The 83,947-nt window shown below is 55.9% G+C and carries 81 protein-coding genes, 2 tRNA genes, 1 other RNA gene and 1 pseudogene (1 of these 85 only partly in view); 29 read left to right on the forward strand and 56 right to left on the reverse strand.

The window, feature by feature from the left end; all coding sequences use genetic code 11:
* From ACJSDX_RS12285 to ACJSDX_RS12310, 6 genes are all read left to right on the forward strand, one after another.
* Positions 1-347, forward strand: the 3' end of a protein-coding gene (locus ACJSDX_RS12285; protein WP_407994927.1) for an ABC transporter ATP-binding protein. Its footprint begins 1,435 nt before the window's first position; only the last 347 of its 1,782 coding nucleotides appear in the window; its start codon lies off the left edge, out of view; its stop codon occupies positions 345-347.
* Complete coding sequence (locus ACJSDX_RS12290) at positions 337-2,178, forward strand: ABC transporter ATP-binding protein (protein ID WP_407994928.1); 1,842 nt, start codon at positions 337-339, stop codon at positions 2,176-2,178. The genes ACJSDX_RS12285 and ACJSDX_RS12290 overlap by 11 nt, the downstream gene beginning before the upstream one ends.
* 226 nt (positions 2,179-2,404) lie before the next feature.
* A complete protein-coding gene (locus tag ACJSDX_RS12295) occupies positions 2,405-3,448 on the forward strand; it encodes an ABC transporter substrate-binding protein (protein ID WP_407994929.1) in 1,044 nt (347 codons plus the stop codon).
* Positions 3,449-3,602: 154 nt separating this feature from the next.
* Positions 3,603-4,244 carry a peroxiredoxin gene (locus ACJSDX_RS12300; RefSeq protein WP_309565363.1) on the forward strand — a complete coding sequence of 214 codons (642 nt, stop codon included), beginning with the start codon at positions 3,603-3,605 and terminating at the stop codon, positions 4,242-4,244.
* 237 nt (positions 4,245-4,481) lie between these two features.
* Positions 4,482-4,557, forward strand: a tRNA-Asn gene (locus ACJSDX_RS12305).
* A gap of 222 nt (positions 4,558-4,779) precedes the next feature.
* Positions 4,780-5,814 carry a sulfite exporter TauE/SafE family protein gene (locus tag ACJSDX_RS12310; RefSeq protein ID WP_407994930.1) on the forward strand — a complete coding sequence of 345 codons (1,035 nt, stop codon included), beginning with the start codon at positions 4,780-4,782 and terminating at the stop codon, positions 5,812-5,814.
* Positions 5,815-5,878: 64 nt separating this feature from the next.
* Here ACJSDX_RS12310 and ACJSDX_RS12315 read toward each other — a convergent pair whose 3' ends face one another.
* Entirely contained in the window at positions 5,879-6,028 is a 150-nt protein-coding gene (locus ACJSDX_RS12315) for a hypothetical protein (protein ID WP_407994931.1), read from the reverse strand.
* A 279-nt stretch (positions 6,029-6,307) separates the two neighbouring features.
* Here ACJSDX_RS12315 and ACJSDX_RS12320 point away from each other — a divergent pair, with 279 nt between their 5' ends.
* The gene (locus ACJSDX_RS12320) at positions 6,308-7,696 is read left to right on the forward strand and encodes an exonuclease domain-containing protein (protein ID WP_407994932.1); all 1,389 of its coding nucleotides are present in this window, start codon (positions 6,308-6,310) and stop codon (positions 7,694-7,696) included.
* 2 nt (positions 7,697-7,698) lie between these two features.
* Here the strand turns inward: ACJSDX_RS12320 and ACJSDX_RS12325 are convergent, their stop codons facing one another.
* The 12 genes from ACJSDX_RS12325 to ACJSDX_RS12380 form a co-directional block, all read right to left on the reverse strand.
* Positions 7,699-9,537: an ABC transporter ATP-binding protein gene (locus tag ACJSDX_RS12325; protein ID WP_407994933.1), complete on the reverse strand. Its 1,839-nt coding sequence runs from the start codon at positions 9,535-9,537 to the stop codon at positions 7,699-7,701.
* Complete coding sequence (locus tag ACJSDX_RS12330; protein WP_407994934.1) at positions 9,527-11,329, reverse strand: ABC transporter ATP-binding protein; 1,803 nt, start codon at positions 11,327-11,329, stop codon at positions 9,527-9,529. Before ACJSDX_RS12330 ends, ACJSDX_RS12325 begins: the two co-directional genes overlap by 11 nt.
* 79 nt (positions 11,330-11,408) lie before the next feature.
* The gene (locus ACJSDX_RS12335) at positions 11,409-12,191 is read right to left on the reverse strand and encodes an ABC transporter permease (RefSeq protein ID WP_407994935.1); all 783 of its coding nucleotides are present in this window, start codon (positions 12,189-12,191) and stop codon (positions 11,409-11,411) included.
* Positions 12,188-13,009 (reverse strand): ABC transporter permease, encoded by an 822-nt coding sequence (locus ACJSDX_RS12340; RefSeq protein WP_407994936.1) that lies wholly within the window; start codon positions 13,007-13,009, stop codon positions 12,188-12,190. Before ACJSDX_RS12340 ends, ACJSDX_RS12335 begins: the two co-directional genes overlap by 4 nt.
* Before the next feature lie 150 nt (positions 13,010-13,159).
* Positions 13,160-13,567 carry an ExbD/TolR family protein gene (locus tag ACJSDX_RS12345; protein ID WP_309565370.1) on the reverse strand — a complete coding sequence of 136 codons (408 nt, stop codon included), beginning with the start codon at positions 13,565-13,567 and terminating at the stop codon, positions 13,160-13,162.
* A complete protein-coding gene (locus tag ACJSDX_RS12350; RefSeq protein ID WP_407994937.1) occupies positions 13,567-14,301 on the reverse strand; it encodes a MotA/TolQ/ExbB proton channel family protein in 735 nt (244 codons plus the stop codon). The genes ACJSDX_RS12345 and ACJSDX_RS12350 overlap by 1 nt, the downstream gene beginning before the upstream one ends.
* 38 nt (positions 14,302-14,339) lie before the next feature.
* Complete coding sequence (locus tag ACJSDX_RS12355) at positions 14,340-15,173, reverse strand: energy transducer TonB (protein ID WP_407994938.1); 834 nt, start codon at positions 15,171-15,173, stop codon at positions 14,340-14,342.
* Positions 15,174-15,207: 34 nt separating this feature from the next.
* Entirely contained in the window at positions 15,208-16,047 is an 840-nt protein-coding gene (locus tag ACJSDX_RS12360; RefSeq protein WP_407994939.1) for an ABC transporter ATP-binding protein, read from the reverse strand.
* Between the two features lie 409 nt (positions 16,048-16,456).
* Positions 16,457-17,503 (reverse strand): ABC transporter substrate-binding protein, encoded by a 1,047-nt coding sequence (locus ACJSDX_RS12365; protein ID WP_407994940.1) that lies wholly within the window; start codon positions 17,501-17,503, stop codon positions 16,457-16,459.
* 6 nt (positions 17,504-17,509) lie between these two features.
* On the reverse strand, positions 17,510-18,586 hold the full coding sequence (locus ACJSDX_RS12370) for an ABC transporter substrate-binding protein (protein ID WP_407994941.1): 1,077 nt from the start codon (positions 18,584-18,586) through the stop codon (positions 17,510-17,512).
* 226 nt (positions 18,587-18,812) lie between these two features.
* Complete coding sequence (locus ACJSDX_RS12375; protein WP_407994942.1) at positions 18,813-19,871, reverse strand: ABC transporter substrate-binding protein; 1,059 nt, start codon at positions 19,869-19,871, stop codon at positions 18,813-18,815.
* Positions 19,872-19,885: 14 nt separating this feature from the next.
* Positions 19,886-20,557 carry a class II aldolase/adducin family protein gene (locus ACJSDX_RS12380; protein WP_407994943.1) on the reverse strand — a complete coding sequence of 224 codons (672 nt, stop codon included), beginning with the start codon at positions 20,555-20,557 and terminating at the stop codon, positions 19,886-19,888.
* Between the two features lie 413 nt (positions 20,558-20,970).
* On the opposite strand from ACJSDX_RS12380, the gene ACJSDX_RS12385 reads away from it, so the two are divergent.
* Entirely contained in the window at positions 20,971-22,131 is a 1,161-nt protein-coding gene (locus ACJSDX_RS12385; protein ID WP_407994944.1) for a sigma-54 interaction domain-containing protein, read from the forward strand.
* A gap of 53 nt (positions 22,132-22,184) precedes the next feature.
* Here the strand turns inward: ACJSDX_RS12385 and ACJSDX_RS12390 are convergent, their stop codons facing one another.
* The 5 genes from ACJSDX_RS12390 to ACJSDX_RS12410 all read right to left on the reverse strand — a co-directional run bounded on the left by ACJSDX_RS12390 (position 22,185) and on the right by ACJSDX_RS12410 (position 26,406).
* Entirely contained in the window at positions 22,185-22,787 is a 603-nt protein-coding gene (locus ACJSDX_RS12390; protein ID WP_407994945.1) for a DUF5610 domain-containing protein, read from the reverse strand.
* Positions 22,788-22,946: 159 nt separating this feature from the next.
* Complete coding sequence (locus ACJSDX_RS12395; protein ID WP_407994946.1) at positions 22,947-23,498, reverse strand: NADPH-dependent FMN reductase; 552 nt, start codon at positions 23,496-23,498, stop codon at positions 22,947-22,949.
* Positions 23,499-23,798: 300 nt separating this feature from the next.
* Complete coding sequence (locus ACJSDX_RS12400; protein WP_510355940.1) at positions 23,799-24,635, reverse strand: methyl-accepting chemotaxis protein; 837 nt, start codon at positions 24,633-24,635, stop codon at positions 23,799-23,801.
* Positions 24,632-24,970: a Tar ligand binding domain-containing protein gene (locus tag ACJSDX_RS12405; protein ID WP_407994947.1), complete on the reverse strand. Its 339-nt coding sequence runs from the start codon at positions 24,968-24,970 to the stop codon at positions 24,632-24,634. The genes ACJSDX_RS12400 and ACJSDX_RS12405 overlap by 4 nt, the downstream gene beginning before the upstream one ends.
* Positions 24,971-25,137: 167 nt before the next feature.
* Entirely contained in the window at positions 25,138-26,406 is a 1,269-nt protein-coding gene (locus ACJSDX_RS12410) for an adenylate/guanylate cyclase domain-containing protein (protein ID WP_407995006.1), read from the reverse strand.
* A gap of 130 nt (positions 26,407-26,536) precedes the next feature.
* Here ACJSDX_RS12410 and ffs point away from each other — a divergent pair.
* From ffs to recR, 4 genes are all read left to right on the forward strand, one after another.
* Positions 26,537-26,634: signal recognition particle sRNA small type (gene ffs, locus ACJSDX_RS12415), an RNA gene on the forward strand.
* Positions 26,635-26,753: 119 nt separating this feature from the next.
* On the forward strand, positions 26,754-28,472 hold the full coding sequence (dnaX, locus tag ACJSDX_RS12420; RefSeq protein WP_407994948.1) for a DNA polymerase III subunit gamma/tau: 1,719 nt from the start codon (positions 26,754-26,756) through the stop codon (positions 28,470-28,472).
* 18 nt (positions 28,473-28,490) lie between these two features.
* Positions 28,491-28,817 carry a YbaB/EbfC family nucleoid-associated protein gene (locus ACJSDX_RS12425; protein WP_309565383.1) on the forward strand — a complete coding sequence of 109 codons (327 nt, stop codon included), beginning with the start codon at positions 28,491-28,493 and terminating at the stop codon, positions 28,815-28,817.
* A gap of 23 nt (positions 28,818-28,840) precedes the next feature.
* Entirely contained in the window at positions 28,841-29,440 is a 600-nt protein-coding gene (gene recR / locus ACJSDX_RS12430; protein WP_407994949.1) for a recombination mediator RecR, read from the forward strand.
* Between the two features lies 1 nt (position 29,441).
* On the opposite strand, the gene ACJSDX_RS12435 is transcribed toward recR, so the two are convergent.
* The 19 genes from ACJSDX_RS12435 to ACJSDX_RS12525 all read right to left on the reverse strand — a co-directional run bounded on the left by ACJSDX_RS12435 (position 29,442) and on the right by ACJSDX_RS12525 (position 50,526).
* Positions 29,442-30,146, reverse strand: coding sequence for an HAD family hydrolase (locus tag ACJSDX_RS12435; protein WP_407994950.1), 705 nt, complete (start codon positions 30,144-30,146; stop codon positions 29,442-29,444).
* A gap of 2 nt (positions 30,147-30,148) precedes the next feature.
* Positions 30,149-30,868, reverse strand: a complete 720-nt coding sequence (gene ubiG / locus ACJSDX_RS12440; protein WP_407994951.1) for a bifunctional 2-polyprenyl-6-hydroxyphenol methylase/3-demethylubiquinol 3-O-methyltransferase UbiG — start codon at positions 30,866-30,868, stop codon at positions 30,149-30,151.
* Positions 30,835-32,202, reverse strand: a complete 1,368-nt coding sequence (locus ACJSDX_RS12445; RefSeq protein WP_407994952.1) for a TRZ/ATZ family hydrolase — start codon at positions 32,200-32,202, stop codon at positions 30,835-30,837. Before ACJSDX_RS12445 ends, ubiG begins: the two co-directional genes overlap by 34 nt.
* A gap of 57 nt (positions 32,203-32,259) precedes the next feature.
* Positions 32,260-33,354 (reverse strand): OmpA family protein, encoded by a 1,095-nt coding sequence (locus ACJSDX_RS12450; RefSeq protein WP_407994953.1) that lies wholly within the window; start codon positions 33,352-33,354, stop codon positions 32,260-32,262.
* Positions 33,355-33,435: 81 nt separating this feature from the next.
* Complete coding sequence (locus ACJSDX_RS12455) at positions 33,436-34,146, reverse strand: (5-formylfuran-3-yl)methyl phosphate synthase (RefSeq protein ID WP_407994954.1); 711 nt, start codon at positions 34,144-34,146, stop codon at positions 33,436-33,438.
* A complete protein-coding gene (locus ACJSDX_RS12460) occupies positions 34,143-34,718 on the reverse strand; it encodes a DUF447 domain-containing protein (protein WP_407994955.1) in 576 nt (191 codons plus the stop codon). Before ACJSDX_RS12460 ends, ACJSDX_RS12455 begins: the two co-directional genes overlap by 4 nt.
* Positions 34,715-36,232 carry a DUF6513 domain-containing protein gene (locus tag ACJSDX_RS12465; protein ID WP_407994956.1) on the reverse strand — a complete coding sequence of 506 codons (1,518 nt, stop codon included), beginning with the start codon at positions 36,230-36,232 and terminating at the stop codon, positions 34,715-34,717. Before ACJSDX_RS12465 ends, ACJSDX_RS12460 begins: the two co-directional genes overlap by 4 nt.
* Positions 36,208-36,801 (reverse strand): flavoprotein, encoded by a 594-nt coding sequence (locus ACJSDX_RS12470; RefSeq protein WP_407994957.1) that lies wholly within the window; start codon positions 36,799-36,801, stop codon positions 36,208-36,210. The genes ACJSDX_RS12465 and ACJSDX_RS12470 overlap by 25 nt, the downstream gene beginning before the upstream one ends.
* A complete protein-coding gene (locus tag ACJSDX_RS12475; protein WP_407994958.1) occupies positions 36,764-38,086 on the reverse strand; it encodes an adenylosuccinate synthase in 1,323 nt (440 codons plus the stop codon). The genes ACJSDX_RS12470 and ACJSDX_RS12475 overlap by 38 nt, the downstream gene beginning before the upstream one ends.
* A gap of 21 nt (positions 38,087-38,107) precedes the next feature.
* Entirely contained in the window at positions 38,108-39,271 is a 1,164-nt protein-coding gene (locus ACJSDX_RS12480; RefSeq protein ID WP_407994959.1) for an ATP phosphoribosyltransferase regulatory subunit, read from the reverse strand.
* 21 nt (positions 39,272-39,292) lie between these two features.
* Complete coding sequence (locus ACJSDX_RS12485; RefSeq protein ID WP_407994960.1) at positions 39,293-39,478, reverse strand: DUF2065 domain-containing protein; 186 nt, start codon at positions 39,476-39,478, stop codon at positions 39,293-39,295.
* 15 nt (positions 39,479-39,493) lie between these two features.
* Entirely contained in the window at positions 39,494-40,378 is an 885-nt protein-coding gene (gene hflC / locus ACJSDX_RS12490) for a protease modulator HflC (protein WP_407994961.1), read from the reverse strand.
* Positions 40,378-41,553, reverse strand: coding sequence for an FtsH protease activity modulator HflK (hflK, locus tag ACJSDX_RS12495; protein WP_407994962.1), 1,176 nt, complete (start codon positions 41,551-41,553; stop codon positions 40,378-40,380). The genes hflC and hflK overlap by 1 nt, the downstream gene beginning before the upstream one ends.
* 24 nt (positions 41,554-41,577) lie before the next feature.
* Positions 41,578-42,705: a GTPase HflX gene (gene hflX / locus ACJSDX_RS12500; RefSeq protein WP_407994963.1), complete on the reverse strand. Its 1,128-nt coding sequence runs from the start codon at positions 42,703-42,705 to the stop codon at positions 41,578-41,580.
* Between the two features lie 22 nt (positions 42,706-42,727).
* Positions 42,728-42,973, reverse strand: coding sequence for an RNA chaperone Hfq (gene hfq, locus ACJSDX_RS12505; protein WP_309565400.1), 246 nt, complete (start codon positions 42,971-42,973; stop codon positions 42,728-42,730).
* 250 nt (positions 42,974-43,223) lie between these two features.
* Entirely contained in the window at positions 43,224-44,627 is a 1,404-nt protein-coding gene (gltX, locus tag ACJSDX_RS12510) for a glutamate--tRNA ligase (RefSeq protein WP_407994964.1), read from the reverse strand.
* Between the two features lie 131 nt (positions 44,628-44,758).
* Positions 44,759-46,201, reverse strand: a complete 1,443-nt coding sequence (locus tag ACJSDX_RS12515; RefSeq protein WP_407994965.1) for an efflux transporter outer membrane subunit — start codon at positions 46,199-46,201, stop codon at positions 44,759-44,761.
* Positions 46,198-49,311: an efflux RND transporter permease subunit gene (locus tag ACJSDX_RS12520; RefSeq protein WP_407994966.1), complete on the reverse strand. Its 3,114-nt coding sequence runs from the start codon at positions 49,309-49,311 to the stop codon at positions 46,198-46,200. Before ACJSDX_RS12520 ends, ACJSDX_RS12515 begins: the two co-directional genes overlap by 4 nt.
* 12 nt (positions 49,312-49,323) lie before the next feature.
* Positions 49,324-50,526 carry an efflux RND transporter periplasmic adaptor subunit gene (locus ACJSDX_RS12525; protein ID WP_407995007.1) on the reverse strand — a complete coding sequence of 401 codons (1,203 nt, stop codon included), beginning with the start codon at positions 50,524-50,526 and terminating at the stop codon, positions 49,324-49,326.
* A gap of 131 nt (positions 50,527-50,657) precedes the next feature.
* Between ACJSDX_RS12525 and ACJSDX_RS12530 the strand changes: the two genes are divergently transcribed.
* Positions 50,658-51,290, forward strand: coding sequence for a TetR family transcriptional regulator (locus ACJSDX_RS12530; RefSeq protein WP_407994967.1), 633 nt, complete (start codon positions 50,658-50,660; stop codon positions 51,288-51,290).
* A 66-nt stretch (positions 51,291-51,356) separates the two neighbouring features.
* Positions 51,357-51,677: a hypothetical protein gene (locus tag ACJSDX_RS12535; protein ID WP_407994968.1), complete on the forward strand. Its 321-nt coding sequence runs from the start codon at positions 51,357-51,359 to the stop codon at positions 51,675-51,677.
* Between the two features lie 17 nt (positions 51,678-51,694).
* Here ACJSDX_RS12535 and ACJSDX_RS12540 read toward each other — a convergent pair.
* Positions 51,695-52,287 (reverse strand): annotated as a pseudogene (locus ACJSDX_RS12540) (radical SAM protein); the annotation flags it as partial.
* Positions 52,284-53,066 carry a ZIP family metal transporter gene (locus tag ACJSDX_RS12545; RefSeq protein ID WP_407994969.1) on the reverse strand — a complete coding sequence of 261 codons (783 nt, stop codon included), beginning with the start codon at positions 53,064-53,066 and terminating at the stop codon, positions 52,284-52,286. The pseudogene ACJSDX_RS12540 and the gene ACJSDX_RS12545, both read right to left, overlap by 4 nt.
* Before the next feature lie 287 nt (positions 53,067-53,353).
* Between ACJSDX_RS12545 and ACJSDX_RS12550 the strand changes: the two genes are divergently transcribed.
* Both ACJSDX_RS12550 and ACJSDX_RS12555 read left to right on the forward strand, forming a co-directional pair.
* Complete coding sequence (locus ACJSDX_RS12550; protein WP_407994970.1) at positions 53,354-54,019, forward strand: PEP-CTERM sorting domain-containing protein; 666 nt, start codon at positions 53,354-53,356, stop codon at positions 54,017-54,019.
* 98 nt (positions 54,020-54,117) lie between these two features.
* Positions 54,118-56,430, forward strand: a complete 2,313-nt coding sequence (locus ACJSDX_RS12555; RefSeq protein ID WP_407994971.1) for a TonB-dependent receptor domain-containing protein — start codon at positions 54,118-54,120, stop codon at positions 56,428-56,430.
* 174 nt (positions 56,431-56,604) lie between these two features.
* Here the strand turns inward: ACJSDX_RS12555 and ACJSDX_RS12560 are convergent, their stop codons facing one another.
* Positions 56,605-56,754 (reverse strand): hypothetical protein, encoded by a 150-nt coding sequence (locus ACJSDX_RS12560; RefSeq protein ID WP_407994972.1) that lies wholly within the window; start codon positions 56,752-56,754, stop codon positions 56,605-56,607.
* Positions 56,755-56,914: 160 nt separating this feature from the next.
* Between ACJSDX_RS12560 and ACJSDX_RS12565 the strand changes: the two genes are divergently transcribed.
* From ACJSDX_RS12565 to ACJSDX_RS12610, 10 genes are all read left to right on the forward strand, one after another.
* Entirely contained in the window at positions 56,915-57,577 is a 663-nt protein-coding gene (locus tag ACJSDX_RS12565) for a PEP-CTERM sorting domain-containing protein (RefSeq protein ID WP_407994973.1), read from the forward strand.
* An 81-nt stretch (positions 57,578-57,658) separates the two neighbouring features.
* Positions 57,659-58,282, forward strand: coding sequence for a PEP-CTERM sorting domain-containing protein (locus tag ACJSDX_RS12570; RefSeq protein WP_407994974.1), 624 nt, complete (start codon positions 57,659-57,661; stop codon positions 58,280-58,282).
* Positions 58,283-58,323: 41 nt separating this feature from the next.
* On the forward strand, positions 58,324-58,941 hold the full coding sequence (locus tag ACJSDX_RS12575; RefSeq protein WP_407994975.1) for a PEP-CTERM sorting domain-containing protein: 618 nt from the start codon (positions 58,324-58,326) through the stop codon (positions 58,939-58,941).
* A gap of 50 nt (positions 58,942-58,991) precedes the next feature.
* A complete protein-coding gene (locus ACJSDX_RS12580; protein ID WP_407994976.1) occupies positions 58,992-61,391 on the forward strand; it encodes a TonB-dependent receptor domain-containing protein in 2,400 nt (799 codons plus the stop codon).
* 33 nt (positions 61,392-61,424) lie between these two features.
* The gene (locus tag ACJSDX_RS12585; protein ID WP_407994977.1) at positions 61,425-62,468 is read left to right on the forward strand and encodes a hemin-degrading factor; all 1,044 of its coding nucleotides are present in this window, start codon (positions 61,425-61,427) and stop codon (positions 62,466-62,468) included.
* Between the two features lie 13 nt (positions 62,469-62,481).
* Entirely contained in the window at positions 62,482-63,321 is an 840-nt protein-coding gene (locus ACJSDX_RS12590) for a heme/hemin ABC transporter substrate-binding protein (protein WP_407994978.1), read from the forward strand.
* A gap of 23 nt (positions 63,322-63,344) precedes the next feature.
* Complete coding sequence (locus tag ACJSDX_RS12595; RefSeq protein WP_407994979.1) at positions 63,345-64,421, forward strand: FecCD family ABC transporter permease; 1,077 nt, start codon at positions 63,345-63,347, stop codon at positions 64,419-64,421.
* An 8-nt stretch (positions 64,422-64,429) separates the two neighbouring features.
* Positions 64,430-65,257 carry a heme ABC transporter ATP-binding protein gene (locus ACJSDX_RS12600; protein ID WP_407994980.1) on the forward strand — a complete coding sequence of 276 codons (828 nt, stop codon included), beginning with the start codon at positions 64,430-64,432 and terminating at the stop codon, positions 65,255-65,257.
* The gene (locus tag ACJSDX_RS12605) at positions 65,235-65,600 is read left to right on the forward strand and encodes a VOC family protein (RefSeq protein ID WP_309565419.1); all 366 of its coding nucleotides are present in this window, start codon (positions 65,235-65,237) and stop codon (positions 65,598-65,600) included. Before ACJSDX_RS12600 ends, ACJSDX_RS12605 begins: the two co-directional genes overlap by 23 nt.
* A 75-nt stretch (positions 65,601-65,675) precedes the next feature.
* Positions 65,676-66,098, forward strand: a complete 423-nt coding sequence (locus ACJSDX_RS12610) for a cupin domain-containing protein (RefSeq protein WP_407994981.1) — start codon at positions 65,676-65,678, stop codon at positions 66,096-66,098.
* Positions 66,099-66,169: 71 nt separating this feature from the next.
* Here the strand turns inward: ACJSDX_RS12610 and pgeF are convergent, their stop codons facing one another.
* Both pgeF and rluD read right to left on the reverse strand, forming a co-directional pair.
* Entirely contained in the window at positions 66,170-66,904 is a 735-nt protein-coding gene (gene pgeF / locus ACJSDX_RS12615) for a peptidoglycan editing factor PgeF (protein WP_407994982.1), read from the reverse strand.
* Positions 66,894-67,958, reverse strand: coding sequence for a 23S rRNA pseudouridine(1911/1915/1917) synthase RluD (rluD, locus tag ACJSDX_RS12620; RefSeq protein WP_407994983.1), 1,065 nt, complete (start codon positions 67,956-67,958; stop codon positions 66,894-66,896). Before rluD ends, pgeF begins: the two co-directional genes overlap by 11 nt.
* Positions 67,959-68,043: 85 nt before the next feature.
* Between rluD and ACJSDX_RS12625 the strand changes: the two genes are divergently transcribed.
* Positions 68,044-68,847, forward strand: coding sequence for an outer membrane protein assembly factor BamD (locus tag ACJSDX_RS12625; protein ID WP_407994984.1), 804 nt, complete (start codon positions 68,044-68,046; stop codon positions 68,845-68,847).
* 193 nt (positions 68,848-69,040) lie between these two features.
* On the opposite strand, the gene der is transcribed toward ACJSDX_RS12625, so the two are convergent.
* The 13 genes from der to rnr all read right to left on the reverse strand — a co-directional run bounded on the left by der (position 69,041) and on the right by rnr (position 83,301).
* Positions 69,041-70,537 carry a ribosome biogenesis GTPase Der gene (gene der, locus ACJSDX_RS12630; RefSeq protein ID WP_407995008.1) on the reverse strand — a complete coding sequence of 499 codons (1,497 nt, stop codon included), beginning with the start codon at positions 70,535-70,537 and terminating at the stop codon, positions 69,041-69,043.
* Positions 70,537-71,709, reverse strand: coding sequence for an outer membrane protein assembly factor BamB (gene bamB / locus ACJSDX_RS12635; RefSeq protein WP_407994985.1), 1,173 nt, complete (start codon positions 71,707-71,709; stop codon positions 70,537-70,539). Before bamB ends, der begins: the two co-directional genes overlap by 1 nt.
* 30 nt (positions 71,710-71,739) lie before the next feature.
* Positions 71,740-72,366: a YfgM family protein gene (locus tag ACJSDX_RS12640; protein ID WP_407994986.1), complete on the reverse strand. Its 627-nt coding sequence runs from the start codon at positions 72,364-72,366 to the stop codon at positions 71,740-71,742.
* Positions 72,367-72,380: 14 nt separating this feature from the next.
* Entirely contained in the window at positions 72,381-73,196 is an 816-nt protein-coding gene (locus ACJSDX_RS12645) for an ATP-binding cassette domain-containing protein (RefSeq protein ID WP_407994987.1), read from the reverse strand.
* Positions 73,196-74,029, reverse strand: coding sequence for an ATP-binding cassette domain-containing protein (locus ACJSDX_RS12650; protein ID WP_407994988.1), 834 nt, complete (start codon positions 74,027-74,029; stop codon positions 73,196-73,198). Before ACJSDX_RS12650 ends, ACJSDX_RS12645 begins: the two co-directional genes overlap by 1 nt.
* Positions 74,026-75,285 (reverse strand): histidine--tRNA ligase, encoded by a 1,260-nt coding sequence (gene hisS, locus ACJSDX_RS12655; protein ID WP_407994989.1) that lies wholly within the window; start codon positions 75,283-75,285, stop codon positions 74,026-74,028. Before hisS ends, ACJSDX_RS12650 begins: the two co-directional genes overlap by 4 nt.
* Positions 75,286-75,309: 24 nt before the next feature.
* Positions 75,310-76,596, reverse strand: a complete 1,287-nt coding sequence (gene ispG / locus ACJSDX_RS12660; protein WP_407994990.1) for a flavodoxin-dependent (E)-4-hydroxy-3-methylbut-2-enyl-diphosphate synthase — start codon at positions 76,594-76,596, stop codon at positions 75,310-75,312.
* A 4-nt stretch (positions 76,597-76,600) separates the two neighbouring features.
* Positions 76,601-77,548, reverse strand: a complete 948-nt coding sequence (locus ACJSDX_RS12665) for a helix-turn-helix domain-containing protein (RefSeq protein ID WP_407994991.1) — start codon at positions 77,546-77,548, stop codon at positions 76,601-76,603.
* Complete coding sequence (pilW, locus tag ACJSDX_RS12670; protein ID WP_407994992.1) at positions 77,548-78,291, reverse strand: type IV pilus biogenesis/stability protein PilW; 744 nt, start codon at positions 78,289-78,291, stop codon at positions 77,548-77,550. The genes ACJSDX_RS12665 and pilW overlap by 1 nt, the downstream gene beginning before the upstream one ends.
* On the reverse strand, positions 78,288-79,376 hold the full coding sequence (gene rlmN, locus ACJSDX_RS12675) for a dual-specificity RNA methyltransferase RlmN (protein WP_407994993.1): 1,089 nt from the start codon (positions 79,374-79,376) through the stop codon (positions 78,288-78,290). The genes pilW and rlmN overlap by 4 nt, the downstream gene beginning before the upstream one ends.
* Positions 79,377-79,386: 10 nt before the next feature.
* Entirely contained in the window at positions 79,387-79,812 is a 426-nt protein-coding gene (gene ndk / locus ACJSDX_RS12680; protein ID WP_407994994.1) for a nucleoside-diphosphate kinase, read from the reverse strand.
* 233 nt (positions 79,813-80,045) lie between these two features.
* Positions 80,046-80,801, reverse strand: coding sequence for a 23S rRNA (guanosine(2251)-2'-O)-methyltransferase RlmB (gene rlmB / locus ACJSDX_RS12685; protein WP_407994995.1), 756 nt, complete (start codon positions 80,799-80,801; stop codon positions 80,046-80,048).
* Positions 80,802-80,805: 4 nt separating this feature from the next.
* A complete protein-coding gene (rnr, locus tag ACJSDX_RS12690) occupies positions 80,806-83,301 on the reverse strand; it encodes a ribonuclease R (protein ID WP_407994996.1) in 2,496 nt (831 codons plus the stop codon).
* 79 nt (positions 83,302-83,380) lie between these two features.
* On the opposite strand from rnr, the gene ACJSDX_RS12695 reads away from it, so the two are divergent.
* A tRNA-Leu gene (locus ACJSDX_RS12695) sits at positions 83,381-83,467 on the forward strand.
* An 82-nt stretch (positions 83,468-83,549) separates the two neighbouring features.
* Positions 83,550-83,843 (forward strand): DUF6538 domain-containing protein, encoded by a 294-nt coding sequence (locus tag ACJSDX_RS12700; RefSeq protein WP_407994997.1) that lies wholly within the window; start codon positions 83,550-83,552, stop codon positions 83,841-83,843.
* Here the strand turns inward: ACJSDX_RS12700 and ACJSDX_RS12705 are convergent.
* Positions 83,840-83,947, reverse strand: a 108-nt coding sequence (locus ACJSDX_RS12705; RefSeq protein ID WP_407995009.1) for an IS3 family transposase, incomplete at its 5' end; no start/stop codon positions are given. The genes ACJSDX_RS12700 and ACJSDX_RS12705 overlap by 4 nt on opposite strands.

Consider the following 83,947-nt stretch of genomic DNA (forward strand, 5'->3'; position numbering starts at 1 on the left):
CCAGAATCGGCGATCGCGGCATCACCTTGTCGGGCGGGCAGCGGCAGCGCATCAGCCTGGCGCGCGCGTTTCTCGCCGAGCCTTCCATCCTGGTGCTGGACGACGCCACCAGCGCGCTGGACGCCATTACCGAGCGCCAGGTGCTGGACAACATCCGCCAGCTGCGCAACAGCAACGGCCAGCCCATCACCGTCATCCTGATTGCCAGCAAGCTCTCCACCATCCTGCTCGCCGACCGCGTCGCCATGCTCGACCAGGGCCGCATCAGCGACCAAGGCACGCATGAGCATTTATCCACCACCAATGCGCAATACCGCGACCTGCTGGGAGTCAGCCATGGCAAATGATTTCCGCGGCGACAAGCCGCTCAATGACATCGAGCTGGAACAGGCCTTCGCCCGCAAGAAGCTCGACCGCAGCATGTTCTGGCGCCTGCTGCCGCTGCTGCAGGATGTGAAGGGCCGGATTCTCGCCGTCATCCTGCTCGAAATCGTGCTGGTGGGCGTGATCTTCATCCGCCCGTGGTTCCTGCGCGAGGTGATCGACAACGGCTTCATCCAAACCGCGCAAGGCATCGTCCTCAATACCCCGCTCTTGGTCTGGATGTCGGTCGCCACTGGCTTGAGCTGGGCATTGCGCTTCGGCCTGGGCAGCTTTTCGCAATACCTCGCCGGCACGGCGGCCATCGACATCCTCAACAAGCTGCGCATCCGCGTGTTCAGCCATGTGCAGGCATTGAGCGTGCGCTATTTCGACCAGACCAAGGCCGGCCGCATCATCTCCCGCGCCGACCGCGATATCGATACGCTGGAGCCCTTGCTGGTGCAGGGCCCGCCCGAGCTGTTCTCGGCGCTGCTGCGCCTGGTCGTGGCCTCGATCGCCCTATGGTGGATTTCTCCCAAATTGTTTCTAGCCCTGGCCAGCATCGTGCCTTTCCTGATTTTGGGCACCTGGCTGTTCAAGCGCATCTCGGAGAAAATCTGGGGCCGTGTCGCCGAGGCGCGTGCGCGCTTTACCGCGCACCTGGTGGAAACCGTCTCCGGCGTGCGCATCCTCAAGCAGACGGTCAACGAATCCAGCAATGCGCGCCGTTATCGCGGATTGCTGGAAGACTTCAACAATATCCTCATCAGGGGCTCCATGAAGTCAAGCTGGTTCCTGCCATTGACGCAGGTGCTCAGTACCGTCGGCATGGCCTTCCTGCTCATGGTAGGCGGTATCGGCATCGCGGATCAGGAAATGACGGTCGGCCAGCTCGCGCAGAGTCTGTTCTACGTCCAGCTTTTCCTCGGCCCGCTGCAGGAGCTGAACGATTTGTTCGAGCGCTACACTTCCGGTGCCTCGTCAGCGCAGCGCATTTTCCTGATGCTGGATACCGAGCCTGAAATCCAGGATCCGGCAACGCCGGCGATACCCAAGCAGGAATCCGGCAAGGTGGAATTCGACAACGTCATTTTCGGCTACCTGCCGGAAAAGCCCATTATCCGCGGCTTCAACCTCGACATCCATCCTGGCGAAGTATTGGCGATTGTCGGGCCGACCGGCCATGGCAAAAGCACATTGGTACAGTTGCTGACACGTTTCTATGAGGTCAATGCGGGCGCGGTCAGGATAGACGGCCAGGACGTGCGCGAGTATGCGCAGCAGGATTTGCGCCGCAAGGTGGGCATCGTGCTGCAGGACAACGTCCTATTCTCCGGCACGGTGCTGGACAACCTGCGCCTGGCAGCCCCTGAAGCCAGCGATGAAGCCCTGATTGCCGCCGCGCGTGAACTGGGTGCCGATGAAGTGCTGGAGCGGCTGCCTGCGGGCTACCGTACCGCAGTCGGCCCGCTAGGCGCATTCCTCAGCCACGGGCAGCGGCAACTGGTCTGCCTGGTGCGCGCCTATCTCGCCAACCCGGCCGTGCTGGTGCTGGATGAAGCCACTTCCGCCGTGGATATCCATACCGAACGCCGCATCCAGAACGCCTTGCGCCGCTTATGCGAAGGCCGCACCGCCATCATCATCGCGCACCGGCTTGCCACCATCCGGGATGCAGACCGTATTGCCGTCATCTGGGACGGCAACATCCAGGAGCTAGGCAATCATCAACAGCTTATCCGCCAGGGCGGCGCCTATTCCCGACTTTACCAGGCATACGAAGAAGCCTCCAACGCCAACAATCAGCCTGCCTAACCTCAACCACGACCAGGGCTACTGCTTCATAATCAACAGTAGCCCTGGCTGCTGTTGATTTACAATCACCACATAATAATAAACAACATTAATAAATTATATTAATTTATTGATAAATAAATAATTTCAACAATTGACGCTTCTATGTTTACCTTGGCATGGAACATGCCACTAATAAGGCTCCAACCTGTTCATCTGCGCAGGCTCAATTACAAGGAGACTCTTCATGTCGTCAGCAAGCTCTCAAAACACATCCGTTGATACCCTTTGGTACACACGCTGCCCGGTCCCTACCCCGCTCGGCCTTGCAGCCCGCCAGGACTGGTTCAAACAGGAATTCCAGATCGACAACATCACGATCAACACCCTGCAGGAAACGCGCGACCCGGAACTGCTCGAATCGCACTATGACCACAAGCTGCCGCACTCCTTTCGCCAGGGTGGCAACGTCCCGGCCATCTGGGCCCGCGCCAATGGCGCAGATACCAAGGTCATCGGCCTCAACTGGGTCGACGAAGCCCAATTGCTCCTTGCCCTGCCTGCTTCTGGCATCAAGGAGCCAAAAGACCTCAAAGGCAAGAAAATCGCATTGCCATTGAACCGCATCAGTATCGACCATCAACGCGCCAGCGCATTGCGCGGCATCGTCGTCACGCTCGAAACAGCTGGCCTTTCCACCAAGGATGTGGAATTGATCGATTTTGAAGTGCCGCAATCCGCACCTGGCTTTGGCTGGGGCAATGGCACCCGCGTTGCCTATGCGACCGAGCTGGAAGCGCTCAAGAGCGGCAAGGTCGATGTCATCTTCACCAAGGGCGCACGCGGTTACGAAGCCGCCGAAGCCAACGGCCTGACCATTGTCTACGACGTACGCAACCATCCCGATCCGCAAGTCCGCGCCAATAACGGCGCTCCACGCCCCATTACGGTCGATGGCGAACTCCTGCGCCAGCGTCCTGACCTGGTGGCCCGTTTCCTGCGCCGCATCGTCGATGCCGGCGACTGGGCAGCAGCCCACGAGGCTGAAACCGTGGCCTACATTGCCAAGGAGTCCGGCTCTACCGACGAATACGTGCGCAAGGCCTATGGCAGCGACATCCACCTGCACCAAGGTACCGATCTGAACCCGGAATTCATCGCCGCGCTGGAAGGCTACAAGAACTTCCTGCTGGAATGGGGCTTCATCAAGGCTGACTTCGACGTCAAGGCCTGGATAGACCCTGCCCCGCTGGCCGAAGTGCTGCGCTCGCTCTCGCAAAAGGCGGCATAATAAGCATATAACAATTAACCATAACAACTGCTGGCGCAGTATGATTAAAATCGAGGCAGCCTTCATAACAATGAGGGCTGCCTTATTCATTTGATGGCCGTTGTAGAACCAGGCCATCAATACTAGCTCAGAGAATCAATCAGGAGGCCTCAACATGGCAACACTACGCTTGGGTGACACCGCACCCGACTTTACCCAGGATTCCAGCATCGGCACTATCTCCTTCCATGAATGGCTGGGCGATAGCTGGGCCATCCTGTTCTCCCATCCTGCCGATTACACGCCCGTTTGCACAACAGAACTCGGCGCCACCGCCAAGCTTGCGGAAGAATTCAAGAAGCGCAAGGTCAAGCCCATTGCGCTCTCCGTCGACCCGGTAGACTCCCACAAGGGCTGGATCACCGACATCAACGAAACCCAGGGCACGGAAGTCAACTTCCCCATCATTGCCGATGCCGACCGCAAGGTGTCGGAGCTCTACGACCTGATCCACCCCAACGCCAGCACCACCGCCACCGTGCGCTCCGTATTCATCATCGATCCGAACAAGAAAATCCGCCTGACGCTGACCTACCCCGCCAGCACTGGCCGCAACTTCAACGAAATCCTGCGCGTGATTGATTCCCTGCAACTGACCGAATACCACAGCGTGGCTACCCCGGCCAACTGGGAAGACGGCGACGATGTCGTCATCGTGCCCTCGATCACCGACCCGGAAGTGCTCAAGGAGAAATTCCCCAAGGGCTACAAAGCCGTCAAGCCTTACCTGAGGCTCACCCCTCAGCCCAATAAATAAGGATTGATTGATCCAACGAATGCCCGGCCAGTCCGGGCATTTTTCATTTATCTCAGGTAACAAACCTACATTCATTCACCACGGCATATCGAATAACCTTCACTAGAACAATTGATTCAAAAAGAAAATTCCTGTCCATAGAAAACAGTGCAAAAACTGGCATCGGAAATCTGTCATTTTTTTGCAGAAAATAGTTGACCACTCCCCGCCAGGCCAGTATAGTAGCGGCTTCTCGATTCCCCGATAGCTCAGTCGGTAGAGCAACGGACTGTTAATCCGTGTGTCCCTGGTTCGAGCCCAGGTCGGGGAGCCAAATAGAGAAAGGCCCACAGCAATGTGGGCCTTTTTTCTTTAAATCTCATCCGCATTCATTTACCTCCAGATTATGTTGCTTGTTAGCAACACATCAGGTGTAATCCTCAACTTCAATAACTACCTATCGCCCTACTTTCCTGCTACATATCGCATAGGAAAACTTGCCTGTCGCTAGAGCCATGCTCTGCGCCTTGCATTAGAAAATCGATTAATAACTACCATGATGTATTTGAATATTTTTCTTGTCGCCTTCCTAGCCTTTGCTTTGAGCATGGTTTGCGGGGGCGGGGCCGGGCTGTTGCTAATTCCCATCCTGGGCTATGCCCTGCCTGCCGCCCAGGTTCCCGCAGCCCTTTCCATGGGGACATCCATCAGTTCGGCCACTAAGCTTTATCTATTTTTCCGGCACGTTAACTGGAACATAGTGAAACACTTCTTGCCGTTCGCATTGCCTGGAGTGTTGGTTGGAGCATGGTTATTGAGTTACCTAGCCCCGATGTATATAGAGTTATGCATGGCGGTCTTCCTCGTATCGAACTTGCCTTATATATTCAAGAAGGAATCGGCAGCGCCTCAGGACAAGACAGCCTTTTCAAACTACGTTCTCAGACTCATCGGTTTCTTGGCAGGATTCATTTCAGCCTTGACTGGCGCCGTAGGCGTCTTGTTCAACAGGGTATATCTACGCTATGGCCTGACAAAGGAAGAGATTGTCGCCACCCGCGCAGCCAATGAGATCATCCTGCATATTGTCAAATTATGCCTATATGCCTCATTCGGCTTGTTTACGCTAAAGGCGTTCTATATCGGCATATTGGTTGCTGTGGCCGCAATTGCCTCTACTTACCTGATGAAATATGTCCTGCCTAAAATATCAATCAAGGTATTCAGCAAAATCGGTTATAGCGCCATGGTAATGTCAGGCGTATTGCTGTTGAATAGTGCTGTGATAAGGATTCAGGAGGCCCACAACCCCAATATTGATATCGTCAGGGTATCCAAGGGCTACGATGCCACTTTCAACTGGAATGATTTGATCTACACCATTGAGTTCAAATATGGCGAAGGTTTCGAGTTCGAGAAGATCATCCCATTCTCAGACCTCGATCAAGCGCGACAAACGCACGTGCTTTTGCAAGACGTAGGGGCTGCAAAAATCGTCATCGAGAAAGTCTATGCGCTAAAAAAGATTTCCTACGAGGCATATTATTATGATCACAACGATCAATTGCTCAAGAAAATCAAGTTTCCCTGATTTTATAAAATATAGGCTTGCAATACTGCAAGCCTATATTGGGATGGAATACATGATATGCCATTCAATGTACGCCCTCATCAATCGCAGACTGGATAATGTCATCAGTAAAAGGCGTGCCGGCGGCTCGCAGGGCAATCACGAGGTCATCGACTTCATGTACCTTGTCGGAATTATCGGTTGCAACTAGCTGGTTGTATTCCATTTCATCCATGATGCGCTCCTTTTTTCATATGTATAAATCGATCATAAGCAGGCCATGTGAAAGCTGTATTACAAATCACTTCCAAAGGATTCTTTCAAGCCTCAGTAACCTGAACAGACCGTTGAGACTTATCCGATGTCATATGAGATTAAGCATATCCCATGCCATAGCGGCTGGCTTACAATATTCGCCCGTCTTCAATCCGCATAAGTTGCTCATGCCGGGCATTCGATAACATGCCCAGCCTGCTGTACAATCGTTCATATATTTGAGTTTTCTTCCTGCATCATGTTGCCCGCTTACGTACTGCTAGACCTTGAAACCACAGGCGCGACCCCGGTTACAGACCGCATCACTGAAATCGGCCTGATCCGTTACGAAAACGGAGTCGAGGTCAAACGCTGGCAGACCTTGGTCAATCCTGAAATGCACATTTCGCCCTTCATCAATGCCATTACCGGCATCAGCAATGCCATGGTGAAGGATGCCCCTTTGTTCCGCGATGTCGCCAACGAGCTACTTTCCCACCTGCACGGGGCGGTATTGTGCGCGCATAACGTACGGTTCGATTACGGCTTCCTCAAGAACGAGTTCAAGCGCCTAGGCATGACGTTGCGACAGAATGTGCTCTGCACCGTCAAGCTGTCGCGCCGGCTTTATCCTGAATACAAAAGCCACGGCCTGGATGCCATCATCGCGCGCCATGGCATCGTCTGCGCAGCACGACACCGCGCCATGGGCGATGTGGATGTCATGGCGGAATTCCTGCTTATTGCAGAAGCCGAGCATGGATTGGAAACATTGCAGGCCACGGCCGAGGAGTTGCTCAAAGGCCAGTCGTTGCCTGCCGACATTGATCCGCAATTGATAGATGGCATACCGGAAACACCCGGCGTTTATTTCTTTTATGGGGAAAATGCCCTTCCCCTCTATGTAGGCAAGAGCGTCAACCTCCGCAACCGCGTGCTGTCGCATTTCAACAGCGACCATGCGCGGGCGCGCGGCATGCGCATCGCCCAGGAAATCAAGCATATCGAATGGATAGAGACCGCCGGGGAGTTTGGCGCATTGTTATTGGAAGCCAGGCTGATCAAGGAGCGCCGGCCGATACATAACCGGCAGTTGCGACGCGAGCAGCAGCTTTGCTCCTGGCATCTGGCCCCGTCTGCGGGGCAACGCCCCTTGCTGACCCTGGTCGCACAGGATGCCATGACCGAAGACTTGCTGGGCGAGCTCTACGGGACCTATCGCACCAAGCGCCAGGCCCTAGCCGCATTGCGCCAGCTTGCCCAGGTGCACGGGCTTTGCCCGCAACACCTGGGGCTGGAAAGCGGCAATGGCCCTTGCTTTTCATATCAGCTTAAACGCTGCAAGGGGGTGTGCTGCAACCAGGAGCCGCCGGAGTTGCACTACCTGCGCCTGAAGCAGGCGCTGATCAGTCATCAACTGAAATCATGGCCCTATCCCGGCAAGATCGGCATCCGCGAAACCAATGCCAAGAATGGAAAGTCCGCAGTGCATGTGTTTGAGCAGTGGTGCTACCTTGGCACGGCGGACGAGCACGACAGCCTGGATATGATGCGCCACACCAAGACGGCGTTCATTTTCGATATCGATACCTACAAACTGCTGCTGAAACAACTCAACAAACCCGGCCTGCAATTGCTGCAGCTTTAAATTTAAAACTCCTGCCCGGCCTCATAGGCATGATACAGCGCGGCATAATGCCCGCCCTGGCGCATCAATGCGTCATGCGCGCCCTGCTCAACCACCTGGCCGTCGCGGATCACGGCAATGCGGTCGGCATCGCGGATGGTGGCAAGCCTGTGCGCGATGATGATGGCGGTCCGCCCCTCGCATAAGCGCCGCAAAGCGTGCTGTATCTTGCGCTCGGTCTGGATATCCACGGCGGAAGTGGCCTCGTCGAGGATCAGGATGGCCGGATCGGCGAGGTAGGCCCGCACCAGGCATACCAGTTGCCGCTGCCCATGGCTCAGGTGGCTACCGAGGGCGCCCACCTCCGTCTGATAGCCATGCGGCAAACGACTGATGATGTCATGCACGCCCAGCGCCTCCGCCGCGGCTATCAGCTCCTGTTCGCTGGCGTGCGGCTTCGCCAGCCGCAAGTTGGCGATAATCGTGCCGCTGAATAAGACGTTGTCCTGCAACACCACGCCGACATGATGGCGCAACTCATGCTGCGCCACGAATTTCACGTCCTTGCCGTCGACCAGCACCGCGCCGCCCTGCACCTCGTAGAAACGCGTCAGCAATTGCACCAGCGTGCTCTTGCCATGGCCCGTAGGCCCGACGATCGCCAGCACCTCGCCTGCCTCCACCTTGAGGTTGAGGTTGCGTATGACCGGGTTTTCGCCGTCCGGATGATAGGAGAACACCACGTCGCGGAATTCGACATCGCCCCGTACCTGCGGCAACGGCGTCGGATGCTCGGCATCGCGGATCTCCGGCTGGGTGTCGAGCAGCAGGAAGATGCGCTGGGCGGACGCCACGCCGTTGATGTAGCGCTCGAACAGGTCGCCCAGTTCTTGCAACGGCCCGAGGAACATGAAGACATAGAACATGCTCGCGGCCATCTGCCCAAAACTGATATGTCCCAAGGCGACTTCGCGGCCGCCGAAGACGATCAGCAGCATCATGCCCAGGGTCGTCAGCACGCCGGTGAAATGCGAGAACCAGCCCGACATCAGGGTATTGCGGATCAAGGCGTTGATGAAGTCCTGGATCAGCACGCGGTAGCGGGCGCGGTTGTTTTCCTCCTGCACAGCCTGCTTGATCAGGCGCACGCCGGCCACCGTCTCGACCAGGTGTGCAGTGAAGCGAGCGCGGTTTTCCGCCACTCTGGCGTAATTGCTCTGCGCCAGGTATTTGAACAGCCATGTCGCCCCGAACAGCAAGGGAATCACCGAGGCCAGGCTGAGAAACAACACCGGCGAGGTCAGCCAGAGCAGTATCCCGGCCACCACGCTGCGCAGCAAGGCCGACAACAGTTCAGGGGGCCCTTGTATCATCAACGGCTCCAGGCTGTCGACGTCGCGGTCTATGCGCGAGACGATGCGGCCGGACTTGGTACGATCGAAATAACCCACGCTCAAGTGCTGCACATGGTTGAACACGCTCACGCGCAAGCTGTTCAACACCCGGATCGCCGCCGAGCCGGACAGGAACTGGGAAACGCCTGCCAGACCGAAACGCCCGGCCCAGGAGACGGTCATGCCGACCAAGGCCCACAGGATGATATGGGTATTGAGGCTATAGCCTCCCGCCAGGCCTTTCACCAGGCCATGGTCGATCACCTGCTCGATCATGTAAGGCCGCAGGAACACGAGCGCGACCAGCACTATCTCAGCAATAATGGCCCCGGCCACGAAATGCTTCACCGGGCGTAGCAAAGGCAGCAGGCGCCAGAACATGCCGCGCTGCAATTTCTGCTGCGCCAGCATTTCTTCCAGCTCGATGTCGGACATCACGCGCAGTGCGGGTGTTTTATCACTGGCCACTATCCACCCCCATCAATTCACTGTATTCCGCACTGTCTTCCACCAGGCTTGCATGCGTCCCTTCCGCAATGATCCTGCCGCCCGAAAGCACCAGCACGCGATCCGCCAACAGGATGGTGGATAGCTTACTGGCAATCATCAGCACCGAAACCGCCTGGCCCTTGTCTTCAGGCAGACGGCGAATATTGTTCAATACCGTGCGCTCGGTCACGGCATCCAGCGCACTGGTGGCATCGTCCAGCACCAGGATCGAGGGCTTGCCTATCAAGGCGCGGGCAAGGCAGATCCGCTGCCGCTGTCCGCCCGAGAGCGTAATGCCCCTATCGCCGATTCGGGTCTCCAAGCCCGACTCCAACCGTGCCAGCACTTCTTCTGCCGATGCCATGCGCAAAGCCCACAGCAGCTCCTCATCCATCGCGTCCTGGCCCGCCAGGCGCAAATTGCTGGCCAGGCTGTCGGAAAACAAGAAACCCTCCTGCGGCACGACATGAATCGCGCGCCTCAAGGCGTCCAGGGTGAAATCGCGGACATCGTGCCATTCATCATCCCACCTCAACTCGATCTTGCCGGCCTTGGCATCGGCAAGCCTGGGCAGCAAGCTTGCCAGCGTGCTTTTGCCGGAGCCTGTCGCCCCGACCAGCGCCACAATCTCGCCGGGCTTGAGTTCAAAACTGCATTGGTCGAGCACCGGGTTGCCTCCGCCTGGAGGCTCGACGCCCACCTGTTGTAGCCGGACGCCAAGCGCCTTGCCTTGGGGAATATCCAGCGTTCCACCTTCAATCTCTGGCAAGGCGTCCAGCAACTCCCATATGCGCGCCGCCGACGAACGCGCATCGGCAAACACCTGCATCACCCGTCCCACCCCTTCCACCCTGAATACCAGCGTGGTAGCCATCAACAGGGAAGCCACCAGCTCCCCGTAATTCAAATGCTGGGTATAGACCAGATATGCGCCCACGCCCAGCACCCATACCTGCCCAAGCCCCACGACGAACTGGGGGATGGGTATCCTGCTTGCCGAGTAGCGCAAGGCTTCCAGGGCCTGGCCGACGAAGAAACGGACATGGCGCTCGAACTGCGCCACGCGGGTGGATTCCAGGCTGAAGGCCTTGATCACGCGCACGCCGCTCACCCCTTCCGTCAGGTCCTGGTTGACGCTGTCGAACGCCTGCCCCACGGCACGGTCGAGCTGTACCAAATGGTCGGTCTGGCGGAACAGGATGTAGAAGCCCAGGGTCGTCAATAACAAGGGGCCGATGCCCAGCAACGGGTGATACCAGAACAGGAAGCCGACTGCGGCGATGACGATGAACGAGGTGTCGACCACCTGCCGCCAGAAGCTGATCAAGGCATCGCGCAGCTTATCGGCGTCGCGCGTGGTGCGCGTCACGATCTCGCCCGCACCGTGCAGCCAGTGGTAGGCCAGGTCCAGACGCTGCACCTGCACCAGAATCATCTCGCGCAAATATCCCAACAGGTCTTGCTGGATCACCAACGACAGCCAGCCGACAAAATACATCAGCAATGCCCGGGCTGCGGCAATGCCGATGATGACGAGCAGCCAGTGCCAGGCAACACTGGCATCCAGGTTGCCAGCCGCATCCGCGACGACGGCCACGCCCTGCTCCACATCGTGCACGGCACGCGCGATCATGCCTTGCTGCCAGGCCAGCATGAAATTGGCGAGGGCAAACAAGGCAGCAGAAATCCAGAAACGTACGGGCGTACGCCGATAGAGCCACAAACATCGCAACAAGGGATAGGAACGGAGATTCACAAACCGGGCTTTCATACAGCAGGGTTATGCGCCATGCCCGGGGAGCCAGGCATGGCGGCAGTGCAGGAACGCACTGCGTTATTTGGGATATAGACTAGCGCAGATTACGCCAGCGGAACAAGTAGCGGCCCACACGCTGGATGACCAGGTTCATCAGGTAGCCCAGCAAGCCGATCAGGGCGGTGAGGATGATGAGGATATCCATGCGTGACGCGGCCTGCGCATTCATCATGATATTGCCGAGGCCAGCACCGGCGCTGAACAGGATCTCGCTGCCGATGGTCGCCAGCCAGGCAAACGCCAAGGCGAACGAAACGCCGGTAAAGATGCTGGGCAATGCCGCGGGCAGGAGTATCTTGAAGAAGGTCTTGCGACGACCCAGCTTGTAGACATCGCCGACTTCCTTGTACTTGTCCTCCACCTGGTGCAGGCTTTCGTAAGTCGCCAGCACCATGGGATAAAACGCCGACAGGCACACCACCACCAGCTTGGACGGATCGCCATTGCCCAGCCAGAGGCTGAACAGGGGCACCAGGCCCATCAACGGCACCTGGCGCAACATATGGTAAAGCGGCCCGATCAATACATCCGCCACGCGCCATAACGCCATCACCGCACCGACCCCGAAGCCGATGGAGCCGCCGATCAGCAGTCCAAGGAAAGCGCGCTGGAGGCTGGCGGCAACGCCTTGCTGCAACTCGCCTGTCGAGATGATTTCCAGCAAGCCATGGTAAATCTGCGAGATAGAGGCGAATGCATAGGCATGTTCCGCGCTCTGGCGCGACATCACTTCCCACACGAGGAGCAATGCAATCGGGATCAGCCAGCCGCGGCCGCTTTGCAGAATACGGTATCTGGATAACGTTGATGTTGTCATTTGTCCGCTCCTGCCTTGCGCCAGGGAATCAAATTGGCCTCGCCCCACTTGAACAGGCGGTCTATGCCAAAACCGATGAGTCCGGTCAGCACCACGCCGACCATCACGATATCAATGCGGAAAATCTCGCGGCCCATCTGCATCATATGCCCGAGCCCGCTGTCGGCGGCAAGCAACTCCGCCGCCACCAGGATGGTCCATGAACGCGCAAACGCAATGCGGAAGCCTGTCAGGATGGGCGGCAGGATCGCAGGAATGACCACTTTGGTGTACAAGGTACGGTTGGGCAGCTGATATGCCTGCGCTACCTCGAAATAATGCTTGGGTATGCCCTTGGTAGCCTCGTACGACGCCAATGCCACGGTAAAGAAGGCCGCCTTGGTCACGATGGCGATCTTGAACAGCTCCTCAATGCCGAACAGCAGGATGAAGATCGGGATCAACGCGATGGTCGGCACCTGGCGCAATGCCTGGAACAGCGGCGAGAAAAAACCCTCCACCTTGGGCGACAACGCCATCAGGATGCCGAACAGCAATCCGGAACTGGCGCCGATCAGGAAACCTATTCCCAAACGGGATAAACTTACTGACAGGTGTGCCCACAATTCGCCCGAATCCAGCAATTCATGCAGGCTGGCGAGCACCTCCCACGGTGAAACCAGCAATTGCGGAGAGAAAATCTCCAGCTTGGTGACCCATGCCCACAGTAGGAGAAACGCAATCGGGGAGATAAACGCCGCCAGGCGTAACCTGCTGCGACGGCGAAACACCGGGTCGGCCTGGTTGATGCCAAGTGCAACCCTGATACCTATGCTCATAGATGTAATTCTTTCCTGCTTGATAATAGAAGCGGCTCAGAACGGCTAACAACACTCAGCGAAACGCTCCTGACTAGGCACCCTGCCGAGGCGGCACAAACAGTACGCCAAGGCAGGGCAACAACGCCAAGAGAGTTTTTGTTATCGCTCTTATTCCGCCTGGGTCAGCACGGCCAGCTTGGTAATGCCGGCGCGCTCGATCGAGGCCATGACCTTGGCCACCACGCCGTAATTCACGGCTTCGTCGGAACTCAAGTGCAATGCCAGATCGGGATTGGCCGCATGGCGCGCTTTCAATTCCGACTCCAGTTGCGCCACTGGCAGTTCCTGCTTGTCCACGAACACCTTGCCTTCCGCATCCACACTCACTGTCACTGGCTTTTTCGGCTCGGGCGGCTGCGTGGCAGCCGTCTTGGGCAGGTTCACCGTGATGGCGTTGTTGAGTACCGGGATGGTGACGATGAACGCCACCAGGAGCACCAGCATCACGTCCACCAAGGGCGTAATGTTGATTTCGCTCAATACGTCATCTGATTCGCTAGTTGTCGAGAAAGCCATTATGCAACCGCCTCATTTTTCAGGTTGACCACGGAAGAAGCAGTCTCGTGCTTGGTCGAACCAAGCTCGACAGGCTTGCTGCCGGCAAAGTTGGCCTTGCGGGAAAGGCGGATCAGGTCGGCGGCAAAATCATCGAGGTCGCCGTTGATCAGCTTGAGGCGGCGGGTGAAGAAGTTGAATGCCAGCACCGCAGGCACCGCAACCGCAATCCCTAGGCCTGTCGCCACCAGGGCTTCGCCGATCGGGCCGGCGACGACTTCCAGGCTGGCGGAGCCCAGCGCGCCGATATTGGTCAGCGCGTTCATGATGCCCCATACCGTGCCGAACAGGCCTACAAACGGCGAGGTGCTGCCGATACTGGCCAATACGGCAAGACCGCTGTCCAGGCTGCGGCGCTCCTTGAGGATTTGCTGGCGCAGGGAGCGCTCGAGCAAGTCTTGGCGGTCGCCGGTATGCTCAAGATCATGGGAGGCATGGCTGTCTACGTCGCGCAGAGTATTGAAGCCAGCCTGCGCCACGCGTGCCGCAGGACCGTCGACATCCTGGATCTCGGAGGCGGCAATAATATTGGGAGCGCTCCAGAACGCCTTCTTGTAACGCTTGGTCTGGCTGGCTGCGCGCCAATGCTGGTAGCCCTTGACCAACAGCAAGGTCCAGGTCACCACGGAAAAGGCAATCAGCGCATAGAGCACGCCATCGACAATCAATGAATTGGATTCTGAAATATCAAACATCTTTAATGTTCCTTCAAATAATTACGTAAATGACGGCTTTAAGAAGCCAGTTTGAATTCAATCGGCACGGTAGCCCAGCCGTCGATCGGGGTATTGCCGCGCTTGGACGGCGCAAACTCCCAGCCTTTCACCGCCTCTATCGCGGCCTCGTCCAATGTCTTGCGGCCGCTGGACTTCTTGATCTCCACGCCCTGGACCTTGCCGCTGGCCAACACCCGCACCCGCAGCACTACTGTGCCTTGCCAACCTTGCCGTTGCGCGAAGGATGGATACTTCGGCGCAGGGTTGTTCAAGTAGCCCGCATAGCCCATTGCCTCGGTTATTGGTTCTTCCTTCACTGGCTCTGGCGGCGGTGGAGGCGCAGGCGGCGCGGCCTCTACCGGCTCGCTGGTTCTTTCCGCCGTGGTGTTTTCCTGCACCACGATATCGTCCGGCTTGATGTCAGGCTCGGCCTCCGGCGTTTTCAATGCCGGTTGCGGCTTGGGTTGCGGCGGCGGTTGCTTCACCACCTTCTTGGGCGGTGGTGGAGGCGGCGGCGGTGGCGGTTTCACTTCGGGCGGCGGCTCGATCACTGGCTTGATGATCTCGATTTCCACCGGCCGGGGCTTGGGCACGATCGGCGCATGATCCGCATTGATATAGAAATAAGCACCGACCACATGCACGGCAATCACCACCAGGCCCAGGGCCAGGTAATTCCTGCCGCCGCCTGGGACAGCCGCTTCTTCCTGAAATTCTTTCTGGCGCAAGGCAAATGCCTGGTCCAGCCGCTTGCCTGCCTCGGCAACGCGCTTCGCCAGCTCATCCTTTTTCGGCAGGATGTCGCCACTCTCAAGCAACCTGCCAGCAGGCCTCAAGGCAGATGTAGACACGTATATCCTCCTTTGTATGTTCCGTTGCGGCGTGCTAGACGAAATCCGTCAGCACGTCATCCTTGATACGCTGGAATTCCAGCGTGGAACGCACGCGCGGACGCGGCAGGTCGACGGGGACGATGCGCTTGATGCGGCCTGGGTGGGATTGCATCACCACTACGCGGTCTCCCAAAAACACAGCCTCCTCCACATCATGGGTCACCAGGATGGTGGTCAAGCCCTCCTGCTCCCATAAGCGTTGCAGTTCCTGTTGCAGTTTCAATCTGGTCAAAGCGTCCAATGCGGCAAATGGCTCGTCCAACAGCAGCAATTGCGGACGCAATACCAACGCCCTGGCAATCGCCACGCGTTGCGACATCCCTCCGGAAATCTGGTGGGGATAGGCCTTTTCAAAACCCGACAATCCCACCAGGTCGATCTGCGCCTGCACGCGGCGCTTGCGCTCGGCCTTCGTGGTATCCGTAGCGGCAAAAGCGAGCTCGATATTGGCTTCCACCGTCAGCCACGGAAACAAGCGGTGTTCCTGGAACACGATCCCGCGATCGAGGTCGGTACCTTGGATGCGCTTGCCCTGGTATACGATGTCTCCGCCATAGTAGGTATCCAGCCCGGCGATCAGCTTCAGCAAAGTCGACTTGCCGCAACCACTGGCCCCCACGATCGAAATAAACTCGCCTGCGCGAATGTCCAGGTTGATGTCGGACAGCACCTGCAGGCGCTCCCCCGAAAGCTGGAAGGCTTTTTCGACACGTTCTATCGTTAAGGCGACTGGCCTCAGGTTTAATTGCTGCTTTGCGTTTTGCTCGTTTTGCAGTTCATCATGCAGTGCCTGTTCCCGTTTAAAACTCAGCACTGTATTCAATGCACTCATTCTTGCTTCTTTCTGCCGCCTGGGCTTTGGGTGCCCTGCGGCACATCACTCCAAATAACTTTTTTTAATATCTCTTAATAAAAACATATAAAGAGAATTAAAAATACAATTTGGTTATATATAGGCAATCCCCGTGCCAAATCCTTGGGAAAATCGACTTGTCATTAAAATTCATTGGCTTGGAAAAATCCGGAACGGTCACCAGCAACCAAACTGTTGCTGCATCACCAAAAAACCCAATAAAGTGTTGCTATAAAAACAGATCCTGCTGGTGGAAATGAAACAGCAGCGTAAAAGCAGCGCTGCTGTTTAAGTTGCAATCTAGAGCAATTAACAAATTATCCAGGCGTCGTGCCCTGCCTTCCTTACGACCACCTCCGACAGAGCCCTATAGCCTGGATCGCTGCTCTTAGTGTGGAACCCAGAAACCTTCGAGCTTGAGCTCCCGCAATGCCGTGGTGACAAATTGCGGGTTAAGCATCTTCTGGACGTCCGCTTGCGTTCGCGTCAACCCGGATGTCTGCGCATAGGCCACCGCCTTGCGATAGTGCTCTTGCAGGGCTGCATCGTAGAGAGGCGACCAACGCTGGCGCCAGCTCACATTGTCCTGTTCGTATTCGCGGCGGTTCACGCTTTCGGGATAGATCTTGTTGGAATATTCCCGGATGTAGGTTTCCTTGTTTTCATCCTGCGCTACCCAGTGCACGCTTTTCAGGTAGGCAGTGACGATGGCCTGGGTAACCTCGGGGTTCTGCTTCACAAAATCATTGCGCGCCCATACCCCGCCCATCAGCTTCCAATCGACCGGCGCGGTCTTGGTGGACCAGATGATTTTTCCTACTCCCCTATCCTCCAGGATATAGGAATCGAACAGGCTGAAAAAACCATCGACAGTGCCGCTCGCCAAGGCGGCAGCGCCGACTTGCGGGTTGACATTGACGATCTTGAAGTCCTTGAACGTCAGGCCTTCGCTCTGCAACAGGTTGGAAAAAGCCAGCTCCCACGGGCGGCCGCGGTGCAAGGCGATCTTTTTGCCCTTCAGGTCCTTGATGCTCTTGGCTGTAGAGTTCTTGGGCACAACCAAATAGGAATTGGAAGTCGTGCCCCAGGGCGCTACCAGCTGCACGGTGGGCTTGCCGGCGTTGAGGATGATGGGCGGCAAATCGCCGTAGATGCCGAAATCGATCTTGCCGCTGGCAAACCCTTCGTTGATCACCGGGCCGACGGAGGCCATGGCCGCCGGAATCCATTCCACCTTGATGCCTTGCTTGCGCAGCTCTTCCGGGAAAGAGCCGTTGACGACCAGGGAAGCGCTGCCGGTATACACCGTCTTGCCGCCGACATTGGTCGCCACCGAGGCGATACGGACAACCTTGAGGTCTTCCGCATGAGAAATAGGAAAATAGCCAAGAAACCCCGTTAACAGCAAGGCAGGCAATACAGTCAATTTCATCATTTCCCCTTAATTTCCTGCCCGGGCTTGCTTGATCTGATGGCTTTGCCAGTAATGCTCAATGTTCAGTTCCTTGAGCGCATGCTCGACGAATTGCGGGTTGAGCAGTTGGTCCAGCTTGACCTCGTTGCGCACCAGGCCTGATTGCTTGGCATAACTCGCAACCCGGCGGTAGTGCGTTTTCAAGGCGTCATCATAGAGCGGGGACCAACGGTCCTTCCAGGCGACGATGTCATTGTCGTAATCTTTACGTACCACCTCTTCTGGCAAGGCATTGGTGGCATATTCCTTGATGTACTTGTCCTTGTTGGCATCTTGCGAAGTCCAGTAATTGGTCTTCACGTAGGCAGTGACAATGGTCTGGGTGAGCTCGGGATACTTCTTGATGAAGTCGTTGCTTGCCCATAGCCCGCCCATCAGTTTCCAGTCAGGCGGCGAATTCTTGGTGGACCAGATGATGCGCCCCACCTTGCGCTGCTCGAGGATATGCGCATCGTTCAGCCCAAAGAACCCGTCTACCGTTCCGCTCGCCAGTGCTGCGGCCCCGACTTGGGGATTCACGTTAACGATCTTGAAGTCCTTGAAACTCAAGCCCTTGGATTCGATCAGGTTGGCAAATGCAATCTCCCATGGACGGCCGCGGTGCAAGGCAATGCGCTTGCCTTTCAGGTCCTCGATCGTAACGGCCTTGGATTTTGCCGGCACCACAAGATAGGAATTACCGCTACGCCCCCAGGGCGCAACCAGTTGCACAGTGGGCCTGGAAGCATTCAGGATCACGGGAGGCAAATCACCATAGGAGGCGAAGTCCACCTTGCCGCTGGCAAAACCTTCGTTGATGATCGGGCCCACCGCAGAATGGGAAGCAGGCACCCATTCAATCTTGACGCCTTTTTTGGCGAGCGTTTCTTCCAGGCCGCCCTCGGTCAGCACTGCGGCACCATTGAGGTAAGTGGTTTTGCCCGCAATGTTATATACCACTGCCGCAATCCGCACGACCTTGGGTGTTTCCTCGGCAAAGCCAACAGAAGCCGGCAATGCCATCATGGCGGCCAGCGCCAGATGATAAATTTTTCTATGCAACATTTAAGTTACTCCAAAACATGTCAGTCTTGCTTCAAAATCCAGTGCGGGGTATTCGAAGCTCATGATAATTCAATGAAAAAACAGTGCGCTCGCCCGTGGTCGGGTAAAACACACCGATATAAGGTGACAGTCTGGAAAATCATCACTGTTACTCACAACATTGTTACTCAACACAAATGACTACCTGCCTGAGTTAGAACGATTCACAAAACTCAGCGAAGCACTCTTAGGCAACCTTTGCCTCTAGCTGCTTCTTGGCTTCCTGCAACGGGCGTTGATCCACCCATGCGTCAAAATCGAAATCGCGGTCCAGCAGCCCGTGAATCCACATGAAATTTTTCTGTTTGCGGAATAGCTCGAGGCGATCGGGTGTCAATGTCGGCTCAAGATGCAGGTGGAAATCGTTGCGGTATGCCGTCGCCACGCTCTCGGCGCCAGCAAAGGTCTCGTCCTGCAGAATGCTGCGCACGCCTTCCAGGTTGTGCTTGGCCCAATCGGCCGCACGCAGCGTCTGGTACAAGAAGCGGACCACCAGGTCGAAATGGTTCTCTAGCAAATCCTCATGCACCGTGATGGGCCGCGGGGTGCCATTGTTCACCCGCACGCTCTTGTCGGGATAGCTGTCGAGGTCAATCCCGACCACGAGCCCTAAGCGCTTGGCTGCTTCGACGGCGGAAGCGCCCTTGACGTAGACCGCATCGACATTCCCTGCCACCAGTTCGTCCAGTCCTGCCCACAGGCTGCCGACCACTTCGCGGCTGCGCCTGCCATCTCCACGGCCTGCCCCGGCTGCGGCCACTTCGACGAGCTCGACGTCATCCAGCGTTAAGCCTGCGATACCGAGCGCGCCTTTATATCCGTGCAGGCTCATGCCGCGGGCGATGCTGCTGCCGCGCACATGGTCCTTGATCGGGTGATCGACAAAGGCAGGCAAGGCCAAGCGCCTTCCCTTGAGCTGGTGCGGCTCGGCAATCCCGGAATCGGGCCTCACCAGGATCGCCTGCCACTCGTCTATCCACGTCAACCCGATCAGGCGCGTAGGCGCATATTGCGCACGGGCGGCGATCGCCAGCAAGTTGCCCCCTTCGCGGATGAGGGTAGGCAACTGGTGGTCATAGTGATGCCGGTTGTATTCGCGCGGGCCGTCCTGCAGAGTGGAGACGGTAATCCCATCCTTTGCAAACTCCTCATCCAGCCAGCCCAGCTTATAGGCAATGCCGGTGGCAGTCGGCACCGGACAACGGGTAAACCAGATCTGGTCTACACTATTTATTAGCTCACTCATTGCCGACCCCTCGATTAACCCAGGTCAGTCGCTGGCAGCAGGTTCAAGCCCTTGGCCTGGTCGTAAATCTTGGCCATCTTCCATTGCTGCGCCAACACCCCAGGACCGTAATCACGGGATCCGCCAATCGCGTCCGCCAAGGTCTGGATTTGCGCGCCCTCTTCAAGGATGAGGATAAACTCGGCGGTCTTGCGCAAACCCTGCTTGCCCCAAACGGTAGACCCGCCATTGGCTTCCAGGATTGCCGTGTTGTGCGGATTCAGCTTGATCTGGTCAAGAATGAAATCCACTTCTTGCTGGCGGCGGTCTATATAAATAGGAATTTCACGAATCAGGTTATAACGCTGCACCGGAACGTAACGGATTGGCAATGTACGATGGGTTTGCGCCCAGGCGCCCAGATAGGGGGAATGCACATGTGAAATCGTCGTGATGTCCGCATGCTCCTTGAAGAGCTTGGTGTAGCGGGTCGAGCCGGCGGCGCTTCCCTTGCCCAGCACCACATTGCCTTCAAAGTCCACGACGACCGCCTGCAAGCCACGGCCATCCCAATTGAACGGGCCGGGATCATTCACGATGACCAGCTTTTCCTCGCCGGGCACGCGCTCGACAAAGCCCACCGTCCCGTTAGCAGTAATGGTGCCGGTATTGCGAAACGCGGCAAACGCGATCTTGGCGTCAGCCAAGACTTGTGCAGCAAAAGCTTCTAGATCGTTTTCTGTCTCAATTGCGGTTATGGTCATCATTCACCTCTGTAGTCATCATGAAAGGCAGGCGGGACCTGCCGGGCATCTTGATAACTAAAGTGGCAAAACACATGCCAAGAGCAATCCACCCTATAAAATTGCACAATACCCTATGTATTTCATACACATACATCCAGCACAAAAAGTACTTGGCTCCAACCCATCTGTTTAAAAATCAACAGTTGCTGCAATACAAACAGTGGATGCCATTGAATAATTGCTCAGGAAACAACAACCGTTCTCCAGCAGTTTTTTTATTCCAAAAAAGAATATAAATATAAAAATATAGTTTTAGACCAGCTAAAGGATTGTGCGTATATTGTGGGAAGTTTCTACATAGAAAGTCCTAAGCAATGCATGCTGAACTATGGAATTATGAGCGGGCATTCGAAAGCGCTGATCACGTCATCACGCACCCCAATCCCAGCTCTGTCAGCCTATCCGTGCGCGCAAGCGCGCTGGTCTTCAGCGACCCCAGGTCCCAGGGGTTATTGAACCTGATTGAAAAAATTGCCGCCAGCAACGCCACCGCCCTGATCATTGGCGAAACCGGCACTGGCAAGGAGTTGATTGCCCGTCATATCCATGCGCTAAGCAATCGGCGCGATGGCCCTTTCCAGGCCATCAATTGCGGAGCTTTTTCAGAAACCCTGGTAGAAAGCGAATTGTTCGGTTACGAGCGTGGCGCCTTCACGGGAGCGACAAGCGCCAAGACCGGGTGGTTTGAGTCTGCCAATGGCGGCACCTTGTTTCTTGATGAAATAGGCGACCTGCCTCAATCGACGCAGGTCAAATTATTGCGAGTGCTGCAAGAACGTGAGGTCGTGCGCCTGGGTTCACGCAAATCCACACCGATCGACGTCCGTCTGATAGCGGCCACCAACGTGGACCTAGAAGAAGCGGTACGTGCCGGGCGATTCCGCGAAGACTTGTATTACCGCATCAAGGTAGTGCCTGTCGATTTGCCGCCTTTACGTGAGCGCCCTGGCGATATCCTGCCCCTGGTCGAGCATTTCCTGAACGTCTACAAGTCGCGCTTGCATACCGACATCCCCAAGCTCGCGCCAGAAACCATTCAGCAATTGCTTCATTATCCGTGGCCGGGAAATATCCGCGAACTCGAGAATGTCATCCACCGCGCATTGTTGATTTCAACCTCAGGCACCCTTTATCCCAAAGACTTGGGCTTGCCTCCGATTGGAACGGTACCGCTGGAAAAGCAAGAAGCAAAGCCGGTATTGACATCATACGCAGGCAACAAGCTCGGCAGCGGGACGCCTCAGGCTCACTATCCTGCGCAGCCACTTACCACGCTGGAAACCTATCAACTGGAACGTGTCCTCGGCCAGTTTTTTGAATCGCCCCCGCCCAATCTCTTCGAGCTGGTCAATGCGGTTCTGGTGGAAAAGGCCTACGAGTTCAGCAACAAGAACCAGGTGCACACGGCCAAGTTGCTGGGCATTAGCCGCAATATCCTGCGGGCAAGGCTGAAGGAACTGAAGCTGATTGCTTGACGAACAAAATAAAAAACCACCCTTGGGGTGGTTTTTTATTGCCTTAAAGACTCTTACTCTTGAGGGCTGCTGGGCTGGTCGGTGCCGCCACGGATCGCAGAGAGTTTAGCCTCGAGAAAATCGTCATAACCCTTCTGTACCAGATCATATGTCTTGGCAATCCCTGCCGCAACGGCACTGCCCTCTCCCAGTACATTCAAGCCGCTAAGAATATCCTTGGCTTCAGCATAGCCTTTCTCGAACCCGCCCCGGATCAACGCCACAAAATCGCGTGCCACCGTTTCCGCATCCTTATCGGGATACCGCGCGGCATAGGCTTCAAAAAATCCCGTGGACATCGACAAAATGCGTCCCGCCGTGGCTTCAGGGCTATTGTCCTGCCCCATCGCGCCTTCAATTGCATTCGCGCCCAATTCAGGCTCCAGTACGGCATTGAGCTGCTCTACGGCCGAACGATACAGCAAGGCCAAGCCATCATTGCCCGATTGGATCGAAACCTGCAACGAGGCTTGCAGGATTTGTCCGTTCAGCACCGCTTTCTGGGACTCCGGCCTGGCCTCGGCAGCTTTCCTAGCCTCGTTCAATGCTTCGTTGGCAGGCGCAGAGGCGGCGGGAGCCGTCGTGCCAGTGATAACGCCATTGCTGGATGCAACCATGGTGCTCTCCTATACTGGTTCTGAGATGGTATTCATCCATATCGGCAGAAAGCGGAGAAAATGAAGTCATCCTTTAGCCGATCGCCCCAATGTAGCATGCTCAGGCACTAAAAAAGGGAGCCAGAGGACTCCCTTTTGTTTATCCCGGCCAATGGCCCTTTAGGCCACCAAGGTCTGCGGTGCTTCCTGTTTCAGCAGGAATGCTGCCTGCTCAACAGCCACCGCTATACGCTGGCGGATGGCATCGCTGGTCAACTGGTAATGGGCGAACTCGGTATCCTTGGCATAGATGGCCGTGGGCGTGGTATACACATTGAAAAAGCTCGCCAGGGTACGCAGTTGGTAGTCCACCACCATGGCATGCTGGTCGCTGCCGCCGGTTGCCGCCAGGATGGCGACCTTGCCGACCAAGGCCTTGGGATCGAGCAAATCAAAAAAATGCTTCAGCAAGCCGGTATAAGAAGCTTTGTATACGGGGCTCGCAATCACGAGCAAATCCGCCTCTTGTACCTTCTTGTATATTTCCTCCAATTCGGAAGGGAAATTTCCATAAGACACGGTGCTACCCAAGACTGCTGCAAATTCAGCAATATCGATCACCTCAGCAGGCGCGTGCAATTGATGCGATGCGCTGGCAGCAATCTCTTCCACAAGCGCCCTTGTCCTGGACGGTTGCGACAAACTGCCCGAGATGCCTACTATTTTTGCCATACCAACTCCTACTCCATTAATTAATTCAAACTCATGCCAAGGCATGCATTGAATAAATTCAGCAATAAAAGTGCCAGGGCAAAATATGATTATAAATCAATTGAGAACAATAAAAACCTATATTCACTTTAGGGAGAAGTGCTGAATATCAAGCATCAATACAGCAATGCTGCTTCAATACCAGCAGCTGGATGAATATGTGCGGATAATGCAACAGTTTGATCCATAGCTGGGCTTTACAGCCACCGTTCTCAGGCTATCTTGAATATCTCCACCGCTTTCCTCAGGTTACTCGCCTGGTCATCCAAGGCGCTCGCAGTAGCCTGCTGATTGCTCGACCAGTGCGGAGTTCTGCTGCGTTGCATCGTCCATCTGCGTGATGGCGAGCTTCACCTGTGCAATTTCGTTTGCCTGTTCGCTGGAGGCGGCGGCAATCTCCTCGATCAAGGTCGCTATCTGGTTGACCGAGTTCGCAACATCGTGGATGGTATTGCCGGCCGCAGTCACTTTGCGGGTGCCTGTATCCACCACCTCGCCAGAAGACGCAATCAATGTCTTGATTTCCTTGGCGGCGCTGGCACTACGCTGCGCCAGGGAGCGCACTTCACTGGCCACCACGGCGAATCCCTTGCCCTGTTCGCCAGCGCGAGCTGCTTCCACGGCAGCATTCAAGGCAAGAATGTTGGTCTGGAAGGCAATGCCGTCGATCAGGCCGGTAATCTCCTCGATCTGTCCGGACTTGCTGCTGATTTCCTGCATGATCTGCACGACCTCGTCCATGGCAGTCTCACCCTGCCTTGCAACACTGGCTGCATTATGCACCATGCCTGTGGCGGTCCTGGCGTTGTCCGCGTTGTGCGCGACGGTTTCCGCCAGCTCTTCCATGCTGCCCGCTGTTTCTTCGATCGAGCTGGCCTGTTCTTCGGTACGGTGGGAAAGGTCGTTGTTGCCTGTTGCAATCTCGCTCGTGCCACTGTTGATCTGCTCAACGCCCTCCCGCACTTGGCGCACCATCTGGGCAAGGCTGTTCTTCATGTCAATTAAGTAAGGATAGATCTGCCCTGGGCAGTTCTTGCCGAATGGCTCTATATGGAAGGTCAAGTCTCCATCGGCAATTTTCTGGAAATACTCTTTCACTTGGTCCAGGGGTGTACGTACGAAATGGACGATATATCGGTCTGCTCGATCGCAGCCAGTGCAGCCTGGGATTCCGCCTGGCTTGCGTTCTGGTCTCCCGCATCAAGGTAGTCGCCCTGCCTGACCAGCCGTAGCCTGGCCCTGAGCAATTGTTCATTTACCTGAGACAAGGCGCGAGTTTGCTGCAGCATGGCGTGGCTGGCTCCAAGCTCTTTCCCGGCATTACTGAGTCCCTTCAACCCGATGGCAGAAAGCGTCAGGATCAAGATGCTGATGAAGATCAGCACAATAATCACCATGCGGTGAACTGTAATATCCCTAAGAAACTGTTTCATGTTATTCCTTCGCCAAATGAACTCAATGCAGCGCTTGGCATGACGCCCAGCTGACGACACTGATGATTGAAATAACGGAAGGAAAAGTAAAAAATTTAAGGAAATATGCAAATTGTAAATTTTATATATTTACAAAATTTGCCGATTTACAGGCTACTTAGCTGAATCTAAACCCGAATTTCTTCCAGCCTGCCTTTAAGCAAATAAGTGCTGACCTTGCCCTTGCCTTTGACATCGACCCCGTGGCGGGGCTCAAGGTGGTAATCCCGCTTCAGCAACTCATAAGTAGCGGCAGATACCTGGATTTCATTGGGCAAGCCGGTATGCTCCATACGGCTGGCGATATTGACCGCATCCCCCCACAAATCGTAGCTAAACCGGGTGTTGCCGATAATGCCGGCCACGACTGCGCCGCTGTTGATCCCAATGCGCATCGCCAGCGGCCGGCCAATCTCCGTCGAAACCTCTTGAAGCAAGGCCGGCATTGCCAAGGCCATATCCGCCATTACCTTGGCATGGTCGGCGCGGGCGTTGGGCGCCCCTGCTATCACCATGTAGGCATCGCCTATGGTCTTGATTTTCTCGACGCCATACTGGGCTGCGAGCTGGTCGAAGCGGGAAAAAACATGGTTGAGCATATCCACCACTTCAGTAGGCGTCATATCGGCGGAAATCTGGGTGAAGTTCACGATATCCGCGAACAGGATAGTCACTTCATCATGACTATCCGCGATTCGCGTTCCTTGCGACTCATGCAAGCGTTGCGCTACCGATTCCGGCAGTATGCTCCGCAACAATTGCTCCGACCGCGCCTTTTCCACCGCCAATGCCTCCAGCACCTTGGCTTTTTGCGACTGGAAATAACGCATGACGATATAGAGAATAGCCGAGACCCCCGCCATATTGATGGCAAAGAACGCGTCCCGTATATCGCTGGGGATAGGCAAGGCATGGACGGAAAACAAGGGATTCAAGTGCCATGACAGTATCGCCAGCAGCCCGAACAACACGAACCATGGCGTGGACTGCTTCGTCCCCAGAATCATCAGGGCGCCCACCGGCGACAAGATTGCCCAGAAAGCGACACCGCTGGAAGCCTGGAACCCGCCAATGATCCATTGCATGAAGAACGGCATCACCAGCAGCATGACCAGCTGGGTAAAGGTAAAGGCGTCGAATCGCTTGAAATGGTAAAACACCAGCAAGCTGCCGTATGAAATGATGATGTAGATGTACGGCACGGCCGCCATCACCGCATATCCCTCCCCCAGGCTGGAAAGGGTGAATATCCAGAATACGCAGGCCAGGCTTTCAGCCAGTACCAAGATGGATAGGATGACGACGCCAAGCACGACCGTCTTGGCTATTTCAGAAGGCTTGTTCCCCAGGAAAGGCTGGATAAGCCGCATGAAATAACGGTCAGCCTGATGCATGATTGCGTTCTCTTTTTTTGTTGTAATTCAATTGATTTGAGCAATATATCGCAAGGCCGGCAGTTAATCTATCCCCGTCGTCGCCAATCAAAGCGCTGGCTGATTGCCGCGGGTTTGGGTTAGAATGGCATCTGGCGGGCCTCCCCGCATTGCAAAGTAGCCAACCTGGTCAGGTCCGGAAGGAAGCAGCCACAACTATTGAAGCAAGTGCCGGGGGTTTGGCTCGCCTCTTTAAAGAATCCGACAAGCCTGGCTGCGATGGGCAGCGCCGAATCTTCGTTTCAAGGTGCGCATTTGACCGGGCAGAGCAGGCTCCTGTAACGCATGACACCCAATGAGTTTATACGCCGATGAGCTATCAGGTTCTTGCCCGCAAATGGCGTCCGAAATCCTTTGATGCGCTGGTAGGCCAGGAGCATGTGGTACGTGCGCTCACCAATGCCTTGCAGCAGCAGCGATTGCATCATGCCTATCTTTTCACAGGCACCCGCGGCGTCGGCAAAACCACCCTCTCCCGCATCCTGGCAAAATCCCTGAATTGCGAACTCGGCGTCAGCGCCACCCCTTGCGGCCAATGTGCAGCCTGCGTCGCGATCGACAAAGGCAGCTTCCTCGATTACGTCGAGATGGATGCCGCATCAAACCGCGGGGTGGAAGACATGACCTCGCTGCTGGAAAAAGCCATTTACGCCCCCACGCAAGGGCGCTACAAAGTATACATGCTTGACGAAGTCCACCAGCTCACCGGGCATGCCTTCAACGCCATGCTGAAAACGCTGGAAGAGCCTCCGGCCCACGTCAAGTTCATCCTCGCCACCACCGATCCGCAAAAAGTGCCGGTCACCATCCTGTCGCGCTGCCTGCAGTTCAACCTGCGCCAGATGTCGAGCAGCGGCATTGCCGAGCATCTCCAGCATGTGCTGGCCCAAGAGAACATCGCCTTCGAGCCTGTCGCACTGCAACTGATCGGCCGCTCCGCCAACGGCAGCATGCGGGACGCATTATCCCTGCTGGATCAGGCGATTGCCTATGGCGGCAACAGTGTCAATGAAAAAGAGGTTCGTGCCATGCTGGGCGCGATTGACCAGGCTTACTTATTCGACCTGCTCAATGCCCTGCTGGCCCGGGACAGCAATGCCCTGCTGAGCCAGGCCCGCGCCATGGAGCAACGTGCGATTTCCTTTGACGCCGCGCTGAACGACCTTGCCAACCTGTTGCATGAAATTGCCATTGCGCAGGCCGTGCCGGACAGCATCGCGCACGACCATCCCGAACGCCAGGCCATGCTCGACATCGCTGCGCGGATGAGCGCCGAGGAAATCCAGCTTTATTACCAGATCGCCCTCCTCGCTAGGCGGGACCTCGGCCTGGCGCCGGATGAATTTGCAGGGTTCACCATGGCATTGCTGCGCATGCTGGCTTTCAACCCCGGAGAGCAGAAATCACCGGCAAAGGCAAAACCGGCTGCTGTTGCGCCACCCGTAGCGGCTGAAAGCGCGACGCCCCGTGCCAGTGCCGCCCTTGCCATCAGCCAGCCAGTCGCCAAGATTGCAGCCCCCAGCATCACGACCCGCAGCGTGGAGGCAACGCCTGAACTGGCCCCACCGCCATCAGAACCTGCTCCGCAACCGGTTCCGGTTTCCGCGCCTGCTTCCAGCGTTGAAGATACCCCTGTCTCAGCAGTTGCCCGCAGCTTTGATGGCGATTGGCGCGCATTGGTTGACCGGCTGAAGCTCGGCTTGGCCAGAGCGCTTGCGCAAAATTGCGAGCTGGCAAGTTTCGATGAGGAACATATCGCTTTTTCCGTGCCGCCGACGCAAAAGCACCTGTTGGGCATGGGCTATGAGGAAAAATTGCAAAGCGCGGTTGAGCAGCACTTTGGCCGCAAAATCAAAATGACTTTCGCATTGGGCGGCAGCGGGAACACGCCGGCCCAGTTGATGAGCCAGGAAAAAGCCGCCTTGCAGGCGCACGCGGAAAGCGCGATTCACAACGATGGTTTTGTGCAGGCGCTGATCAAGGATTTCGGCGCCCAGATCATTCCATCCAGCATCAAACCACTTCAATAAATCCCGGAGGATAGACATATGATGAAAGGCGGCTTGGGCAATCTCATGAAGCAGGCCCAGCAAATGCAGGAGAACATGAAACGCGCCCAGGAAGAACTGGGCAAGGTTGAAGTGGAAGGCCAGGCAGCCTCGGGCCTGGTCAAGATCACCATGACCTGCCGCCATGAAGTGCGCCGCGTCAGCATTGACGACAGCGTGCTGAGCGATGACAAGGAACTGCTGGAAGACCTGATCGCCACCGCGTTCAACGATGCCGCACGCAAGGCGGAAGCCACTTCCCAGGAACGCATGAGCAGCCTGACCGCGGGACTGCCGATCCCGCCCGGCATGAAGCTGCCATTCTGATTTGCACCTGAACTTGCCCCATCATGCGTAACCCGCCCGCGCTGGAACAATTGGTCGAAGCCTTGCGCTGCCTGCCTGGGGTGGGCCCCAAATCCGCCTTGCGCATGGCCTACTACCTGCTGCAACGCGACCGCAAGGGCGCTGGCCTGCTTGCCAAGTCTCTTGATCAGGCCTTGCAGGTGGTCAGCCACTGCAGCCTGTGCAACAACTTCAGCGAACAGGAAATCTGCCCGCTTTGCGCCTCTCCTGCGCGCGATCATTCATTGCTCTGCATCGTGGAAATGCCGAGCGATCTCATGATGCTGGAGCAAACCCAATCCTACCAAGGCATGTATTTCGTCCTTATGGGCAGGCTATCGCCGCTGGATGGCATCGGCCCTCGCGACATCCACTTGGACAAGCTGCTCAAACGCGCCCAGGATGGAGAGGTGGAAGAAGTCATCCTGGCAACGAACTACACTGTGGAGGGCGAAGCGACTGCGCACTATGTCAGCGAGCTGCTCCGCGCCCGCGGCATCAAGGTCAGCCGCATTGCGCGCGGCCTGCCGATGGGCGGGGAAATCGAGCATGTGGATAGCGGCACCCTCGCGCAAGCCATGCTGGAGCGCCGCAACCTACGCTAGTTCAGAACTGGCCGGGCTCTGCCTCTAGAGTGCGGTTAGCCAGCCGCTGCTTCCAGACAGCCAGGCAGGTTTCTATCTCGGCTACATCGTGCACGGCATAATCCGCGCCCCATTCGAGCGGGCGGTCCGCCTCGTCAAGATACCCATAGAGCGCCGCCACGGTAGGCATGCCCGCCGCCACGCCCGCGGCAATGTCGCGCTGGGCATCCCCAATATAAATACAATCGCTTGGCTGTGCGCCGCCCTGCTCGCAAGCCATCCACAACGAGTCGGGATGGGGCTTGGGTCGCGGCGCATCATCTGCGCATACCAAGCAGGCCAGGCGCTGGTCCAGCTTCAGTGCAGCAAGCAAGGGGGCGGAAAAACGCCTGAGCTTGTTGGTCACGACACCCCAGCGGATTCCGGCCGCTTCAATATTCTGCAACAACGTTTCCATGCCATCGAACAAGATGGGCGTCCGCGTATACACTTCATCATACAGTGCCAGGTATTCGTCGCGCATGGCTGCGAAATTCGCATCCTCAGGCGTGATGTCAAACCCGATACCCAACAGCCCCCGGGAACCATGGGATGCGTAAGGACGGATAATGTCCTGGTTGAGGAAAGGCAATCCGTGGCGTTTGCGCTGCAAATTGAGCGCGAGCCCGAGGTCGGGCGCCGTATCGGCCAAGGTGCCATCCAGGTCGAACAATACAAGGCTTTTCATGGCTACTTGACCGTTTGCAGGATGTAATTGACGGAAATATCGTCGTTCAACTTATAGTGCTTGGTCAACGGGTTATAGCCCATTCCTTTCGAAGCGATGACATCGAGGCCAGCGGCACGCGCCCAGCCAGCTAGCTCGGAAGGCTTGATGAATTTCTCATATTCATGGGTGCCGCGCGGCAAGAGGTTCAGCACATATTCGGCTCCCAGCACCGCAAAAAGGTAAGCCTTGGGATTGCGGTTAATCGTCGAAAAGAACACCTTGCCCCCAGGCTTGACTAAGCGCGCGCATGCCAGCACCACGGCCGCAGGGTCCGGCACATGCTCCAGCATCTCCATGCAAGTCACTACGTCAAAGCTCTCTGGCGCCTCTTGCGCCAGATCTTCAACCGAGATCAAGCGATAGTCGACCTTTGCGCCGCTTTCGTATTGGTGCAGCTGCGCTACCTTGAGCGCCTTTTCTCCCAGGTCGATGCCCGTCACGTCGGCACCCCGCTCGCTCATGGACTCGGACAGGATGCCGCCGCCGCAACCGACATCCAGCACACGCTTGCCTGCCAAACCTGCATGCTCGTCTATATAGTTGAGGCGCAGCGGGTTGATTTCGTGCAATGGCTTGAATTCGCTATTCTTGTCCCACCATTTATGGGCAAGCTCGGCAAATTTTTGCAACTCCGCCTGGTCTACGTTCACGCCAGATACTGATTCAGTTGGGTTTGCCATTCGGTACTGATCTCCTTTAACTCAGCAGGCTCGATATTGGCATACACGCCCGCCTGCCCTTGCAACTTCTGATACTTCAACTCTCCGGCCACCCATACATGGCTGACATGCTCACGCCCGGCACTGTATACAAGGTGGGAAACCACATTGAAACATGGCTCCAACTCGATTGAGGCAAGGTTGACAGCTACCACATCCGCATACTTCCCAGACTCCAACGAACCCAGGTCTGCTTCCTGCCCCAATGCTCTCGCCGCATTGATCGTCGCCATAGCCAACGCTTCTGCAGCCGGCACACTGGCTGCGTCCTTGCTCGCTCCTTTGGCCAGTAGTGCAGCCAAGCGCATTTCTGCAAACATGTCCTGGCGGTTATTGCTTGCCGCGCCATCCGTGCCTATCGCGACATTCACCCCTGCTTTCAAGAGTGCATGCACAGGCGCAATGCCGCTGGCAAGCTTGAGGTTTGATGCCGGGCAATGCGCGATATGGCAGCCATGGGCAGCCAGGGAAGCCATCTCGGCCTCGCTCAAGTGAACCCCGTGCGCAGCCACCAAGTTGGGGCCCAACAAACCGAGCGCTTCCAATCGCTGCAACGGCCTTACCCCATATTGCTTAATGCTATCTTCAATTTCCGTTTGCGTCTCATGCAGATGCGTATGGATGTTCAATCCCAGCTGCTCCGCATAAGTCAGGATGTCCTCAAAGGTTTTGTCACTGACTGTATAAGGCGCATGGGGAGCCAGGCTGGCGCTCAATAGCCCGTTATCGCGCCAATCGTCCCTTGCCTGCAGGCCTTTCTGCAAATAGTCTTCCGCATCATGCGCGTAACTGGTGGGAAACTCCATGACCACCAAGCCGATATTCGCACGCATACCTGACTGGATAGCCGCCCCTGCCACGGCCTGCGGGAAAAAATACATATCGTTGAAACAGGTCGTCCCGCCTGCAAGCATTTCAGCACACCCAAGCAAAGTACCCTGGCGCACGAAACGCTCCGAAACAAACCGTGTTTCCGCAGGCCAGATATGATCTTGCAACCACTGCATCAAAGGCAGGTCGTCCGCCAGTCCTCTCATCAGGCTCATTGCTGCGTGGGTATGCAGGTTGATCAAACCGGGTATCAACACATGCTCATCCAGCAACACAGCTTGTGCCAGCGGGTAGCGCTGCCTAGCCTGCTCGGTCGGCAGGATATCCAGAATGCATTGACCCTCGACAATCACGCTGTGATGCTCCAGCACCTTGCCCAAGGGAAGGCCGGGCACGACCCATCGCGCCTCTAGGGCGCGCAACGTCGATTGCTCAGCGGAAAAGGATTTTGAATTCTGATTCATAATGGCCATATATGAAAAAGCCCCGCTAGGCGGGGCTTTTTCAACGCTTAAGCTAGATTACTCGCTAGCACGTTGTACTTCAATTTCAACGATCACACGACGGTTAGGCTGCAAGCATTCGATCGCCTTCTTGCCGCGTACACCAGCGCACTCGACAACTGGCTCGGACTCGCCCTTACCAACTGCATGGAGGCGGCTCTCTTCAATACCTTGGGAAACCAGGTACTTCTTGACAGTGTTGGCACGACGCTCGGACAGCTTTTGGTTGTAGGCATCATCGCCGATCCGGTCAGTATGACCAGTGATCAGAACCAGCTCGACTTCTGGATGAGCCTTCATCTTCTCAACAACGTCAGCATTCAGTGCTGCCTTGCCTTCCTCCTTCAGGTTGTCCTTGTCGAAACCGAAGAGCACTTCAGAGGACAATGTCACCTTCTCGAAAGCTGGCTCTGCAGGACCAACTGGAGCTGGAGCTGGTTCTGCAACCGGCTCAGGTGCTGGCTCTACAGCAGCTACCGGCTCTGGAGTTGGCTCGACTACTGGAGCTGGCTTGGGAACGCCGAAACGGAAAATTGCACCGAGGTTCAAATAGGTATTGCCGATGGTATGGGTATCAACTACACCGCTGGAACCAGCATATTCAGCACGGCTCCAAACTTGGCGCAAATCAGCCTGCAAACCAAAGTTTTCGTTGAAGAGGTATTGCGCACCGAAACCAACATTAGCCATCCAAGATGTCTTTTTGTCACCCAAATCTGCACCGGTTGCATCACTGGTGTAATTAATATTGTTTCTAGCTGCGCCAACACCAGCCAGCAAGAACGGACGGAACTTGTCACGGCTAAAGAAGTAAAGAGCATCTACGCCAAACAATGTTTGACGGTATTTACCGCTCACACCGGTAAGATCGCTATCAGCACGGTTATGGCTTAAACCAATCTGCACATCCCAGTGCTCGCTGATTTCCTTACCAAACTTCAAGAAGCCTCCCACACTGCGCGGCTCAGCCTCCAGATCGCTATCTGCATGCATTACATTCACACCTGGCAATGCGTACCATGCACCGCTGTATGCTACATCGTCAGCACTAGCTGAAACAGCAGCAAAGGCAAATGCACCAGCAACTGCAAGACCAATCAGATTTTTTTTCATTCGATTTAACTCCTGATGACTAACGGACGACTTGACTATACTCAATGCATAAAAGCCACGCAATGGGTCTAGTCGAGGAAATCAAGCTAGATCGGCACTTTCAACCGATTTGTTGCAATTATACAACAACACACTTAAGGCAGACACCCTGTCTTTACAGAGTTTGGCAACGCGATCGAACCCTACGCACACCGCACCACGCACCCCTATGTACGAAGGTTTCACTTTAATTATATTTTCAATATTTTCAATTTTCAACGACCCAGCGAGACCTGTCTGCATGCCTTCTGCCATTTGCAGGAAAACCTCCAGGCTTCCCATATCCAAATGGGCAAGCAAATTGCGGCCGTCCTTGTTGGCGGTATCCAGCATTACGCCCCAGAAACCCGCCTCCCGCAACAAAGGCACCAAGGCGAACTGGGGCGCAAGGTCGGCCATCAATACTGCGACCACCGCCAGCTTGCGTTCGGCAATCAAGGGCTGCAAGGCATTGAGGCAGGCGATGTTGTCATGCTCATTGCCAAAAAAGCCTACCTTGATAATGTCGACGCCTGTCTCCGCCATTTGCACGACAGCCTCGCAAATCACCGCAGGCTCCATGGGCAAGTCGCCAGTCGTCGCACTGGTGATCTTTCTGCCGTCAACAGCGGCCACCGCCTCGGTGACGACCGACAAGGGCAAGGCCCCGAGCGCGCCTTGTGAGGGATTTTTCATGTCGATGATGTCCGCCCCTCCTGCCAAGGCCAGCAATGCCTCTTCCGCGGAGGTCACACTAACCAGCAACTTGCTCATGCCTGGTTTCCCCCTGTCATTGCCGCCTTGTGGTTCTCGACCTTGTCGACAAGCCATTGCCAGGCCTCCAATTCACGCTCGCCAGCCGTCTTTTCAATCGCAATCTTCAAATAGTTGATCTCGGTTTCAATCTTTTCCATAGGCAACATATGCAGGCGGCTTACCAGCACCGCCAACTCGATGACGGCGGCTTGTGCGCGGTTGAAACCGCGAAATGGCGCGTGGATTTCTTCATGAATCACGCGGAAATACAGCTCGGGACGCGTCTCGTCATCCTTGATTTCCAACAACTCCAACTCCTGATGCGTCAACGCGGATGCCAACACCACGCCGTTGACCTTGCTGGCCCTGGCGAGCGGCCAATCATGGCGCCCGGTCAAGCCGCCGGCAAAAGGCCGTACGTCATCGGTAAAGTTCAGGACGGCATACTGCGTCTCCAGTAGGTTGTCCAACGTCACGGAAGGTCGGAACGGCGCAATCAATACCAGGCCGTTGCGCTCCCTGACCCCGAAAGGGGCAATATGGACTTTCCCCTCGCTGCTGATCGAGGTCAGTATGCTTTCATAAATCATGCTTCAGGCGCTTTCCCTATTCTACGAGGCCCGCAAGTGGCCTCCTCAGCAGGCTGTTCGACTTTACCTTCTTTTTCAACCTTGCGGGGTCCGCAAGCTGCGTCTTCCTTGCCTCGCTCGGCCCGCTTCTCTCTTTTTTCCTTCAGGGCGGCATCCCGGTGCTCCACCCTGGCTTCCGGATCTTTCGCCAACGTAGCGCAGCCCCATTCCAGTTCCTCGTCCTGGCTATAGCGCTTCTTCAACTGCCAGGCGATCTGCGCGCGCGCCAGCTCTACGCCAAGGTAAAAGGCATGGGAACCGTCCTGTTCCACGTTGAGGTAGGGATAAAGCTTGAAAGGATCGGTATCGCAATGGATGCCATCGCGATTGAAGACATGCATGCCGTCCCGGCTGATGATGATACGGAAGCTCGGGTCCCTGATCTGGGAAGCCAACTCCTGCACTTCTTCAGGCGTGTAGGTAAAAGGGCGCTTGTCGTGCAGCCCCAGCAGGCCGTCGCTGTAATCCCTAGGCAAGCGGTTTTCCTCACGGGCCGCATACATGATGCGGCGTGCGACGTCAGCCTCGGCCACCGCATACACGGCATGGGAACTGACGGAGGTGGCCAGCACGGCATTGACCTTGAGCTCGGTAATGATGCCGAACAGCATCGCATTGATGCCTGTGGTGTCGGCATCCGTCAGCTCGGTCAAGTTCCCTACTCCCATCATGATCTCGACGCCCGGATAGCGCTTCCTGAGCCGCTGGTAGCGCACGATGGAATCGGTGAAGCCGAACGGGATGGGGTCCAGGATCGCATCCGCAATGAAGGGCCTGCCACGCTTCAACATGCCTTCTATGGCACGGTAAAGCGATCTCTGGTTGGTTGGCGTGGTGGGGATCAGGATGGGCGTGGACGCCACTTCGTCGGCAACCCACAAGGTTTTTTCAGTCAGGCTCAATAAGTAGTCCGCACCCGCTCTGCCGGCCAGCAGCAGATCGTCCGTGTTCAACGAGTCCACGCTCACCTTGAAGCCTTCCCGCTTCAAGGCTTGGATGGAATCCTTGAGGTGAGGGAAAGGCGTATTGGGCAAACACCCGAGATCGATCACGTCGGCGCCCTGGCGGCGAAACTCTCGCGCACGCGCCACCACGCCATCCACGGTCAATTGTGGCGCCTCGACAATCTCGGCGAAAATCTTGACGTCGAACCTGGACAAATCCACTTCGCGCCCTCCCCGGCCAAAAAACTGCGGTAAATCCTTGAGGTCATCAGGCCCGCGCACGACAGGAACGCCGTATTTTTCCACAAGCAGATCCAAATCGCCCTTGCACAGCCCTGGCACAATAATGCGGTCCGCGCCTCCCGCATCGGGCAAGCGCCGCATGATCAGCTGGGGCGTCAACAAGGCTGCAACCGAGACTCCGAGCTGTGCTATGCGGTAGCTGAACTCGGTAGGCTGCATGTCTTCAAGCACTTTATGCAGGCTTTTTTCTGCGAGCTTTCCTGTCAGGAATAGGATGTTTTCAGACATGCGAGCCTAGCCTGAATTGCTGCTTGCAATTGCTGCATATCACTGACCACCGTGGTGTCTTCATAGGTCTGGAGCCTTGCGATATTGTCCAGATCAATACGGCGCGGGAACACCTTGACCATATTCTCCCGCGGAGCCTCCGACTCCACTTCGGGAGCGGTATCGCATGCAAACACGATACTTGGCACACCGCACTTGCCCGCCTGGGCATATACATTGGTCACAAGGGTATCAGAAATTCCATATACCATTTTGGCAATGGTGTTGGAGGTTGCCGGTGCGATAACGACGCTATGGTAACTGCCGTAGTAGAACATCTCTACCGGGACCGAACTGGCCGTCTTGTCCTGGAATACCTTGGCGATCCGGTGCTTGAAACCGTACTGCTGGAGCACCTCGGCGGCCGCACGGCTCAGGAACAGATCCACATCCTCCAAGCCGTCGATAATCTCCAGGCACTCCCGCAGATAATGGCCTGAGCCAGTCAGTGCCCAGGCCAGCCTTGGTTTTTCTACTGTTTTCACGCCTACCTTAAGCTCCGAAAGGATGGCGCAATACAATGGTTTCATCGCGCTCAGGACCTGTGGAGACGATATCCACGGGAACCTCGCACAATGCTTCCAGGCGCTTGAGGTAGTTGCGGGCATTCTGCGGCAGGTCTTCCCAGCGGCTGATACCGAAGGTATTCTCGTCCCAGCCCGGCAATGTCTCGTAAACCGGTTGGCAACGCGCTACATCGTCTGCTCCCACCGGCAGCAAATCGACAGGCTTGCCGTCCAGCTCATAACCGGTACAGATATTCAGTTCCTTGATGCCATCCAGCACGTCGAGCTTGGTAATGCACAAACCCGTCAGTCCGTTGATGCGCGCGGAACGGCGCAAGGCGGCCGCATCGAACCAGCCGCAACGGCGCTTGCGCTTGGTCACGGTACCGATCTCACGGCCCTTGTCGGACATCTGGAATCCTGGCGAATCCTCGGTTTCGATGTCGAGCTCGCTTGGGAAAGGACCGCCACCAACGCGAGTAGTATAGGCCTTGGTGATACCGAGCACATAATGCAGCATGCTTGGGCCGACGCCGGTGCCAGCCGCAGCCTGGCCCGAGATACAATTGGAGGACGTCACGTACGGATAGGTACCGTGATCGACATCGAGTAATGTGCCTTGCGCGCCCTCGAACAAGAGGTTCTGCCCGGCCTTGTTGGCCTCGTAGAGCGCAGCCGAAATATCCGTCACCAGCGGTTGCAGCAACGATGCCTTGGACAAGGCGTCATCCAGTTGCTGCTGGTAGTCCACGGCCTCGACATTGAGGTATTTGGTCAATACGAAGTTATGGTAATCCAGCACTTCCCTAAGCTTTTCCGCAAAGCACTGGGGATAGAACAGGTCGTAAACGCGCAGGGCGCGACGGGCGACCTTGTCTTCGTAAGTCGGGCCTATGCCCTTGCCTGTGGTGCCGATCTTGCGGCCAGGTTCGCGTGCAGCCTCGCGCGCCTTATCGAGGCGCACGTGGTAATCCAGGATCAATGGGCAGCCCGGGCTGACCTTCAAGCGGCTGCGCACTTCCAGGCCGGCCTTTTCCAGGCCGTCAATCTCGAACAAAAGATGGTTGGCATCGAGTACCACGCCGTTGCCGATATAGCAATTGACGCCTTCGCGCACGATGCCGGAAGGAACGAGGTTGAGCTTGTATTCCTTCTGCGAGGCTCCTTGACCGATGACCAGGGTATGGCCGGCATTGTGGCCGCCCTGGAAACGCACGACACCCTGCGCATGGTCTGTCAACCAGTCTACGATCTTACCTTTACCCTCATCCCCCCACTGGGTACCGATAACGACGACGTTCTTACTCATGAATAGATCCAATAGATAGAGTTATAACTCGGGAGCGGCCACTACGACCCACTCTCCATTTTGCTGGATCAGGATGCGATCGCAACCCAGTTCCGCACGATAGGGCTCCTGCCCTGGCAAATCTTGAATGACCACCTGCCCTTGCGCACGCAAACCTTCGATCACCAGGGCGAGGGAAGCATCTGCAACAGCAGGCGCGAAAATGGCGCCTGCCGTCTCGGCGACAGGCAATGAACTGACCACGCCGCGCAAGTCCAGGCTGAAGCCGGTCGCTGGCCGAGCCCGGCCGAAAATGGCGCCGACCTCGTCGTAGCGGCCGCCCCGAGCCAACGGCCCGGCATATCCCTGCGCATAGGCAGCAAAGACGATGCCGCTATGGTAGTGATAGCCGCGCAACTCAGCGAGGTCGAAGCATACCTTGACGTCCAGGTCGGCCAACCCTGCGCCGACCGCCTTGAGGTCGCGCAGCGCCTGCTGGATTTTTGCCATCTGCGGCAAACGCTTGGCAGCTTGCTCAAGCACACTGATATCGCCGCTCAGCTGGGTCAGGCTGGACAAGGCTTCCAGGGTATCCGGGTTTAAATTCCGTCCCAGCTCGCGCACCGCCGACTGGTCTTTGCTTTGCAAGGCTGCGTACAGCTCCTGCTCCTGGGCTTCGCCGATCCCGGCATTTTCAAGCAGGCTGGCAAAGATGCCGACATGACTGACATCGATATATAAAGTATCCAGGCCAACCGCATGCAAGGCCTTGACCATCAACCTCTGGATTTCAATATCGCTCTCGACGCCCGCGTGCCCATAGAGCTCAGCGCCGACATGCAAGGGTTCGCGGCTGCGCGCGAGACCGTCTGGCGACGTGCGCAGGACGCTGCCGGCATAACACAAGCGCGTCACACCCTGGTTGTTCAACATATGGGCATCGATACGAGCCGTTTGCGGCGTCATATCCGCCCGGATACCCATGAGCTTACCGGTCAATTGATCGACCACCTTGAAGGTGGCGATATCAAGGTCATGGCCGATACCGGTCGTCAGCGATTCCATGTACTCCATCATGGGAGGAATCACATATTGATAACCGTGCACTTTGAACAAGTCCAGCAAGCTGCGACGCAATTGCTCGACGCGGGCAGCCTCGGCCGGGAGTACATCTTCGATGTATTCAGGAAGTAACCAGTTACGCATTATTTTCTATAAGGTTTAAGGCTAGTGCAGCAATAGCACAATCAACAGGCCTGCCAGCATGGATGCCAGCCCGACGAAACGCAACTGCCCATCCTTCATTTCCACCATGCGCTGAAAGGTCTGCCTCCAGGTATGCGGTGCGATCAAGGGCAATATACCCTCGATCACAAGCACCAAACCAAAGGCAAGCAGCAAGCTGGAAGTCAAGATGGGCGTTCCTGCTTACTTGGCGGCGCTACCCGCGCGGCCGGAGTTACGCATGTATTTGAAGAAATCCGAACCTGGGTCTAGCACCATGACGTCGCTCTTGCTCTTGAAGCTGTTGCGATACGCATCAAGGCTACGATAGAACGCATAGAATTCAGGGTTCTTGCTATAGGCCTGGGAATAGATTTCCGCAGCCTTGGCATCCCCCTCACCCTTGATCTTCTGCGCCTCGCTGAAGGCTTCGGCAATGATCACCTCGCGCTGCCTGTCGGCATCTGCACGAATCTTTTCCGCCTCGCCGGCGCCCCTGGAGCGCAACTCATTGGCAACCCGCTTACGCTCGGCTTCCATACGCTGATAGACAGATTCACTGACTTCTTGAGGCAAATCGACACGGCGCAAACGCACATCCAGCACCTGGATGCCCATCTGGCGTGAGTCACGGTCCGCACGCTGACGCAGGATGTCCATGATCTTGCTACGCTCGCCGGACACCACTTCATGGATAGTGCGCTTACCGAACTCGGCACGCAAGCCGTCATTTACTGTCTGAGACAAGCGGCGCTCCGCCTGCAGCTCATCGCCCTTCACGGAAACATAGTATTTGGCAGGATCGACGATACGCCACTTGATGAACGAATCCACCAGCACGTTCTTCTTTTCGCTGGTTAGGAAGCGGTCAGGTTCCACCCAATTCAAGGTCAGAATACGCTTGTCGAAATAACGCACGTTATCCACCAACGGCACCTTGAAGTAAAGGCCTGGCTCTTTTTTCACCGATACAATTTCACCTAGGCGGAACACCAAGGCATATTCGCGCTGGTCCACGCTAAAGGCAGACAGGCTCAGCAGCAGCAAGGCTGCAATCAGGCCCAAGAGCACTGTTCCAAGATTTCGCATTATCGGCTCTCCCTGTCTCGGCTACGGAATGAGTCCCGTGAACGCTGGATATTGACGTCAAGCTCGGAAGTGCTGCTGGGCACTACAGGCTGCACGGTGGATGCGGCAGCCGGATTCGCGCCGGAAGCTGACAGCAGCTTGTCGAGCGGCAGGTAGAGCAGGCTGTTGTTGCCCTTCTGGTCGACCACGACCTTGCTGACGCTGGACATGATCTGCTCTTGCGCATCCAGGTATAGACGCTGGCGCGTGACTTCAGGAGCGCGCTGGTATTGCGCCAACACTTGCTCAAACCGGCTGGCATTACCCTTGGCCTCGTTCTCGACACGCAGCTTATAACCTGCAGCCTCTTCCAACAAGCGGGAAGCGGTACCGCGCGCACGCGGAATCACGTCATTGGCGTAGGCGTAGCCTTCGTTCTTCTGGCGCTCAAGATCCTGCCCCGCCTTTACGGCATCGTCGAATGCCGCCTGCACCTGCTCTGGCGGCTGGGCGTTCTGCATCGTCACATTGACGATGTTCACGCCGGTGGAGTACCGGTCCAGGATTTCCTGCATCAGCTGCTTGGCCAGCACGGCAATTTCCTCGCGCCCTTCATACAGCGCGAAATCCATCTTGCTCTTGCCGACGATCTCGCGAATCGCAGTCTCGGCAATGCCGCGTACAGACTCTTCTGCAAAGCGGTTGTTGAACAAGGTTTCTTCTACATTCTTCAGGTTGTATTGCACGGCGAACTGCAAGTCGATGATGTTTTCATCGTCCGTCAGCATCAAGGACTCCCTCAACTCGCGGCCACGGCCGGAACCTCCCTCGGCAGAGCGGTAGCCCACCTCTATGGTACGCACCTGCTCCATATTCACTACAGTCACGCTTTCCACTGGGTACGGCAAGTGCCAGCGCGGGCCAGGCATAGTGGTTTCCACATGCTTGCCAAAGCGCAACACGACGCCGCGGGACCCTTGGTCCACGATATAGAAGCCTGTCGCAAACCAGATGACGGCGACCAAGCCTAACACAGGCAGTACCGGGATCGTCCTTGCCTCGGGATTAGGTTCACCACCCGATCCACCATTCTTGCCGAACAAACCGTTCAACTTGCGGCTGAACTGCCGGAACACTTCATCCAAATCGGGCGGACCATCGTTGTTACGATTGCCCCAACCGGGATCGTTAGCCATGCATCACTCCGAAAAATCAAAAAATTATGCGTTTAGATAGGATTGCGACAGCTTTTCCTGCAATCCCTGCTGATGTTCGAGCAAAGCTTGACGCAAGAGGTCAAGCCCTTCCCCTGTCTTGGCAGAAACACGCACTTTCGAGATTCTACCATATTCGTCGCGATCAAGCCCTGGCTGGATTCCGACACGATCAATCTGGTTCAGCACCAATACTTGGGGCACATCCTGGGCGCCAATCTCGGACAGGACAAGATTGACCTGCTCAATCTGCTCGTCACGGCTATCGCTGGCCACGTCGACGACATGGAAGAGCAAGTCGGCCTGCACCGCCTCTTCCAGCGTCGCGCCAAAGGCTTCCACCAGCGCATGCGGCAAATGCTTGATGAACCCCACCGTATCCGACATCACGACCGGGCCGCCGTCGGGAATGTAAAGTTTGCGCGAAGTGGTGTCCAGGGTCGCGAACAGCTGGTCGGCCGCATAGACGCCAGACTGGGTCAGCCGGTTGAACAATGTGGACTTGCCAGCATTGGTATAACCGACCAGGGACACGGACAGGACCTGGGAGCGCCGGCGGGCGCGACGCTGCATGCCGCGCTGCTGCTTCAGCTTGGCAAGCTTTTCGCGCAACTGCTTGACGCGGATGCGCAGCATCCGCCTGTCAAGCTCGAGCTGGGTCTCACCGGGACCGCCACGGACGCCGATACCGCCCTTCTGGCGCTCAAGGTGGGTCCAGCCGCGCACTAGGCGCGTGGACAAATGCTCAAGCTGGGCAAGCTCCACCTGCAGCTTGCCTTCATGGCTTTGCGCGCGCTGTGCGAAGATGTCGAGGATGAGCCCCGTTCTGTCCACGACCCGCGCCTCGAGCAACTGCTCGAGATTACGCTGCTGGGAAGGGCTTAGATCATGATTGAACACTGCGACCTTGGCATCCGCGGCCTCCATCGTGGCGAGCAATTCATCCGCCTTGCCGCTGCCGACAAAGAACTTGGGGTCGGGTTTGGGACGGCGGCTTTCTACCGTCCCTGTAATCGACATGCCCGCGCTAATGACGAGCTGTCGCAACTCCTGCAGGCTTTCCTCGTATCCAGGATCGCCAAAATCCACGCTTACCAGTACGGAAGCATCTCCACCGACTGGCCGGTCAAACATATGAACAAATACTTGGCAAGAATTAACCTTCGGACGAGGAGGAAGGCCCATGGGGAATAGAAACCGCACGGCCTGGCACAATGGTTGAAATCGCGTGCTTGTATACCATCTGGGTGACGGTATTCTTGAGCAGGATGACGTATTGATCAAAGGAATCCACTTGCCCCTGCAGCTTGATCCCATTGACGAGATAAATCGAAACAGGCACGTGCTCCTTGCGCAACGTGTTCAGAAAGGGGTCTTGTAACATCTGCCCTTTAACGCTCATTTTGATGCTCCTTTACCTTGTAGTTGTATATATAGGGAGTTTTATTCTTAAAAGTAACTTTACGTGAAAAACTTTCCCCAAGCTAGCGCTTGCCACTAACAATCAGCAATTCCCTGCCTCTCAATTAGTGGGGCCTACAAGCTGAAAAACAAGTGCCTATTGTCAATTCAGTTCCGACACAACGTCATCAACTTGACACTAGGACTGCATAGAAACCAAATTGTTCTGCCCTTTACAGGCTTTTTCTCTCTTATCGCTGCGCCTGCAAGACTGCCTGCATCCGTGCCAGGCCCTCTTCCCTGCCCAGCAGCGTCATCACCGCATCGATGCTGGGCGACTGGGCGCTACCGGTCAGCATCACGCGCAACGGCATAGCCACCTTGGGAAACTTGAGTCCATTGTTGGTGACGGCAGCCTCAATGGCTTCATGCAGCTTTTCCTGCGTCCAATCTATCTCCTCGAGCTCGCCGAACAACGCATTCATGACCGGCAATATTTCGGGAGTCACGTGCTTTTCCAATGCGGCTGCGTCAATCTCGGGCTTGCGGTAGAAATAGGCAATGCTGCTGGCAAGCTGGTTGAGGGTATTGGCGCGATCGCGGTATAGCGAAATCACCGCCTGCAGGTCCACGCCCGCGTTGACGGCAATGCCGGACCGCGCCAGGCGCCCGGCAACATCGTCCGCCAAACGCGTCAAGTCCGCCTGCTTGATATAGTGGGCATTGAGCCAGTTGAGCTTTTCAGTGTTGAACTGGGCGGCAGAAGGCGTCACATGGTCCAGCCCGAACCACTCGCAGAACTGGGCCATGCTGAAAATTTCGTCATCGCCATGCGACCAGCCAAGGCGCGCCAGATAATTCAGCACGGCTTCCGGCAAATAGCCGTCCTCGTGATATTGCATCACACTCACGGCGCCATGGCGTTTGGATAGCTTCTGGCCGTCATCGCCGAGGATCATGGAGAGATGGGCATATTGCGGGATGACAGCGCCAAGGGCCTGCAACAGGTTGATCTGGCGCGGCGTGTTGTTGACGTGGTCATCGCCGCGTATCACCTGGGTGATCCCCATATCCCAATCATCGACCACCACGCAGAAATTATAGGTGGGCGTGCCATCCGCCCGCGCAATGATCAAATCGTCCAGCTCTTCATTTGCAATACTGATCTGCCCTTTCACCAGGTCATCCCAGACCACGTTGCCCGTGAGCGGGTTCTTGAACCGCACGACGGGCGGAATATCTGCCGGCACGGCCGGCAATGCCTTGCCGGCCTCCGGCCGCCAACGTCCATCGTACCGAGGCTTCTTGCCTTCCTGCATTTGCCGCTCGCGCATCGCGTCCAGCTCTTCCCGGCTGCAATAGCAGTAATACGCACGGCCTTCATCCAGCAGCTTCTGGATGACCTCCTTGTAGCGGTCCATGCGCTGCATCTGGTAGAACGGGCCTTCATCCCAGCTCAAGCCCAACCAGTTCATGCCGTCGAGAATGGCTTGCACGGCCTCCGGCGTCGAGCGCGCCACATCGGTGTCTTCGATACGCAACACGAACTGCCCTGCATGCTTGCGGGCATAAGCCCATGAAAACAAGGCGGTACGGGCGCCGCCGATATGCAGGAAACCGGTAGGACTAGGGGCAAAACGGGTACGAACTGTCATGGGAAATCGCAATGGAAATAAACGAGGAATTTTAACATGGCGCCAAGGCGGCAGCCGAATTGAATCACTTCACAAAAGAAAACCGGGACACGCCCGGTTTTCCTTAACGTATAGCTATTGATGTTGCGTCGCTATTGACTGGCCTGCTTTTCAGGCTGATCGTATTGGGCGGTTTTCCATCCTCCGCCCAGGGCCTTGAAGAGATCGACGGTCGCGGTCAACCTTGCCTGTCGGCTCTGGATGAACGCCAACGCGGCATCGTTGTAAACCCGCTGCGAATCGAGCACATCCAAATAAGCGGAATATCCCGACTTATAACGGTTCTCAGACACCTGCAACGCCTTCTTCGCCGCTTCCTGGCTGATATTCAAGGCGTCTTCGCGCTCGCGGCTCTGGCGGACCGTCACCAATGCGTCGTTCACTTCCTTGAACGCAGTCTGGATAGAGCTTTGGTATGTTGCCAATGCCTGCTTTTGCCTTGCGGTTGCCTGGTCAACGCGGGCTGACAATTTGCCCGCACTGAAAATAGGCAGGCTCAAGCCCAGCCCGGCAGACCAGATACGCGACGGCGCATGCATGATTTCATTCAAGGCCGCACTTTCGCCACCATAGGTCGCCGTCAGACTGATGGTGGGGAACAAGGCTGCCTTGGCAACCCCGATTTGGGCATTTTCAGAGATCAAGGTCTGCTCGGCCTCGCGAATGTCGGGACGTGCCTCCAGCAAGCTGGAAGGCAGATTTGCCGGAGGAATCGGAGGCGCTGGCAACTGGTGAATATCCCCTTCCGGCACCTTGAGCTCAAGGTCTCCCGTCAGCACGGCAAGCTGGTGCTGCACGATTTCGCGTTGGCGCACCAGGTCGGCAATCTGCGCCACCAGATTGGAGTTGGCTACGTCGGCCTGATGCACGTCAAGGATGGAGGCAACGCCTCCCTCGAGACGCCGCTTGGTCAACGCCAGGCTTTCCTCACGGCTCTTCAAGCTGTCCCGCGACACGGCAATCTGCGCCTCCAGGCTGCGCAACAAGAGATAGTTGCTGGCCACCAATCCCGATAAGGACAGGCTGACTGTATCCTTGGCGAAATAAGTGCCCAAGGCCTGAGCCCTTGCAGCCTCACGCGCACGGCGCAACCTGCCCCAGAAATCCAGCTCGAAGTTGGTTCCCAGCTGCAGGTTGTAATTCTCACGAATCGCAGGTACATGGGACGGCAACGGGAAGGCACCGGTTTCCGTCACTTTCTGGCGCACGCCGTTTCCGCTCAGGTCAATCTGGGGAAACAAGGCAGCGCCCGCTTCGCGCATGGCGGCATCAGCCTCTTCAATCCTGGCCACCGCCTTGACGATATCCAGGTTATCGGCAAATGCCTTGTCCATCAGCTCGTTCAAGACCGGGTCCTGGAATGTTTCCCACCATTTATCCAGATTCAATGCGGCCTGTGCGTCTGTCTGCGTAGCTTCAGACGCATTGAAACTAGCTGGCAGCTTCGTGTCTGGCCGATGGTAATCCGGCCCCACCATACAGCCGGCCAAAGCCAATGTAACGGCAGCATAAATTATGTTGTGACGTACCATCATGCTGTTTCCTTTTGGTCATCGTGATGCACGCGGCTGCTGGTCTGCCCAGACAACCAGGTAAAGAACATCGGGATAAAGATCGTGGCAATAAAGGTTGCCAGCAGCATGCCGCCGAATACGCCCGTCCCCATCGAGCGGCGTGCGGCAGCACCTGCGCCTGTTGCAATCACCAACGGCACGATACCCAGCACAAACGCCATCGAGGTCATGACGATCGGGCGGAAGCGCAAGCGCGCGGCTTCGATGGCGGCCTGTTTGATCGGCAAGCCCTCTTCCAGCTTCTGGCTCGCGAACTCGACGATCAGGATGGCGTTCTTCGCCGCCAAACCAACCAATGTCACCAGGCCGATCTGGAAGTAGATGTCGTTCGGCATGCCGCGGAACAACACCGCCAGCAAGGCGCCCACCAAGGCGAACGGCACCGCCATGATGACCGCGAGCGGCAACGCCCAGGTTTCGAACTGCGCGGCAAGGATCAGGAATACCATGATAATGGCGAAGCTGAACGCAAAGATCGCCGCATTGCCGGTGAGCTTTTCCTGGTAAGCCTGGCTGGTCCAGGCGAGCTGGTAGCCGTCAGGCAAGGTATCGTGGGCGATCTGCTCGATCAGACTGATGGCATCGCCGGAACTGACGCCATACGCGCCGCCTCCCATGACCTTGGCAGCCAGCAGGCCCTGGTAACGCTCCAACTGCTCGGCACCAATAATCTCCTTCACCTTGCTCAGCGCCGACATCGGGATCATTTCCCCGCCGGCGGCCCGCACATATACGCGCCCGATATCTTCAGGCTTCATGCGGTAAGCTGGCTCCGCCTGCAATTGCACGCGATAGGTACGGCCGGAACGGTTGAAGTCATTGACATACAAAGTGCCCATCGTGCTTTGCAAGGTGGCGTAAACATCCGCAATCGGCACCCCTAGGGATAAGGCCTTCGCCTCGTCCACCTCGATCGACAGCTGCGGCACGGTCGGACGGAAGAAAGTATTGATGCCGGACAGGCGCGATTCCTTGCGCAAGGCGTCCATGAAGTTGTTTACCACCTCGGAAAGGTGGATCGGGTCGGTATCTTCGCGGCTCTGGATATACATTTCCATGCTGCCGGAACTGCCGAGGCCGCGAATCGCAGGCGGGTTGAACGCGATCGCCATGCCGTCCGGCTGCATCATGCCGATGCCGAACAGGCGCTGCACAATCTGCTCGGCAGTGGTGGTGCGCTCATCCCAGTCCTTCATCCGCACGAACATGGTCGCGGCACTGGTCTTGTTGCCGCCGCCGATCAGATCGAAGCCGTTGATCACGAACTGGCTGGCCACTGCAGGATCCTCTGCAATCGCCTTGCGTACGTTTTCCATGGTCCTGCTGGTGCGGGTGAGGCTTGCGCCGTCCGGCATGATGGCCGCAGTCACCACATAACCCTGGTCCTCTGGAGGGACGAAGCTGGTCGGCACGATGCGGAACAGGTAGACCCCGGCCGCAATGATGCCAACAAACACGATCGCCCCGATAATCCGGTGACGCAAGGTCAAGCCGACCACGGAAGTGTAGAAGTTGGTCAGCTTATCGAAGCCGCGGTTGAAAGGCCTGAACAGCTTCGACTCTCCATGGACGTGCTTGAGCAGGATCGCACAGAGCGCCGGCGTCAATGTCAGCGCGACGATACCGGAAATCACCACGGCAACAGCGACCGTCACGGCGAATTGGCGGTAAAGTTCACCTGCGATGCCGCCCATGAAAGCCACGGGAATGAACACGGCGCACAATACCAGCACGATGGCCACCACCGCGCTGGATACCTGCTGCATCGACTTGATGGCGGCATTCAACGGGGAAAGCTTTTCCTGGCTCATCAGACGTTCGATGTTTTCCAGCACCACGATCGCATCATCCACCACGATACCAATCGCCAGCACCATGGCAAAAAGCGTCAAGGTGTTGATCGAGAAGCCGAACAACCATAACCCGGCAAACGTACCGATCAGGGAGATAGGCACCGCGATGAGCGGGATCAAGGTAGCGCGCCAGCTCTGCAGGAACACGAATACCACCAGCACCACCAGAATCATGGCTTCGCCCAACGTATGCACCACCTCGCCTATCGAAGCCTTGACGAAATCGCTGGTGTCATAAGGAATGCGGTAATCCATGTCCTCGGGGAAGCGCTGCTTCAGCTCCTCCATCTTGGCTTTGATCGCCTCGGCGGTATCCAGCGCATTCGCCCCTGTCTGCAGGAACACCGGGATACCTACCCCAGGCTGGCCTTGCAAGGTCGTGCGGATATTGTAGTTCTGCGCGCCCAGCTCGATCCGCGCCACGTCCTTGAGGTAAAGCACACCGCGCGGACCATTGGCCTTGACGATGATATTGGCAAACTGCTCGGGCTCGATCAAGCGGCCCTTGGCTGTCACGGTATAGACAATCTGCTGGTCATCCGGCGCAGGGTCCTGGCCGATCCGTCCAGCGGCGTATTGCGCATTCTGTGCGGCAATCGCCGCTGCAATATCGCTGGTGGTCACGCCCAATTGCGCCATCTTGTCCGGGCGCAGCCAGATACGCATGGAGTAATCCTGCGTACCGAACACAGTGACATCACCCACGCCCTTGATACGCTTCAACTCGTCCAGCACATTGAGCGTGGCGTAATTGCTCAGATAGAGCGGGTCGTAGGTCTTGTTCGGGGAAACCAGCATCAATGCCATCAAGATGTCATTCGATCGCTTTTGCACAATCAAGCCGGTCCGGCGCACGTCTTCAGGCAACCGCGGCGTGGCAATGTTGACACGATTGCTGACGTTGAAGGTCGCCTGGTCCACATCCGTTCCCGTCTCAAAAGTGACGGTAATGGTCAAGGTGCCACTGGAGTCAGCGCTGGATTGATAGTAAAGCAGCCCTTCGATGCCGCTCAACTGCTCCTCGATCGGCGCAGCCACCGTCTTGGCAAGCGTCTCGGCGCTTGCTCCCGGATAAGTGGCAGTCACCATGACTGTGGGTGGGGCAATTTGCGGATATTGTGCGATAGGCAGCTGGAAGGCGGCGGCCAAGCCTGCAAGCACAATAATGATCGATACGACCGACGCAAAAATCGGCCTCGTAATAAAGAATCTCGTCATGATTGCCCTCTTTTAGGCCAGCTTGCCGCTGGTGTTGGCTGCGGACTTCTGCGGCTCACCTTGTGCCGGTGTACCTTCCTGGGCAGGAGGATGCGGCTGCAAAGGCGCACCGGGACGGATCTTGATCAGGTTGTCGATCACCACCTTGTCGCCAGCATTCAAGCCCTTGAGGATCACCCAGTCACGGCCGCTCCAGTCGCCAGTGACGACGGGGCGCACCGCGGCATGATTGTTTTCATCCACGACATATACAAAGCGGCCTTGCTGAGAATTCATCACCGCCACTTGGGGCACCAGGAAGACGCCATCACGCTCCCCCACCACGACCTTGGCGCGAACGAACTGGCCCGGCAACAACTTTTTATCCGCGTTGGCGAATGTTGCACGCAATTGTTGCGTGCCCAATGCGGGATCAATTTGACTTGCAGCAAAGTTAAGTTTTCCGCTCTCGCCGTATTCAGTCCCATCTGGCAACTTCAAGGCAATTTTCTTCACCGTCTTTTCCGTCACAGGGCCGCCAAGCTGCTGGATTTCATTGTCAGAAAGACTAAAGCGAACCCAGATAGGAGACAGTTGCACCACAGTGGTCAGCAGGCTATCGTTGGCAGACACCAGTGCCCCTTCAGAGAACTGAAAGCGGCCGGAAATGCCGCTCACGGGCGCCGTCACCTTGGTATAGGAAAGATTCAACTCAGCCTCGCGCACGCTGGCCTGGTATTGCAGCAAAGAGGCTTTGGCCACGTCGTCGTCGGAGACGGCATTATCATATTCCCGCTGACTGATCGAGTTCGACTCCAGCAGTCCTTTAAGCCGCTCCGCCTCACGCTTGGTCTGGGCAATCCTGGCCTGGGCCTGGGCCAACTGGGCCTTTGCCTGCTCAAGCGCAATCTGGTATGGCTCGGGATCGATCTGGAACAGCACCTGGCCTTCCTTGACGGGCGCGCCTTCTTCATACAACCGCTTCAACAGAATGCCGCCCACGCGGGGACGAATCTCCACCTCGCGTGCGCCTTCGGTTTGAGCCACGGCCTCGGCAGAGACAGGAACGCTGGCGGGCTGCAGCTCGACGACACTAACAGGCAATGCCTGGGGGCCTGCCTGCCCGGCCTGCTGCTCGCCCTTGCTACAGGAAGCCAAGGCAAAAGCCGCCATCATGGCCAGCACGATTTTTTTACTGGAATTCAACCCTCTTGCATTGGTATGAACTGGATTCATCACGCGCACCCTCATATATAACCCCATGTCTTATAAACAAATTACTTGCTTACATTCACTAAAGAATGTATATTATATACAATCACGTTTGTATGTAAAACTGTTTTCTCGTCAGGGATATCTTAAAGCACATGGCACGTAAAACTAAGGAAGACGCCGAACTCACCCGCCAGCGCATTATTACCGCTGCACGCGAAGTATTCGCCAAGCGAGGCGTGAGCCACACCACCATGGAGCATATCGCCACGCACGCACAAGTCACCCGGGGCGCCGTCTACTGGCACTTCGCCAACAAGATCGAGCTGTTTCAAGCCATGCGCGACCAAGCCATGCTGCCCTTCATTGAACAATTGGACGCTGTCGTACTGGATGATCAATCAGAAGACCCCTTGGCATCTATAGAGCAATTCTTTTGCAATACGATTAAAACGCTGGAAACAGACGCATCAACCAGGCAAACCTACGAAATCATGATGGCAAAGTGCGAATATGTCGATGAATTCAATGAAGTACTGCAACAAGTACTCATCACCTGCCAAAGCTTCATAGACAAAACGCAACTGCTTTACGAAAAAGCCAAACAAAAAGGCCTGATCCATCCGGAACTTGATCCCGCCACATTGGCCATGGATACCCAGCTATTCTTCGGCGGTGTGATCCACATGTGGATCAAGGATAACTCCAATTTAGGCTACCGTTCCCAGGCCATTGATTTCATCAAGCAACACATCCAGTTCCGCAGGATGACGCAAACCGGCCGCTGAATTCACCAACCTTGTAAAGTTCCAGCCATAACGATATGATTGGAAAAGTATTGGGAAAGGTAAATTGTGGATATTCACAGCGGCGAAATCTATGGCAAACAGACGGGCAACAAGTTTGTCATGTATAACGTGCTCAAGGTCGGTAAGAGTTCCATTACCCTGCAGAACATAGACAATCCGCTCAGCCTGTTTGAAACCACGCTGGCAAAGCTGCAAGCATCCGGCTATGTGCGCATCAGCCAGACGCCTTACATCAACATTCACGCGACCGGCAAGAAGCGCAAATCCATCCGCAACCCCACGCGCTGCCCTCATACTCTGGATTTCCTGGAAGAGCGCGCTGATTCAGAGCGCCCCGCGCCCATCATGCCAGACCTGTTCAGCTAGCCCGGGCATTATTGCGTTCAATCCCTTACCGGCGGAGCAGCCCATAGTCGTGACCGTCTGAATTGACAATCTGCGCTTCCACCAGATCGCCCGGCTGCAAACCATCCGCACCCGCAAGATAAACCACCCCATCAATCTCCGGAGCATCCGTTGCCGTACGGCCAATCGCTTGGTCGCCATTTACCTCATCAGTCAATACGGTACGGTTTCAATGCGCCCAATCTTGCGTTTTTGCTTTTCAGCGCTGATGCTTTCCTGCACTTCCATGAATCGCGCCAAACGCTCCTGCTTCAACGGCTCTGACACATGATTACCCAGCGCATTCGCTGCAGCGCCATCTACTGCAGAATAAGCAAAACACCCTACCCGATCCAGTTGGGCTTCCTGCAGAAACTCAAGCAGGTGTTCAAAATCCTTATCCGTTTCGCCGGGGAAGCCAGCGATATAAAGTGCGGCGGATGGTGATGTCGGAGCAAATGTCCCGCCAGGCCTTGATGCGCGCCAAGTTATTCTCGCTGCTGGCCGGCCGTTTCATCGCCTTGAGGATGCGCGGGCTGAAATGCTGCAATGGCACATCGAGGTAAGACAGAATCAGTCCATCCGCAATCAGTGCACCAACTCTCCCGCTAGCCATATGGACGCCACGCCCAGCCCGATGAGGCCAACCTGCTGCAAGGTCGCACGCAATTCCGTCCGCTTGTGCAACCCGGGAATCAAGTCTGCGACAGCCACGTATATCATGCTGGCGGCAGCCAACCCAAGAATCGTGGGAATCCAACCCTGCACCAAGCCCAGCGCGAAATAAGCGCCCACGGCGCCAACCAGGGTCGCCATGCTCGACACCAGGTTAAACAGCAGTGCCTGCTGCTTGCTATACCCTGAATGCAGCAAAATCAGGAAATCACCCACTTCCTGGGGGATTTCGTGGGCGATGATGGCAACCGCAGTGACGAATCCCAGCCGCACATCCACTAAGAAAGCAGCCGCGATCAACACCCCGTCCACGAAATTATGGAAAGTGTCGCCGATCATGATCATCAATCCGCTACGGCCATGATCATGCTCCCCATGCTGGTGGTGATGAGCATCTACCGCATGCGCCTCACATGCTTCACCATGACAATGGCGCCACAACACCAGCTTCTCCAGCATGAAAAATAGCAGGATACCCAGCAGCACCGTAGCCGACATCACCTCAAGGCTGCTTGATATCTGAAATGCATGCGGGAGGATTTCGAGGAATACCGCCCCAAGCAACGCGCCTATGGCATAACTGATCAACATGGGCACCCAGGCGGCCTTGGCCTTGAGTGCAAAAAATGCCGCAGCGAGCACACTCAATACTCCGCCGGCGACACTCACCAAAATAATCATGAGCAATATGGACATAAGAATGAATTATAAGGGACGCCTCAATTTTTATGAGCATAGCCTTGCGTTTTTTATAAAACCTATATAATGTTAATGCTAATAATTATTATTTGTAGTTGTAGGTAGATCCCTCACCTCCCCCCCTACTGGGAAACTGCCATGACTCCGGATAATCATCTTGCTCATAAAGAAGGTTATCCATTTGCCCCGACGGTGAGAGTCCGTGGGGTTTTTTGTATGTAGTTGAGTACTAGCGCCTTCTCGGGGAAGGGACTGTCAGGTGCTCTTAAGCGAGGAATAAATCAATGAAAATGACAACCACATTTGCTGCCTTGGCTTTAGCTGGTAGCGCATTTTTCAGCAGCCAGGCTTTCGCTGCCGACAATGTTTGGTACGAAAACTATCCATGGGGTGACCTTGCAGATGCCACCGATTATGCCGAATGGAATACATTCGTTGGCAGACGCGATGCAACACCGCAATACGGCAGCAACGGCTACGTCAATGCGCAAGCTGGAGTATTTGTTACCAGCACTGGAAATCTCTATCACTTCACCAACAACGATGCGACTTACAACTTCCAGTTGACCAGCATTGGCGCAGTTGGCGATGTTTTTGACGTGTATCTCAAGGTCAAGACCAATGGCTCCACCTTCCTGCCCACAGCCACGCTTGACGGTGTATCAGCGACTAAAGTCACTCAATTCTTTGATATTGTGGAATTTGAAGGCATGGGTTCTGGCTACGTGGAAGAAGCCTACTGGGTTTGGCAAGACGTCACGATTACCAGTGTAAACCAGGTATTCAACTTCAATGCTATTGCAAAATCCCACGTAGGCCTGGACCAACTGGCCCTTGCAACTGTAGCTGTTGCTGCCGTGCCTGAGCCAAGCGCCTACGGCATGATGGCAATCGGTCTAGGCATCCTGGGCTTCATGGGCAGCCGCTCCCGCCGCAAGAACATCGCCTGATCGTCATAACACTTCCGGCATTCACCGATACCGGCAACTGGTCATAATGTCCAGATGCCGGTTTTTCTCGTCCATGCCTCAGCTCAATGCAGCCCATCATGAAAACCTTCCAAAAACCTGGCTATTTTCGCATCGCCTGCGCAGTTATGCTATTTTTGCCAGTGTTAACAGGCTTGCCGGCACTAGCTGCCGATCAACAGCAAACCACCCCTGCAGCGGCAGTTGAGTCGACAGAAAATAAATCAACGTTCAATGAGAATGAGAGAAAGCCATCCACTACGCGCCCCTCTTCAAAATCTCTCCCTCCTGAAGCCACAGTACTGCCGGAAGTCGGCGTCAGTGCCAGCCGCATTAAGCAGGATGCCGTCACTTTCGACCGAACTCAAACCATTACGACCATAGAGGCCAAGGAACTGGAAAGAACGCAACCAGCCACTATTTTCGAGGCTGTTCAAAATGTGCCCGGTGTAACATTTGAAGGCGGGCCTCGACCAAGCGGCATGTCTTTCAACGTGCGAGGCTTTGCAGATAATGAAGACGTTCAAGTCCGTGTGGACGGCATCCCGAAAAGCTTTGAAAAATACCGGTTTGGCGGCACCTTTGCCGAGCCGGAATTATTGAAATCCATTGAGGTGCAACGAGGGCCGCAAATCTCCAGTGGCTCAGGCTCCATAGGCGGAACCGTCCTGCTCAGGACGAAAGACGCTGCCGACCTGCTGAAGCCCGGCCAGCGCTATGGCGCGCGCCTGAAATTTGGATATGCCAGCAATAACGATGAATTCCAGAAATCCTATCTTGTGTATGCACGCCCTCACGATGCGATTGATATTTTGTATAACCGCGCCTATCGAAACTCCAACGACATTACCCATGCTGACGGCAGCAAGCTTGAAGCGTCCAATGTAGACTCAACATCCCAACTCCTGAAAATCAGTATTTTCCCTACGGATACGCTCGAGCTTTCCACATCAGCCGTATTACTGGAAGAGTCCGGATTGCAACAATACGATGCAATAGGGGCAAATCCCGACTTATTCGGCAACGTGGTCCGCACGATAGAAGACTACAGTATCTCTGAAACCATCCGCTGGAATCCCAACCATCCTTGGATCAATCTTGTTGCTACCGTGGGCAAAGGTCATACAAAAATGGACGACAATTGCTACTATGCGATCAATGTAAAATGCACAAGGAATTTAGGCACGAGATATGATCATTTGAAGTTTAAAAGTACGTCGATCGACATTGCCAATACTGCTGATATTTTCAAGCAAGACACACTCAGCCTGTCATTATTGACCGGATTGCAACACCGTAGCATCAGCAAGGAAATCAGCAGGACCTATTCACAGAACAGCAGCTGCCGTGACCCGCTTCGTGATCCGAACTACTCTTGCAATGACGGATTCTGGGCTGCGAGCGTTTCTGGTAAAAATACCTATTCCGCCTTTTACGTCCAACCAAGACTGCAAATCGACCGGCTGGGCATCATTCCCGGTGTCCGCATCGACTGGTATGAAATGAAAACGCTGGAGCCTCGCGTCAAAAACCATCTGGCAGAAAAAGGCTTGTCCGACAGCATCAGTTTTACCCATAAAACTTACAGCCTTGGCCTGACTTTTGACTTAATTCCCAGGCAACTGACCTTGTTCGGAAACTATGCCCAAGGATTCCGTCCGCCATCCACCAATGAATACTTCTCATATTCGAGTGCAGCTGACTTTCCTTACAATGGCTACGATGGCGGCGAAGGAAACTGCGCAACCCCATCTACCAACTACATCTGCGGAGACGTATACAAGCTACAGAAGAGCGAATCACGTGAATTTGGCTTGAGCTATGAAAACCCACGCTTATTCAATAGTGAAGTGCAATTGATTTCAAAACTGACCTATTTCGAGATAGATACTGATCACCTATTACGCTCCTTCAGCATGGATCCAACCACAGGCATTGCAATACAAGACGGTAAAGAAAAAAGAAAAGGCAATGAGTTCGAAGGGAGTCTGCTATACCGCGACTTCTATGTCCGGGCTTCCTTTTCCAATACCTGGGGTACAGAAATCAACAATGAAGAGCACTCGGCAAAACTTTATCGCATTCCCGCAAAAACCTTCAATTTGACCATGGGCACTCAGATACTAAAAAATCTGGGCTTCAATATCAGCTATAGAAAAGTATCTCCCCGCATGGCGTATATAGGCACTTCCGGACTTAATATTCAGGACGGATACGAAATATTCAATGTAGGACTGTATTGGATCGCCGCCCCGAATCTCGCTTTTCGCTTGGTTGGTGAAAATATCAAAAACAAGGACTATTACCTAAATGCAAGCGGGGACCTTGGCGGATTCCAAGGCAACCGCGCCGCTGGCCGCAACATCCGCTTCATTACTGAAATAAGCTTCTAATTTCAAATGTAAATGTATGCATACCGCTATTGCATCACTCAATGATAATTGTTATCATTTGTTTTAATGTTGCTATCAGTATGCAAGTATCATTCATAATAAGCGGATAAATTTCACCTTATGTTGCCAGCAAAAGCCCCTGTAAAGACTTGCCTAATCAACCTATTGGATGAGTTAGTTGAGCATGATGGCTTCGGCAGCCTCAAGGTCGATATACGCCTGCTGCGTCGCGGGCAAAAAGAAATCATCATTGATTGCGGCAAACAGTACCGCTTTGTCGTGGACTTCCAGCCCGCAAGCAATGATCAGGATAAAAGCCAACATAACACGGCCGATTAATGGAATTGGTTTTCTGACCGTACCCGTTCATAGGGTGATGGTCATTGATTGCTCGACGGTGTGGGTCCGTGAGTCTAAATGTTGAATTGAATGTCTACGCCTTCAAGGGGAAGGGGTTGGTGGCATTCACTTTATAAAGGTATTCATGATGAAATTTTCAGCTTTAGCTCTCGCTGCAGGTCTAGTAGTCAGCTCTTCCGCTTTCGCAACTGTCAACACTTGGGACACAGCCACTACTCCCTGGGGCTCTGCAACAATTACAGACTTCGCAGAATGGAATGAATTTTCCTGGGACAGCGTAAGTGGCAACAGCTTCACTGACGCAACCCCTGATGTAGCAGGCAGCGGAACCCTGACTGCGACTGGCACCCCGATCATCACATCCACTGACAACATTTACAGCTGGCAGGAAAACGCTATCTCCTACAACACTGTGCTGAACACATCAGCCACCGGAGTATTTGACGTTTATCTGCGTGTCGCATCTCAGGGTCTTGAGCCTTCCACTACCGCCTATCTGAACGGTCTAGCTGCCACAGCTGTAGAAACATTCTACCAATACAACGGCACTCAATTCGGCATGGTGGACGCTGAGCGCGAATACTACTTCCTGTGGAGTAATGTTAGCGTCAATAGCGACCTCACCTTCACATGGACCGACCTGACAGCCCATACAAGCCTGGACCAATTGGCCCTCGCCACTGTTGCAGTTGCAGCAGTTCCTGAGCCAAGCACCTATGGCATGCTGGCACTCGGCCTCGGCGTGCTTGCCTACGCTGGCCGTCGTTCCCGCAAGAACAACGCCTAAACGTTAATCAACTAAAAGCAATATCACTAGCCCGTACTTTGTGCGGGCTAGTATCTTTATATTACATCGGGGTAATACATCATGACTTTTTCCATAAAAATGGCGGCTATCGCCTTGGCGGTAGGCACCACATTCGCCACGACATCGTTCGCTGCTACCAATGTCTGGGATTCCGCAACGCCATGGGACGACTCCCTGGTTGTGCAATATGCCGCTTGGGATAACTTTGCGTCTTCATTCCACAATACAACTCCAGAATATGGCGCAGGCGCGACGCTTACCGAAACCAGCACCTTGGCTTCCCTCACCAGCACCCAGAATATTTACAACTCTTTTGGCGTAAGCAACTTCATCGCCACCCTACTCGGCTCGCCAACCGCTACCGGCACATTTGACGTTTACCTGCGTGCAGCTACCACAGGCACCCTGCTCAATACAGAAGCGACCCTGAACGGCGTATCCGCCACTTTGGTAGAAACCTTCCTGTTGTCAGGCCGTGGCGTAGAGCAAGAAGTTTATTGGAAGTGGAGCGATGTATCTGCAGCCGGTATCTATGTCTTCAATTTCGGTGCAGCTGAAACACACCTGAGCCTTGATCAACTCGCATTAGCCGTCGTTACCGCCGTACCGGAACCAAGCACCTACGCAATGCTCGCATTGGGTCTAGGCGTGCTAGGAGCAACTGCCCGGCGCGCTCGTAAGTAATTAAGTCTTCAATTATTTTATATAGTTAGGTATTAAAACAAATGAACACAACATTATCTTCGATCGCATTGGCAACCTCTTTGGTATTCAGCGGCTCCGCATTGGCAGCTGGCGGTGTGTGGGATTCTGCTGCACCGTGGGGTGATGCCGAACCAGTCCAATTGACAGAGTGGAATACTTTCGACACCTTATCCGGCGATTCCACCCCCGAAATTGGCGCAGGCACCATCAGCCTTTCTCCTGCTGGTTTCACCTTCCAAAATGGTGACATCTATACCCTGTTCAGCCTGCCAACCATTACCGCCACCTTGGCTGGTACTGCAGGTGTTTTTGATGTGTACCTGCGTGTAGCCACCCAAGGCAACAGCCTGGCTTCCGAAGCTTCGCTCAACGGCGTTTCCGCCAATAGCATCCTGGCCTTTACCGATGGCGCAGATCAAGGTGCCGGCAGCGAGCAAGAACTGTATTGGGTTTGGAACAATGTAACAGGTGCAGATCTGTACACCTTCCAGTTCAAGGCTGCCGAAGCCCACATCCTGATCGACCAGGTAGCCCTGGCAACGGTTGCAGTAGCCGCCGTGCCCGAACCCAGCACTTACGCCATGTTGGCTCTTGGACTGGGCATGCTCGGTGCCGCAAGCCGCCGTCGCAAGAAGTAAGTTATTAGTTAGCCGTATGCCCGGCATGTATTTCACATGCCGGGTTTTGCTTGAACATTTATTTGGTCCTTCCTTATCCCATCATGACAATTGCCAGCTCCATCATGTCGAACCGCGGCACACTATTGGCACTTGTTTTATTCTCTGCCTTGCTACATCAGCCATTGCTCGGCCTGGCAGAAGAGTCTGAGGAAGATCAAGAACAACCTATCAAAAAAGTAGCTCCCACCCCAACATCTACGCCAGCTCCGTCCGGCAGAAGCAATCCTCAAGATACCATTTTGCCGGAAACCAGCGTCAGTTCTTCCAGAATTCGTGATGAACGTATCAATAAAACACAGTCCATTACAAAAATTACATCTGATGATCTAGAGAAAAGACAAGTATCCAACGTCTTTGATGCTGTAAGGAATACCCCTGGTGTTAGCATTGATGGCGGTCCAAGACTGAATGCAATGAGTTTTAACATTCGTGGATATACCGAAGAGGATGTTGCTGTCTCCGTAGATGGTGTCTTGAAGAATTATGAGAAATACCGTTCCAAAGGCACTTATATTGAACCAGACCTACTCAAGACCATTGAGATTCGGCGTGGACCACAAATCAGCAGCAACACTGGTTACCTGGGCGGCGCCGTTATCACCACAACAAAAGACGCCGAAGATTTCTTACGTCCCGGTCAAACAGTTGGTGGAAGAGTAAAATTTGGCTACGGTAACAATAATGACGAATATCTCCGCTCATACCTTGCCTATGCACGCCCACATGAACGGATAGACTTACTTTACAACTATACCAATAGGCAATCGAACAATATTACTCAAGGTAACGGGGAAGAGTTAGAGTTTTCCAATCTTTCTACTGTCTCTGAACTCTATAAAATTACCATTTATCCTACTGATGCATTAAAAATATCAACATCACTCACAAAGCTCGAACAAAGCCCCATGAGGCAGAGATATGACACAACCACTAATATTGATTTCACTCCGCCATACGTTATGCGAGCTATTGATGAAGAAACTATCGCGCAAACACTAACTTACACACCTGACAGCAAATGGATCAACATCAGGGCCAGCCTAGGCACTGGTCACACCAAACAAGATGAGACTTTGCCTCTGGGTTGGATTGGAAATCTACCTTATACAAGTACTACGCTGTACTGTGATGGATATATCTTGCGCCGCAAATCCGATAATGCAGCACAGAGCGCTTACGACTCTGCACGCCGGTGCCGTGGTGATCGACTGGATGCCTACAATTTCAAAAATACTAATTTTGATTTATCCAATACGGCAACTCTTTATGAATCTAGCAATATTAATATGACGCTATTTACCGGCGTTCAATATTTTAAGCAAAAACGTGAATTATTAAGAAGTTTTGATAATCCCGCCTCAATAAGCACTAGCTCAGCTCAGGAACCAGCTTCTGGCATACAGACTACAAGTGCCTACTACATACAGCCATCACTGAGGATCCAACGCTTTTCCTTAACACCAGGTTACAGGAAGGATTTCGTTAAGCAAGAAGCTATTGATGACACAAAAGAAGGTCTGGAAATTGCAAATCAAACAACTAAAATCAGATCCAGAGAAGAAATATACACACTAAGTATTGCCTTTGATCTTATTCCCAACTCGTTGACCTTGTTTAGTAATTACGGTCAAGGGTTCCGTGCCATTCCCATTAGCACCGCATTTGTCAACAATGGTCGTTATGTGAACCCTTTGGTTTGGGGAGATTTAGCAGGATCAGTCAATAGTGCCAGCCTGTGTCCAACTGACGGATCGTCATGTGACGATGTTTTCCGCACGCAACGAGTGGAAAACACAGAGGGCGGAGTTTCATACAATACTCCTCGCCTTTTTGGTAGCGATATCCAACTGAACTCGAAGGCAACGTTTTACCATAGCCATACTAGTAATTCAGTATTAGGTACTACAACGGTTTTTAATCCAGGTTCCAGCCGTTCTGGCATTGCTCCGATATATGGCACTCAAATCCGCAATGGATGGGAATTTGAAAACAGTCTGAATTATAGGAATTTATATGCTCAAGCATCCTATTCTAGGATATCAGGAAAAATTATTTATCCTCAAACCAATACTTCTGGTCCACTCTATACAGTCCCAGGTAATACCTTGAACCTGACATTGGGCGCTAACATTGGAAAGAACATTGATATCAACTTGAATTACCGTCGGGTTTCAGAAAAACTGTACTTAAACAGCCTAGCTGGACCGAATGCTCAATTTGGGACTCAAGATGGTTACGAATTATTCAATGCAGGCATTCGTTGGAGTCCCAATCAACACCTTACCTTTAGATTGCTTGGAGAGAATCTCACAAACGAAGAATATTATCTCGATGGTGGGTTTGCAGGAGATATTGGTTTACCCGGTCCTGGCCGTAACATTAAGTTCTATGCAGAATTCATTTATTAATTTATTTAGAATTGATCTAAAGGAGGAACCATCATGAATCAATTGGCGACAACCGAACAACAATACCAAGCCTTCCACACTGCTAAAAAAGAACAAAAACTGCGCAACCGTGAAGCGGCGCAAGCTATCGGCATCAGCGAAGGCCAGGCCATCGCCAATGCGATTGGTCGTGAAACCGTACGCCTCAAGGGGCCGTTCAACGAGATCATTGCTGATGTGCCTAAGCTAGGCCGCGTGATGGCGCTTACCCGCAATGAAAGCACCGTGCATGAGAAAGTCGGCACGTACGAAAACGTATCGTTCGACCATGTCGGCCTGGTCGTTGGTCCCGATATCGACTTGCGCATTTTCTATTCGCAATGGAAGCATGGATATGCAGTAACCGAAGAAACCGAAAAAGGCACCCAGCGCAGCCTGCAGTTCTACGATGCCGCCGGCACGGCGATCCACAAGATCCACCTCAAGGATTTCAGCAATGTGGATGCCTGGAACGACTTGGTACAAAAATACCGCAGCGACGACCAGACGCCGGGCCAGGAAGTCGAGGCGGCCAAGCCTGCTTCCGCAGAGACGCCCGACAGTGAAATCGACCAGGAAGGCTTCAAGGCTGCTTGGCTGGCCATGAAGGATACGCACGACTTCTTCATGCTGTTGCGCAAGTTCGGCGTTGGCCGCACCCAAGGGTTGCGCTTGGCGCCTGAGGGCCATGCATACAAGGTGGATAACAATGCCACCAAGCAAATGCTGGAAACTGCCGCGGCAGACGGCACCAGCATCATGTGCTTTGTCGGCAATCCGGGCAATATCCAGATTCATACCGGCCCGATCAAGAACGTGAAGGAACTCGGCCCCTGGATCAACGTGCTGGACGAGTCGTTCAACCTGCACTTACGTGCCGACCTGATCGTGGAAACCTGGGTTGTCAGAAAGCCGACTGAGGACGGCATCGTGACTTCGCTGGAAGTGTTTGATAAAAATGGCGAAATCATGGCGCAGTTCTTTGGCGAACGTAAGCCGGGCAAGCCCGAACTCGAGGCTTGGCGCAACATCGTGGCCCAGCTGCCGACACTGAAATAATCAAAGGAAAGCAATGAAAATCCGCGCCCTGTTGCTTGCTACCGGCTTGATGTTCGGCAGCCATGTTGCTATTGCGGCTGAGAAGCTGCTGACGATAGGTGGTGCCGTGACCGAGATTGTCTATGCCCTGGGCAAGGGCGACGAAGTCATTGCCAATGACATCACCAGCGTCTATCCCCAGGCCGCCGCCAATAAGCCCAAGGTAGGCTATATGCGGACCTTGTCCGCGGAAGGATTGGTGTCTACCGGTGCCACGCTGATCATCGCCGAGGCCGGCGCAGGCCCCCGCAACGTGATCGACCAGGTGCGCAATGCCGGCATCAAGGTGCTGCAACTGCAGGAGAATTCGCATACCCCGCAACAAGTGGCGGCGGATATCCGTACCATAGGCAAACAGCTCAACGCAAGCAGCACGGAGCAACTCGCCAAGCAATACGAAGCTGCCTGGAAAGAGGCGGAAGCCAAGCTTGCGAAGCTGCCCGACCATCCTCGCGTATTGTTTGTCATGAACAATTCCGGGCGCGGCGCCCAGGCGGCCGGCGACGATACTGCCGCATCGGCCGTCATCAAGCTGGTGCATGCCGAGAACGTGATGGCTTCGCAATATAAAGGCTACAGGCCGCTGACCGCCGAAGCGCTGGTGGCAGCCGCGCCCGACGTGATCATCACTACCAACGAGGGCCTGGAAGCCAGCGGCGGTTTGCAGAACTTCCTGAAAACGCCGGGCCTCAATATGACGCCCGCAGGCAAGAACAACCGGATTGTCAGCATGGATACGCAATACATTCTCGGATTCACTCCCCGCCTTCCCGCCGCGCTTGTCGAGCTGGGGCAAGCCATTCGCAAGCAATGAGCGGAGCGGCACCCTCCTTGCGAATGGCCTTGCCTGCAAGCCGTAGCCTGCAATTACGCAGCCGTGTATTGATCGGGCTGGGCGTGACCCTTTTCATCCTGGTCGTACTGGCGGCAGGCATAGGCGCGGTCAGCATTGCGCCGTTGGACGTCGTCAAGCTGTTGACCAGCCCGCCCGGGTCTGCCGCATGGCAATCCATTCCGCAAGAGCACATGCAGCAAGCCATGGTGCTGTGGAATATACGCCTGCCCCGCCTGGCCCTCGGCATACTCACCGGCGCGGCATTGGCCGTATCCGGCGCGGCGATGCAGGCGTTGCTGCGCAACCCGCTGGCAGAGCCCGGATTGGTTGGCGTTTCGGGCGGCGCAGCTTTGTTTGCAGCGCTTGCCATTGTGCTGGGCGGCGTCTGGATGGCGGCATTGCACGACGTGATCGGCGAGTTCGCCCTGCCCATCTTCGCCTTCATCGGCAGCCTGATTGCCACTATCCTGATTTTCGTCATTTCAACGCGCCAGGGGCGCACCTCGATCGCCCTGATGCTGTTGGCCGGGATTGCCATCAGTTCGCTCTGCGGAGCGCTGATCGGCTTGATGACGTTTATCGCCTCGGATTTGCAGATGCGTTCGCTCAACTTCTGGTCCTTGGGCAGCCTAGGCGCCGCCACTTGGCCGATGGTCACCATGGTGGCTTGCCTGAGCGGCAGTTCCGTCCTCATCCTGCTCAAGCAATCCAGCGCGCTCAACACGCTTGCGCTCGGCGAAGTGCAGGCCAGTCTGTTGGGCGTTTCCGTACGCCGCCTCAACCAGGTATGCATCGGCGCGATTGCGCTTGCCGTGGGCGCCGTGGTGTCGGTGACGGGCATCATCGGCTTTATCGGCCTGGTGGCGCCGCACCTGGTGCGGCTGGCGATTGGCCCAGACCAGCGCCTGGTCATGCCGGCCTCCGCACTGGTAGGCGCCATCCTGGTGCTGCTGTCGGACTTGCTTGCGCGCACGATTGCCGTGCCGACGGAGGTGCCCGTCGGCATCATCACCGCCCTGCTCGGGGTGCCCTTCTTCCTCGCGCTGCTGTTCCGCATGCGCCGCAAAATCGGGGTATAGGGATAGTCATGCTAAAAGTCATCAATACCGGACTCGATATTGGCAGCAAGACATTGCTGCGCGATATCAACTTCATGATTCCACCAGGGGAGCTGGTGGCGATCTGCGGTCCCAACGGCGCCGGCAAGAGTTCGCTCATCCGCCTGCTGTCCGGGGAATTGAAGCCCAGCCAAGGCGAAGTACATTGGGGCGACAAGCGCTTATCCGAATGGAATTTGCTCAAGCTCGCGCGCCAGCGTGCGCTCATGCAGCAACAGGCTGAAGTGGGCTTTGCCTATACTGCACTGGAAATCATCCTATTGGGGCGTCATCCGCACCATCAAGGTGCAAACCGCCCGCAGGATTACCAGATCGCCATGGCGGCCATGCAGGAAGTCGATGCGGCCCATCTGGCCGAGCAGGTGTATACCACCCTTTCGGGCGGGGAGCAGGCGCGCGTGCAGATGGCGCGCGTGCTGGCCCAGATATGGGAGCCAGGCGAAGGCCCCAGGCTGCTCCTGCTGGACGAACCCACCGCGGCACTGGATCCGCGCCAGCAGCACCGCATTCTCGAAATCGCCCGCAAATGGGCGGACAAGGGCGATGTGGCAGTGGTCGCCATCGTGCACGATCTCAACCTCGCAGCGCAATATGCAGACCGTATTGCCTTGCTGCGCGACGGCAGGCTGCAAGCGATTGACCGGGTGGAAGCCATCATGACGCCCGCCATGGTCGAAGCCTGCTTCGACCTGCCCTGCATACTGCTCAACCACCCGGATGGCGGCACGCCTATGATCGCCGCACGCCGGCACCATTCCCAATGGAGGAAGCGAGATGAGCACGCTCAAGACCGTTGAAATCAAGGCATTCGTGCCAGCCAAGGATTTCAAGCTTTCCCAGCAGTTCTACCAGGATATCGGTTTCGAGAAGCGTTCTGAAGGCGGCGGCATCGCCTATTTTTGTTATGAACATTGCGCTTTCCTGCTGCAGGATTTCTACGTACAGCCTTACGCAGACAATTTCATGATGCATTTGCTGGTGGAGGATGCGGATGCCTGGCATGAGCGTATCCGGCAATCCGGCATAGCCGAGAAATACGGCAGTAAAATCTCAGAAGTGACCGACCAGCCATGGCGTATGCGCGATTTTGTCTTCACCGACCCGAGCGGAGTGCTCTGGCGCATCGGCCATAATATCTAGGCAATACTTCTGGCCTGTTCCTTGCTTGATAAGCAATGTGTGACATTGCAATCTGCAAGAAAGGAATGGTGCCTCATGAAAAGCTTCTGGACATTATGCTGTATCGCCGGCCTCAATCTCCTCAGCACACCGGCCATCGCAGCCTCCGAGCAACAACTGCAAGTCGAGCCGGTGCTGCGCAGCGTCAAGGCCTGGGATGGCAAGAACTACGCCAATTACCCGGGCGGTAAGCCGGAGCTGAGCGTGTTGCGCTTTACCATTCCGCCCAACACTTCCCTGCCATGGCATAGCAATCCTGTGCCCAATGTCGCCTATATCCTTTCCGGCGAAATCACCGTGGAAAAGCATGGCACCGGCGAAACATTGCACCTCGGCCCAGGGCAGGCGCTCCCCGAAATGGTGCATGCCGTGCACCGTGGTTATACAGGCGATAGCCCTGCGGTATTGATTGTGTTCTACGCGGGCGGCGAAGGCATTCCATTGCTGGAAGAGCAATGATCGAAGCAGTACAAGGCAAAGAGTATAACTTCAGGAAATTTTATCAGCTGTCCTAGATATTTATTTTAGTGTTACTCCAGCCAGATCAGGCTTGCCATACGGCCTGTGGCCTGGTCGCGGCGGAACGAGAAAAAACGCCCGGCATCATGATAAGTGCATAGGCCCCCGCCGTAGGTTTCTGTCACGCCGACGTTCGCCAAACGCTGCCGCCCTAGCTGGAAAATATCGCCCAGCCATTTTCCGGCAGGAGCGCGCTTGAAGGCCTGCTCAGCCCTTGCGTCCTTTGCAATGAATGCCCTCCTCACCTCATCACCCACCTCGAAGGCGTCAGGCCCGATGGCCGGGCCCAGCCAAGCCAGCAGGTCGCTGCCGTGCTTACCCATTTCGACGACCGTCTTCTCTATCACGTCATCCAGCAGGCTGCGCCAGCCCGCATGCACAGCAGCCACGATGGTGCCTGCCTTATCGCAGATCAGCACAGGCAGACAATCCGCCGTCATGACGGCACATACAGTGCGCCGGGTGCGGGCAAAAGCGGCATCGGCATCAGGCGCGCAGCTGGCGATACCTGCATCCACCACCGTGATGCCATGCACCTGGTTGAGCCATACCGGCTCCGTTGGCACATAGCGGTTCAGGCGCTGGCGGTTGGCTGCCACATCCAGCGGCGCATCACCGACATGCATCCCCAGGTTCAGGCTGTCGTAAGGCGATTTGCTGATGCCGCCTGCCCGCGTGGTTTGCAACGCCCTGACATTGGCCGGCGCGGGCCAATCTGGAACAATCAAGTCTTGGTCATTCAGCATCCTCGTCCTCCTCGAACCAGTCATCCCCTTCATCGTCGTCATACTCGTAGGCGAATTCGTCGTCATCCACGTAGAACGCATCCGCTTCTTCCGGCGGCACGTTTTCGGCGCGGATCGCTTCCAACAGCACCTTCATGTCGGCGGCAAGCTCGACTTGCCACTCCATCGGTTCGCCGGTCGCAGGATGCTTGAGCCCGAGCCGGATGGCATGCAACGCCTGGCGCTTGAAATCGAGCAATACGGTCCTGAGGTTGTCCGAAATATGGCGTAGCGGCAGAATGCCGCGTATGCCGTAGACCGGATCGCCGACGATGGGCGCCTTGAGGTGCTGCATGTGTACGCGGATCTGGTGCGTGCGCCCGGTTTCCAATAGGCAGCGCATGTAGGTATGCACGGAAAAGCGGTCCAGCACTTCATAATGGGTGACCGCGGGCTTGCCCATGCGGTTCACTGCCATCTTGGTGCGAGCGTGCGGATGGCGGCCGATAGGCTGGTCCACCTTGCCGTTGCGCCACACCTGCCCCCAGACGATGGTGCGGTACTCGCGCTTGACGGTGCGCGCCTGCAATTGCCTCACCAGGTTTGTTTGCGCAGCCAGCGTCTTGGCAACGACCAGCAGGCCGCTGGTATCCTTGTCCAGCCGGTGCACGATGCCGGCCCTGGGCACGTCCTTGAGCTGCGGCACATGATAGAGCAAGGCATTGAGCAAGGTGCCGCTCCAGTTGCCCGCCGCAGGATGCACCACCAGGCCGGCAGGCTTGTTGATCACCAGGATATGCTCGTCCTCGAACACCACGTCCAGCGGAATGTTTTCCGGTTCGAAAGCCGATGCCTCCGGCGCCGCTTGCGGCGTGATCTGTACCTGCTCCCCGCCCCATACCTTGAACTTGGCTGTGGGGGTTTCTTCGGCAATGGTGACTAACCCATCCTTGATCCAGCCTTGGATGCGAGAACGCGAGTGTTCCGGCATCAGGCGTTGCAGCGCCTGGTCCAGGCGCATGCCCCCAAGCTCCTGGGTAATTGTGAGAGTAATAGGCGTTGCGGTGTTGCTCATCGGTTATAATCAATCATGATGCGCTGCGCCAAGGCAGCGGCATTGTGTTAAACGGCACCCACAACCTTAATCATGGATTTTGTAAATGAAGCATAGTTTAACGTTAATTGCAGTACTCTGGCTCACAGGCTGCGCGATTTTCGGCTCGCCGACGGAGCTGGATGAAACAAAGGGCTGGCCGGTGCAGCGTATCTACGCCGCTGCAGTGGAAAACATGACCACCCGCGACTATGAAAAAGCCATCAAGTATTTCCAGATACTGGAGTCCCGTTATCCGCATGGCCGCTATGCCACCCAGTCACAGCTTGAAGTGATTTACGCGCATTACAAGAAAAACGACCCTGCCGCCACGATGGCCGCGGCAGACCGCTTCATCAAGCTGCATCCCAACCACCCGAACGTGGACTATGCATACTACATGAAGGGCCTGGCCACCTTCAACGAACGCGGCGTCATCGAGAAACTCACCAAGCAGCAAATCAGCGACCGCGACCCCAAATCGTTGCGCGAATCATTCCTTGCCCTCAAGGAGCTGGTGAACCGCTTCCCCAACAGCCGCTATGTCAAGGACGCCACCTTGCGCATGAGCTATCTGGTGAATTCGCTCGCCCAGCATGAGCTGCACGTCGCCCGCTACTATATGAAGCGCCAGGCTTACGTGGCTGCGGCCAACCGCTGCAAATATGTCATGGAGTTCTACCCCGACACGCCCCATATCGAGGAAGCCTTGGTAATCCTGATCAGCGCCTACGACGCCATGAACATGGATGACCTGCGCGACGACACCAAGCGCGTGCTGGCACAGAACTATCCCAACAGCCCCATGCTCAGCAACAATGTGCCTAAGGACGAACGTGTCTGGTGGAAGTTCTGGGAAAGCCTGCTGTAGGGCAATTAACAAAACGCTTCCGGCGTTGTTGCCCTGCCTTGCCGTACTCTGCTTTTACTGTCTGCGGCAGGAGCGCCTAGCCAAGTCTTTTCGCTAAGTTTTGTCAGACGCTTTTAATACGCTCACATAAAAACATGGCCGGGCATTGCCCGGCCAATAATTCGCTAACTCTCTTTCCTAGCAGACATTCAATCTACTTCTTGATTGCTGCCGGCTTTCTGACATTCCGTGCATTTGCCACTACGCCAGGCTTTTTCTTCACCTTGCGCCCTTGATCCTCGTTCTTCCGTGCATTCAAGGCGGCACGTTCCGCAGTCTTGCGCCTGCGCATGCTCACGATGCCCTCTCCCTGCTTGCGTTCTTCCGGCTCGGCAAAAGGATTGTTGCCCTGGTTGAACTGCACCCGCAGCGGCGTGCCGGTCAATTGAAACGCCTTGCGGAATATCCCGGCAAGATACCGCCTGTAACTGTCCTTGATGCCATCCACATGGTTGCCGTGGATCACCACGATAGGCGGGTTGCTGCCACCCTGGTGCGCATAGCGTAGCTTGGGGCGTATGCCCTTGCTGATCGGCGGCTGGTGCTGCATGGTCGCATCCTCGAGAACGCGGGTCAGCTGCGGGGTTGAAAGCTTGGCCATGGCAGCCTTGTAGGCGCCATCCACGGAGCTGAACAGTTCATTCAGGCCTTTCTTGCGCAAGGCGGAAATATAGTGGAACTTGGCAAAATCGAGGAATTGCAGCTTGCGGTCGATCTCGCGCTTGATCCACTCGCGCTTGTCCTCTTCCAGGCCATCCCACTTGTTCACGGCCACTACCAATGCACGGCCGCTGTCGAGGATGTAGGCCGATACGTGCGCATCCTGCTCGGTGATCCCTTCCTGTGCGTCTACCACAAGGATGGCGACGTTGGCTTCCTCGATTGCCTGCATGGTCTTGATCACGGAAAACTTCTCAACCGCCTCGAACACCTTGCCCCGTTTGCGCACGCCTGCCGTGTCGATGATGGTGTAACGCTTGCCGTTGCGATCAAGGTCCAGATAGATCGAGTCGCGGGTAGTGCCGGGCTGGTCGAATGCGATGACGCGCTCTTCGCCGAGCAATGCATTGACCAAGGTGGATTTGCCTACGTTCGGGCGCCCGACGATCGCCACCTTGGGCACCTGGTTCACCTTGGCCTCTTCTTCCTCATCCGGTTCAGGGAAATTTTCCAGGGCCAGCTCGACAAGGTCGCGTACGCCCTCGCCATGGGCCGAAGAAATGGACAAGGGATCGCCCAGGCCAAGCTCGTGGAACTCGGCACTGGCAATCGCGCGCTGCATGCCTTCCGTCTTGTTGACGGCCAATAAGATAGGGCGCTGGCTCTTACGCAGCCGCTCGGCAATCACCTTGTCTTGCGGCGCAAGGCCGTTGCGTCCGTCCACCAGGAAAATCACCACGTCGGCTTCATCGATCGCCAGCAATGTCTGGCGCGCCATTTCCTTGAGGATGCCGCTATCCACCAATGGCTCGAAACCACCCGTATCCACGACCAGGTAGGGTTTGCTTCCCACCACGCCGCGGCCATAGTGCCGGTCGCGCGTCAGCCCCGGCAGATCTGCCACCAGTGCGTCGCGGGTTTTGGTCAGGCGGTTGAACAGGGTCGACTTGCCCACATTGGGCCGGCCTACGAGGACAATCGTTGGCAGCATCATTGCGGAACTACTGAAACGGCATACAGGCCGCCCTTGCGGGTCTGGACCAGGAAACCATTGGTGCCGATCGCCACCGGCTGCGGCATGATGGCACCTTTTTCCGTTTGCAGCCTGGCAACAAAATTACCTTCATCCCGATCCATGAAATGGATATAGCCCTCGACATCGCCCACGGCCACTACGCCGCCCATGGGCAGCGGCGCACTCAGCAGGCGGTTCTTGAGATCGGGCTGTCGCCAGAAAGTACGGCCGCTTGAATAATCAAGCGCAAACACGGCGCCGGTCGCATGCGAGACGTACACGCGGGCATCTTCCGCCCCCAGGCCGGTATAGCTGGAAATGTCACGATTCCAGGTGACCCGCCCGGTCGTACGCTCGACGGCTGCCACACGGCCTTGATAGGCGACTGCATATACCAGCGGGCCATCCACGACCGGCAGGCTGGTAATGTCGGCGATACGCTCCAATTCCGTCGTTCCCTTCGGCAAGGCCACCGATGCCTCCCACAAGGTCTTGCCGTCCTCGGCTCGCAATGCGACAAGCTTGCCGCCCGCAAAACCCGCATAGACAGCGCCGTCGGCAATAGTCACGCCTGCACTGCTGCGCAGTGTCAGGGTTGGGGTCGCGCGCTCGTATACCCATTTGCGCGCGCCGTCCTTGGCATTCAAGCCAAAGATCCGGCTGTCGCCGCAACGTACCACCACTACGCCGTTATCCACTTGCGGAGCGCTCAAGACCTCGCTGCTGACCTTGGACTTCCACAACAACTTGCCGTCGAGGTCGTATGCCAGCACATAGCCCTTGGGCGTCCCGACCAACACCAATTGGCTACCCAGGCCGACGCCGCCCGTCAGGGCTTCCCCGGCATTGATTTTCCAGACCTGCTTGCCGCTGATGGCATCGAACCTGGCAATTTCGCCATTGCCGCTTGCAGCATAGACAGCGCCTTCAGACGCTGCCGGAATAAAATCCGCCAGGCCCGATTCGCCCAGTTTGGCAGACCAGACTATCCTCGGCTTCAAGGTAGGCTTGAAATCGACCAGCTCTGCTGGCGGATCCGCCTGGTCACGCCCGAACATGCGTTCGGATATATCGGTCTTGAGGTCGGTAATCGTAGTACAACCGCCCAATACCAAGGTAGCGGCGACCAGCAATGAAATTGAACGCAAACTTAGCTCCACTTATTAAGCTTTAATCACTTAGCTGCCGAGTGCTTCCAGCTTGTGCTCGGTATATTTGTAGTAGTCGCCTTGCGTATCCAGCTTGGCAAGCGCATCCTTGTAAGCGGCCTTGGCATCGTCGGTCTTGCCTTGCGCCACGAGTACATCGCCCTTCAGGTCGGCAAACAATCCGGCATAGCCTTCGTCGTGCTTTTCAGACAAGGTCTTCAACGCCTCGTCGTAGGCTTTTTCCTCGTACTGGATCGAAGCCAGCTGCAGCAATGCAATCGCCCGCACCGCATCTTCCTTGGCGTTCTTGGACGCCCATGTCAACTGCGACTTGGCGCTTTCCAGGTCCTGTTCCTGGTAGTTGAGCTTGGCCACGGCCACGGCTGCGCGGCCCGCGTATGGCGTGGAGGAATATTTATCGATCAGCTCGGCAGACAGCGCGCGGATCTTGGCGGCATCCTTGATATCGGTATTGGCCATGTTCTGGTATTGCACGGAAGCAGCTGCGGATTGCTGATGCTGGTAGTACTTCCAGCCTTCATAGCCGCCAAAACCGACCAAGGCGATTGCCGCCACGCCGGCCACGAGATTGCCATTGCGCTTCCACCAGCTCTTGAGTGCATCCAGCTGATCCTGTTCTTCCAAATCGTATGCCATGCTCTTTCCTAAAATTACGCAGCCAAGGACTTGCGTCCAGGGATAGAATTCAACAAATTACGGGTATAGTCCTGGGTCGGCGAATCGTAAATACTCTCCACCTTCCCCTGTTCCACAATGCGCCCCTTGTACATGACGGCGACATCATCCGCGATATGACGCACCACGCGCAGGTCATGGCTGATGAAGATATAGCTCAGCTCCATTTCCTGCTGCAGGCTTTGCAACAACAACAAAATCTGCGCCTGGATCGATACATCCAGCGCAGAAACCGGTTCATCGCACACCACGACCTTGGGCTGCAGCACGAGCGCCCGGGCAATCCCGATACGCTGGCGCTGGCCGCCGGAAAACTGGTGGGGATATTTATTCATGTCGGCAGCGCTCAGCCCTACCCGCTCCAGCATTTGCACGACCTTGTCCTGCTGTTCTTGTGGCGTGCCGATTTCGTGAATCACCAGCCCTTCCGCCACAATGTCGCGCACTTTCATGCGCGGGTTGAGCGAGGCGAACGGATCCTGGAAAATCATCTGCAAGTGCCGGCGTTCGCGCCGCAAGGCGTTGCCCGAGAATCCTGCCAGGTTATTGCCCTGAAAAATAACTTCGCCGCTGTCCAGGGGCTGCAATTGTAACAGACAACGCGCCAAAGTGGATTTGCCGCTGCCGGACTCGCCCACGACCGCCAGCGTGCTGCCAGCCCGCAATGAAATGCTCACGTCATCCAGCGCCTTGACCTTGGTGCTGCCAAAACCGAAACGCCCGCTACGCTGGGTATAGGTTTTGTTGAGTCCGCGGGCAAGCAGGATATATTGGTCCGGTGCGGTGCTCATCAGGCGGCTCCTGCCTGCAACCAGGCATAATCGATAGGCTTGAGCGGCTTCTTGCCGTCGGCATCGGGCACGCAGTCAAGCAAGGCGCGGGTGTAGGGGTGTTGCGGAGTTTGCAGCACGGTCTGCACCGGCCCTGATTCCACGATCTCGCCGCGGAACATGACCACGACGTTGTCCGCAATATCGGCCACTACGCCGAAATCGTGCGTGATGAACAGCATGCCCATGTGCATGCGCGTCTTGAGGTCGTCCAGCAACTTGAGGATTTGCGCCTGCACCGTCACATCAAGCGCAGTCGTCGGTTCATCGGCAATCAGCATGGCAGGCTCGCACGCAATGCTCATGGCGATCATGACGCGCTGGCGTTGGCCGCCGGACAACTCGTCCGGATAACTGCCGGCGCGTTCGGGCGGGATGCCCACCTGCTGCAACAAACCGGCAACGCGCGCCTTGAGGGCTGCGCCACTCAGCTTGAGATGCTGCGCCAGGCTTTCGCCTATCTGATAGCCGACAGTCAATACGGGATTGAGCGAAGTCATGGGCTCCTGGAAAATCATACCGATTTCCCTGCCGCGGATTTTCTGCAGCTGTGCATGGCTGGCCTGTGCAATATCACGGCCCTTGAAATGGATGCTGCCGCTTTTCAACTGCAATTGATCCGAGAGCAAGCCCATGACGGCCAACGCCGTCAGGCTTTTACCGCTTCCGGACTCGCCCACGATACAAGTGGTCTTGCCGGCTTCCAGCGCAAAGGAAACATGCTTGACCAGCAAACGCTCGGGCTCGGCCCTGGGAGCAATGGTCAGGTTTTCAATGCGCAGCAGTTCGGTCATGTATGCAATGCCTCTATGGCCTGGGACAGGGACATTCTGCGTTGCTCGCCACTTTCGCGCAATGGTTTCAGGCAAACCTCGCCCGCGGCGGCCTCGTCGTCGCCTAGAATCAAGGCGTAAGGGGCGCCGCTCTGGTCGGCTTTCTTCATTTGCGACTTGAAACTGCCGCCCCCCGCATGCAGGTTCACGTTCAAGCCGCTGTCACGCAAGGCTTCCGCAATAGGCAAGGCTGCCTTGCCCGCCGCATCGCCGACATTCACTAAGTAGACATCGGGGCTGTGAACCACTTCAATGCCGCACTCCTGCATCAGCAGGAAGACGCGCTCAAGACCGATACCGAAGCCGCACGCCGGGGTTTCCTTGCCGCCCAGGCTCTGCACCAGGGTGTCGTAGCGGCCACCGCCAGCAATGGTGCCTTGGCTACCCAGCTTGTCCGTAACCCATTCGAACACGGTACGGTTGTAGTAATCCAGGCCGCGCACCAAGCGGGTATTCAATACCCAGTTGACGCCGAGCTGCTCGAGCCGGCTGGTGACCCCGTCGAAATGCGCCCGGCTTTCCTCGCCGAGGCTATCCAGCAATTTGGGAGCGGCCTCGATAATAGCCTGCATCGCCGGGTTCTTGCTGTCGAGGATGCGCAAGGGGTTGGCATGCAGGCGCCGCTTGGCGTCATCATCCAGGATGTCCGCATGCTGCTCGAAATAACGGATCAGCACCTGGCGGTATTCGGCTCGTTCCGATGCATCGCCAATGGTGTTCAGTTGCAGCTCGACTGCGTCCGCAACGCCAAGCTCGCGCCAAAGCCTTGCCAGCATGGCAATCTGCTCGGCATCGACATCCGGCCCAGTATAGCCGAACGCTTCGGCGCCGATCTGGTGAAACTGGCGCTGGCGGCCCTTCTGCACGTTCTCATGCCGGAACATCGGCCCAATGTACCATAGGCGCTGCGGCCCATTGTAAGTCAGGCTATGCTCGACCACGGCACGCACGCATCCGGCCGTACCCTCGGGACGCAAGGTCAGGCGGTCGCCATTGAGCTTGTCCTCCCAGGAATACATTTCCTTTTCGACGATATCGGTGTGCTCGCCTACGCCGCGGATGAAAAGCTCGGTCGGCTCGACGATAGGCAGGCGGATATTGCGGTAGCCGTACTGGGCCAAGACGCGCCTGGCGCCGTCTTCCAACCGCTGCCAAAGCGCGGTATCCGCTGGCAGGATGTCGTAGAAACCCTTGATGCTTTGAAACTTATCGGACATAGATGCTTGATTCAGTGTTATTTTCTAGATTGCCTTGAGCGGAATGGTTTTCAGGCCCTTGCTCGATTCCTGCTGGCGCAAGCGCCCGCCCTCGGCATAATTGACGCGCACGTATTCTTCCACGATCACCTTGAAGTCGTCGGCGATGCCCTCGCCCTTGAGGGTCACGGTTTTCTCGCCGTCGACATAGACGGGGGCGACAGGCACTTCCCCTGTTCCCGGCAGGCTGATGCCGATGTTCGCGAGCTTGGATTCGCCGGGGCCGTTGACGACGCAACCCATCACGGCCACGCTCATGTTCTCCACTCCGGGATACTGGCTGCGCCAGACCGGCATTTGGTCACGCAGGTAACGTTGAATTTTCTGCGCCAACTCCTGGAAAAACGTGGAAGTCGTCCGCCCGCATCCGGGGCAAGCGGTCACCAATGGGGTGAATGAACGTATGCCCATGGTCTGCAGGATCTCTTGCGCCACCACCACCTCCTTGGTACGTGGCTCGCCCGGTTCCGGGGTGAGCGACACCCGAATGGTATCTCCTATTCCATCTTGCAACAGTACAGACAAGGCGGCAGTGGACGCCACAATCCCCTTGGAACCCATCCCCGCCTCCGTCAACCCGAGGTGCAGGGGATAATCGCAGCGGCTGCCTAGGTCGCGGTATACCTTGATCAGGTCCTGCACGGCGCTTACCTTGCAGGAAATGATGATACGGTCGCTGGGCAATCCCAGGTCTTCCGCCTCTGCCGCATTCTCCAGCGCCGACTGGATCAGCATCTCGCGCATCAGGGCATCCGCCGTCAATGGCGCGGCACGCTTTGAGTTTTCATCCATCATGCGCGCCATCTTGGCCTGGTCCAGGCTGCCCCAGTTGACGCCGATGCGCACAGGCTTGTTGTAGTCGATCGCCGCCTTGATCATGGAGGAAAACTGCTCATCGCGCTTGGAGCCCTTGCCCACATTGCCCGGGTTGATGCGGTATTTTGCCAGCGCTTCCGCGCAATCGGGATACTGCGCCAGCAAGCGGTGGCCATTGAAGTGGAAATCGCCCACCAGCGGAACATTACAGCCCATATCGTCAAGCTGTCGCCGGATCGCGCCCACCTGCGCGGCGGCCTCCGGCGAATTTACGGTAATGCGCACGACCTCCGAGCCCGCGCGCCAGAGCTCATGCACCTGCTGCACCGTGGCTGCGGCATCAGCGGTATCGGTATTGGTCATGGACTGCACCACCACCGGGGCACTACTGCCCACCGGGACATGACCGATCATCACTGTCTTGGTGGTACGCCGACTGAGAGTTTGATATCCCAAGACGCTACTCCAGTGTCAAGCGGGCCACGTTGACCTTGGTATAAGGGACAAGATCAACAGGCTGGTTATTGTATTCAAGCTTGGTACCAGCGGTATTGCCGATCACGATCCTGAACGGCGGCCTGCCAGCAATGACTTCCTCGCTGTTGGCGGCCAAGGTCTTGTTCACGATTTGCTTGCCGCTGCCATCCGCGATGCTGATCCAGGTCGCCTCATCGACTGAAAACTTGAGGCGTGCATCGCCTGCGGCCGGCTGGGACTGCGTATTATCGCCCGGCGCTGCCTGCGGAGCTGGAGCAGGCTGGACAGGAGGGACCGAAGCCTCTGCCGCGGGCTGTATCTCTTGGGTTGGAACAGGGGCCGCAGGTTGCGCTGGCGATGCAGGCGCCTCTGACGAGGTTGGCGGCACGGAATCTGGCGAGACAGGGTTTTCCACCACGCGTTCACTAGCAGCCTCACCCTCGTTACCCAGGAGGCCGACAACAGGCGCCTCCGGCAATCCGGCGCCGGGATCATGCTTCTGGAAGAAGTCGACATAGAGCACCCAGCCGGCCAGCAACACGACAAGCAATACCCCAAACCAGACATAGGGACGCCATGAGGTGCCGGCCTCGCCGGAAATGACGATATTGGCCGATGGGATGCTGATCGCCTGGCTATCCTGCACGGGCACATATTGACTGTAGACGCGCAATAAAGGAGCCGCGTCGATATTGACCAGGCGCGCGTAGTTGCGGATGAAGCCCCGCGTGATCACAGCTTCTGGCAGCACAGCGAAATCGTCATTTTCCAGCGCCTGTACCTGGCGTAGGCTCAGTCGCAGGCGGTTTGCAATATCCTCGGCCCCCAAGGCAAGGTTTTCCCGCGCGGCAACCAAGGCTGGCCCGATACGGTCGATATAGGTTGGCGCTGCCTGTATTTCCTGTTCAGGAGAATCTTGCTCACTCATCATTACTGTCCTGACAATAATTGTTTTGTCTGCTCGGAGTTGGGGAACTTCCTCCTCAGCTGCAAGGCATAGCTGGCTTCGCTGTCACGGTCCCCGGCTTCACGCGCAAGCTTGATGCCCAACCATAACATGTCGGCGGTAGGGCTATTGCTTTCCAGTGCAGGGTTCAAGTAATTGCGTGCAGCCCCATACTCTCCCCGGCTGTGGGCAATCACCGCCAACTGATAGCCAGCCTGGAATAGTTGCGGCTGCAATTGCAAGGCATGTTGCAGGTAAAGCTCGGCCTGCTTGATATCCTTCTTGCGCAACAGGCAGGTTCCTGCATTCATGTAGGCCACGCCTGGCGTGACATAGAGCGGATTCTTTACGGCTTCGGTGAACTGGGCAATGGATTCGTCGATACGGTTGCGCGCGCAGAGAAAACTGCCGTAATTGTTGCGGGTCTCCGAACTTTTCGGATCCAACTGCAATGCCTTGCGGAAGGCCGTATCGGCTTTCTCATCCTCGCGCAACGCGCCATAGACCAAGCCGAGACCGTTATACGCAGGGGCATAGAAAGGATTGATCTGCGCGGCAAGCTCGAACTCCTCCAGCGCTACCGCAATCTGGTTCTGGGCATAATAACCGGCGCCCAGCTCGGTATGCACACGGGCTCGCTCGCGGCTTGCTTCGGTATCCTGCTTGGTTTCAGTGGCAGCACATGCAACAAGCAGCAACCCGGCGGCCATCACCAGGCAATTCCTCACGCAATGGCCTCCACCTTGATGCGGCGCAACGAGCGCTTGGTCTTGTCGTGCACCTTGCCGGCCAGCTGGCCGCAGGCGGCGTCAATATCCTCGCCGCGCGTCTTGCGTGTCGTGACAATATAGCCGGCCTGCATGAGGATATCGCGGAAGCGGCGGATATTGTCCGGCTTGGAAGTGCCATAGCCGCTATTGGGGAATGGGTTGAACGGGATCAGGTTGAACTTGCATGGCACGTCCTTGACGATATCCAGCAACTGCTTGGCATGCTCGACCGTATCGTTGACGCCATCCAGCATCACATATTCGAAGGTGACGAAATCGCGCGGCGCTTTTTCCAGGTAGCGCTGGCATGCCGCCATCAGCTGTGCAATCGGGTATTTGCGGTTGATCGGCACGATCTCGTCGCGCAACGCGTCATTGGGGGCATGCAGGGAAACGGCCAGCGCCACAGGGCACTCCTCGCGCAACCTGTCCATCGCCGGCACCATGCCCGAGGTGGACAATGTCACGCGGCGGCGGCTCAAGCCGTAGGCCGAGTCATCCAGCATGATGTTCATGGCCGTCACCACATTGTCGAAATTGGCCAGCGGCTCGCCCATGCCCATCATCACCACGTTGCTGATGATGCGCTCTCCCTTGGGATCGCGCCCCAGCGCCTTGTTCGCCACCCACAATTGCCCGATGATCTCGGACACGCTGAGGTTGCGGTTGAAACCCTGGCGCCCTGTCGAACAGAACGTGCAATCCAGCGCACACCCCACCTGCGAGGAAACGCATAACGTGCCGCGCTCGTCCTCGGGGATGAACACGGTTTCGACGCCATTGCCTGCGCCTACGTCAATCAACCACTTGCGCGTACCGTCTTCCGATATTTGCTCGAGATGGACTGACGGCGGCACAATCACGGCCTCCTTGGCGAGCTTTTCACGCAGCGCCTTGGCAATATCGGTCATCTCCCCGAACTCGTTCACGCCAAAATGATGCATCCAGCGCATCATCTGTTTGGCGCGAAACGGCTTCTCGCCAATACTCTGGAAGTATTCGGCGAGCGCTGCCTGGTTGAGATTGAGGAGATTGACCGTCATGCGCTATACCTTAGCGGCTGTAAACGTTGGACTGTGCGAAGAAATACGCAATTTCGTTCGCGGCATTTTCCAGGGAGTCGGAACCGTGCACGGCGTTGGCGTCGATGCTGTCGGCAAAGTCGGCGCGGATGGTGCCTGGATCGGCCTTCTTCGGGTCGGTAGCGCCCATCAGCTCACGGTGCTTGAGCACAGCATTCTCGCCTTCCAGCACTTGCACGACGACGGGGCCGGAGATCATGAACTTGACCAGGTCGTTAAAGAAAGGACGCTCCTTGTGAACAGCGTAGAAACCCTCAGCATCAGCCTGAGACAGTTGCACCAGCTTGGAAGCGATGATCTTGAGGCCGGCATCTTCAAAACGGGTGTAGATCTTGCCGATCACGTTCTTGGCAACTGCATCGGGTTTGATAATGGATAGGGTACGTTCAACAGCCATGATGACTCCAAAGATAATTATTTGATAAAAACAACTACGGAAAGACCGATAAAATAACATTTTAGCGGCTTAAAATAAAGCTGAGGCGCAATATTTACCGCGTATTTACCCTGCAAAAACCAGGGACTTACCTCAGCAAGTATCGACATGCATGGTGACAAGTTCGCGACACTTCACTCCTCAGGCAAAATAAATTGGCACTCTCACAAAAAACCCGCCATTGGCGGGCTTGGTCAAGCTTGCTGCAGACTGCGTTGCCTGCGCGCCTCATATAGGCAGATGCCGCTAGCCACCGAGACATTCAGGCTCTCGACCGAACCGAACATCGGGATGCTGATCAAGCTGTCGCAGGTTTCCTGGGTCAGTCTGCGCAGGCCTGTACCCTCCGCTCCCAGCACCAATGCCAAAGGGCCTGACAAGTCGGTAGATGGCAAGTCTGCATTGGCTTCCGCCGCAGCCCCGACAATAAACACGCCTGCATCTTTCAGTTCACGCAAAGTTCTCGCCAGATTAGTTACTGCAATAAAAGGCACTGTTTCCGCCGCACCGCAAGCCACCTTGCGCACTGTGGCATTCAAGCCGGCAGCACGATCCTTGGGCGCGATCACCGCATGTACCCCCATGGCATCCGCCACCCGCAGGCAGGCGCCAAGGTTATGCGGGTCTTCCACGCCGTCCAGCACCAAGAAGAATGGCGGCTCCTTGAGGTCGGACTCCAGAATGTCGTGGATATCCTTGTAAGGAATGGGCGTATCCACCACCCGCGCAATCACGCCTTGATGCCGGGCATTGCCGCCTGCTATCCCATCAAGGCGGGCCCGTTCCACCTGCATCACCCGCACATTGGCATTTTCTGCCATATGCAATAAATCCTTCATCCTCGCATCCACCCTGTCCTTGTCGATCAGGATTTCCTGAATGCTCGTCCCATGCTGGCGCAAACGGCTCAATACGGCATGAAAGCCAAACAAAATACGTGCATCACTCATTCAATCAACTAGCTTTCTTCTTGGTTGTCACTTTGGCGCGGGATTTGCCGCTGCTTGCGCGAGGCGGTTTCGTCCTTGCCTTTTTCACCGCTGGTTTTGCAGCCGCCTTGCGCGCCTTGGGCTTGCTCACTACCTCCTGCACCAACGCCTCGATCAGCGGCGCTGCTGCTTTGGCAGCGGCAGGCTGGCGGCGTTTAGGTTTTTCCGCCACGGGTTGCGTCGCTGCCTTCATAGCCTCCGTTGCCGCAACCGGCTTGCCGCGGCGGCGCCTGGACGATTCCTTGGGAGCGTCGGGGGCGGATGATGCCTGTATTTGGTCCTCCCTGGCAACTAATCCGAAGTCCACGCGGCTGGTTTCAAGGTCCACGCGGTTCACCTTGACGCGCAGCCTGTCTCCCAATCGGAAGCGGACGCCGGTCCTCTCGCCCAGCATCTCATGCCTGATCTTGTCGTAATTGAAATAGTCGTTCCCCAGCTCGGTCACATGAAGCAGGCCTTCCACATAGACACCGTCCAGGGCCACGAACAGCCCGAAGCTGGTGACCCCTGCCACAGTGCCGTCGAACTCCTCGCCGATCTTGTCCTGCATGTAGTAGCACTTGAGCCAAGCTTCGACGTCCCGTGTCGCATCATCGGCGCGCCGCTCGGTCATGGAGCAATGCTTGCCCAGCTCCTGCCAGTCTCCCGCCTTGTAGGTTTCACCATTCAGCGCCGCCTTGATGGCGCGATGGATGAGCAGGTCGGGATAACGGCGGATTGGCGAGGTAAAGTGCGCATAGGCCTCATACGCCAGGCCGAAATGGCCGATATTGTCAGGGCTGTATACCGCCTGTTGCATGGAGCGCAGCAATACGGTTTGCAACAACTGCTCGTCGGGGCGCCCCTTGATCTGGACCAGCAATTTGCCATAGTCTTTGGCATGCGGGGTATCGCCGCCGCCCAGGGTAAAGCCGAACTCGCCCATGAAGGTACGCAAGGCTTCCAGCTTTTCCTCGGTCGGGCCGTCATGGATACGATACAAGGCAGGATGCTCCCGCTTGCCGAGAAAATCCGCGGCACACACATTGGCGGCCAGCATGCACTCCTCTATCAGGCGATGCGCCTCATTGCGCGAAGTAGCCTCGATACGCTCGATCTTGCCGTTGTCGTTGAACACCATCAGGGTTTCATTGCTTTCGAACTCGATCGCGCCGCGCTTCTCGCGCGCCGCCAGCATGACCTTGTACAACTTATATAAATGCTGCACATGCGGCACCAGCCAGTCATATTCGCGCGCAACCTCGCCCTTCGGGTTGCTGATCATGTCAAACACTTTGGTGTACGTCATCCGCGCCTTGGAGCGCATGACGGAAGGATAAAATTTGTATTGCTTGATGCTTCCCGTATTGCTTATCTGCATGTCGCAAATCATGCAAAGCCGGTCCACGTCGGGGTTAAGCGAGCAAAGCCCATTGGACAAGGCTTCCGGCAGCATGGGAATCACACGTCGCGGGAAATAAACGGAATTGCCTCGCTCATACGCATCCTTATCGAGACCGTCGCCCGGCCTGACGTAAAAACTGACATCCGCGATCGCCACCACCAGCCGCCATCCCGTTCCCTGAGGTTCACAGTAGACCGCATCATCAAAGTCGCGCGCAGTTTCACCATCAATCGTGACCAGAGGTAATTCGCGCAAGTCGATACGCACCTTCCAATCAACGGCACGTACCTGCTTGGGATACTTCTGCGCCTGCTTGAGCGCAGCCTCGGAAAACTCATACGGCAGATGGTGCTTGCGCAGGGCAATCTCGATTTCCATCCCTGAATCGGCATAATTGCCAAGCACCTCAATCACCTTGCCTACCGGCTTGGCATGCGGCGATGGCTGCTCGGTCAGCTCCACCGTCACCACCTGGCCGTCCTTCGCCCCCATGTCGAGGTGGTAGGGAATCAGGATATCCTGGTTCACGCGCTTATCCTCTGCCGCAACGATGGTCACCCCATGGCTGCTGATCACACGACCGACCAGCGTCTTGGTCGAGCGCTCCAGCACCTCGACAATCCGCCCCTCCGGCCTGCCCCTTCTGTCCGTCCCGGCAGGACGCACCATGACGCGGTCGCCATGCATCACCTGCGACATCTCACGCGGAGAAAGAAACAAGTCGTCGCCCCCGCCATCGGGAATGAAGAAGCCAAACCCATCAGGGTGCCCCTGCACCTTCCCCGGAAGAAGATTGACCTTTTCCGCAATACACAAGGCGCCCTTGCGGTTCTGGATAATCTGACCATCGCGCTCCATCGCCCCTAAACGGCGCGCAAAAATTTCCTGTTCGGATTTCTTGATGCCGACCAACTGATAGAGCTGCTCCACCGTCACAGGAACACCCTGCTCCTCCATCACCGATAAGATAAACTCTCGGCTGGGCAAGGGGTTGGCATATTTCGCCAGCTCACGCTCGGCATAAGGATCATTCGCCCTGGGGGCTCTGGACTTGCGCTGGGGAGCGGCTTTTTCCATATTTGTTTTTCTAATCTGATTTTTTTTCGTTGACAAAGTATAGCTTTCCTATAAAATGCGCGGCTCATCGATATTCGATGCCCAGATGGCGGAATTGGTAGACGCGCTAGGTTCAGGTCCTAGTGGTGGAAACACTGTGGAGGTTCGAGTCCTCTTCTGGGCACCATCCAGATACCTCTTTTCTATTTGCATTCAGCAAGTTAGATAAATTTCCAGCTTCGTAGTGTGGTACTTTTGTGGTACTTTCTATGAAAACATTGCTGGGGAATTTTCTTTTCGTGTCCATTAAGTTTGTGTATACCCGTGGTAAGACTTGTTATTACCAGAGAAAGATTCCAAAAGATTTATTACAGCACTACGCTGCTACGCATATCAAAATAAATCTTAAGACAAATGACCCCAGCATAGTAGCCCGTAAAGTCCAAGCTCTAAACTTCCAACATGAGAGCTTATGGGAAGCTATGCGGAAAGACCCCAGTATATCACCCCCTGCTCTCAGGGAGTCCGCCCGATTACTTTTTGAATCGCCCCTACTATCCTAGACAGTCGCCAGCCCCTCGAAATAACGCTTTTCATACTCTACTGGCGATAGGCCATTATTGAAACTGTGTCGACGCCTAGGGTTGTAAAACATTTCGATGTAATC

Source organism: Methylobacillus draconifructus, from assembly GCF_045984355.1.
GTDB lineage: Bacteria > Pseudomonadota > Gammaproteobacteria > Burkholderiales > Methylophilaceae > Methylobacillus > Methylobacillus flagellatus_A.

Excerpts from the sequence above, each read along its gene's own strand:
- ACJSDX_RS12290 (WP_407994928.1), top strand. The coding sequence starts at position 337 with ATGGCAAATGATTTCCGCGGCGACAAGCCGCTCAATGACATCGAGCTG.
- ACJSDX_RS12295 (WP_407994929.1), top strand. The coding sequence starts at position 2,405 with ATGTCGTCAGCAAGCTCTCAAAACACATCCGTTGATACCCTTTGGTAC.
- ACJSDX_RS12300 (WP_309565363.1), top strand. The coding sequence starts at position 3,603 with ATGGCAACACTACGCTTGGGTGACACCGCACCCGACTTTACCCAGGAT.
- ACJSDX_RS12310 (WP_407994930.1), top strand. The coding sequence starts at position 4,780 with ATGATGTATTTGAATATTTTTCTTGTCGCCTTCCTAGCCTTTGCTTTG.
- ACJSDX_RS12315 (WP_407994931.1), bottom strand. The coding sequence starts at position 6,028 with ATGGATGAAATGGAATACAACCAGCTAGTTGCAACCGATAATTCCGAC.
- ACJSDX_RS12320 (WP_407994932.1), top strand. The coding sequence starts at position 6,308 with ATGTTGCCCGCTTACGTACTGCTAGACCTTGAAACCACAGGCGCGACC.
- ACJSDX_RS12330 (WP_407994934.1), bottom strand. The coding sequence starts at position 11,329 with ATGAAAGCCCGGTTTGTGAATCTCCGTTCCTATCCCTTGTTGCGATGT.
- ACJSDX_RS12335 (WP_407994935.1), bottom strand. The coding sequence starts at position 12,191 with ATGACAACATCAACGTTATCCAGATACCGTATTCTGCAAAGCGGCCGC.
- ACJSDX_RS12340 (WP_407994936.1), bottom strand. The coding sequence starts at position 13,009 with ATGAGCATAGGTATCAGGGTTGCACTTGGCATCAACCAGGCCGACCCG.
- ACJSDX_RS12345 (WP_309565370.1), bottom strand. The coding sequence starts at position 13,567 with ATGGCTTTCTCGACAACTAGCGAATCAGATGACGTATTGAGCGAAATC.
- ACJSDX_RS12350 (WP_407994937.1), bottom strand. The coding sequence starts at position 14,301 with ATGTTTGATATTTCAGAATCCAATTCATTGATTGTCGATGGCGTGCTC.
- ACJSDX_RS12360 (WP_407994939.1), bottom strand. The coding sequence starts at position 16,047 with ATGAGTGCATTGAATACAGTGCTGAGTTTTAAACGGGAACAGGCACTG.
- ACJSDX_RS12365 (WP_407994940.1), bottom strand. The coding sequence starts at position 17,503 with ATGATGAAATTGACTGTATTGCCTGCCTTGCTGTTAACGGGGTTTCTT.
- ACJSDX_RS12370 (WP_407994941.1), bottom strand. The coding sequence starts at position 18,586 with ATGTTGCATAGAAAAATTTATCATCTGGCGCTGGCCGCCATGATGGCA.
- ACJSDX_RS12375 (WP_407994942.1), bottom strand. The coding sequence starts at position 19,871 with ATGAGTGAGCTAATAAATAGTGTAGACCAGATCTGGTTTACCCGTTGT.
- ACJSDX_RS12385 (WP_407994944.1), top strand. The coding sequence starts at position 20,971 with ATGCATGCTGAACTATGGAATTATGAGCGGGCATTCGAAAGCGCTGAT.
- ACJSDX_RS12390 (WP_407994945.1), bottom strand. The coding sequence starts at position 22,787 with ATGGTTGCATCCAGCAATGGCGTTATCACTGGCACGACGGCTCCCGCC.
- ACJSDX_RS12395 (WP_407994946.1), bottom strand. The coding sequence starts at position 23,498 with ATGGCAAAAATAGTAGGCATCTCGGGCAGTTTGTCGCAACCGTCCAGG.
- ACJSDX_RS12405 (WP_407994947.1), bottom strand. The coding sequence starts at position 24,970 with ATGAAACAGTTTCTTAGGGATATTACAGTTCACCGCATGGTGATTATT.
- dnaX (WP_407994948.1), top strand. The coding sequence starts at position 26,754 with ATGAGCTATCAGGTTCTTGCCCGCAAATGGCGTCCGAAATCCTTTGAT.
- ACJSDX_RS12425 (WP_309565383.1), top strand. The coding sequence starts at position 28,491 with ATGATGAAAGGCGGCTTGGGCAATCTCATGAAGCAGGCCCAGCAAATG.
- recR (WP_407994949.1), top strand. The coding sequence starts at position 28,841 with ATGCGTAACCCGCCCGCGCTGGAACAATTGGTCGAAGCCTTGCGCTGC.
- ACJSDX_RS12435 (WP_407994950.1), bottom strand. The coding sequence starts at position 30,146 with ATGAAAAGCCTTGTATTGTTCGACCTGGATGGCACCTTGGCCGATACG.
- ubiG (WP_407994951.1), bottom strand. The coding sequence starts at position 30,868 with ATGGCAAACCCAACTGAATCAGTATCTGGCGTGAACGTAGACCAGGCG.
- ACJSDX_RS12445 (WP_407994952.1), bottom strand. The coding sequence starts at position 32,202 with ATGAATCAGAATTCAAAATCCTTTTCCGCTGAGCAATCGACGTTGCGC.
- ACJSDX_RS12450 (WP_407994953.1), bottom strand. The coding sequence starts at position 33,354 with ATGAAAAAAAATCTGATTGGTCTTGCAGTTGCTGGTGCATTTGCCTTT.
- ACJSDX_RS12455 (WP_407994954.1), bottom strand. The coding sequence starts at position 34,146 with ATGAGCAAGTTGCTGGTTAGTGTGACCTCCGCGGAAGAGGCATTGCTG.
- ACJSDX_RS12460 (WP_407994955.1), bottom strand. The coding sequence starts at position 34,718 with ATGATTTATGAAAGCATACTGACCTCGATCAGCAGCGAGGGGAAAGTC.
- ACJSDX_RS12465 (WP_407994956.1), bottom strand. The coding sequence starts at position 36,232 with ATGTCTGAAAACATCCTATTCCTGACAGGAAAGCTCGCAGAAAAAAGC.
- ACJSDX_RS12470 (WP_407994957.1), bottom strand. The coding sequence starts at position 36,801 with ATGAAACCATTGTATTGCGCCATCCTTTCGGAGCTTAAGGTAGGCGTG.
- ACJSDX_RS12475 (WP_407994958.1), bottom strand. The coding sequence starts at position 38,086 with ATGAGTAAGAACGTCGTCGTTATCGGTACCCAGTGGGGGGATGAGGGT.
- ACJSDX_RS12480 (WP_407994959.1), bottom strand. The coding sequence starts at position 39,271 with ATGCGTAACTGGTTACTTCCTGAATACATCGAAGATGTACTCCCGGCC.
- hflC (WP_407994961.1), bottom strand. The coding sequence starts at position 40,378 with ATGCGAAATCTTGGAACAGTGCTCTTGGGCCTGATTGCAGCCTTGCTG.
- hflK (WP_407994962.1), bottom strand. The coding sequence starts at position 41,553 with ATGGCTAACGATCCCGGTTGGGGCAATCGTAACAACGATGGTCCGCCC.
- hflX (WP_407994963.1), bottom strand. The coding sequence starts at position 42,705 with ATGTTTGACCGGCCAGTCGGTGGAGATGCTTCCGTACTGGTAAGCGTG.
- hfq (WP_309565400.1), bottom strand. The coding sequence starts at position 42,973 with ATGAGCGTTAAAGGGCAGATGTTACAAGACCCCTTTCTGAACACGTTG.
- gltX (WP_407994964.1), bottom strand. The coding sequence starts at position 44,627 with ATGACAGTTCGTACCCGTTTTGCCCCTAGTCCTACCGGTTTCCTGCAT.
- ACJSDX_RS12515 (WP_407994965.1), bottom strand. The coding sequence starts at position 46,201 with ATGATGGTACGTCACAACATAATTTATGCTGCCGTTACATTGGCTTTG.
- ACJSDX_RS12520 (WP_407994966.1), bottom strand. The coding sequence starts at position 49,311 with ATGACGAGATTCTTTATTACGAGGCCGATTTTTGCGTCGGTCGTATCG.
- ACJSDX_RS12525 (WP_407995007.1), bottom strand. The coding sequence starts at position 50,526 with ATGAATCCAGTTCATACCAATGCAAGAGGGTTGAATTCCAGTAAAAAA.
- ACJSDX_RS12530 (WP_407994967.1), top strand. The coding sequence starts at position 50,658 with ATGGCACGTAAAACTAAGGAAGACGCCGAACTCACCCGCCAGCGCATT.
- ACJSDX_RS12545 (WP_407994969.1), bottom strand. The coding sequence starts at position 53,066 with ATGTCCATATTGCTCATGATTATTTTGGTGAGTGTCGCCGGCGGAGTA.
- ACJSDX_RS12550 (WP_407994970.1), top strand. The coding sequence starts at position 53,354 with ATGAAAATGACAACCACATTTGCTGCCTTGGCTTTAGCTGGTAGCGCA.
- ACJSDX_RS12555 (WP_407994971.1), top strand. The coding sequence starts at position 54,118 with ATGAAAACCTTCCAAAAACCTGGCTATTTTCGCATCGCCTGCGCAGTT.
- ACJSDX_RS12560 (WP_407994972.1), bottom strand. The coding sequence starts at position 56,754 with ATGTTGGCTTTTATCCTGATCATTGCTTGCGGGCTGGAAGTCCACGAC.
- ACJSDX_RS12565 (WP_407994973.1), top strand. The coding sequence starts at position 56,915 with ATGATGAAATTTTCAGCTTTAGCTCTCGCTGCAGGTCTAGTAGTCAGC.
- ACJSDX_RS12570 (WP_407994974.1), top strand. The coding sequence starts at position 57,659 with ATGACTTTTTCCATAAAAATGGCGGCTATCGCCTTGGCGGTAGGCACC.
- ACJSDX_RS12575 (WP_407994975.1), top strand. The coding sequence starts at position 58,324 with ATGAACACAACATTATCTTCGATCGCATTGGCAACCTCTTTGGTATTC.
- ACJSDX_RS12585 (WP_407994977.1), top strand. The coding sequence starts at position 61,425 with ATGAATCAATTGGCGACAACCGAACAACAATACCAAGCCTTCCACACT.
- ACJSDX_RS12590 (WP_407994978.1), top strand. The coding sequence starts at position 62,482 with ATGAAAATCCGCGCCCTGTTGCTTGCTACCGGCTTGATGTTCGGCAGC.
- ACJSDX_RS12595 (WP_407994979.1), top strand. The coding sequence starts at position 63,345 with ATGGCCTTGCCTGCAAGCCGTAGCCTGCAATTACGCAGCCGTGTATTG.
- ACJSDX_RS12600 (WP_407994980.1), top strand. The coding sequence starts at position 64,430 with ATGCTAAAAGTCATCAATACCGGACTCGATATTGGCAGCAAGACATTG.
- ACJSDX_RS12605 (WP_309565419.1), top strand. The coding sequence starts at position 65,235 with ATGAGCACGCTCAAGACCGTTGAAATCAAGGCATTCGTGCCAGCCAAG.
- ACJSDX_RS12610 (WP_407994981.1), top strand. The coding sequence starts at position 65,676 with ATGAAAAGCTTCTGGACATTATGCTGTATCGCCGGCCTCAATCTCCTC.
- pgeF (WP_407994982.1), bottom strand. The coding sequence starts at position 66,904 with ATGCTGAATGACCAAGACTTGATTGTTCCAGATTGGCCCGCGCCGGCC.
- rluD (WP_407994983.1), bottom strand. The coding sequence starts at position 67,958 with ATGAGCAACACCGCAACGCCTATTACTCTCACAATTACCCAGGAGCTT.
- ACJSDX_RS12625 (WP_407994984.1), top strand. The coding sequence starts at position 68,044 with ATGAAGCATAGTTTAACGTTAATTGCAGTACTCTGGCTCACAGGCTGC.
- der (WP_407995008.1), bottom strand. The coding sequence starts at position 70,537 with ATGCTGCCAACGATTGTCCTCGTAGGCCGGCCCAATGTGGGCAAGTCG.
- ACJSDX_RS12640 (WP_407994986.1), bottom strand. The coding sequence starts at position 72,366 with ATGGCATACGATTTGGAAGAACAGGATCAGCTGGATGCACTCAAGAGC.
- ACJSDX_RS12645 (WP_407994987.1), bottom strand. The coding sequence starts at position 73,196 with ATGAGCACCGCACCGGACCAATATATCCTGCTTGCCCGCGGACTCAAC.
- ACJSDX_RS12650 (WP_407994988.1), bottom strand. The coding sequence starts at position 74,029 with ATGACCGAACTGCTGCGCATTGAAAACCTGACCATTGCTCCCAGGGCC.
- hisS (WP_407994989.1), bottom strand. The coding sequence starts at position 75,285 with ATGTCCGATAAGTTTCAAAGCATCAAGGGTTTCTACGACATCCTGCCA.
- ACJSDX_RS12665 (WP_407994991.1), bottom strand. The coding sequence starts at position 77,548 with ATGATGAGTGAGCAAGATTCTCCTGAACAGGAAATACAGGCAGCGCCA.
- rlmN (WP_407994993.1), bottom strand. The coding sequence starts at position 79,376 with ATGACGGTCAATCTCCTCAATCTCAACCAGGCAGCGCTCGCCGAATAC.
- ndk (WP_407994994.1), bottom strand. The coding sequence starts at position 79,812 with ATGGCTGTTGAACGTACCCTATCCATTATCAAACCCGATGCAGTTGCC.
- rlmB (WP_407994995.1), bottom strand. The coding sequence starts at position 80,801 with ATGAGTGATGCACGTATTTTGTTTGGCTTTCATGCCGTATTGAGCCGT.
- rnr (WP_407994996.1), bottom strand. The coding sequence starts at position 83,301 with ATGGAAAAAGCCGCTCCCCAGCGCAAGTCCAGAGCCCCCAGGGCGAAT.
- ACJSDX_RS12700 (WP_407994997.1), top strand. The coding sequence starts at position 83,550 with ATGAAAACATTGCTGGGGAATTTTCTTTTCGTGTCCATTAAGTTTGTG.